We start from the raw sequence: 113,349 nt of genomic DNA, 5'->3' as shown, positions 1-113,349 counted from the left end.
CCGGCCGTGGCTCCTGAGCGCCCCGGCGCTCGTCCTCTTCCTCGTCATGCTGGTGACGCCGCTGGTGATGACGGCGGTCCTCTCCTTCAACAGCTTCGACTTCTACGGCGGCATCAAGCCGACCTTCGGACTGGAAAACTATGCCGACGTCCTCGGCGATTCGTATTTCTACGAGATCTTCGGCCGCACCTTCCTGATCGCGCTGGTGACGACGCTGATCTGCGCGCTCGTCGGGACGCCGCAGGCCTATTTCCTTCTGCGCATGCGTCCGCTCTGGCGCTCGGTGATGATCCTCGTCGTCCTCGGGCCGCTGCTGATCTCGGTCGTCGTCAGGACGCTCGGCTGGGCGATCCTTCTCGGCAACAACGGCGTCATCAACGACGCGCTGAAGAACCTCGCGCTGATCGATCGGCCGATCAAGATGATGTACACCTCCGGCGGCATCGTGCTGGCGCTCGTCCATGTCATGATCCCGTTCATGATCCTCGCCGTCTGGGCGGCGCTGCAGCGCCAGGACCCGGCGACGGAAAAGGCCGCCGAATCCCTCGGGGCGAGGCCCGCCACGGTGTTCCGCCGGATCGTCCTGCCGCAGGCGATGCCGGGCATCCTGTCAGGCTCGCTGATCGTCTTTTCGCTCTCGGCGAGCGCCTTCGCCACCCCCGCGATCCTCGGCGGCCGAAGGGTGAAGGTGGTCTCGACCACCGTCTACGACGAGTTCCTCAACACGCTGAACTGGCCGCTCGGCGCGGCCATCGCGATCATCCTCCTCGTCTCGGTCCTCGCCATCATGGTCGCCTGGAACCGTCTCGTGGAGAAGCGTTTCGCGGGGGTGTTCGAATGAGACGCAACGGGGTCTTCGCCAAGCTCTTCAGCCTCGTCTTCGCGCTGTTTATGCTGGCGCCGCTGGTCGTCGTGGTCGGCGTCTCCTTCACGCCGGAGGGCTTTCTCGAATTTCCGCCGAGCGGCATCTCGCTGCGCTGGTTCCGGGCGATCCTCGACAATCCGGACTTCATCGACGCCGCGATCGTCAGCCTCCAGCTCGGCGTCGCCTCGGCGACGATCGCCACGGCGATCTGCATTCCGGCGGCGCTCGCCATCGGCGGCGGCCGGTTTCCCGGCCGCGACGCCCTGCAGGCGCTGTTCCTCTCGCCGCTGACGGTGCCGACCGTCGTGCTCGGCATCGCCTTCCTGCGCTTCCTGTCGACGCTGGGGCTGAACGGCACCTTCTGGGGGCTGGTCTTCTGCCACGTCGTCATCATCGTGCCCTTCGTCCTGCGGCTGGTGCTCGCCTCGGTGGTGGGGCTCGACCCTTCCATCGCCAGGGCCGCGACCTCGCTCGGAGCACCGTCCTTGACCGTCTTCAGGCGGATCACCCTGCCGGCGATCATCCCGGGCGTCGTCGGCGGCTGGGTGCTCGCCTTCATCACCAGCTTCGACGAGCTGACGGTCACCGTGTTCATCGTCAATCCGGCGACGACGACGCTTCCCGTCAAGCTGTTCTCGCACATCACCCAGACCACCGACCCGCTGGTCGCGTCGGTCTCGACGGTCGCCATCCTGTTCACGGTCGCGCTGATGCTCGTCGTCGACCGGATCTACGGCCTCGACCGTCTGCTCATCGGAGAAGGATCCCACTGATGCAGAGCGACGCTCTGGTGCTCGGGGGCGGCCTCGTCGGCGCCGCCACCGCCTATGGTCTGGCGCGCGAAGGCCTTTCCGTCACCATGCTCGACGAGGGCGACGTCGCCTTCCGGGCCTCGCGGGGCAATTTCGGCCTGGTCTGGGTGCAGTCGAAGGGCGACGGGCGGCCGGAATACGCGATCTGGACCCGCAGGAGCGCCGATCTCTGGCCGTCGCTCGACGCGATGCTGAAGGAAGAGACCGGCGTCTCGACCTTCTACGAGAAGCCCGGCGGCCTGCATTTCTGCCTTTCGGAGGCGGAGATGGAAAGCCGCAAGGCGCTGATCGCGCGGCTCCACAACGTCCACGGCGCGGCGAATTACGGCGCCCGCATCCTCGACCGCGACGAGGTGCACCAGATGATGCCGGGCCTCGGGCCGGATGTCGTCGGCGGCACCTATTGCGAGCACGACGGCCACGCCAGCCCGCTCTATCTGCTGCGGGCGCTGCATGACGGGCTGAAGCGCCGCGGCGGCCGGATCGTCGCCGGCGCCGGCGCAAGGGACATCGCCCGCGACGGCGACGGCTATGCGGTGACGACGCCGGCCGGGACTTTCCGGGCCGGGCGCTTGGTGCTGGCCGCCGGCCTCGGCAACCGGGCGCTCGGCGAAAAGGTCGGGCTCGACCTCAAGATCGCGCCGCTGAAGGGCCAGATCCTCGTCACCGAACGCACCCGGCCGCGCCTCGACATGCCGACCCACGTCGTCCGCCAGACCGGCGAAGGCTCGATAATGATCGGCGACAGCCACGAGGACGTCGGCTTCGACGTCTCCTCCTCGAGCGACGTCATGGCGCAGCTCGCCGCCCGGGCGATCCGCATGTTCCCGTTTCTGAAGGATCTCCGGATCGTCCGCTCCTGGGCGGCGCTGCGGATCATGAGCCCGGACGGGTTTCCGATCTACCAGCAGTCGAAGACGCATCCCGGCGTCTTCTCGGTCAACTGCCATTCCGGCGTCACCCTCGCCGGTTCCCACGCACTGGCGCTCGCGCCGATGATCGCCAGGGGCGAACTCGGCGAGGAGCTGTCGGCATTTTCGGCAAGGAGGTTCGATGCCGCAGCGAATTGACGGGAGCGGCGAGACGCTCCGCTTCACCTTCGAGGGACGGGAGATCGCGGCGCGTGCCGGCGACACCATCGCCGCGGCGCTGATCGCCGCCGGCGAGACGACGACGCGCGCCTCGGTGGTATCCGGCGCACCGCGCGGGCCGTTCTGCATGATGGGCGTCTGCTTCGAATGCCTGGTCGAGGTCGACGGCGTGCCGAACCGGCAGGCCTGCATGATCGAGGCGGCGGCGGGCATGACGGTGAACCGCCAGAAGGCCGACGAGGTGGCGGCATGAAGAGCTACGACGTCGTCGTCATCGGTGCCGGCCCGGCCGGCATGGCCGCGGCGGTCGAGACCAGCCGCGCCGGACTCTCGACCCTCGTCCTCGACGAGCAGCAGCGCCCGGGCGGCCAGATCTACCGCGACATCGAGGCGAGCGACGCGACGCGCCGCGGCATCCTCGGACAGGACTACCAGTCGGGCGCCGATCTCGCCGCCGCGCTGCGCGGCTCGACGGCCGAATACCTGCCGGGTGCCGTCGTCTGGAACATCGACAGCGCCAAACAGATCGACTTTTCCGTGAGGGGCGGGTCGCAGAGCGTCAAGGCGGCGCACATCGTCGTCGCGACCGGGGCGATCGAGCGGCCGACGCCGATGCCCGGCTGGACGCTGCCCGGCGTCACCACCGTCGGCGCGGTGCAGATCCTCCTGAAGACTTCCGGCGTCGTCCTGGAAGACCTCGTCATGGTCGGCTCCGGCCCGCTGCTCTGGCTGGCCGCGACGCAGATGATCGCCGCGGGCACGCCGCCGAAGGCGATCGTCGAGACCGTGCCGAAGGCGCGCTACCGCGCGGCGGCGAAGCATCTGGCCAGGGCGATCCCCGGCTGGCGCTATCTCGCCAAGGGGTTTGCGATGATCCGGGCGGTGAAGCGCGCCGGCGTGCCGGTCCACCGCGACGCCGAGGAGATCGCCATCGACGGCGTCGTCGCCGCCGAGGCCGTCAGCTTCACCAGCGACGGCCGGCGGCATCGCATCGAGACGGCGCATGTCGCCCTCCATCAGGGTGTCGTGCCGAACCAGCAGATCACCCGGCTGATGAACTGCGAGCATCGCTTCGACGCCGGCCAGCGCGCCTTCCTGCCGGTGGTCGACGCGTCGTTCGAGACTTCGGTCGAAAACGTCTTCGTCGCCGGCGACGGCGCCGGCATCGGGGGCGCCAGGGCGGCGGCGATGCGCGGGCGCCTCGTCGCCATGCGGATCGCCGAGAAGGCCGGCAAGCCTGCCACCGACGGGCGCGAGAAGCTCGAAGCGGCTCTCCGAAGGGACGCTGCGGTGCGGCCGCTGCTGGAGGCGCTCTACGCACCGTCCGAGGACGTTCTCTCGCCGGCCGACGGCACGCTCGTCTGCCGCTGCGAGGAGATCACCGCCGGACAGATCCGCGAGGCGGTGGCGCTCGGCGCGCCCGGGCCGAACCAGGTGAAATCGTTCCTGCGCGCCGGCATGGGCCCCTGCCAGGGCCGCATGTGCGGCCTCGCGGTCAGCGAGATCATCGCCGCGGCGAAGGGGGAGGAACCGTCGAGCGTCGACTACTACCGCATCCGCCCGCCGCTGAAGCCGCTGCTTCTCTCCGAACTCGCGGCCTTCGAGCCCGGCGAAGCGCCGCGCGCGGCGGCCGAATAGCCGGTCTGAGGCAGCCGCAAGCAAGACGAAGCCAGAAAGGCCTCATCCCATGGCAAATCGCACGGTGGATCTCGTCGTCGTCGGCGGCGGCATACACGGCTGCTCGGCGGCGCTTCACGCCGCGATGCGGGGGCTCGAGGTGGTGGTCCTGGAAAAGGACACGGTCGCCCGCCATGCCTCCGGCGTCAACGCCGGCGGCGTGCGCCGGCTCGGCCGCGAGTTTCCGGAGGTGCCGATCTCGCAGCGTTCGATGGAGATCTGGCACCGGATCGGGGATCTCCTCGACGACGACTGCGGCTTCCAGCGGGCGCCGCAGATCAAGGTGGCCGAGACCGAGGCGGATCTCGACAGGCTGAAGGCCCGCGCGGCCCATCTCCGCGCCATGGGCTTCGACCACGAGGTGGTGCTCGACCGGGACGAGTTGCGGGGACACCTGCCGGCGGTCTCGGACCACTGCGTCGGCGGTCTCGCCAGCCTCGACGACGGGTTCGCACTGCCCTACCAGACGACCTTCGCCTTCCAGCGCAAGGCCCGCTCGCTCGGCGTCCGGTTCGAGGAGAACTGCCGGGCACGGACGGTCGAACGCGTCGGCGCGGACTTTCGGGTAACCACCGATCGCGGCGTCTTCACCTCCCGCAAGCTCCTGAACTGCGGCGGCGCCTGGGCCGGCGAGATCGCCCGGCAGCTCGGCGAGGCGGTGAGCGTCGAGCCGACCGCACCGATGATGCTGGTGACCTCCCGCATGCCGCGCTTCTGCAATGCGGTCGTCGGCAACCAGACCCGGCCGTTGTCGTTCAAGCAGATGCAGAACGGCACCGTCGTCATCGGCGGTGGCCGGCGCGGCCGGGCGCTGCCCGACACCAACGTCTCCGAGCTGATCTTTTCCGAGCTCCGCCAGACCGCCGAGACGGCGATGGCGATCTTCCCGATCATGCGCGGCGCGACGATCGTCCGCTCCTGGGCCGGTATCGAGGGTCGCATGCCGGACGGCATTCCGGTGATCTCGCCCTCCTCCACCGAAGAGGGCGCCTATCACGCCTTCGGCTTTTCCTCGCACGGCTTTCAGCTCGGGCCGGGCGTCGGCGAGATCATGGGCGAACTCGTCGCCACCGGCCGCACCAACGCGCCGATTGCGCCGTTCTCGATCACCCGTTTCACCCCGGAGGCGGGCGCCTCCGGATCATCTCCCACGCACAGCCAAGGAATTTCAGCGTGATCACCCGCCACATCCAGACCAAGATCAACCACCGCGTCGTCGAGCACAACGGCGTCCTCTATTTCGGCGGCCTCGTCGCCGACGACAAGTCGAAGGACATGAAGGGCCAGACCGCCGAGATCTGCGCCAAGCTCGACGATCTCCTCGCCAAGGTCGGCTCGTCGAAGGAGAAGCTTCTGACCGCGATGATCTACATCTCCGATTTCGCCCAGAAGGACGGGATGAACGAAGCCTGGCTCGAATGGATCCCGGCCGAGCAGCTGCCGACCCGCGCGACGATCGGCGTCGCCGAACTCGGCAAGGACGTCCTCATCGAGGTGGTGATTTCCGCCGCGAAGTGACCGGCCGCGCCTCCGCCGCTTCCGGCGGGGGCGCCTCCGGCGCGCCGCGAGGCAGACGCCGGACCCGGGTCCGGTCGCGATCCCGGGAGGCAGATGCTTCTCGCCCGTCGCGGCCGGTCATGCCTCTTCCGCCTGATCGCCCGCGCCCGCCCGCACCCCGGCCGGCAGCGGCTTGATCGGCGCCTGGGGGCGCAGCCGCCCCGCCCCGGCGACGGGTGTTTCGCCGGATGCGACGATCTCGGCGGCCGCCGCCCCGCAATAGCGGCCCTGGCACCGCCCCATCCCGACCCGCGACAGCGCCTTGGCCCGGTTGAGCTCGCTTGCTCCCGTCCGCTGCAGCGTCGCGCGATATTCGCCGACCGTGATCGCCTCGCAGCGGCAGAGCAGCGCATCGTCCGCGAGTGACCGACAGGCTTCGGCAGGAAAGGGGAAGGCGCGCGCGAGACCACGGGAAAAGCGCGCGAAACGCTTCTGCCGCCTCTCCAGGCGATCCGGCCGGGCGCCCTGCGGAAGGCGGCCGATATCCTCCAGAACCGCCGTCGCGGCGAGCCGGCCGGCAAGTTCCGCGCCGTCGGCGCCGAGGATCTTCATCCCGTCGCCGGCGAGATAGACGTCGCCGCGGCTGGAGCGGCCGAAGCGATCGGTCCGTGGCGTCCATTGCCGCCAGACCGGATCGAAGTCGAAGTCGCAGCCGGCGAGCTCTGCCAGCTGCGTCTCCGAGCGCAGATGCCAGCCGAGCGCCACCGCGTTTGCCGCGACGTCACGCAGGCTGCCGTCCGGGGCGCGCCAGGCGACCCCGCCGACGCCGCCTGCGTCGCCGGTGATCTCCAAGGGCGACACGCCCTGATGGACCGACACCTGCATGCGCTTGAGCGCCAGCCGCAGGCCGGCGCCGCGGGCGAGCATGCCGGGGCGCGCCGCAAGCAGCGGCAAGGCGGCGCACTGGTCTGCGAGGCGCGAGGTGTCGAGCACGGCCGCGACCTTCGCGCCGGCCTTGGCATATTGCCAGGCAACGAGGACGAGGAGGGGACCGGCGCCGATAAACACCACCGGCGATCCGATCGCCACGCCCTGCGCCTTGAGCGCGATCTGCGCGCCGCCGAGCGTGTAGACCCCGGGCCGCGTCCAGCCGCGCACCGGCATGACGCGGTCGGTGGCGCCCGTCGCGAGGATCAGCCGGTCGAAGCCGACGACCGCGGCCTCGCTGCCGCGCCGGACGAACAGCCGGTCGCCGTCGAGACCCCAGACGGTGGTCGCGGGGCGGTAGTCGACGCGCTTCGCCAAGGCGTCGAAGCTGCGGTGCAGGGCCTCGGCCTTCGCGGCGTCGGCGCCGTAGAGGCTGCGCGCCGGCCGGTCGAGGGCCGGCGGCGGCCGGCGGTAGATCTGCCCGCCCGAGGCCGGCGCCTCATCGAGCACGAGCGGGCGGATGCCGGCCGCGGCGAGGCATTCGGCGGCCCGGCAGCCGGCCGGCCCCGCGCCGACGATCACGATGCGCGGGTCGGCCATGTCTCGTCCCCGGGCGGCGTCGTGCGCAGCGCCATGCCTTCGCTGACCGGCGTGTCGCAGGCGCGCAGCCGGCCGCCGTCCTCGGTCCACATCCAGCAGTCCTGACAGGCGGCCATGAGGCAGAAGCCGGCGCGCGGCCCGTCGCCGAACTCCGACAGGCGGAGGCTTCCCACCTGCGTCAGCACTGCCGTCAGCACCGTGTCGCCCGCCCGCGCCTCGAGCGACCGGCCGTCGAGGCGAAAGCCGACGGCCGGCCGGTCCCCACCGGCAAGCCTGACCATGCGTCCCTTCATCCGCAAGCCTCCGCGGTTTCGATGCCCTGCGTGATCTGCGGAATCTGGGGAAAGCGGCGGCGCACCGCCGCGAAGGCCTCTTCGACGCTCTGCCGGCCGTCGGCGGCGCGGCGCGCCGCGAAGATCTCGGTCTTGACGAAGAACCGCCAGTGCACCGGCAGCGCCGCAAGGATCGCCGTCAGCGCGTCGTAGGCCTCCGTCGTCCAGCTTCGCTCGTAGGATTCGCGTTCCGGCCCGAAATGAAAATGCGGCAGGGCGCCGGCCGGCGCGCGGGCCGCCCGCAGCGCCGTCGTCGCCGCCTCGTCGAGAACGCCCTCACGGATCACGACACCATAGTCCTGAAGAGCCGATGCCTCGCCGACATAACCGCGCGCGACGTCGAGGGCGACGCGCCAGGCTTCACGCTCGAAGGGATCGCCGCGCCCGCCGCCGCCGGCCGAATGGATCGACAGGACGTCGCCGGGCTGGAGCACGGCGATGTCGGTGTTGCCGAGGCGGCGTTCTTCCGGCGTGCCGGGATTGACCACCATGTCTGACAGGCCGGCGGCCCGCCCGCCGAGGACCCCCCAGGGCCGGAAGAAGGAGCGGTCGCGGTTGCGGGCGGTGATCCGGCTGTCGGGGGCGAAGACCCTGAAGGCCATCTCCGTCGCCAGCCCGCCGCGCCAGCGCCCGGCCCCGCCGCTGTCCGGCCTCAGGCCGTAGCGCACGAACTGGATCGGCGTCTCGGCCTCGGTGATCTCGATCGGCGTGTTCTTCAGATAGGCCGCGTCGGCGCCCGAGCCGTTGGTGCCGTCGCGATGCGGCATCGCCCCGCCGCCGCCGACCACCGGATTGACCGCGGCGATGACCGTCCGCCGCCGCCGCTCGTCGGTGGTCATGACGTTGACGATGCAGTTGTTGCCGGCCGGCGCGGCGGGCAGACGCTGCGGGATCGCCTGCGAGAAGGCGCCGAAGATCACCGAGCGCAGCCTGGCGCAGGTGAGGCTGCGCATGCCGACGGCAGCCGGAAACTGCGGGTTGAGGACGGTGCCTTCCGGGGTGATGCAGGTGAAGGGCCGGGTCAGGCCCTGGTTGAGCAGGATGCCCGGCTTCAGGGTGTAGAGCACGTAGTAGATGCCGACGAGCAGCATGCTGTGGCGCGGATCGCCGCCGGAGGGGACGTTGAGGCTCGAGGCGAGCTGCGGGTCGGAGCCGGTGAAGTCGAGCACCGCGCTGTCGCCTTCGATCGTCAGCGTCAGGTTCAGGCGGCAGGGATTGCCCTCGACGCTGTCCTCGTCGGCATAGTCGGCGAAGCTGTAGCGGCCGTCGGGGATGTCGGCAAGGACGCCGCGCGCCTGCGCCTCGGCGTAGTCGAGCAGCTCGCCGAGCCCCTCGCGGAACGTTTCGATGCCGAACTTCTCGATCATCGAAAGGACCTTGCGCTCGCCGGTGTTGAGCGCGCCGACCAGCGCCTTGATGTCGCCGACGTTGAGGTCGGGCTTGCGCACGTTGGTCGCCATGATCTTCAGGATCTGCTCGTCGAAGACGCCCTCCCGCATCAGCTTCATCGGCGGGAAGCGCAGCCCCTCCTGATGGATCTCGGTCAGGGACCGCGACAGCGACGCCGGCACCGCCCCGCCCATGTCGGTGTTGTGGATGTGGCCGGCCGTCCAGGCGACGATCTCGCCGTCGTGAAACACCGGTTTCCACAGATGCGTGTCGGGGGCGTGGGTGGCGAGATAGCCGCTGTAGGGATCGTTGGTGAAGCCGACGTCGCCCGGGCGGTAGTCGTCGATCATGCCGATGGCCCGGCCGCAGGTGAGACCCGGATACCAGGTCGCGCCGAAGTCCATCGGCACGGCGACGGTGCGGCCCTGCGGGTCGAGGATCATCACCGTGAAGTCCTGGGTCTCCTTGACGAAGGCCGAATGCGCCGTGCGGAACAGCGTCCGCGCCATGTTCTCCGCCGCGGCGCGGCTGTGATTGGCGAGGATGCGAAGGGTGACCGTGTCGAACATCGCGCTTACTCCGCCGGCTCGAGATGGATGTTGAGGACCTCGTCGACATGGGCGGTCAGCCAGGCAGGCACGGCGAGGGTCGTATCCTCCTGGGCGACGACTGCCGGCCCGTCGAAATGCGACCCGGCGACCAGATCCTCGCGGCGATACAAAGGGACGGTGCGATGCGCCCCGTCGAGGAAGACCTCGATCATTTTCGCCGGCCTCGGCGTTTCCTTCCGGCTTGGCGAACTCGGAAAGACCACCGGCTCGCTCTCGCCGATCGCCACCAGCCGCAGGTTCACCACCTCGACGGCCGCGGCGGGATCGTTGAAGTCGTAGACGGCGAGATGCTGGTCGTGGAACGCCCGGCGCATCGCGGCGGTGTCGACCCGCTCGATCCACGCGCGTTCGAGCGGCACCTCGATCTCGAAGGACTGGCCGGCATAGCGCATGTCGGCCGAGACCACCGTGCGGATCGGCCCGGCAAAGCCCTGCCCTTTTCGCAGCCAGGTCTCGCCCTCCGCCGTCAGTTCCTCGAGGCAGCGTTCGAGCGCAGCCGCCGCATCGTCGTCGCAAAGCCTGAAGACGGTGCGGATGAAGTCGCCCTTGAGGTCGGCGACGAGCCCGCCGAGGGCACTGACCACGCCCGGCCGGCGCGGCGCCACGATGCGCCTGACGCCGATCTCGCGCGCCAGGAAGCAGCCGAGCATCGGCCCGCCGCCGCCGAACGGCATCAGCGTGAAATCGCGGATGTCGACGCCGTAGCGCGAGGCGAGCTTTTCGACCTCGACGAAAATTTCCGACACGCCGATCTGAAGAATGGCTTCCGCCGTCGCCTCGACGCCGCGGCCCAGCCGCTCGGCGAGGACGGCGACGGCCCGATGTGCGAGATCCCTGTCGATGGCGAGCTGGCCGTAGGCCATCGGCACCTGGCCGATATAGCCGAGGACGGCCATGGCGTCGGTGATGGTGGCCTCACGGCCGCCGCGTCCGTAGCATGCCGGACCGGGGAGAGACCCGGCGCTGTCCGGCCCGACCTTGAGCACGCCGAGCTCGTCCACCCGCGCGATCGAGCCGCCGCCGATGCCGATCGAACTGACGGAGACGGAGGGAATGTAGAGCGGGAACTCGCCGACCGCCTCGCCGGTGCCGAACTGCGGTTCGCCGTCGACGATCAGGGCGAGGTCGGCCGAGGTGCCGCCGATGTCGAGCGTCAGGACGTTGCGCAGACCGGCCTGGCCGGCGAGATGCGCCGCCCCGATAACCCCCGAGGCGGTGCCCGACAGAAGCATGTTGACGCAGGCCGACTTGCCCTCGGCGGCGTTCATCAGGCCGCCGTTCGACTTGGTGAGAAGCGGCCGCGCCGGCACGCCCCGCGACGCCAGCGCCGCTTCGAGCCCCGTCAGATACCCGGAGACGCGCGGATGCACGTAGCCGTTGAGGATGGTGGTGACCGAGCGCTCGTATTCGCGGATCACCGGCCAGACCTCGGAGGAGGTGAAGACGAAGAGATCGGGCGCCATGCGCTCCAGCGCGCGTTTCACCGCACGTTCGTGGGCGGGCGCGATGTAGGAATGCAGGAGAGAGACGACGAAGCCCTCGGCCCCCTTGGCGCGCGCGCTCTCGACGATCGCCTCCAGTTCGCCCGGATCGAGGGCCGCCGCCTCGCTGCCGTCCGACAGGACGCGGCCTGAGATGCCGAAGATCATGTCGCGCAGGACCAGAGGCTCGGGCTGGGCGCAGAACAGCGAATACATGTCCGGCAGCCGCAGCCGCGCGAGTTCCACCACGTCCTCGAAGCCGGCATTGGTGACCAAGGCAAGGCGCGCGCCCTTGCGCTGGATGACGGTGTTGATGCCGACGGTGGTGCCGTGCACGAAGACCTCGATTGCCTCGGGTACGACCCCCTCCGTCTCGGCCAGCCGCTCGATGCCGGTCAGAAGTTCCCGCCCCGGATCGTCCGGGGTGGTCAGCACCTTCAGCGTCACCAGCCGCCGGGTTTCCTGTTCGAGCGCGCAGAAGTCGATGAAGGTTCCCCCGATATCGACCCCGATTTTCCAAGCCATGGCATCACCTTCTCAAACGTTGCGGCGATGATGGCGGGCGGGGTGGCCGGTGTCCAAGTTGGATGCGCGGCGAACGGATAAGTTCGCCTTATGAGGTCGGCCCGAGAAGCGTCGCGCAGACGCCGCGCAGATGCTCGCGCAGGCGCTGCGTCGCCGGCGAGAGCAGCCGCTCCGCCCGGGTGAGGATCGCGACCGGCAGACGGAAGTCGGCGGCGAAGGGCCGGGCTTCCACGCCGTTGAACTGCTTCCAGGGCAGGAGACCGTCGACCAGTGCGACGCCGAGGCCCTGCTGGACGAAGGCCATGGCCGAAAGCGAGACGTCGATCTCGATGTCCGGCCGGTAGCCGAGGCCCGCCGCGGCGGCCATCCGCCCGAGTTCGCGCCCGGGCCGCGAATTCGGGCGATAGGAGATCAGCGGCACGCCGGCGAGCGCGGCGAGATCGACACGCTCCCGCTCCGCCAGCGCATGGCCCGCCGGCATGATGCACACGATCCCCGCATGACCGACGGTCTCGCAGTCGAGGCCCGGCCGCGGGGTGTCGTCCATGGCGACGGCGAGTTCCGCGTCGCCGTCGAGGACCATGGGGACGAGGGTCTCGACCGGACCGATCATCGAACGCACGGTCACCTCGGGCCGCTCGGCGCGAAACCGCTCGAGGGCGGCCGGGATGAGGCTCATCGACGGTGGCGGCGAGGAGGCGAGCCGGACGAGGCCGATGCGCCCCCTGCGCATGTCCTCGGTGCGGCGGCGCAGGGCGTCGAGCTCGGCGAAGACCCGCTCGGCCTCGGGATAGAGTTCCTCTGCCGCGAGCGTCGGCACGAGCCGGCCCTTGACCCGCTCGAACAGCTGGAAGCCGAGTTCGTCCTCCGCATGGAGGAGCACCTGGCTGAGGGCCGGCTGGGAGATGTTCAGCGCCTGTGCCGCGCCGGTGACGGTGCCGGCCCGCATGACCGCGCAGAAGACTTCAAGCTGACGAGCGCGCATTCCGGTTCTCCGAATTCAGCCCATAGGGCACTCTTATGGCCGACGCCGCAACGGCGATTGGACATCGGCGGCGGCGGCCGGCAAGCTCGACGGCGCAATCTGCAGCGAGGGGAAGGCGATGCGCGTCGTCATCGTGGGCGGTGGACTGATGGGCGCCGCCGCGGCGTTCTTCCTGGCGCGGCGCGGCATCCGCCCGACGCTTCTGGAACGTCACCGGATCGGCCAGGCCGCGACCAATGCGAGCTTCGGCAACATCCGCCGCCAGGGCCGGCACCTGGCGCAGATGCCGCTCGCCCACCGCTCGCGGGCGCTGTGGGGCGAAGTCGCAGACCTGCTCGGCGAGGACGTCGAGTTCCGGGCGACCGGTCACGTCCGCTTCGCCTTCGATGCCGACGCACTCGCCGACATGGAAGCCTTCGCCCGCGATGCCGAACCCCTCGGCCTGACGCTGGAAATCTGCGGCCGCAACGAGCTGCGCAGCCGCTTTCCCTGGGCGGGGCCGACGGCGATCGCCGCCTCCGTCTCGCCCGAGGACGGCTCGGCCAATCCGAGGCTCGTCGCGCCCGCCTTCGCCCGGGCCGCCGCGCGCCTCGGCGCCCAAATCGTCGAGGACATGCCGGTGGCGGCGATCGCCGCGCGGAGCGCGGGCGGGCTCTCGGTCGAAACGGCCGCCGGCCCGATCGAGGCCGACCTCGTGCTCAACGCCGCCGGCGCTTGGGGGGCACGGCTCGCCGAGGGCGTCGGCGAACCCGTCCCGCTCGAGGCCAACGGGCCGCAGATGGGGGTGACGGAGCCCCTGCCCCACCGCATCCTGCCGGTCGTCGGCCTATGGTCGCGCATCAAGGCGGAAGGCGTCTATTTCCGCCAGGTGGAACGCGGCAACATCGTCTTCGGCGGCGGCCACCGCGAGCCGGTGGCGCTCGACCCCGGCCATGCCAGGGTCGATCCCGCCAACACGCTGAACCAGCTGCCGCAACTGGAAAGGCTCTGCCCGGCGATCGCCCGGGTCGGCATCATCCGCACGTGGTCCGGCTGCGAGGGCTATCTGCGCGACATGCTGCCGGTGATGGGCGCCAGCCGGACGACGCCCGGGCTGTTCCACGCCTTCGGCTTCTGCGGCCACGGATTCCAGCTCGGCCCCGGCGTCGGCGACGTGATGGCGGAGCTGATCGCGACGGGCGACACCTCGACGCCGATCGCGCCCTTCGCCATCGACCGCTTCGCGGCATGACGGCCGTCCGCTCAAAATTCCGAGACCTTGCCCCAGACGCCGCGGGAAAAGCGCGACAGCGCGTATTGCCGGTGTTCGACGCCCGGTTCCTCGCCGGTCAGGAGATCGGCGACGAGTTGCCCCGCCCCGGGGCCGATCCCGAAGCCGTGACCGGAGAAGCCCGCCGCCAGGAGAAAGCCCTGCGGGCCGGCCGCCGGGTCGATGACCGGCACGCCGTCGGGCGTCGAGTCGATGTAGCCCGCCCAGGCCGCCTGGACCGGGACGCTCGTCAGTTCCGGCAGCAGCAGGCGGGCCCGGCGGAGGATCTCCGCAATGGCGCGGGGCGACGGCGCCGGATCGAGGATGCGCGTCTTCTCCATCGGGGTCGGCCGGTCGAGCGCCCAGCGGCGGCGCGTCTCGTGGCCTGCCGTCAGGCCGGAGAGATCGCCCGGCGCCAGCACCCGCCAGCGCTTGGCGAACATCGGCAGGAAATGTCCGGCGAAGCGGAGCTGCTGGAACGTCGGATCGACGCTCGCCATTCCGGAGACGGCGAGCGTATAGCCGCCGTCTCCGCGCCGCGTGACCGACACCTGTGCCGTATGCAGCGCGTCCGGAAGGCCCATCGCGCCCGGCATGACCGAGAGGATCGGCGAGCGGACCGAGGACTGCGGAAAGGCGATGCCGAGCTGGCGGCAGAAGGAGGAGGCCCAGGCACCGCCCGCGAGGACGACCCGCTTCGTGCGGATGGTGCCGCTTTCGGTGACGACGGCACTGACCGCGCCCGCCGAGGTCTCGAGGCCGCGCGCCGCGCAGAACTGGTGCACCGTGCTGCCGTGCCTGACGACGCCCCTGGCGATCAGCGGCGCGGCGCGGGCCGGATCGGCAACACCGTCGCTCGGCGAGAACACCCCGCCCTTCCACGGCTTGCCGGTGGCGGCGCCGCGTTCGCCGGCCTCGGCGGCGCTCAGCATCGACGTCGTCACGCCCTGCGTCGCGGCGAAATCGCGCCATTTCGCCCAGCCGGCGATCTCCGCCTCGTCGTCCGAAAGATACAGCAGGCCGCAGCGCCGGAAGCCGAGATCCTCGCCGAGATCGGCGGCGATCTCCTCCCACAGCGAAAGGCTCCGCGTCGCCATCGGCAGTTCCCGGGCGTCGCGATTCTGCTGCCGGCACCAGCCCCAGTTCCGGCTCGACTGTTCGGCGCCGATCCGCCCCTTCTCGACCAGCGCCACCTTCATTCCGCGCCGCGCCATGAAATAGGCCGAACAGACGCCGACGATGCCGCCACCGATGACGACGGCGTCGGCGGTTTCGGGCAGGCTTTCCGAGGACGGCACGACGACGAGGGGGGCGGGCATGGCGGGCTCCTGGCTTTCGCTGCAATCTACCGGGAGGGCAGCGAGCGGAGTCGGTCAATCGCCGGCCTCTCCGGCAGATTGTGCCGCAGTCCCGCCGGGGCTCGGCAGTTCATTTTCACCGGAAACGCCCGATGACGGCTTGCGAGTCGGATCGAACGGGCCCAAGCTGACGACATAATCTGCTGATGGAGACGACTGGGTGACGACGGGCGCTCGCATGAAGCTCGACATGATCGACGTGAAGATCCTCTGCGAGTTGCAGAAGAACGGACGCATCACCAACGTGGAACTGGCCGAGCTCGTCAATCTCTCGCCGAGTCCGTGCCTGACGCGGATGAAACGGCTGCAGGCGGCGGGCTACATCACCGGCTATTCCGCCCAGATCGACATCGCCAAGCTGGGCGAGATCCTCACCGTCTTCACCGAGGTCACGCTGAAGAACCACCGGCACGTCGACTTCGACCGGTTCCAGGCGGCGGTGCGCAAGATCGACGCCTGCGTCGAATGCCATCTGGTTTCCGGCGGCTACGACTATCTGCTGAAATTCATCACCGCCGGCATCGTCCACTACCAGACGATCATCGAGAACCTTCTCGACCAGGACGTCGGAATCGACAAGTATTTCAGCTTCGTGGTGATCAAGTCGCCCTTCATCAAGACGCACCTGCCCCTGACCAACCTGTTCGGAGACCGGATGCACGCCTAGCCCGCGCGCTTTCGTCTGCCGCCGTCCGTTCCCTCGTGCCCGGGCTTGCGCGACGGGAATCGCCGGCCCGGCGGCCTCAGCGGCCCTCCATCGCCGCGGCCATCAGCGGGTCGTCGCGCAGGCCGTCGAGCCAGCCGGTGTCGAGCTTCGGCACGGAGGCGATCAGAAGCTTGGAGTAGGGATGCTCCGGGCCCGACTTCATGCGGCTGGTCGGCATCTCCTCGACCTTCTCGCCCTGATACATCACCGCGACGCGGTCGCAGATCGCTTCGACCGTCGAGAGATCGTGGCTGATGAACATGTAGGTGAGGCCGAGCTCGCGCTGCAACTCGTCGAGGAGGTCGAGCACCGCCGCGGCGACCACCGTGTCGAGCGCCGAGGTGATCTCGTCGCACAGGATCAGCTCCGGCCGCGCGGCGAGCGCCCGCGCGAAGTTGACCCGCTGCTTCTGGCCGCCGGAAAGTTCCGACGGCAGCCGGTGCTTCAGCCCGCGGGGCAGCCGCACCATGTCGAGCAGGCGATCGACCTCGGCGTCGCGCTCGCGGCCGGCCATCGCGTGATAGAAGACCAGCGGCCGGGCGAGGATCGCCCCCACCGGCTTGTTCGGATTGAGCGCGGTGTCGGCGAGCTGGAAGACGATCTGCAGCTTGCGCAGATCTTCCTTCGAGCGATCCCGCGTCGCCTGGCCGAGCCGGACGCCGTCCATCTCGATGCTGCCCTTCGCCGCCGGCAGCAGGCCGGCGATCACCCGGGCGAGGGTCGATTTTCCGCTGCCCGATTCGCCGATCACACCGAGGCTGCGGCCGCGCTCCAGCGTCAGGTCGAGGTTCTTCAGGACGACGTATTTCGGCATTTTGTCCCGGCCGGTGCCGCCATAGCCCGCGGTGACCCCGGAAACCTTGAGGATCGGCTGCGGCCCGTCCGCCGCCGCCTCGGGGTCCGGGACCCTCGCCCGCGGGTGGAACGCACCGATCAGCGCCTTGGTGTAGCTGTGGGAGGGCCGATGGACGATCGCCTCGGTCGCCCCCACCTCCTGAACCTCGCCGCCCTTCAGGACGACGATGCGGTCGGCGATCTGGGCGACGACGGCGAGATCGTGGGAGACGTAGATGCCGGCCATGCCGCGCTCGCGCATCACCGCCTTGAACGCCCGCAGAACCTCGATCTGGGTGGTGACGTCGAGGGCCGTGGTCGGCTCGTCGAACACCATCACCTTCGGATCGCCGATCAGCGCCATCGCGGCCGACAGGCGCTGCAGCTGGCCGCCGGAAACCTGATGCGGATAGCGCGCGCCGATCGTCTCGGGCTCCGGCAGGGCCAGCGCCCGGAACAGCTCGACCGCCTTCTTCCGGGCGGCGTCCATCGGCATCAGGTCGTGGATCTGCGCCACCTCGACGACCTGGTCCATGATCGTCTTCGACGGGTTGAAGGCGGCCGCAGCGGACTGCGGGACATAGGCCACCCTGGTGCCGCGCAGGCTGCGCCGCTCGGCCTCGCTTATCGCCACGGTGTCTTCGCCGTCGACGGTGACGCTGCCGCCGACGATCGAACAGCCCGGACGGGCGTAGCCGAGGAGGGTCAGGGCGATCGTCGTCTTGCCGGAGCCGCTCTCGCCGATCAGCGCGACGATCTCGCCATCGGCGACGTCGAGGTCGACGCCCCGGATGATCTCCACCACCCTGCCGGAATCGGTCTTCGCCGTGACGTGGAGGTCGCGGATCTCGATGACGTTGCCCATCACTCGCTCCTGTCGCGGATCCGCCGGGGAAGATTGTCGATCAGCATGTTCACCGAAATCGTCAGGCTGGCGATGGCGATCGACGGAAACACCACGGCAGGGGCCCCGAAGGACAGGCCGCCGATGTTCTCGCGCACCAGCGCGCCCCAGTCGGCATCCGGCGGCTGGACGCCGAGGCCGAGGAAGGAAAGCCCCGACAGGAGGAGGACGATGAAGACGAAGCGCAGGCCGAAATCGGCGAGCACCGGACCGACGATGTTGGGAAGGATCTCCTCGCGGATGGTGTAGATGATCCCCTCTCCCCTCGCCCGGGCGACGGTGACGAAGTCCATGGCGTTGACGTTGACGGCAAGGGCCCGGGCGAAGCGGTAGCTGCCCGGCGCGTAGAGCGTCGCGATGGTCAGGATCAGAACGGTGAGCGAACTGCCGACCGCCGCGACGACGACCAGCCCGAACATCAGGGCGGGGATGGAGTTCAAGGCGTCGAGGAACCGCGACAGCACCGCGTCGAACCAGCCGCCGACGACGGCGGCGATCATCCCGAGGGTGACGCCGACGAAGCAGGCGATGGTCACGCTGGCGAGCGAGATGCCGACCGTGTAGCGCGCGCCCATCAGGATACGCGAGAACATGTCGCGGCCGAGATAGTCGGTGCCGAGCCAGAAGTCGGAGGAGATCGGCCCGTAATAGTCGAAGTCGACGATCTTGCCGACCGGATAGGGGCTGATCCACGGCGCGAAGACCGCGACGAGGATCCAGAACAGGATGATCGATGCGCCGATCACGCCGACGGCGTTGACGGCGAAGCCGAAGCGGGGGGAGCGGCGGGCTGTCGATGTCATTGGTTGCGCAGACGCGGGTTCGCCATGATCGCGACGACGTCGGCGATCAGGATCAACAGGAGGTAGCTGACGCAGAAGATCATCGCGCAGGACTGGATCAGCGGAAGATCGCGGGTCGACACCGCATCGACCATCAGCTTGGCGACCCCCGGATAGTTGAAGATCGTCTCGACGATGATGACGCCGCCGAGAAGGTAGGAGAGCGACAGCGCCATGGCGTTGACGATCGGGCCGAGCGCGTTCGGCAGCGCGTGCCGCAGGACGATGCGCCGGCGCGAGGCGCCCTTCAGGAGCGCCATCTCGACATAGGCGGTGTTCAGCGTGTCGATCACCGCCGCCCGCGTCATGCGGATCATCTGGGCCGAGACGACGAAGGCCAGGGTGATCACGGGCATCGCGTAGATGCGCAGGAGCTCGCCGATGCCGTGGACCTCGCTCGCCACCGACAAAGCGGGAAGCCAGCGCAGATAGACGGCGAAGATGATGACCGCCAGCGTCGCCACCATGAATTCCGGGATCGAGATGACGGTGACGGTGAAGACCGAGACCATGCGGTCGTAGAAGCTGCCGCGGAACATCGCCGAGGTGATGCCGAGCGTCAGAGCGATCGGCACCGAGAACAGCGTCGTGACGAAGGCGAGCTCGAGAGAATTCGCGAGCCTTCCGGAGATCAGATCCGCGACCTCGCGATCGTTGGCGTAGGAGCGCCCGAGATCGCCGCTCATCAGGCCGAAGAGCCAGTGCAGGAAGCGCAGGAACGCAGGCTCGTCGAGATGCATCGCCGTCCGCAGCCCCGCCACCGCCTCGGGGGTCGCCGCCTGGCCGAGCAGGATCTGGGCGACGTCGCCCGGCAGGAGTTCGGTCGCAAAGAACACCGCGAAGGCGACGATGAGCAGCGAGAGCAGCATGATCCCGAGGCGCTTCAGCACCAGCCGGGCGATGACGGCATTCATGACGGCGGGGCGCTCCTGACGGCTACTGCGATATGATCGGCCGGGCGGTTTGCCGCCCGGCCGGCGGCCGGTCGATCAGCTGGCCAGCCAGACGTGCTCGGCGAAGGCATAGCCCATCATGCCGCCGAGCGGGTTCGGCCGCAGGCCCTTCAGCTTGGACGAAAGCGCGTCGACATTCGAGATCCAGACCGGGATGATCGTCCCGGCTTCGTTGGCGATCATCACCTGCATCTCGTCGTAGATCGACTTGCGCTTCGCCTCGTCCAGCGAACCGCGCGCCTCGACGAGCATCTTGTCGAACTTCTCGGACTTGTAGTGGCTCTCGTTCCAGGGCGCGTCCGAAGCATAGAGCAGCGAGAACAGGATGTCCGGCGTCGGCCGCGGATTGATGTTGCCGAAGTGCACCGGCGCCTTCAGCCAGTAGTTCGACCAGTATCCGTCGGAGGGCACGCGCTGGACGTCGAAGGGCATGCCGATCTCCTGCCCCGCCTGCTGCACGACCGTCGCCATGTCGATCGACGAGCCGGCGGCCTCCGAGGCGACGATCGGGATCGACGTGCCGAACAGCCCGGCCTTCTGGAACAGGCTCTTGGCCTTTTCCGGATCGTATTCCCGGGCCTTCAGCTCCTTGTTGTGATAGCGGTCGTTGGGGGAGACCGGCTGGTCGTTGGCGATCACCGCCAGGTCGCGCATGACCGACCGCTGGATGACCTCGCGGTTGATCAGATACTTCATGCCCTCGACGAAACCGGCCTTGTCGCCCGGATCCATGTCGAGGCGGACGTTGAGGTCGGTGTAGTTGCCCGACGTGGTCTTGGAGAGTTGCACGCCGTCGATCGTTTCGAGACGCCGGATCGAGCGCGGATTGACCGTGGCCGCGAGGGCGATGTCACCCGACAGGAGGGCATTGACGCGGGCCGGCTCGTCCGAGATCGCGATGAACTCGAAGCTGTCGAGATAGGGAAGCTTATCCTTCCAGTAGTTCTCGTTCTTCACGCCGACGGACCGCACGCCCGGCTCGAACACGTCGCACTTGAAGGCGCCCGTGCCGTTCGCGGTGGTGAAGTCCTTGGTGCCGTCGGCGAGGATCATGAAGTGGTGCAGCGCCAGGATGATCGGCAGGTCGGCATTGGGCGCGGAGAGCTCGATCTCCATCACCCGGTCGTCGACCTTCTTGAACTCCGCCATCTGCTTGGCCATGGCGTTGACCTTGGAGCCGACGGACTCGTCCTTGTGGCGGGCGAGCGAAAAGATGACGTCGTCGGTGGTCAGCTTCTTGCCGTCGTGGAAGACCACGCCGGGGCGCAGCGTCACCTTCCAGGTCTTGGCGTCGGTGGTCTCGATGCTCTCCGCGAGTTCCATCTGCACGGTGCCGCCTTCGTCGAGGAAGGTCAGGCGGTTGTAGAAGGCGCAGCAGCGGACGTAGTCGGTCGACAGCGAAGCCTTGGCCGGATCGAGGGTGTCGGCCGTCGAGGACGACCAGCCGGCGGCGGTGATCGAGCCGCCGGACTTCGGCGTGTCGGCAAAGGCCCTGGTGGCCCTGCCGACGATCGTGCCGCCCGCCGCGATGCCGATGCCGCTCGCCATCAGGAGGCGCAGGAGATCGCGCCGCGTCGCGCCGCGGCGGATGGCGTCTTCGACCAGCGCATCGTCGCGGCGGGTCCAGTTCGTCACAGTCTCATGGCTCATGCGTCGACCCTTTCGTGTCAGGAAGTGGCATTGCGTTGGTTGCTGGAGAAACGGATCATCCGGCTTCGACGGCCGCCGCCAGCCCGGCGAGCGAGGTGAAGTGAAGGTCCGGCTCGGTGAATTGCGCCGGGGCGATCGTGCCGCCGTAGCCGGGCTGTGCGTGGCGGCGCTCGATCCAGCAATTGGCGATGCCGAGCTGCCGGGAGACGCCGATGTCGTGATACTGGCTCTGGGCGACGTGCAGGATCTCGTTTTTGCCGACGCCGTCATTCGAAAGCTCCGACAGGACGCGTTCGAAGTAGGCAGGGTCCGGCTTCTCGGTGCCGGTGTCGTCGGTGGTGAAGCTCTTGAAGAAGGGCTCCCCCAGAGCCTTGGAATAGCGCTCGAAGGCCCAGCGCCGGGCGTTGGTCATGGCGACGAGGCGGAAGTTCCCGGCGAGCGAGGCCAGCGCCGCGACGCTGTCGGGAAAGGCCGGCGCGTCGGCAACCGCCTCGACCAGCCGCGCGCCGTGCGCCTCGCCGAGCGGCAGGCCGAGCCGCGCCGCGATCGTCCGGTAGCAGCGCGCGACGTCGTCGGGAAACTTGCCGGCATCCGCATCCCGGCGGCATTCGCCGTAGATCGCCAGCGCCGTCTCGGCATCGAGCTCGACGCCGTGCTCCGCGGCGATGGCCCGAAGCCCCGAGGTCAGCCCGGCCTCGAAATCGATCAGCGTGCCGACCACGTCGAAGGTCAGGACCTTGAATGTCGCGGGTGTCACTCGCAAGGACGAAACTCCGATCTCACCGCTGCCGCTGCTGCCGTCCGGCAGAATATTCCGCCTTGTGGCGGTGTCGCCCGGCCGGCCACCCCGGTCCGCCGCGCGCCGCTGATCGCGGCGCCAAGGCCGCGAAACTGCCGGTTGCCGCAGCGCACACAAGCTGTGCAGCGATTTTTCTGCACAAGACTTTCGCAGGCCTGCGACCCATGAAAAATCAAAACTGTGGTTTGCAGCGGCATCTTGTTTCGAAAATCGGTCGCTGGCGGAACATTCCTCGGCGGCCTTTCAGTAGCCGCGGGAACGGTCGACGAGGCCGCGAATGGCACCGCCTTCGCGGTGCCCCCGCAGGGTTTCGACGGCCGACAGGGCGCCCTCCTCGAAATCCGTGACCGTGGCGACATGCGGCGTCAGGACGATCTTCGGATGGGTCCAGAACGGGTGTCCGGCAGGCAGCGGCTCGGGCTCGGTGACGTCGAGAAAGGCGCCGCCGAGCTGCCCTGTGTCCAGCGCCGCGAGCAGGGCCGCGTGGTCGAGCTGGCGGCCGCGACCGGCATGGACGAGGCAGGCGCCCTCGGGCAGCGCCGCGAACAGCCCGGCGTCGAGGATGCCAGAGGTCTCCTCGGTCAGCGGAAGCAGGCAGACGAGAATGTCGGTGCGCGCCAGGAAGGGCGCCAGCCCGTCCTTGCCGCTGAAGGTTTCGACGCCGGGGATCCGGCGGGCCGAGCGCGACCAGCCGGCCAGCGGAAAGCCGAAGCCGCGTAGCGCCTCGATGCACGCCCGCCCGAGCTCGCCGAGGCCCATCACGCCGACGCGCCGCCGCCCGGCGAGCACCACCGGCCGGCCTTTCCAGACCGCCTCGCGCTGGCGGGCGAGGTAATAGGGCAGCTCGCGATGCATCGCGAGGACGCCGAGAACCGTGTAGTCGCGCATCATCGCGCCGATGCTCGGCGTCACCGTCCGGGCGACGGCGACATGCGCGGGGATGGCGGGAAGGTCGAGCTGGTCGACTCCGGCCCCGACGGAGACCACCAGTTCGACGCCCGGATAGCGCAGGAAGACGTCCGGTGGCAGCGTCCAGGCCGCGAGATAGCGGATGGCGGCGGGATCTTCGACCGCCGCCTCGCCCGCGACGAAGGCCATCTCCGGCATCTCGCGCGCGAAGATCGGGCGCCAGACCGCCGCCCGCTCGGGGCTCGAAAGGTAGAGCAGCGCCATGCCGCTCAGCTCCGTGGCATCGCCGCCCGCACGTCGGGATCGTCGAGGGTCTCGTCGAGGACGCGGCGGGTCCGCCCGATCATCTCGTCGATCTCCTCGCCCGTGCAGCAGAGCGGCGGCGCGAAGCCGATCGCGCCGTTGCCGAAGGCGCGGACGATCAGCCCGGCGCGGTAGGCGCGGTCGAAGATGCGCTTCGACGGCTCGCAGGCTGCCGGAAGCGGCGTCTTTCGCGCCTTGTCGGTGACGAGTTCGATCGCCGCCAGCATGCCGCGGCCCCGCACGTCCCCGACCAGAGGATGCTCGGCGAGGCCCGTCAGACCGGCCATAAGCCGCTCCCCGGCGCGGCGGCCGTTATCCAGCAGCCCGTCCTCGTAGAGCTTGAGGACGGCGAGCCCGACGGCGGCGCTCACCGGATGGCCCGAATAGGTGTAGCCGTGTCCGATCAACGCCTCGCCGGCGCCGTCGGCGATCACCTGATAGACGTGGTCGGCCATTAGCACGGCGCCGAGCGGCGCATAGCCGGAGGTCAGCCCCTTCGCGATCGTGATGAAGTCCGGCACGATGCCCTCGTCCTCGCAGGCAAAGAGCGGCCCGGTGCGCCCGAAGGCGGTGATCACCTCGTCGGCGACGAACAGGATGCCGAGCTCGCGGCATGTCGCGGCCATCGCCTTCGTCCAGCCGGGCGGCGGCACGAGCACGCCGCCGGAGCCCTGGATCGGCTCGGCATAGAAGGCGGCCACCCGCTCCGGCCCGAGTTCCTCGACCTTGGCCCGCAGCTCGGCCACCGACGCGGCAATGATCGCCTCCGGATCCTGGCCGACGGGATTGCGGTAGACGTAGTGGGAGGAAATCTTGTGCTGCCAGTCGAACGGCACCCCGAAGCCGGCGTGGAAGCCCGGCAGAGCCGTCAGCCCGGCGCCGACCGTCGAGGAGCCGTGGAAGCCTTGCGCGAGCGAGATGAACTGGTCCTTCTCCGGTGTGCCGCGGGCGTGGTTGTAGTAGCGGATGAACCGCACCGTGCTGTCCACGGCGTCGGAGCCCCCGAGCGTGAAGTAGACGTGGTCGAGATCGCCGGGCGAACGCTCGGCGAGTTCGGCGGCGAGGCGGATCGCCGGCTCGGCGCCGAGGTCGAAATAGCCGGTGGCGTAAGGCAGGCGGCGCATCTGCTCGGCCGCCGCCTCGACGATGCTTTCATGGCCGTAGCCGGCATTGACGCACCACAGCCCGGCAAAGCCGTCCAGCAGGCGGTGGCCTTCGCTGTCGGTGAGGGTCGCGCCCTTCGCCGAACGCAGGACGCGCACGCCGCCGCGCTCGTGGCCGCGAAACGAGCTCAGCGGGTGGATGAGGTGCTGTCGGTCGAGCTCGACGAGAGAGTTGGCGAGCATGGCGTTTCCTTCCGAAATGTCAGCCGAGGGCCTGGGCGGCGAGAGCGAAGGTCCGGACGGCGCCGGACCGCGAAGCCTTGAGAGGAGCGCCGCGGCCCATCGCGACGCCGCCGCCGACATGGGCAAGCCCGCGCTCGCAAAGCCACGGCGCAAGGCCGCTCGCGAGGGGCGTGTCGACCCTGGCGAAGGCCCCGGCGCGGCCGGCAAGATGGGCGGCGATGAGACGCTTCGCCGCCGCCTCGTCGGGCGCCACGACGGGGCCGACGACGAAACCGCGGCCGAATGCGCGGCAGACGGCGAAGCCGGAAAGCGCGCCGCGATCGTCGCGGAGAGCCACCGCCTCTCCGACCGAAAGGAGCACGTGAAAAAGCGTCGAGCGGTCGGCGCCGAAGGCCTCGCGATCCAGCGCGGCGATGGCGGGAAGCTGATCGGTCCCGATCGCCTCGACCCCCTCCGGCGCGTCGACCGGCAGGGCCTCGCCCTGATGCTGCAGGATGCGGCCGGATTCGCGAAAGCCGAGCTTTTCGTAGAGAGGCAGCCCCGCATCAGTCGCGACGAGCCGCATCGCGCGCTCGCCGGCCGCCTCAATGATCGTCTCGACGAGGCGCCGGCCGAGGCCCCGCCCGCGCATCGCCGCGTCGACGACGATCATGTTCAGCATCGCGACGTCGTCGCCATAGGGGGTGGCGAAGGCGGTTCCGACGATCCTCTCGCCGTCGCGCGCGACGAAGCCCTGCGAGATCGACGCGATCAGCCCCCAGTCGCGTTCGGTATGCGGCCAGCCCTCGTTTTGCGACAGGCGGACCGCGCCGTGAACGTCGTCGGGCTGAAACGGGAGGATCGACGGAAGGGGCATGCGGCGACTGACCTGCTGCTTCGATACGAGAGTCGTAGCAGCGCGCCCGGGAAAGATGCTTTCGGGCGATCGCCCGGCGGCGGAATTTCCCGCCGTGACGCCCGGCCGCCGCCGCAGCTTATTGCGGTGGCCGGGCCGGCATTCACTGGGCCGCGGCGGAGCGGACGGCGGGAAGCCCCGCGCCGAGCCTCAGCCCCAGCCGCAGCACCATGTCCCGCGCCGCCATCAGTTCCGCAACGGTGATGTATTCCTCCGGCTTGTGGGCGCGGGCGATGTCGCCGGGTCCGCAGACGATCGACGGGATGCCGGCCGCCTGGAACAGGCCGGCCTCGGTTCCGAAACTAACGGCGGCAAGCGGCGCATGGCCGGAGAGCTCGCCCGCCAGCCGCGCCAGGGGATGGTCGCCGGCGAGGGAGAGGCCCGGATAGCGGGCGACGACCTCCGCCGACAGCGCCTCGTCGCCGGCGACGGCGGCGAGCGCCGGTTCGAGCAGCGCCAGCGGGTCGACGCCGGCGATCGCCCGCGCCTCGACCTCGGCGCTGGCGGCGTCGGGAATGATGTTCAGCGCCTCGCCGCCGGCGATCGTGCCGACCTGGATGGTCGAATAGGGCGGCAGGAAATGCGCGTCGGTCGGCCCGGCCTCGCGCTGGCGCTCCGCCTCGCGGGCGATCAGCCCGAGCACCGGCAGCAGCGCGTGGATGGCGTTCTCGCCGAGATCGGGCCGCGAGCTGTGTCCCGCGCGGCCCTTCGCGACGATCCTGAGCGACGCCTTGCCCTTGTGCCGCAGCACCGGCACCAGCCCCGTGGGCTCGCCGACGATACAGCCGAGCGGCGGGGCGCAGAGCGTCGGCAGCTTTTCGATGAGGTGGGGAACGCCCCGGCAGCCCGCCTCCTCGTCGTAGGAGAGCGCGATGTGGATCGGCCGCTCGAGCCGCATGGCGACGAGATCCGGCACCGCCGACAGGACGGCGGCGACGAAACCCTTCATGTCGACGGCGCCGCGCGCGACCAGCCGGTCGCCGACCGTCCGGAGCCGGAACGGATCGCCGCGCCACGCCGGCTCGTTGCCGGGGACGACGTCGACATGCCCGGAAAGGATGTAGCCCGGCACGGCGGCCGGGCCGATCGTCGCGAACAGGTTGAAGCGGTCGCCCTCCGGCCCGCCGATCACCACGGAGGCGACGTCGTGCATCGCCAGATAATCCCGCACGTAGTCGATCAGCGCACCGTTCGGCGTCCCGACCACCGACGGAAACGCGACGAGGCTCGACAGCATGGATTGCGGGTTCATCAGCGAATCTCGCTCAAAGCAGCGTGGACGGTCTCCCGGTCGCCTGCCGGTTGCGCAGAGAGTGCCGCGAAACGCCCGGCAGCCCTTGCCGTCGTTTCGGACACATTCGGAAGAATCTGCTCTCGCCGGCGCGATGAAGACTAGAAACCGCGCCGGGCCCCGGCGCTACGATCGAGGGCGCTCTGCCGACGACGCGGCAGACCCCGAATCTCCTGACGAAAGGCCCGACGCGCGTGTTTCGCCCCAAGTTCATTACATTCGACTGCTACGGGACCCTCACCCATTTCCAGATGGCCGAGAAGGCCCGCGAGATCTACGGTCCGCGGCTTGCGCCCGAGGTGCTCGAGCGCTTCATCAAGAACTTCGCGGCCTACCGGCTCGACGAGATCATGGGCGACTGGAAGCCCTACGACCAGGTTCTGGTCAACGCGGTCGAACGCAGCTGCAGGCGCAACGGCGTCGCCTTCGACGAGGCCGAGGCCCGCAGCTTCTACGAGGCGGTGCCGAGCTGGGGTCCGCATCCGGACGTTCCGGCAGGGCTCGCCAGGGTCGCCGAGAAGATCCCGCTGGTGATCCTCTCCAACGCGATGGACGAGCAGATCATGTCGAACGTCGAAAAGCTCGGCGCGCCCTTCGCCCACGTCTTCACGGCGCAGCAGGCGAATGCCTACAAGCCACGGTTCCGGGCCTTCGAATACATGCTGGACCAGCTCGGCTGCGGGCCGCAGGACATCCTCCACTGCTCGTCGTCCTTCCGCTACGACCTGATGTCGGCCCACGATCTCGGCATCGAGAACAAGGTCTGGGTCAACCGCCGCCACGAGCCCGCCAACCCCTATTACGGCTACACGGAGATCGCCGACATCTCGGGCCTGCCGGCCGTGGTGGGCCTCTGAGCCATGCAGCTCAAATCCTACTGGCACGACACCGCCCCGGCCTTCACCGGTGCGGCCGGCGGAGCGGTCGAGGGTGACTTCGACGTCGCGGTGATCGGCGGCGGCTTCACCGGCCTGTCGGCGGCACGCAGCCTCGCTCTCGCCGGCGCGAAGGTGGCGGTGGTCGAGGCGCGCCACGTCGGATATGGCGGCTCGGGACGCAATGGCGGCCATCTCAACAACGGGCTCGCCCACAGCTACGTCGCGGCGAAGCAGCATCTCGGCGAGTCGCGGGCGAAGGCGCTCTACCGGGCTCTCGACGATTCGGTCGACACCGTCGAGAAGATCGCCCGGGAGGAAGCCATCGACTGCAGCTTCCGCCGGGCGGGCAAGTTGAAGCTCGCCTCCAAGCCGCAGCATTTCGCGGCGATCGCCAGCAACTTCGAGGCCGTGCATCGCGAGGTCGATCCCGACACGGCGCTGCTGTCGGCCGCGGATCTGCGGGGCGAGATCGGCTCGAACGCCTTTCACGGCGCGATGCTCTCGAAGAAGAGCGCGATGATGCACATGGGCCGGTTCGTCACCGGACTTGCGGAGGCCGCGACCCGGCACGGCGCCGTCGTCTTCGAGAACGCGCCGGTGACCGACCGCGCCAAGGTGGCGGGCCGCTGGCAGCTGACGACGCCGCGCGGCCGGCTGTCGGCGACGAACCTCTTCCTCGCCACCAACGCCTATACCGAAGGACCGTTCGCGCATTTCAGGCGGCGGATCGTCCCGGTCGGCAGCTTCGTCGTGGCGACGCGGCCCCTGACCCGCGAGGAAGTCGCCGCGACGATGCCGGGAAACCGCACCTGCGTCACCTCGCTCAACATCGGCAACTACTTCCGGCTGTCGCCCGACGACCGCCTGATCTTCGGCGGCCGCGCCAGGTTTTCCGCGACCTCCGACGCCTCTTCCGACGAGACCTCCGGCCGCATCCTGCAGGAGCGCCTCGCCCAAATCTTCCCGCAGCTCGAAGGCATCGCGATCGACTATTGCTGGGGCGGTCTCGTCGGCATGACCAAGGACCGCTTTCCGCGCGCCGGCGAGGCGGACGGCCTGCATTACGCCATGGGCTATTCCGGGCACGGGGCGCAGCTTTCGACGCATCTCGGCGCGATCATGGGCGAGATCATCGCCGGCAAGCCGGCCAGCAATCCGCTCGGGGGCCTCGCCTGGGACGCCGTGCCGGGCTATTCCGGAAAGCCCTGGTTCCTGCCGATCGTCGGCCTCTACTACCGGATGCTCGACCGCATCCGGTAGGAAAGACGCCCCCTGACCTCTCGCCGCGATCCCGATGCGCCGGGCCTCCGTCATACCGGTCGCCCGGGCGGCCCTTGCCTCACGCGTCGGGCAGTTCGTCGCCGCGCAAGGGCGGCCCCATGAACTCGACGCCCCATCTGGCTCCGAACGCGTTGAGCGCCGTGCGGTCGGGGATGCCGTCACGCATCGTCGCCGCCAGTTCGGCGAAGAAGGCCGACGCATCGAGGGCGGGAGCGATCAGGATGTACTGGCGGGCGGGCGCGTCGGTGACGTTGACGAAGCCGTGGACGGCGCCGCCGGGGATGCTGATCACGTCGCCGGCTTCCGCATGGAACCGCCGGCCGTCCACCTCGTAGAGATAGCGCCCTTCGATGACGCGGAAGATCTCCGCCTCGCGGTGGCGATGGCGCGGTGGCCCCTTTCCGGGCGCGTTGACGGTCTCGATGAAGCAGAAGGCGCCGGCACTCGTCTCGGGCGGCACCCGCACGAAGAGGTCCAGCCCGATGGCCGGAACCCGTATCGGCGCCTGCCTGCCGGGCGAATGATGGAAGGTGATGGTCATTGCCTGCCACGTCTCCTGCGCATCGGCATCGTTCCGCCGCCTCGACCCACCGCTTCGCCTCAGCTGAGCCCGCCGATGTGGAAGGCCTTGGTCTCGAGATACTCCTCGATGCCGATCTCGGCGCCCTCGCGACCGATGCCCGACTGCTTGACCCCGCCGAAGGGTGCGACCTCGGTGGAGATCAGGCCGGTGTTGAGGCCGACCATGCCGAATTCCAGCGCCTCGCCGACCCGCCAGCTGCGGGCGAGATCGCGGGTGAAGAAGTAGGCGGCAAGGCCGAAGGGCGTGCCGTTGGCGGTCTCGATGGCCTCCTCCTCCCGCTCGAACCTGAAGATCGGTGCCACCGGCCCGAAGGTCTCTTCCGAGGCAAGCTGCATCGCCGTCGTCGCGCCGGTCAGCACCACCGGGGCGACGAATTGCGGCCCGTTTGGCAGCGAAGCCTTGGCGCTGGCGAGCCGCGCACCGCGCGAGAGCGCGTCGTCGACATGCCGCTCGATCTTCTCGATCGCCGCCCGGTTGATCATCGGCCCGATCGCCACCCCGGCCTCGGTGCCGGCACCGACGCGCATCGCCGAGACCTTCGCCGAGAGCTTTGCGACGAAGGCGTCGTGGATGCCCGCCTGGACGAGGATGCGGTTGGCGCAGACGCAGGTCTGGCCGCCATTGCGGAACTTCGAGATCAGTGCGCCGTCGATCGCGGCGTCGAGATCGGCGTCGTCGAAGACGATGAACGGCGCATTGCCACCGAGTTCGAGGCTGAGCCGCTTCACGGTCGGCGCCGACTGCGCCATCAGCATCGACCCGACCCGGGTGGAGCCGGTGAAGCTGATCTTGCGGACCGAAGGATTGCCGGTGAGCTCGGCGCCGATGCCGGTCGGCAGGCCGGTGACGACGTTGATCACTCCGGCCGGGATGCCGGCCTCCTGCGAAAGGGCGGCGATGGCGAGCGCCGAATAGGGCGTCAGCTCCGAGGGCTTGATGACGACAGTGCAGCCGGCGGCGAGCGCCGGCGCGACCTTGCGGGTGATCATCGCATTCGGGAAGTTCCAGGGCGTGACGATGCCGCAGACGCCGACCGGCTCCTTCAGGACGGCGATGCGGCGGTCGGGGGTCGGCGAGGGGATCAGCCCGCCGTTGATGCGGCGCGCCTCTTCGGCGAACCACTTCACGAAGGAGGCGCCGTAGCGGATCTCGCCCGTCGCCTCGGCAAGCGGCTTGCCCTGTTCGAGCGTCAGGATGAGGGCGAGTTCCTCCTCGTGGCGCAGCATCAGGTCGTGCCAGGCCATCAGCCGCGCGGCGCGCTCGCCGTGGGTGGTCTTCCGCCAGCCGGCAAAGGCCGCTTCGGCGGCCGCGACGGCGCGCCGCGTCTCCTCCGCCCCCATGGCCGGGACGGTGCCGAGCACGGCGCCCGTCGCCGGGTTCGTCACCTCCACCGTCTCGCCGGAGTCGGCGCCGATCCATTCCCCGCCGACGAGGCCCCGCTCGCGAAGCAGCGGCATCTTCCCGCTCGTGTCCATTGGCTATTCCCTTTCGATCGCCTCGATGACGGCTTCGGTGATGGCGCCGGTCGCATCCCGTCCGAAGCGCGTGCCGATCCCGCTCCTGGTCGTCGCCTCCATCGCCCGCATGATGCGGGCCGAGGCGGCGCCCTCGCCGAGATGCTCGAGCATCATCGCAGCCGACCATATGGTGGCAAGCGGATTCGCGATCCCCTTGCCCATGATGTCCGGCGCCGAGCCGTGGACGGGTTCGAACATCGACGGGGCGGTGCGGCCGGGATCGATGTTGGCCGAGGCGGCGAAGCCGAGGCCGCCCTGGATCGCCGCCCCGAGATCCGTCAGGATGTCGCCGAAGAGGTTGGACGCCACCACGACGTCGAGCGATTCCGGCGCCATGACCATGCGCGCCGCCATGGCGTCGATGTGATAGGACGTCACCTCGACGTCCGGATATTCCGCGGAAAGCTGCCGGGTGATCTCGTCCCAGAACACCATCGAATGTTTCTGGGCGTTCGACTTGGTCACCGAGGCGAGGCGCCCGGTTCGCTGGCGGGCCTGCTCGAAGCCGAAGCGCAGGATGCGCTCGACGCCGGCGCGGGTGAAGATCGCCGTCTCCACCGCCACCTCGTTCGCGCCGCCCTGGTGAACCCGCCCGCCGGCGCCGGAATATTCGCCCTCGGTGTTCTCGCGGATGCACAGGATGTCGAAGCGCTCGGCCTTGAGCGGCCCCTCGACCCCCGGCAGCAGCCGGTGCGGCCTGACATTGGCGTATTGGACGAAGGCCTTGCGGATCGGCAGCAGCAGGCCGTGCAACGACACCGAATCGGGCACCGTCGCCGGCCAGCCGACGGCGCCGAGGAGGATGGCGTCATGGCCGCGCAGCGTCTCGATCCCGTCCGGCGGCATCATCGCGCCGGTCTCGAGATAGTAATCGCAGGACCAGGGATAACGGATTGCTGCCAGGGCGACGTTCTCCTTCCCCGCCGCCGCCTCGGCGACCTGCCAGGCGGCCGCGACGACGTCCGGACCGATCCCGTCGCCGGGTATCAGCGCGATGCGATACGACTTCATGTCATTCTCCCCTTCCCTTTCGCCTTCACAGGTCGATCAGCACCGACTTCGTGCGCCGGTTCGCAAGGTAGGCCTCGCGGCCGAGATCCTTGCCGAGCCCCGATCCCTTGTAGCCGCCGGTCGGCAGGATGTGGTCGGTGGAACGGCCGTAGCGGTTGATCCACACGGTGCCCGCCTGGATCGACCGCATCACCCGGATCGCGCGGGAGATGTCCCGCGTATAGACGCCGGCACACAGGCCGTAGGTCGGATGATCGGCGAGCGCGATCGCCTCCGCCTCGTCGGAAAAGCTCTGCAGCGTCAGCACCGGCCCGAAGATCTCCTCGGTGATCGCCGGCGAATCCGGCCCGACGCCCGCAAGGATCGTCGGGGCGAAAAACGCGCCGGCCCGGTCGAGACGGCAGCCGCCGGTAACGGTCTCGGCGCCCTCTGCCGTCGCCGCCGCGACGATGCTTTCGATCCGCGCCAGCTGCCGCTGCGAAATGATCGGCGAATAGGAGGACGCCTCGTCCCACGTCGGGCCGGGCGCGACGGCCTCGAACCGTGCGCGCAGCCGCTCGGTCAGCGCGTCCACGACCGGGGCCTCGACGAGCAGCCGCGATCCCGCGACGCAGACCTGCCCGGCATTCGACAGGATGCCCCGCGCGATGCAGTCGGCGGCGAGGTCGAGGTCGGCATCGGCGAAGACGACCTGCGGGCTCTTGCCGCCGAGTTCGAGCGTCATCGGCTTGATGCCGGTCCGCGCGACGTTCGCCATGATGGCGGCGCCGGCTGCCGTCGAGCCGGTGAACGAGACCTTCGCGACGCCGGGATGGCCGGTGAGCGCGTTGCCGGTGGTCGCGCCGTCGCCGAGGACGACGTTGACGAGCCCCGCGGGCAGGCCGGCGCGCACCGAGAGCTCGGCGAGCGCCACCGCCGTGTAGGGGGTCATCTCCGAAGGCTTGAGCACCACGGCATTGCCGGCCGCCAGAGCCGGTCCGAACTTCCAGCCGGCCATCGAGATCGGGAAGTTCCACGGCGTGATCGCCCCGACGACGCCGTAAGGCTCGGTCTCGATCATGCCGAGCCTGTCGGCGGCGGTGGGAACGACGTCTCCGCCCTCCTTGTCGGCGAACTCGGCGAAAAACCGGATCTGTTCGGCGGCGATCGCCACGTCGCCCGGAATCGACTGGGCGATGGGGCGGGTCGAGACGACGCTTTCGAGGCGTCCCAGCCATTCCGCCTCGCTCTCGACGAGATCGGCCCAGCGATGCATCGCCTTCACCCGCTCGCGCGGGCGCTGCCGGGCCCAGCCGCTGCTTTCGAGCGCCGTCCTCGCCGCTTCGACCGCGCGGTCGACGACGTCGGCATCGGCGACGGGACAGCCGCCCTGCGAAACGCCGTCCGACGGGCGGAGGACGGGAAGCGCGGCGTCGCAGGGGACGAAACGGCCGGCGATGTGGTGGCCGACCGGCAGATCGATGGCCGACGGATCGAAGCTGAGGGACATGGGCGGACCTTTTCGCGAAGACTGCGTCCAGTCGCCTTCCTAGTCCCGGCACGACGACAAGAGAGCGCGAAGGCGGCCCTTGCCCGGCATAATCCTCCGCAGGATCCGCTGCGGGTGATCGATTGTGGCGCCTGCGACCGGCGACGCGGCCGGCAGGGTCGGCGGGCGCCGGACGGGACGGAGGCGTCGGCCGCCGCTCACCGCTCCGGCTGGCGCGTCCGCCCCTGGATCGAGGCCTGCCATTCGCGCAGGAACTTCTCCTTCTTCCTGCCGTCGAGCCAGGTGAGCAGGCTCGGCCGCAGGCGGATCGGCAGGAGCGAGGTCGTGCCTTCGAACCGCGTCTCGAGAAAGGACTGTCCCTCCTGAAGGTTCTCGACAAGCGGAAACAGCGAGGAGCGCTGGCCGATCAGCCTCTGGCCGGCCTCGGAGAGGAGGAAGCGCACGAAGGAGGAGGCGGCCGGCTTGGCGTCTGAGGCCTTCGTGACCAGCACCGAACGGGTGAACACCAGCGCATAGTCGCTGAGGAGGAGGATCCCGAGCCGCGGATCCCTCTGCACCTGTTCCAGGGCGTAGGAGCCGATGACGTTGTAGGCGAGGACCAGCGTTCCGTCCGCGACCTTCTCGACCATGTCGTTGGTGCAGCAGTAGGTCTTGGCCTTGGCGCGGCCCAGGGATTCCACCAGGCGGGAGGCCTGGAAGCCGCGCTGGGCGTCCTGGGTGGCGAACATGTAGCCGACCCCCGACAGCCCGACGTCGTAGGTGCCGACGCGGCCGTCGAAGAAGCGCGGGTCGTCGCGGATCATGCCGGCGAGTTCCGAGCGGGTGGCCGGGAGCGGCCGTTGCGAAAATGCCCGGCGGTTGTAGACGAGCGCCACCGGCTCCTCGGTGAAACCGAACAGCTCGTTGCGCCAGCGCGACCATTCCGGCGTCTCGGGCATGTCGGAAAGCGGGCTCGCCAGACCGCGGTTGACCAGCTCCACCTGCAGGTCCATCGCCGACGAAATGACGAGGTCGGGAACCTGCTTCGCGTCGAGCACGGCTTCCTGCAGCTCGGAGGTGTTGAATTCGGTGTAGCGGACCGCGATTTCGGGATGCGCCGCCTCGAAGCCGGCGACGATCGCCGACATCGCCGCCGTGTCCGTGGCGCTCCACACGTCGAGGGTGGTGCGCCCCGTGCCGCTCGGCCGCTGCAGCGAGACCACGGAGACGGCGAGCGCCGCGCCGGCGAGGACGAGGCCGGCGATCAGGACGAGCCGGGCGCGCGTCATCGCCCCGCCCCGGCGTCCGGCGGCGGCGTTTCCGGCAGCGTGATCGTCGCGCTGAGGCCGGCCGGGGCGCGGTCCCTGAGGTCGAAGCGGCCCTTGTGGCTCTCGGCGACGGCGACGACGATCGCAAGGCCGATCCCCGAACCGCCGCCGGGGCCGCGCGTGTAGAACCGCTCGACGACGCGCGGCTTGTCGGCGTCGGCAATGCCCGGCCCGGCGTCGTCGACGGCGATCTCGAAGGCCGGCCGCCCCGCGAGCCGCGTCGGCGAAACGCGCAGGGTGATCTGGTTGTCCACCGGGCCGTGGCGAAGCGCGTTGTCGACGAGATTGCGCAGCGCCTCGCGGATCGCGATGGCGTCGCCCTCGACCCGCGGCGCGAAGCCGTCCGGCGGCAGCTCCACCGCGAAGTCGACCGCCCCGGCCTTGTCGTCGCGCAGGATCTCCTCGAGCAGGCGGCGGACGAGCTCGGCGAGATCGACCGACTGGAACATCCCCTTGTCGGCGCGGTGGATCACCATGGCGTGGCTGAGGAGCTGGTTGGTCAGCCGCACCGTCCGGCGGGCCTGCTCACGCGCCCTGGCGACGGCCGCGGCACCCTGCTCGCCCCCCTCGCCGGCATATTCCAGATGGCCGTAGAGGGTCGCCAGCGAGCTGCGCATCTGGTGGGCGACGTCGGCGATGAAGGACTCCGCCTGGCCGCGCGACAGGTCGAGCCGCCGCATGAAGCCGTTGATCGCGGTGATCAGGCTCTCGACCTCGCGCGGCGGCGCCGCGCCGAGCGGCTGCAGGTCGTTGGACTGGCGCTCGCGGATGTCGCGCTCGATCCCGGCGAGCGGGCGCATCGCGAGGCCGATTCCCGCCCGCGCCATGGCGACCCCGGCGATCGACAGCGCGGCGAGCGGCACCAGCCCCTTGAGGATCAGGTCTTTGCGCATGGCATTGCGGGCGAGCCGCGTCTGGCCGACCTGCACGCCGATCCATTGCGGCTTTTCGGCGCTGAGCAGCGTGCGGCCGTAGACGACGAAGCGCACCGTCTCGCCGCTGTAGGGACTGTCGAAGAACACCGGCTCCTGCAGCGGCAGCGGCCGCTCGAACAGCCCCTCGGCGGGAAGGTCGGGGGTGCCGGTCAGCGTCGTGCCCTGCGCGTCGAGGACGCGGTAGAAGACGCGGTCGTCGTCGTCCAGCGTGAGGATTTCGAGCGCCGAGGGCGGCAGGTCGATGTCGATCCCCTCCGGCGTCACGGTGATGCGTTCGAGGATCGCGATCGCCGCGCCGCGGAGCAGGAGGTCGTAGGTCCGGTTCGCCGCGCTCGCCGCATAGGTCCACAGGCTGACCGACAGGACGGCGATCAGTAGCGCGAAGGCCGCCATCGAGGCGATCATCAGCCGCCGGCGCAGCGAATAGGGGCGCCCCTGATGCGGCGGTGCGGCGAGCATCCTAAGCCTCGACGATGCTGGCGATGTAGCCGAGACCGCGGATGGTGCGGATCTGCAGCGGCGAGCCTTCGAGCTTCTTGCGCAGCCGCGTGATCGTCTGCTCGACGGCGTTGAGGCTCGGCGCCTCGTCGAAGGTGTAGATGCGATCGGCCACTTCGTCCTTGGTCAGGACGCGGCCGAGATGCCCGAGGAACAGCTCCAGCACCTGCACCTCGCGCTGGCGCAGTTCGAGGTCGACGCCGCCGAGAAGCGCCCGCCGCGCACCGCGGTCGAACTCGAAGTCGCCCTGGGTGAAGACGTTGCTGGCCTCGCCGGTGCGCCGCCTGACCAGTGCCCGGCAGCGGGCGGAGAGCTCCCGGAAGTCGAAGGGCTTGACCATGTAGTCGTCGGCCCCGACGTCGAGGCCGACGATGCGGTCGTCGATCTCGGAGCGGGCGGTCAGCACCAGCACCGGCGTCCGGTCGCCGCGCGCCCGCATCGCCCGCAGCACCTCGTAGCCGTTCATCGTCGGCAGGTTGATGTCGAGGATGACGAGGTCGAAGCCGGCGTGCCGCAGCAGCGCCTCCGCCTCGGCCCCGTCGTTTTCGAGGTCGATCGCGTGGCCTTCGGCGCGAAACCGTTCGAGGATGGCCTCGGACAGCTCGCTCATGTCTTCGACGAGCAAAATGCGCATGGTTCTTGAGGCTTAGCCGTCCGTCGCGGCTTTGAGAAGCGACAGGCTGTGCGGCGTCGCAGCATCGCAATGCGGCAAGCCCGTGTCAGCGTCGTGTCAGCTTGGCGTCAAGCCACGGTCAGCCAGGCCGACTAGGTGCCGGATGGGAGAGAGGAAACGGCGCCGCCCGGAAGGAGGGCGGCCAGCCGCGAGGCCGGCCCGACACGGGCATCGGCGGCCGGTGGCGGACCCTCGTCGGGCTTCTCTTTCCGCACAAGCACCGCTGGGAGGACCCAATCATGAGACTGCTCAACATCGCATCCGCTCTGCTGCTGGCCGGCGTCGTCAGCGCACCGGCGCTTGCGCAGGAAATCGACCGGCCGGAATGCGTCGCGCCGGCCAAGCCCGGCGGCGGCTTCGACCTTACCTGCCGCATCGCGCAGCAGGGCCTCGAAAAGCAGCTGAACGGCCCGATGGAAGTGACCTTCATGCCCGGCGGCATCGGCGCCGTCGCCATCAACCTGTTCAACACCACCCGCACCGACGATCCGAACGCCATCGTCGCCTTCTCCTCCGGCTCGCTCTTGAACATGGCGACCGGCAAATACGGCCAGTGGGGCGCCAACGACGTGCGCTTCCTGGCGACGGCCGGCACGGACTACGGCGCCGTCATCGTGCGCGACGACAGCCCCTACAAGACCCTCGACGACCTGATGAAGGTGGTCGAGAAGGATCCGGGCTCGGTGGTCATGGGCGCCGGCGGCTCGGTCGGTTCGCAGGACTGGATGAAGGCGGCGATCCTCCTGAAGTCGAAGGAACTCGACCCGCGCAAGATGCGCTACGTCGCCTTCGACGGCGGCGGCGAGGCGATCGCCGGCCTGCTCGGCGGCTCGATCCAGGTCTATCTCGGCGACGTCGGCGAGATGGTCTCGCATCTCGGCACCGGCGAGATGCGCATCCTCGCGACGCTGAGCGGCGAGCGCCTGCCGGAGCCCTTCGCCGACATCCCGACCGCCAAGGAACTCGGCTACGACGCCGAATGGCCGATCGTGCGCGGCTACTACATGGGCAAGGACGTCCCCGACGAGGCCTACAACAAGTGGGTCGACGTCTTCAAAGCCGCCTACGGCACCGACGAATGGGCCAAGCTCGTCAAGGACAAGGGCCTTCTGCCCATGGACCTGTCGGGCAAGGAGATGGACGCCGACATGAAGAAGCGCGTCGAGCGCATGACCGGCATCGCCAAGGACGCCGGCCTGATCCAATAGTCCTCCCGGACTGACCCGCGGGCCGCGGCGCGTCCTTTGTAAGAGGGCTGCCGCGGCCCATGGGCATGGGCCCTGCCGGGCCGTCCGCCGCCGCCACGACGCGCGCGGCCGCCCGGCACGGATTTTCTTCCAACTCGGAGTCGTCCATGGCGGACCGGATTTTTGCCGGCGTGCTGCTCCTGGTGGCGATCGGCTACACGATCATCGCCTTCACGCTGATCCACGCACCGTTCCAATACGATCCGCTCGGCCCGGAGAGCTGGCCGCGCATCCTCGGCCTGGTGGCGATCCCCTGCATCCTCTACGTCCTGGTGCGGCCCGACGTCGAATCGCTCGGGCTGCCGGCCCGCAGCCTCGGCCGGCTCGCCGCGCTCGTCGCGATGCTTCTCGTCTACGCTTTTCTGTTCCAACCGCTCGGCTTCGTCATCGCCACCTTCGCCTTCTGCATGGCGCTGTCGATGATGCTCGGCTCGCGGCTCGTCCCGGCGCTCGCCTTCAGCCTCGGCATCGGGCTCTTCGGCTATCTCCTCTGCACCCGCCTGCTCGATCTGAACCTGCCGGCAGGCATCCTGACGTTCCTGAGGTGAGTTGACCATGGACGCCGTCTTCTCCGGCCTCGCTTCGGGCTTTGCCGTCGCGCTCGACCCCTTCAACCTTTTTCTCGTCCTCGCCGGCTGCTTCGCCGGGACCCTGATCGGCGCCCTGCCCGGCATCGGCCCGATCAACGGCGTCGCGATCCTCCTGCCGATCGCCTACGGCCTCGGCTTCAAGCCGGAATCGGCGATCATCCTGCTCGCCGGCATCTATTACGGCGCCGAATATGGCGGCCGCATCTCGTCGATCCTGCTCAACGTTCCCGGCGACGCCGGCGCGGTGATGACGACGCTCGACGGCAACCCGATGGCGAGGAACGGCGAGGCCGGCAAGGCGCTGTCGCTCTCGGCCGTCGCCTCCTTCATCGGCGGCACCTTCTCCGTCATCCTGATGAGCTTCTTCGGCCCGGCGCTCGCCTCCTACGCGATCACCTTCTCGCCGTCGGACTACGTGGCGCTGATGGTCTTCGCCTTCGCCTCGCTCGCCTCGCTGGTCGGTTCCAACCCGGTGAAGACGCTGCTCGCCGCCGTCATCGGCCTGATGCTCGCCTCGATCGGCATCGACGCCAACACCGGCGTCGCCCGCTTCACCTTCGGCATTCCCGACATCCTCGCCGGCATCGACTTCCTCGTCGTCGTCATCGGCCTGTTCGGCATGGCCGAGCTCATCCACCTCGTCGAGCAGCAGGCCGCCGGCACGCTGAAGACGCTGAAGATCGACAAGAGCTTCGTGACGATGAAGGACCTCGCCTTCGTCAAGTGGACGATCCTGCGCGGCTCGATCATCGGCTTCTTCATCGGCATCCTGCCGGGCACCGGCGCCTCCGTCGCCTCGGCCGTCGCCTACGGCACCGAAAAGCGCGCCGCGCGCGACGCCTCGAGGTTCGGCGAGGGCGACATGCGCGGCCTCGCGGCGCCGGAAGCGGCCAACAACGCCTCGGCCGGCGGCGCCATGGTGCCGATGCTGACCCTCGGCATTCCGGGCTCTGGCACCACCGCCATCCTGCTCGGCGCGCTGCTTCTGTTCAACGTCACGCCCGGCCCGCTGATGTTCTCGCAGCGGCCGGAGATCGCCTGGGGCCTGATCGCCTCGATGTATATCGGAAACATCGCGCTCTTGATCATCAACCTGCCGCTGGTCGGGCTGTTCGCCCGCATGCTGACCATCCCGCAGCAGTTCCTCACCCCACTGATCGCGGTGCTCGCTTTCGTCGGCGTCTATTCGGTGGTCTCGAACCCGCACGATCTCTACATGATCACCGCGCTCGGCGTGTTCGGCTGGTTCCTGCGCAAGCTGCAGTTCAGCCTCGCGCCGGTGATCCTCGGCTTCGTGCTCGGCGGCCTCTTCGAGGACAATCTGCGCCGTGCCTTGTCGATCTCCGCCGGCGACTGGACGATCCTCGTCTCGTCCTTCAACAGCATCGCCCTCTACCTCATGGCATTCCTCGTCGTCGTCGTGCCGATCGCGCTGTCGCGCCGGCGCCGGCGGCTGGACGAGGCGGAGTCGCCGAAGGCCCCTGCATGATCCGAAGCCTCCGGCCGGTCGTCCTGGCCCTCGGCGCGGCGCTCATCGGCGCGGCGCTGTTCCAGGCGGCCGGCGTTCCGGCGGGTCCGCTCGTCGGCTCCACCATCGCCGTGACGCTGCTCGCGGCCTGCGGCCTGTCGCCGAAAGTCCCGAAGGCACTGCGCAATCTCGGCTTCACGACGATCGGCGTGACGCTCGGGGCCGGCGTCACCACGCATTTTCTGTCCGACGTCCTGCGCTTTCCGGCAAGCCTCCTCGCACTGACGGTCACGATGATCGCCGTGCTCTTTCTCTCCTCCTCGCTGCTCTGCCGCGTCTTCGGTACCGGCCGGGCCACGGCGGTCCTCGCGACGTCGCCGGGGGCGCTCTCCTACAGCCTGTCGCTGGCGGCCGACCGGCCGCAGGGGGAGATCGACACGTCCTTCGTCATGGTGCTGCAGAGCCTGAGGCTCCTGATCATCACCGTCGCGCTGCCGCCGCTCGTCGCGCTCGTCGAGGGCGAGGCCGGCGGCGGCCTCGCCACCCTCGCGCGTCCGACGCTGGCACTGCCGGCGAGCGTCGCGCTGATCGCCCTCGCGGCAGCGGGCGGGCTGCTCCTCGACCGCCTGCGCCTGCCCGCCGCCTTCCTGCTCTCGGGCGTGATCATCAGCGGCCTCGGCCACGGGATCGGCTGGATCGAGGGGCGGCCGTCGACCTTCCTCACCTTCGTCGGCTTCGCCCTTGCAGGCGCGGTGATCGGGGCGCGTTTTGCCGCGGTGACCCGGGCACAGATGCGCGACCTCTTCGCCGCCGGCCTCCTCGTCACGGCCCTCGCGGTGGCCCTATCCGGCCTCGTCAGCCTCGCCGTCGCCTCCTGGCTCGGCCTGCCCTTCGGCCAGGTCTGGGTGTCCTTCGCGCCGGGCGGCGTCGAGGGCATGAGCGCCATGGCGCTGTCGCTCGGCTACGACCCGGCCTATGTCGCGACCCACCACATCTTCCGGCTGGTGCTGCTTCTATCGATCCTGCCGATGGTGATCCGCCGCGGCCCCGCCGCCCCGAAGGCCGGGCCTCCCCCGGATTGACGCCACGCCGTGCCGCGCCTTCCCGCGCGGCGGGCCGGAGGGCTGGCGCCGCCATTCCCGCGCCGGGCGACCGCCCGCTCTTCCCGGCGGCCGTCGCTTCCTATTCGAAGCGCTCGGGCAGATAGGCCTCTTCGGCGAGGTCGGTGAAGCGGGTGTATTCGGCCTGGAAGGCGAGCGGCACCGTGGCCGTCGGGCCGTGGCGCTGCTTGGCGATGATCACCTCGGCCTTGCCCCGCGCCTCGTTCAGCGCCTGCTCCCACTTCAGATGCTCGTCGGTGCCGGGCTTCGGCTCGCGATTGGCGAGATAGTATTCGTCGCGATACACGAACATGACGACGTCGGCGTCCTGCTCGATCGAACCGGATTCGCGAAGGTCGGCGAGTTGCGGCCGCTTGTCGTCTCTCGCCTCGACCTGGCGCGAGAGCTGCGACAGGGCGATGATCGGCACCTGCAGTTCCTTCGCCAGAGCCTTCAGGCCGGTGGTGATCTCGGTGATCTCCTGCACCCGGTTCTGGGCCGAGGCCTTGGTCGAGCCCTGCATCAGCTGGACGTAGTCGATCACCATGACGTCGAGGCCGCGCTGGCGCTTCAGGCGCCGCGCCCGCGCCGCGAGCTGGGCGATCGAGATGCCGCCGGTCTGGTCGATGTAGAGCGGCAGGCGCTGCATCATCTCCGAACAGGCGATCAGCTTGGTCAGCTCCTGGTCGTTGATCTGGCCGCGGCGGATCTTCGAGGAGGAGATCTCGGTCTGCTCGGAGATGATGCGGGTGGCGAGCTGCTCGGCCGACATTTCCAGCGAGAAGAAGCCGACGACGCCGCCGTTCTTGGCCTTGAACGAGCCGTCGGCCTGTTCGGCCGGCTCGTAGGCGGCGGCGATGTTGAAGGCGATGTTGGTGGCGAGCGAGGTCTTGCCCATCGCCGGGCGGCCGGCGAGGATGATGAGGTCGGAGGGCTGCAGGCCGCCCATGCGGCGGTCCATCGCCATGATGCCGGTGGAAACGCCCGACAGGCCGCCGTCGCGGTCCTTCGCCGCCGTCGCCATCTGCACCGCGAGGGTGACAGCGTCGGTGAAGGACTGGAAGCCGCCGTCGTAGCGGCCGGTTTCGGCGAGCGAGAACAGGCGTCGCTCGGCCTCCTCGATCTGGTCCTTCGGCTCCATGTCCAGCGGCGCGTCGTAGGCGAGGTTCACCATCTCCTCGCCGATGCCGATCAGCGAGCGGCGCAGCGCCAGGTCGTAGACCGCGCGGCCGTAGTCGAGCGTGTTGATGATCGTCGTCGCTTCCGCCGCGAGCCGCGCCAGATACTGGGCGACGGTCATCTCGCCGATCTTGTCGTTGACCGGCAGGAAGGTCTTGATCGTCACCGGATTGGCGATCTTGCCCATCCGGATCATCTCGGAGGTCTTCGAGAAGATCTCCTTGTGGATCGGCTCGAAGAAGTGCTCCGGCTTCAAAAAGTCGTGGACGACGTAATAGGCGTCGTTGTTGACGAGGATCGCGCCGATGAGCGCCTGCTCGGCCTCGATGTTGGCCGGCGCCTCGCGATATAGCGTCGCCTCTTCCTCGTATTTGCGCGCAGGCTCCGCCATCGCCGTCGCATCCTCTTCAGTGTCATGCCCGGAAACGGATCACCTACACCACCGGGCGATTCGCGACAAAGCAAAGAAGCCGCCCGGTCGGGGCGGCTTCGCATTGGGTCGGAAAAGTCCGAAAGCTCTGGATAACAGCGGGGAAAACCGCGCCGGCCTATTGCCCGGTGCCGGCTTCGGCCTCGGCGCCCTTGGCCTCGGCGGCCGCCGCCTTCGGCCCGCCCTTCGAGACGCCGACCATCGCCGGCCGCAGCACCCGGTCGCCGATCGCATAGCCCGCCTGCACGACCTGCAGCACCGTGCCGTTCGGCACCTCGGTGTTGGGGATCTCGAACATCGCCTGATGGAAGTTCGGGTCGAAGCGCTGGCCCTCCGGCTCGAGCCTGCGCACGCCGTGTTTTTCCAGCGTCGAGGCTAGGCCCTTCTCGGTCATCTCGACGCCCTCGATCAGCGCCTTCAGGCCGGAGCTCTCGTCCGAGCGGTGTTCCTCGGGCACCGCGTCGAGCGCCCGCTGGAGATTGTCGGCGACCGACAGCATCTCCCGGGCGAAGCTCGTCACCGCATAGGTGCGGGCATCCTTGATCTCGCGCTCGGTGCGCCGGCGGAGATTCTCCATGTCCGCGGCGAGACGCAGCAGCCGGTCCTTGACGTCGGCGTTCTCGGCCTCGAGCGCCGCGATGCGGGCGGCGTCCTCCTTCGACGGACCGGCCTTGTCGGCATCGTCCGCGTTTTCCTCGTAGGCCGCGTTCCAGTTCGAGGACTGCGGCCGTGCGGCCGCCTCGGCCCTCTCGCCGGACACGCCTTCGGCGGCCTCGGTGTCGCGGCTCGTACCCTCTGATTTGCCGGTCTCGCTCATCATCCCTCTTTCATCCCGTTCGGATCGTTCCGGCCGCCCGGCGGAGAACCCGCATGCGGCGCCGTCGTCAGCCTTCCCGAGCACACGCCTCAAGGTCCGCCGTCCGCATGGACGGCGGCCCCGGCCGGTGCACGAATGCGTTATCGCAGCGGCATATCGATTTGAAGGCCGCGGAAATCAACCCTCGGCGTCGCCGGACTTGTTCTGCAGCAGCCGCGAGACGATGCGCGCCGTGTAGTCGACCATCGGCACCACCCGCCGGTAGTTGAGCCGTGTCGGCCCGATGACGCCGACCGCGCCGACGACGCTCTCCGTGCCGCCCTTGTAGGGCGCGACGATCAGCGAGGAGCCGGAGAGCGAGAACAGCTTGTTCTCCGACCCGATGAAGATCCTGACGCCGTTGCCGCCCTCGGCGAGGCCGAGAAGCTCGATCATGCCGTTCTTGGTCTCGAGGTCGTCGAAGAGCAGGCGCAGCCGCTCGATGTCCTCGCTCGCCGAGATGTTTTCCAGAAGATTGGCGCGGCCGCGCACGATCAGCTGCGCCGGCTGGCCGGCCGAGGCGCCCGACCAGATGGCGAGGCCCTGGTCGACCAGCGCCTGGGACAGCCGGTCGAGCGCCGTCGCCGTCTCGTCCTTCAGGCTGGCGATGCGGGCGCGGGCCTCCCCGAGGGTGCGGCCGACGACGTGGGCATTGAGGAAGTTCGCCGCCTCGACGAGCTGCGAGGCGGTGACGCCGGCCGGCAGGTCGAAGATGCGGTTCTCCACCTCGCCGCTCTCCCCGACGAGGACGGCGAGCCCCTTGGTCGGTTCGAGGCGGATGAACTCGATGTGCTTCAGCCTGAGGTCGGACTTCGTCGTGACCACGATCCCGGCGCCGCGCGACAGGCCCGACAGCAGGTTGCTCGCCTCGGTGAGGAGATTCTCCGTGCCCCGGCCGTCGCCGACGCGTCGCACCTTCTCCTCGATCTCCTCGCGCTCCGAGGCAGCGAGATCGCCGACCTCGAGAAAGGCGTCGACGAAGAAGCGCAGGCCGATCTCGGTCGGCAGACGGCCGGCCGAGACGTGCGGCGCGTAGATCAGGCCGAGCGACTCGAGATCGCTCATCACGTTGCGGACGGAGGCCGGCGACAGCGAACTCGTCAGGAGCTTCGACAGCATGCGCGAGCCGACCGGTTCGCCCTGATCGAGATAGCTTTCGACGATCAGCCGGAAGATCTCGCGGGCGCGATCATCGAGCGGCGGCATGCGGATGCGGGCCAAGTCACTGACGGACATCATCAAACGCGATCGTCGGCGGGGTTGCGGAACATCGCCTTACTATAGGGATTGTCCGCGCCCGATGAAAGCGACGCGACGTCTCGTCCGGCGCCCGCCCGCTCAACCGAGCCGCGCTGGCGACAGCGCGGTGAGAACCGGATCGGCGCGGCCTTCCATCAGCCCGGCGAGGAGGACGCCGGTCGTCGGGCCGAGGGTGAAGCCCTGGTGGCCGTGGCCGAAATCGAACCAGAGCCCGTCGTGTTTCGGCGCCTTGCCGACGACGGGAAGCATGTCGGGCATGCAGGGTCGCGTGCCGTGCCAGGGGCGGTTTTCGACCGGGCCGCCGAAATCCAGCACCTCCCGGGCGCCCTCCTCCGCTTTCCTGAGCTGCCGGAGGTTCTGAGTCGCGGTCATGGCGGTCAGTTCGGCGCCCGTGGTGATGCGCATGCCGAGATCCATCGGCACGAACACCGCCCCGACCGAGGCGTCCATCAGCGGCTTGTCGAGGGGGTTGTTGCGGAAATGCTGGTGATAGCCGCGCTTTTCGACCATCGGGATCCTGTAGCCGAAGCGGTTCAAGAGCTTCGGCGACCAGGCGCCGAGGCAGACGACAACGTCCTTTGCGGAGACACTCCCCTCGGCCGTCTCGACCCGCCAGCCTGCGCCGTCGGCGGCGAGCGATTCGGCGTCGCCGTCGAGGAGCCTGCCGCCGCGCTTGATGAACAGCTCGCCATAGGCCCTGGTCAGGTCGCCGGGGCTCGAACAGCACCAAGGATCGGTCCAGTGGACTGCGCCGGCAAATCCCGGCTTCAGCGCCGGTTCGGCCGCCATCAGGCCGTTGGCGTCGAGGATCGTGTAGCCGACGCCGTATTCCCGGCCGATCCGCTCGGCCTTCGCCGCTGCGGCGGCGAACTTCTGCTCGTCGCGCCAGGCCTGGTGGAAGCCGTCCTTGCGGATCAGGCCCTGCGCACCGGCATCGGCGATGTAGCGGTCGTGATCCTCGCGCGAGCGGCGGATCAGCACGCTGTAGGTCGCGGCGATGCGGCGGAGGGCGCCGGGCTGGGAATGACGGAAATAGCCGAACAGCGCCCGCAACTCCGCCGTGACCGCCTCGAAGCTCCATTCGACGTCGTTGGTGCGCTTCAGCGCGATGGCGATCAGCGACGGGACGTCCGTCGGCATGGCGTATGGCTCGACCGCTTCCGCCTGGATGATGCCGGCATTGCCGTAGCTCGCCTCGCCGGCGAATTTCGGCTGCCTGTCGAGGATGACGACGCTCCTGCCCGCCTCCTGCAGCGCCAGCGCCGCGCCCACTCCCGCCATGCCGGCGCCGAGCACGATCACGTCGGTCATGGGCAGCTGGTCCTTCTCTACGCCGAACTGGTGGGGAGGGTAGTCGGCTCGTCGCGGAGAGCAAGCGGATTTTTGCGCTGCGGGATGAGCGGTGACGGGGTTTCGACCCACTCTTCACCTGCCGTAGCGGCATGACGCCGGCTCGCACCGCCATTGCGGAGCGCTGCCCATGGCAGGTCGCGCGCCCGAAAGCGCGTCACCGGAAATTCGGCTCTTTCAGCAGCCGCAGCCGCGGTCGGGGCGATGGATCCAGCGCTGCATAGATGTCACCGAGCGCGAGTGGCCCGCCAATCTCGGGAAGCTCGACGACCATGTCGAGATCAGCGTACCTCTCGACGTCCCATCCACCGTCCGGGCCGCGTCGGTAGAGCTTGACGGAAATCACGTCGGGATCGACGAACAGGATGAGCCGAATGTCGCCGTGCGCCCGGTATTCGTCGAGCTTGTCGGTCGCATCGATGGCCGAGGTCCCGGGGGACGCCACTTCCACGACCAGCGTCGGACGCGACGCTTCGAGCGCATCGGGATCGCGCGGCCCGCAATCGACAACGACGTCGGGATAGCGAACGGTACCTGGTCCGGTTCTGACGGCGGTGTCGCTCGAAGTGGTTCGGCAACCGCCGGCTCTGGCCTGCGGCAGCAGCGTCGCCACGATGTTCGCCGTGACGACGTTGCGGCTCTGCTTGGCACCCGTCATCATCCGGAAGATCCGGCCATCGACGAGTTCGAACCGCTCCTGCTGGGTGGACATCCACTGCAGGAACTCGCCCGCCGACAAAAAATCATGCTCGGGAACGGCCACGTGAAACCCATCTGACGGCCTTCGGATCTCCAGCATACGCGCGGGGAAAGGGGCCATCAACCGGACCGCACCCCGGCGACGAAAGCCCCACCATCCACGACGGCGCGTTGCCAAATGCCCGAAAGACGAGTCACGGCGACCGCAACCCGTCATCCCGCCCGGCAAGATCGCCTCCCGAAACCTTTGCGCGATTCAGCCTTTCCCGATACAAGCCCGGCGCAATAACGCCCCGTTAACCATGAAAATTCGAAGCAAAAGCGAGAGATCCGCCATGCGCCCATCGAAACGCCCGAACGACGCCATGCGCGACGTCACCATGGACACCGGCGTCTCGCGCCATGCCGAGGGCTCCTGCCTCGTGCGCTTCGGCAACACCGAGGTGCTGTGCATGGCGAGCCTCGAGGAGCGCGTGCCGCCCTTCCTCAAGAACACCGGCAAGGGCTGGGTGACGGCCGAATACGGCATGCTGCCGCGGGCGACGGGCGATCGCATGCGCCGCGAGGCGGCCCAGGGCAAGCAGTCCGGCCGCACCCAGGAGATCCAGCGGCTGATCGGCCGTTCCCTGCGCTCGATCGTCGACCTGCAGGCGCTCGGCGAGCGGCAGATCACCGTCGACTGCGACGTGCTGCAGGCCGACGGCGGGACGCGCACCGCGGCGATCACCGGCGGCTACGTCGCCCTGTCGGAATGCCTGAAATGGATGGAGGAGCGCTCGATGGTCAAGCGCCACGACGTGCTCCTCGGCCACGTCGCCGCAGTCTCCTGCGGCATCTACAAGAACGAGCCGGTGCTCGACCTCGACTATGCCGAGGATTCCACCGCCGAGACCGACGCCAACTTCGTGATGACCGGCGCCGGCGGCATCGTCGAGATCCAGGGCACCGCCGAGGGCGCGCCATTCTCGGAGGACGAGTTCCTGACGCTCCTGAAGCTCGCGAGAAAGGGCATCGGCGAACTCGTCGAGACCCAGCGCCAGGTTCTCGGAGACCACTGATGGCGCTGCTTTCGCCGGGCGACGGGCCGCTTCTCGTCGCCAGCCACAACCGCGGCAAGATCTGGGAGATCCGCGAGCTGATGGAGCCCTTCGGCTTCGAGGTCACTTCGGCTGCGGAAAAGGGCCTCGACGAGCCGGACGAGACCGGCACGACCTTCGAGGAAAATGCCGAGATCAAGGCGCTGGCGGCGATGAGGGCGACGGGTCTTGCGTCGCTCTCCGACGATTCCGGCATCGCGATCGAAGCCCTCAACGGCGATCCGGGCGTCTATTCGGCCGACTGGGCCGGCGAGCCGCGCGACTTCGCCATGGCGATGCGCAACGTCGAGGAGAAGCTGCAGGCCGCCGGCGCCACGACGCCCGAGACGCGCCGCGCGACCTTCGTCGCGGTGCTCTGCCTCGCACGGCCCGGCCAAGAGCCGATCTTCTTCCGCGGCGAGGTCGACGGGACGGTGGTCTGGCCGCCCCGCGGCGACAAGGGCTTCGGCTACGATCCGATCTTCCTGCCGGAAGGCGAAAGCCGCACCTTCGGCGAGATGATGTCGGCGGAAAAGCACGCCTGGGTGCCCGGCCAGAAGACGGCGCTGTCGCACCGCGCCCGGGCCTTCAAGAAATTCGCCAAGCTCGCCCTCGGGGTGGAATGAAGGGACGGGCATGAACCTGATCGCGCCGCACACGACCCCGGACGTCCTGCCCTTCGCCAAGGCGCCGGCGGCGCCCGGCTTCGGCGTCTACGTCCACTGGCCGTTCTGCGCGGCCAAGTGCCCCTATTGCGACTTCAACAGCCACGTGCGGCGCTCACCCGTCGACCAGCCGCGCTTCGTCGCCGCCTTCCGGCGCGAGCTGAAGGAGGCGGCGCGCCGCTCCGCGGGCGAACGCGTCACCTCGATCTTCTTCGGCGGCGGCACGCCCTCGCTGATGGACCCGGCGACCGTCGGCGCGATCCTCGACGCGGTGGCCGAGAACTGGACGATCGCCCCCGACGCCGAGGTGACGCTGGAGGCCAACCCCTCGAGCGTCGAGGCGTCGCGCTTCAGGGGCTATCGCGCCGCCGGGGTCAACCGCGTCTCGCTCGGCGTCCAGGCGCTGAACGACCCGGATCTCAGGCGTCTCGGCCGGCTGCACGACGTCGCGGCGGCGCTGGAGGCGATCCGGCTCGCCCGCGAGATCTTCCCGCGGCTTTCCTTCGACCTCATCTATGCCCGGCCGAACCAGACGGTCGAGGCCTGGCAGGCGGAACTCGCCCGGGCGATCGATCTCGCCGCCGACCACCTGTCGCTCTACCAGCTGACCATCGAGATGGGGACGCCGTTCTTCGAGCTCCACAAGGCCGGCAAGCTGAAGGTGCCGGACGGCGAACTCTCGGCCGAGCTCTACGAGGCGACGCAGGCGCTGACCGCGGCGCGCGGCCTTCCCGCCTACGAGATCTCCAACCATGCCGTGCCGGGCGCGGAATCGCGCCACAACCTGACCTACTGGCGCTACGGCTATTATGCCGGCGTCGGCCCTGGCGCCCACGGCCGGCTCAAGGGCGAGAACGGCCAGCGCCATGCGATCGCCAACGAGCCGCTGCCGGAGACCTGGCTGAAGATGGTGGAAAGCTGGGACTCGGGGGCCGTCAGCGACGAGGAGCTGAGCCTGGAGGAACAGGCCGACGAGCTGCTTCTGATGGGGCTGCGGCTCACCGAGGGCATCGACCTGGCGCGCTGGCGCAGGCTTTCCGGCCGCGACATCGACCGGGCGAGCGAGATCGACCTCGCCCATCACGGCATGATCGAGCGCCTGGGGCCGGACCGCATCCGCGCGACGCCGGCCGGCATGCTGGTGCTCGACGCGGTGGTGGCGGATCTGGCGTGAGGCGGCGCGGTCCGGGCAGGAAATGGACGCGCGAAGGCCCCCGGCGCGGGACGCCGGGGGCCTTCGCTTCTGCCATGGGCCTGCGGCGTCCGGCTCAGTGGCAGACCTTGAAGCGCCTCCACTTGTAGATCGGCTCGCCGTAGTAGTCGTAGCCGACGAGGATCTTCTTCTTCATCCAGCGGCAGTGACGCTTGTAGCCGTCATAGTCGTCGTAGCCGTAGGACTTGTAGCCGTGGCCGTGGCCATAGGAGCCGGCCGAGGCGGCGGTGGCGGAGCCGGTGGCGAGGACGGCGAGCGTGGCGAGGCTGATCAGGGTCTTCTTCAGCATGGGGGCTTCTCCTTGCGGGTTCCGGGCGGGGCACCATTGCCCTGCCCGATGAGAAGACCCTAGCGAACCGCCGCTGCCGGCTCTGTGTCGCGCATCACAGGGAAAACCGGGTCGGGCGGCGCCCGCCCTCCGCCGCCTTCGGCCGATTGTCAAACGCCGCCCCGAGCCGTTACAGCGAAGCCATGAGCGATCCCGCCGACAATCCGCGCGACTTCACCGTCCTTGGCCAGAGCCGCGCCGCGCCGCGCCCGGAGCCGGCGCTCTATCTCGTCGCGACGCCGATCGGCAATCTCGGCGACATCACCCTCCGGGCGCTCGAGATCATCGCCGGCGCCGACCGCCTCGCCTGCGAGGACACGCGGGTGACCGGCAAGCTGCTGCAGCGCTTTTCGATCGAGCGGCGGATGACGGCCTATCACGAGCACAATGCCGAGGAGGCCGGTCCGGCGCTGATCGAGGCGGTCGCGGCCGGGCAGTCCGTCGCCCTCGTCTCTGACGCCGGCACGCCGCTCGTCTCCGATCCCGGCTACCGGCTGGTGCAGCAGGCGCATGAGGCGGGGGTGAGGGTCGTGCCGATCCCCGGCGCCTCGGCGCCGGTCGCGGCGCTGGCCGCCTCCGGCCTGCCGTCCGACGCCTTCTTCTTCGCCGGCTTCCTGCCGCAGAAGGAAAAGGCGCGGGCCGAGCGGCTGGAGGAACTCGCGCGGGTTCCCGGCACGCTGGTCCTCTTTGAGGCACCGCACCGGATTGCCGCGAGCCTCGCGGCCATGGCGGCGGTCTTTCCCGAACGGCGCGCCGCCGTCTGCCGCGAACTCACCAAGATGCACGAGACGGTCTATCGCGGGCTCCTGCCCGAGCTTGCCGCAGGCTTCGCGGCGATGGCGGAGGTGCGCGGCGAGATCGTCGTCTGCATCGCCCCGCCGGCGGCGGAGGCGGTCGCCGAGGTCGGCGAGGCGGACAGGATCCTCGCCGGGCTGCTCGCCGAGATGAAGCCCGCCAAGGCGGCGCAGGAGGCGGCGCGGCTCACCGGCCTCGCCCGCCGCGACCTCTATCGGCGTGCCCTCGACATGAAGGGCCGATGAAGACGAAGCCCTCAGCCGGCAGCGAGAAGCGGCGCCGGCACCTCTGGCGCGGCGAGCGCGGCGAGTGGCTCGCCGCCTGGGCGCTCAGGCTGAAGGGCTACCGCATCCTCGCGCGGCAGTACCGCACCCGCCTCGGCGAGATCGACATCATCGCGAGGCGCGGCGACCTCGTCGCCATCGTCGAGGTGAAGGCGCGGCCGAACCTCGTCATGGCGATGGATGCCGTCGGCCGGAACGCCCAGCGGCGGATCGAGGCCGCCGCCGACCTCTGGCTGGCGAAGCAGCCCGACTTTTCCAGGCTCTCGCTGCGCTTCGACATCGTCGCGGTGCTGCCGCGCCGCTGGCCGGTGCATGTCCCGGACGCCTGGCGCGCGCGGCGGTAGGCGGGCAGGATCGCGCAAGCGACGGGCCTTCACCAACGTCCAGACCCTTCGGCGCAACGCCTCGGCCCTCAGTACAGCCACCTGACCAGAAACAGCGTGATCGCCGGGAACACCGTGAGGATCGTCGTGCGGACGATGTCCGAGGCGACGAAGGGCGCGGCCCCCTTGAAGGTGCGGATCATCGGCGTGTCCTTCGCCATCGAGTTGATGACGAAGAGATTGAGCCCCACCGGCGGAGTGATCAGCCCGACCTCGACGACGATGAGGATGAGGATCCCGAACCAGATCGCGAACTCGTCCGGCGTCAAGCCGAAGTCGAGCCCCGAGACGATCGGAAAGAAGATCGGCACGGTGAGCAGGATCATCGACAGGGAATCCATCACGCAGCCGAAGGCGAGATAGGTGAGGAGGATCACCGTCAGCACCGTCCACGGCGAAAAGCCCTGCCCGACCACCCACGCGGCCGCCTCCTGCGGCAGCTGGCTGAGCGCCAGGAAGGCGTTGTAGACGCCGGCGCCGAGGATGATCAGGAAGATCATGCCGGTCGAGACCGCCGTCTCGCGGATCGCCTCGCCAAGCGCGCCGTCCTTCAGGCCGCCGTTGAGAAGCGCGATGAGGCCGGTGCCGGCGGCGCCGATCGCCGCGCCCTCGGTGGGGGTGAACCAGCCGAAATAGATGCCGAAGACGACGAGAAAGAAAACGAGGAGCACCGGCCAGACGTCGAGGGTCAGCTGCAGCCGCTCGGCCATCGGCGCCTTGTCGCGCAGGCCGCTCGCCTCCGGCTTCAGCCGCACGTAGATCGCGATGGTCAGCATGTAGCCGAGCATCGCGAGGACGCCGGGCACCACGGCGGCGAGGAACAGCTTGGCGATGTTCTGCTCGGTCAGGATGGCATAGATGACGAGGATCACCGAGGGCGGGATCAGGATGCCGAGCGTGCCGCCGGCTGCGAGCGCGCCGGTGGCGAGGCCGCCGTCGTAGCCGAAGCGCTTGAGTTCGGGCAGCGCCACCTTGCCCATGGTCGCCGCCGTCGCGATCGACGAGCCGCAGATCGCGCCGAAACCGGCGCAGGCCCCGATCGCCGCCATGGCGACGCCGCCCTTGCGGTGGCCGAGCCAGCCGTTCGCGGCGCGAAACAGCGCCTGGCTCATCCCGCCTTTCGCCGCGAACTGCCCCATCAGCAGGAACAGCGGGATGATCGACAGCGAGTAGCTCGAGAAGGTGGTGAAGGTCAGCGTCTTCATCTGGGCGAGGATCGGCGTGAAGCGGCCGAGCACCAGCCAGTTGCCGAAGAAACCGCAGACGAGCATCGCGAGCCCGATCGGCATGCGCCCGAAGATGAGGACGAGCAGGACCGGAAAGGACAGGAGGGCGATTGTGAGATTGGACATGGATGCGTGTCAGCCGGTCAGCCGAGATGGTGGGCGGGCGGCAGCCTGCCGGCGCGAAGCTCGCCGAGCGAGCGCAGCACCGTATAGGCGCTGACGAGGGCGAAGGCGGCGGCGCCGACGAGCGACAGCGCATAGCCCCACCACAGCGGCAGGCCGAGGATGAAGGTCGTCTCGCCGCTCCTCAGCTTGTCCTGAAAGCCGAGTTCGAGGCGCCACAGGATGACGACGGCCGCGGCGGCCATCAGAAGGTTGCCGAGAAGATCGGTGAAGGCGACGCCGCGCGCACCCATCGGGCCGGAGAAGATGTCGACCGTCACGTGGCCGCGCTTCAACTGGCAGAAGGGCAGGAACAGGAACACCGCGACGCCGGAGGCGATCTCGATCATCTCGACGTCGCCGGGCACCGGGCCGCAGCACAGATCGACGGTCAGAAGGGCGCGCCCGGCGATCGAGACGCAGGTCAGGACGACGATGAAGAGGAGGAACAGGCCGCCGACGAAGGCGAGCGCCGAGGCACCCGCATCGACGAGGCGTCCGAGCCGGCCCTCCTCCCTGGCGATCTCGCCGGTCTCGCTCATCTGATGGCTCTCCCCTCAGGATCTTGCCGGACCGCACACGCTCGCCGACGGGCCGCCCGCCTTGCCCGGCATCAGGCGACCGGCCGCGGCCGGCCGGCCGGCCGGCCGGGACTGGCGACGCAGCTTCCGTCGCCCGCACGTCCGTCCTCTGGACGTCTCGCCGAACGAAAGGTCGGCCGAGGCGGAAGGCCGGCCCCGTCCGACCCGACCTCCGCCGTTTCCCGCCGTCTGCGCCCGGCTGCGGCGGCGTTCACTGGCTCTTGGCGGACCCCGCCGGCGCCGCCTCGGCGCCCCCGTCCTTCGCCGTGCCTCCGTCCTTCGCCATACCGCCGGCGCCCGCCCCGGCGTTTTCCGCGGTGTATTTCGCAATCAGCGCCTTGGCGTCGTCGAGCAGCGCCTGGCGCCCGTCGCCCTGTGCCACCCAGTCGTCGATGACGCCCTGGCTGACGTCCTTGAAGCGCTGGGTCTGCGCCTCGTCGAGGGTGATGATGTTGTTGCCGGCGTCCTTCGCCTTCTTCAGACCGACGGCGTCCTGCTTCGCCATCGCCTCGCCGGCCATCTTCGCGAGCTTCATGCCGGAATTGTCGTCGATGACCTTCTTCAGGTCGTCCGGCAGCCCGTCATAGACGTCCTTGTTCATGGCGATCGCGAAGGTCTGGGTGTAGAGCCCGTTGTCGCCGGAAAAGCCGGTGTGGTTGTGCACGAGCTCGGCGACGCGCAGCGGCAGGGTCACCTCCCAGGGAATGGTCGTGCCGTCGATGACGCCCTTCGAGAGCGCCTCCGCCACCGCCGGAACCGGCAGGCCGACGGGCGTCGCGCCGAGCTTCGTCAAAAGGTCGTTGATCACCCGCGAGCCGCCGCGGATCTTCATCCCCTTGAGGTCTTCGAGCTTCTGCACCGGCTCCTTGGTGTGGAAGAGGCCCGGCCCGTGGGTGTGGACGGCGAGGAGATGGACCTCGGAAAACTCGTCCATGTCGTTCTTCTCGACGAAGGCCTGGAACGCCTGCGAGGTCGAGACCGCGTCGGTCATGATGAAGGGCAGTTCGAAGGCCTCGGCCTTGGGGAAACGGCCCGGCGTATAACCGAGAACCGTCCAGATCACGTCGACGACGCCGTCGCGCGCCTGATCGAAGAGTTCCGGCGGCGTGCCGCCGAGCTGCATCGAGGGGTAGTGCTCGACCTTGATGCGGCCGCCGGACTGCTCCTCCACCGCCTTGCCCCACGGCTCGAGCACGTCGTGCGGGATCGTCGACTGCGGCGGCAGCATCTGATGGACACGCAGCGTCACGTCCTGAGCCGCCGCATACCCCGTCGCCGCGAGGACGAGGACGCCTGCGGCCACCATTCCGGCTATCGTCTTCAGCATGAAACCTCCCATTGAAACTACCTCGGGCGCCGCCCTCCTCAAGCACACGCCCCGCACGATCACCCGCAAAGAGCCTGCGCGAAAGCGCAGCCGAGCGCAACGTCTTCGGCCTGCAACCTCACCCCTATACGGCCGTGACACATCAATGATATGAACAAAGCGGTCGGTAAAATGACATTGCCGGCTTTTAACATAACCTCCAGGTCATCATTCTGGAGGACAATGGGGCGGAAGCAGGGCATGGGAGCCGACGGGTGGAGCCTTGCGCTTCCCGTCGCGGCGCCTCTATCCGCGGCCATCGCTCAACCGAACGTCAGGCAGGAGACGACGATGACGACACCCCCCTTCAAGGCCGATCACGTCGGCAGCTTTCTGCGTCCGGAACGGCTGCAGAAGGCGCGCGCCGCCTTCGCCGACGGCAAGCTGTCGGCCGAGGAACTGCGCGCCGTCGAGGACGAATGCATCCGCGCGGTCGTCAGGCGCCAGGAGGACGTCGGCCTCAAGGGCATCACCGACGGCGAGTTCCGCCGCACCTACTTCCACGTCGATTTCCTCGAGAAGCTCGACGGCGTCGAGGTCACCTATGGCGAGTTCAAGACGCATTTCAGGAAGGACAGCGGCGAGGAGGTGGGCTTCGCGCCGCCGACCATGCACGTCAACGAGAAGATCGCCCATGCCCGGCCGATCCAGGGCGCCGACTTCGATTTCCTGAAGTCCGTCGTGACCGAGACGCCGAAGGTCTCGATCCCGGCGCCCTCGATGCTGCATTTCCGCGGCGGCCGCGAGGCGATCTCGGCCAGCGCCTATCCCGATCTCGACGCCTTCTACGACGATCTGACGGCCGCCTACCGCGACGAGATCAAGGATCTCGCCGACCGCGGCTGCCGCTATCTCCAGATGGACGACACCAACCTCGCCTATCTCTGCGACCCGGAAATCCGCGAGCGCACCGCCAAGCGCGGCGACGACCCGGACGACCTGACGCGCCTCTACTGCCGGCTGGTCAACGATTCGATCAGGGACCGCCCGTCGGACATGGTCATCTCGGTGCATCTGTGCCGCGGCAACTTCAAGAGCGCCTGGGTCGCCAAGGGCGGCTACGAGCCGGTGGCCGAAATCCTCTTCAACGAGATGGCGATCGACGGCTTCTTCCTCGAATATGACGACGAGCGCTCCGGCGACTTCGCGCCGCTCCGCCACATGCCGAAGGGCAAGACGGTGGTGCTCGGGCTGATGTCGTCGAAATCCGGCAAGGTCGAACCGGCCGATCTCGTGAAGAAGCGGATCGACGAGGCCTCGCAGTTCGTCGATCTCGACCAGTGCGCCCTGTCGCACCAGTGCGGCTTCTCCTCGACCGCCCATGGCAACGACCTCACGGAAGACGACCAGTGGCGCAAGCTGGAGCGCTGCGTCGAGGTCGCGAACGACGTCTGGGGGAAGGTCTGAGCGATCGGCCGCGGCGGCCATGCGCCCCGCGGCCGGCAAGATTCGCAACGAATAAAGACGGCGCCGGGCGTTATCGCTCGGCGTCCCGGGTGGCTGGCGGCCCGAACTGCCCGGCCTCACGCCGAGCGCGCTTGGCGAAAGCACGCCAGGAAAACGGGATCGAGACGTAATAGGCAAGGATCGTCAGCGTCAGCGTCTCCCAGAAGAAGCTGACAAGCATCGCGACATAGAGGACGAGCAGCATGATGATCGGGATGGCGTAGCTGCGCGGCACCCTGATGCCGGCGCCCTTGCCGGACCAGGTCGGGATGCGGCTCGCCATCAGGAGGCCGACGAAGACGAGGTAGACCGCCGCGAAGCCCGCCGTCACCTGCGGCAGGTTGAGGTTCACCCCGACGAAGCTAACATACATCGGCAGCATCGCCAGCGCCGCGCCGGCCGGCGCCGGCACCCCGACGAAGAAGGCGGAATGCCATTTCGGCCGGTGCGGATCGTCGAGCATGGTGTTGAAGCGGGCAAGCCTCAGAGCGCAGCCGGTGGTGTAGAGCAGCGCCGCCGTCCAGCCGAAGGCACCCGCCTCGTCGAGCAGGAAGGCATAGAGCAGCAGCGCCGGCGCGAGGCCGAAATTGACGATGTCGGCGAGCGAATCCATCTCCGCGCCGAACCGGCTCTGGCCCTTGAGGAGCCGCGCGACCCGGCCGTCGATGCCGTCGAGCACGGCCGCGCCGAGCACCATCGCGGCGGCCAGCTCGAACCGCCCCTCGAAGGCGAGCCGCACCCCGGTCATTCCGGCGCAGATGGCGAGGATGGTGATGAGGTTCGGCACGATGCGGCGAAACGGAATGCGCCGGCGCGGCGTGCCGTCGGTCTCGTCGGGGTGGCCGGGATCGAAGGGCGGAAACAGCTTTTCGAGCGGCATCAGTCGCGCCTCACCGGCCATGTCTTCAGGAGTTCGCCATATTCCGCGATGACGGTCTCGCCGGCGATCGCCGTCTGCCCCTCGGCGACGCGCGGCTTGACGCTGCCGGGCAGATAGACGTCGAGGCGTGAGCCGAAGCGGATGAGGCCGATGCGCTCGCCGGCTTCGACGCGATCCTCCGCCTGGCTCCAGCCGACGATGCGCCGCGCGACGAGGCCGGCGATCTGCACCACGCCGATCTCCCCCTGCGCGGTCTCGATGACGAGGCAGTTGCGCTCGTTCACCTCGCTCGCCTTGTCGAGCTCGGCATTCCTGAACTCGCCCTCGCGATAGAGGATTCTCGCGATGCGGCCACGCATCGGCGCCCGGTTCACGTGGCAGTCGAAGACGTTCATGAAGATCGAGACCCGCAGCATCGGCTCGGAACCGAGCCCGAGTTCGACGGGGGCCGTCACCTGGCCGACCAGCGAGACGCGCCCGTCCGCGGGGCTGACGACGAGATGGTCGGCGACCGGCGTGATGCGCTCGGGATCGCGGAAGAAATAGGCGCACCAGGCCGTCAGGATCAGCCCGAGCCAGAACAGCGGCTGCCAGAAGAGGCCGAGGACGACCGAAGCCCCGAAGAAGGCGGCGATGAACGGATAGCCGGCGCGATGGACGGGAACGAGCGCGTTACGGATCGACGTGATGATGTGCACGTTGGAGATCTTCTTCTTTCTTCTCGACTTCGACTGCCACGCGGGCGCGAAGGTGTAACCCATCGGGACCGCCTGCGATACCGGCGCGGCCACGAACCCGTCCCGGCGACGGCGGCCGCTGCGCGACCGGCCCTTCGAACGGGCGGGGCAGACGGAGGCTCGGCCGGGCCATATCCGGGCCAGGCGCGGATCCGGGCCGGGCAGGTCTAGGCCGGCTCCGTCCGCCGCCGCTCGATGACGCCGAATTCGTCGCTCTCGCGGGCGCGGCGTAGCGCCTCCTCCGCTTCCGTCGCCTCGCGCTGCATCGCCCACATTTCGGCATAGAGGCCGGCATTCGCAAGGAGCTCGCGATGGCTGCCGCGCTCGACGATCTCGCCGGCCTTCAGGACGAGGATCTCGTCGGCATTGACGATGGTCGACAGGCGGTGCGCGATGGTCAGCGTCGTGCGGTTCTTCGAGACGAGGTCGAGCGCCGACTGGATCTCCTGCTCGGTGTGGGTGTCGAGCGCCGACGTCGCCTCGTCGAGGACGAGGATCGGCGGCGCCTTCAAAATGGTGCGGGCGATCGCCACGCGCTGTTTCTCGCCGCCGGAGAGCTTCAGCCCCCGCTCGCCGACCATCGCCTCGAACCCTTCCGGGAGCTGCCGGATGAAGCCGGCGATCTGGGCGAGTTCGGCGGCGCGCTGGACGTCGGCATCGCCGGCGTCGGTGCGGCCGTAGCGGATGTTGTAGGCGATCGTGTCGTTGAAGAGCACGGTGTCCTGCGGGACGATGCCGATCGCCGCGCGCACGCTTTCCTGCGTCACCGCGGCGATGTCCTGGCCGTCGATGGTGATGCGCCCGCCCTTGACGTCGTAGAAGCGGAAGAGCAGCCGCGAGATCGTCGACTTGCCGGCGCCGGACGGACCGACGATGGCGACCGACCGGCCGGGCGGCACCTCGAAGGAGACGCCCTTCAGGATCTCGCGGGCCGGATCGTAGCCGAAGCGGACGTTCTCGAAGCGGATCGCTCCCTCGCGGACGACCAGCGGCTCCGCATCCGGCCGGTCGACCACCTCCGCCTCGATGTCGAGAAGCCGGAACATCTCCTCGATGTCGGTCAGGCCCTGGCGGATTTCGCGATAGACGAAGCCGATGAAGTTCAGCGGGATCGACAGCTGCATCAGCATGGCGTTGACGAAGACGAAGTCGCCGAGGGTCTGCTCGCCGCTCCTGACGGCGAGCGCCGACATCACCATGACGATCGCCATGCCGGCGCCGAAGATCACCCCCTGCCCGAAGTTCAGCCAGCCGAGCGAGGTCCAGATCCGCGTCGCGGCCACCTCGTAGCGCGCCATCGACCGGTCGAAGCGCTCGGCCTCCATCGCCTCGTTGCCGAAATACTTGACCGTCTCGAAGTTCAGGAGCGAGTCGATCGCCTTGGTGTTGGCGTCGGTGTCGGAATCGTTCATGTCGCGGCGGATGCCGATCCGCCAGTCGCTCGCCTTGATGGTGAACCAGCCGTAGAGCCAGATCGTCACGGCGATCACCGCGACATAGGCGAGGCCGTAGGCGAAGGCGAAGATGATCGCGACGAGGGCGAATTCGAGGATCGTCGGAATGGTGTTGAGGATCGTGAAGCGGACGATCGCCTCGATGCCCTTGGTGCCGCGCTCGATGATCCGCGACAGGCCGCCGGTGCGCCGCTCGAGATGGAAGCGCAGCGACAGGCGGTGCATGTGGACGAAGGTGCGGAAGGCGAGACGGCGCACCGCATATTGCCCGACCCGGGCGAACAGGGCGTCGCGCAGCTGGTTGAGCCCGACCGAGATGACGCGGGCGACGTTGTAGGCGACGACGAGGGTGACGGCGCCGGCGAGGACGATCGGCAGCCAGCCGCTCGGCGTGGCGTTGCCGTCGAGCGCGTCGGTCGCCCATTTGTAGAAGTACGGGACGCCGACGGTGAGAAGCTTGGCGAGGACCAGGAAGACCGAGGCGTAGATCACCCGCATCTTCAGGTCCGGCCGGTCGCTCGGCCACATGTAGGGCCAGAGGTTCGCGAGCGTCGAAAAGGTCTTGCCGCGGTCGCCGGACACGCGGTTGCGGGAGGTCTCGGCCAAGGTCGTCCTTCACGCGGCACGAGGCGCCGCGTTCTCGTTCGGAAAATCAGATTGGAACCGATCTAAGCCTTCGCGGCCGAAAGATCGACCGCGCAATTCCGATTTGTGGCGAGGCGCGCGGGCCCGGACGCGGCGAATCGGACCCGCGCCGGGATCGAGGACGCGGTCGGCGACGCCTCCGGAAGGGTCGCCGAGGCCGGCTGGCAGGCCGCAGCTCCGCCGCAGGCTCAGTCGGTCGCGGTCGGCGCGTTCCCCTCACCCGGCGGGTGCTCGCCCGGCATGCGGAAGACCTGGCCCGGATAGATCAGGTTCGGGTCGCGGATCTGGTCGCCATTGGCGAGATAGATCACCGTGTAGCGGCTGCCGACACCATAGGTGTCGCGGGAGATCCGCCACAGCGTGTCGCCCTTGCGGATGATCACGCGGCTCGACTTCGTGGCCGAGAGCGCCGGCTGGCGGCGGACCGGGATGCGCCCCGACTTGTCGGCGGCAGCGACCTCGCCCGCCGCGGCGCCGGCAGGCTCCGGCTCGCCGCCCGCTCCGTTCGGGGACGGGCTGTCGCCCGTTTCGGAAGTCGCCGCCGGCCGGCCGGACGCTCGTCCGGTCGCCGCCGCGGTGTCCTCCGGCGGGGTCGCCGTCGTCTGGTTCACGCTCGTGTCGCGGGTCGGTTCGGCGACCGGCGCGGAGGACTGCGCCGACGTACCGCCGGAGGCCGGGCCGGACGAGGCGTCGTTCTCCGGCAGGGCCGCGACGACGCGCCCGCCGCGGGTCCCGTCGCCGCCGGTGTTGGCGCCACTCGCCCGATCGCCGCCGGTTTCGTCGTCGCGTTCGGCACCGGCGACGGGAGCACCGCCCGAAGCGTCATCCGAGCCGAGCGTGTCGAGGGGATCGAGCGGCGGCGCACCGCGGACGATCGCGCGGCGGTCCGGCTGGCCGGCCGCGTTCGACGCGACCTCGGAGGGCTGCGACGACGGAGCCGTTTCGGCACTCGCCTGCGGCTCCCGCGAGCGGCCGGTCTCGGCGACGCTGCGGTCTTCGTTACCTTCACCGGCACCGGCACCGGCACCCGCACCGGCATCGCTGCCCGTCGCCGGCGCGGCCGTCTTCTTTCCGGTGACGAGGCTGTCGGGCACTCCCGAAATCCGCGCCGCGAGATCCGCCTCCCGGTCGGCCGTGGGAGCTTCTCCCGAAGCCTTCTTGTCCGTCCCGGCAGTCTCCGTCGGCGCCGCCGCAAGGCGCTGTGGCTGGTCGTCGGCGGGCTTTGTCGCGCCCGGCGCGGTGGCGGAGGCGATCGTGCCCGCTGCGGCGGAGGATTCGGCGCCGGTCGTCGGTCCGCCCTCCGGCGTGGCCGCAGCCGGTGACGACGCGGCAGCGGTCGACGCCCCGGCATCGGAACCGCCGGCGGGCGTCCCGGATGGTCCGGCGTTCCCGGCGCCTGCCCCGGCCTCGGTCTTCGAAGCCTGCTGTTCGGCCTCGCCGGTCTCGGCGGCGACGGGGCCGGGCCCGTCAGGCCCGGCATCGCCGGATGCCGGCTTCGGCGCAGCCTTTCCGGCGTCGTTCTCGGCGACGGCCGCCAGCGCCTCGCCCTGCGGCCGGAAGAACGGCACCTCGACGCGCGCGGCGACGGCATCGCCGCCCGACAACTGGTCGACGCGGATCAGATGATCGCCGACCGCGAGCTGCTGATCCGTCGAGACGACGAAGCGGCCGTTGGCATCCGCGACGCCGACGGCGAAGGGCCGGTTGTCGACATAGACGCGGAAACGCGTGCCCGGCTCGGCGGCGCCCGCAATGAAGATCCTGCCACCGTCGATCTCGACGGCCTCGACGCGCAGCGGCGCCGGCTCGGCGCCCCCCGTCCGAGGCTCTGCGGATGGCGTCTCGGCGGCAGGCCGCTCGGCCTCCCCGCCGCGGCTCGCGACCTTCTCCCCATCCGGGTTTTCCGCGCCGGCGGGGGCCGCGGTTTCGGTCTCCGGCGTCGTCCCGGCGACTTCAGCGCGATCATCAGGGGTCGGCCCAGCCTGCGGAGCCGGCTGCTCGTCGGTGTCCGCCGCGTCCTCGGAGGCGACCGTCCGGTCCGTCTCCGTGAGCGGCGCTGCGGAGGGCTCCGGCGTCGCCACCTGGTTCCCGGAGGCCGGCGACTGCTCTGCCGCCGGCGCGCCGCCGGCGTCAGGCTTCGCCTGGTCGGTGCGGGACGGTTCCGCCTCGGACGGCCCTTTCGGCGCGGAGCCGGTCGTGGGGGTTTCGATCAGCCGCGAGGCTTCGCCCGGCTTCTCGATCATCGCGAGGAGTTCGTCGGACTTGCCGTCATGCGGCACGGAGACGACCGCGGTCTCGCTCGAAACCTTGGCGTCGCCGGTGCCGTCGTCGGCGTGGATCTGGATCGAGTGATCGCCGGCATCGAGCGGCTTGTCGAGGACGATGACGAAATCGCCGTCGCGATTCGCCTTGTCGCTCCCGAGCTCACGCTCGCCGTCGACGAGCGAGACCTTGCTGCCCGGCGCCGAGTGGCCGGCGACGAGCGTCGATCCGTCCGGCTCGACGCGAAGCACGTCGAAGCGGGGCTGCGTGCCGTCGTCTTCCGGGGCAGCGGCCTTTCCGGCCCCGACCGCGGATGCGCCCGAGGCGATTTCGGCGCTCCCGTCGGGCTGCGCGTCCGCCGCGGGCGGTTCCCCTGCCGCCGGAGTCGCACTGGCCTCCTTCGTCGCCGCACCGCCATCGTCGGCAGTCGCTGCCTCCGCAGCGGGCCCGGCACCGGCGGCGGCATCGGCGGTCGCGGACGTCTCGGCCTCAGAGCCAGCCGTCGTGCCGCCCGAAGCCGGCGGCGTTTCCGCGACCCTCGAACCGGTGGCCGCCGGGGCTGCGCCGGTGCCCTCGGAAGTCGCCGCGGTGCCTGCGCCGGTGGAAGACGGCGCCTGATCGGTCTGCCCCGGCGCACCCGACTGCGCGGATTGCGCGGACTGCGTGGATTCGGCCGGCGCAGCGGTGGCGGTGGCAGCCTCGCCGTCCTGCGACGCCGACGCGGTTTCGTCGCCGCCGGCAGGCGCCGTGCCGGCCATGTCGGCCGTGCCGGGGCTCTGCGGCGTGGGCGTCACATCCGCCACAGTCGCGGGGGCACCGGCCTGCGTCGGCTCTGCCGACGTTCCGCCTGCGCCACGCTGCTTCTCATTGCTCTCGGCATCGCCCGCAGCGACCGCAGAGGCGGAGCCGGCATCCGTCTTCGGAGCGGACGGCGTCTCCTCGGTGCCGGCAGTCTGCGGCCTCTCCTCGGCGCCGGCAGTCTGCGGCGCGGACGTTGCCGAGCCGGCAGCGGCGGGTGTCGCGTCGCGCTGCGCCTTCGCCGTCTCGACGGGCCGGGCGTCCGTCGCGTCGCCGCCGCCGCCGGGGCGGACCGCATCATCTTGCGCGGTCTCTTGTGCAGTTTGCGCGGTGGTTCCCGCTTCCTGCGACGGGGTCGAAGTAGCGGTATCGGCGGACGGGCCCTGCGGCGCCTCGGAGCCGGCAGGTTCCGCCTGCTTGGAGGCAGGCGCTTTCACACCCGTCGATTCGGCGCCGGTCGCAGCCGCCAGCTCGGCGCTCTCGTCTTTCTTCTTGGCGGGGTCTTTCGTCGCGGCGGCGTCCCCGGAAGCAGAGCCGGGCGCCTGCGCCGTTCCGCCGGCGGCGGCCCTGGACACCCGGCTCGCGGTTTCACTCCCGCCCGCTCCGTCCGGGCGAATCGCCTTGCGGTCCGGCTCGGCAAATCCGGTGGTCTCGACCGTCGCGTCGCCGCCTGCCGTCCGCTGCTCGTCGCGCCCGGCGATCCGAAGCTTTTCGGAATCCAGCATGTCCCAGTAGCCGGCGACGATCGCCACCAGAAGAACCAGACAGAAGAGGACGATGCCGAGGGCTCTGCGCTGCATGTGATGGCTCGATCGGGCGGCAGGTCGATGCCGCGAAATTTATTTCCGCACTGTGCTTGACGTGTATCGAACCGGCGGCAGCCCCACAAGCATTAGCATTCGCACCGCCATCTCCGTGAGGCGCGGCCGGCGGCGCTCGTTTCTCCGCTCTCTGCTTGCCGATCCCGGGGAGTCGGGGTCCGCAACGCCGGCAGAGACTTGCGCTTCGCCGTGGTCCGCGGGCGAAGTCGGGAATTGACTTTTCCGCCCGCCCCTTCCTATAAGCGCCCAGCGAGCGGGCGGCGCTCCGCGCGACGATAGTCTGCGCTCGGATGGCCGCACCGGTTTTCCGGATCATACACGATTGAAGGGCCCGCGTCCTCGACCCGCGCGGGATTTGACCATGAAGCGTACCTACCAGCCCTCGCGGCTCGTCCGCAAACGCCGCCACGGTTTTCGCGCCCGCATGGCGACCAAGGGCGGCCGCAAGGTGATCGCCGCCCGCCGGGCGCGCGGCCGCAAGCGGCTGTCGGCCTGACCCCCGATGCCCCGGCGGGCGTGAGACCGGCCGCCACGGCTCCGGGCAGACTGACGAAACGCGCGGAATTCCTCGCCGCGCGCAAGGGCCGTCGGCTGAACGGCCCGTTTTTCTTCGTCGAGGCGCTTCGGCGAGACGACGGCGGTCGTCCGCGCTTCGGCCTGACGGTGACCCGCAAGGTCGGCAATGCCGTCGAGCGCAACCGGATCCGCCGGCGCCTGCGCGAAGCGATCCGCCTGTCCGCCGAGGCTGACATGGTGCCCGGCATCGATTATGTGATCGTCGCGCGCCGCGACGTCCTCACGGCGCCGTTCGACACCCTGTCGCAGGAACTGCGGCGACGCTTTGCCCGAATGGCCGGGCCGAACGAGAAGACGGCGCCAGGCGGCGAAGGCCGGGCCGAGCGCCGATCGAGGTCTGATTGATGGAAAACAACCGCAACTTCCTGATCGCCATGGCGCTTTCCATCGCGGTCCTGGTCGGCTGGCAATATTTCGTCGTCAGTCCGCGCATGGACGCCCAGCGCCAGCAGGCCGAGACGACCGACGCCCAGCCGAAAGGATCGCTGCAGACCCCGCAGACGCCCGCCGGCACCCAGCAGGCCGAGACCGCGGCGCCCTCGGGGCGCGAGAGCGTCATCTCCAGCCCGCAGCTGCCGATGTCGGAAGACCGGCAGGCGGTGCTCGCCAGCGGCCAGCGGGTGCCGATCGACACGCCCCAGCTGACCGGCTCGATCAACCTTGCCGGCGCCCGCATCGACGACCTCAGGCTGAAGAACTACCACGAGACCGTCGACGACTCCTCGCCGACCATCGTTCTGCTCTCGCCCGAACAGCTGCCCAACGCCTATTTCGTCGAGACCGGGCTGATCGTCCCCGGCAAGGGGCCGGTCGTCGGCGCCTCTACCCAGTGGCAGGCGCCGGAAGGCGCCAAGCTGACGCCCGGAACGCCCGTCACCCTGACCGCGACCGTCGACGGCATGACCGTCGACCGGACGATCGCCGTCGACGACAACTTCATGTTCACGGTCAAGGACACGATCGAGAACACCGGTTCCTCGCCGGTCACGGTGAAGCCCTACGGCCGCGTCACCCGCTATTCCAAGCCCGAGGTCGCCTCGACCTACGTGCTCTTCGAGGGCCTGCTCGGCGTCTTCGGCGACGAAGGCCTCAAGGAGGTCAAGTATTCGGCGATCGAGGAGGACAAGAAGGACGCCGAACCGAAGGCCAACGGCGGCTGGCTCGGCATCACCGACAAATACTGGGCGACGACGCTGATTCCGGAGGGTTCGCGGCCCTTCGACAGCCAGTTCCTCTACATGACCGGCCAGCGGCCGCACTACCAGACGGAATTCGTCTCCGATCCGATCGACATCGCGCCGGGAAGCAGTGCGACGACCACCACCCGCAGCTTCGCGGGCGCCAAGGTGGTCGACATCATCGACGGCTACGAAGAGTCCCTCGGCATTAAGCAGTTCGGCCAGCTGATCGACTGGGGCTGGTTCTATTTCATCACCCGGCCGATGTTCCACGCCCTCGACTTCTTCTACACGCTCGTCGGCAACTTCGGCGTGGCGATCATGATCGTCACCGTCATCCTCAAGCTGTTCTTCTTCCCGCTCGCCAACAAGTCCTACAAGTCGATGGCGCGGATGAAGACCATGCAGCCGAAGATCACGGAGCTGCGCGAACGCTTCAAGGACGACAAACAGAAGCAGCAGCAGGAGATGATGCGCATCTACAAGGAGGAGAAGATCAATCCGGCGGCCGGCTGCTGGCCGATGCTGATCCAGATTCCGGTGTTCTTCGCCCTCTACAAGGTGCTCTACGTCACGATCGAGATGCGCCATGCGCCGTTCTTCGGCTGGATCCAGGATCTCGCGGCGCCGGACCCGACCTCGGTGTTCAACCTGTTCGGCCTGATCCCGATCACCCTGCCGCACATGCTGATGATCGGCGTCTGGCCGATCGTCATGGGCATCACGATGTTCATCCAGATGCGGCTCAACCCGACGCCGCCGGACCCGACGCAGCAGATGATCTTCACCTGGATGCCGGTGATCTTCACCTTCATGCTCGCCGCCTTCCCGGCCGGGCTGGTGATCTACTGGAGCTGGAACAACACCCTGTCGATCATCCAGCAGTCGGTGATCATGAAGCGCAACGGCGCCAAGATCGAGCTGTGGGACAACCTCAGGAACACGTTCCGACGACGGGAAAAACCGTCGGAAGGCTGATCGCGGCTCCAGCCCGCCGCATCGCCCCGTCGCGGGCCGGCAGACTGCCGGCCCTTTTTCGCAGGAAAGGAGCCGCATGATGCATGGCCCCTCGCCGGAAACGCTCTATCCCCTGCCCGGCCATCCCCGCGCCGTCTTCCTGAAGAACGTCGTCACCCGGCCGAACATTCTCGTCGGCGACTACAGCTATTACGACGATCCGGACGGCGCCGAGCGCTTCGAGGAGCGCAACGTCCTGCATCATTTCGACTTTTACGGCGACAGGCTGATCATCGGCCGCTTCGTCGCCATCGCCGCCGGCACGCGCTTCGTCATGAACGGCGCGAACCACGCCATGGGCGGCTTTTCGACCTATCCCTTCAACATCTTCGCAAACGGCTGGGAGAAGGGCTTCGACATCTCGAGCTGGACCGGCCAGAGCCGCGGCGACACGGTGGTCGGCAACGACGTCTGGCTCGGCATGGAAAGCCTCGTCATGCCGGGTGTGACCATCGGCGACGGGGCGATCGTCGCGGCACGCTCGACCCTTGTTTCGGACGTTCCGCCCTATGCGATCGTCGGCGGCAATCCGGCGAGGGTGATCCGCATGCGCTTCGACGAGGCGACGGTCGCCCGGCTCCTCGCCCTCGCATGGTGGAATTGGCCGGCCGACAAGATCACCCGCCATCTCGATCTGATCCGCGGTGCCGACATCGCCACACTGGAAGCTGCGTCATGAGCGACGGACATTCTCCCGGCACACCCGCAAGCGAGGCCGACCGGCGCTTCTTCGCCAAGCCGTGGGTGTTCGTGCGCGGCGTTCCGGCGCTGAAGTTCCTGCCGCCGGAGGGGCCGCCCGAGATCGCCTTCGCCGGGCGCTCCAACGTCGGCAAATCGTCGCTGATCAACGCCCTGCTCGGCCAGAAGGGCCTCGCCCGCACCTCCAACACGCCGGGCCGGACGCAGGAGCTGAACTTCTTCGTTCCCGACGGCTACGGCGATCCGGCGGCCGGCCTGCCGCCGATCGCCCTCGTCGACATGCCGGGCTACGGCTACGCCAAGGCCCCGAAGGCGCAGGTCGACGCCTGGACGGCCCTCGTCTTCGACTATCTGCGCGGCAGGGCCAGCCTGAAGCGGGTGTTCCTGCTGATCGACGCCCGCCACGGCATCAAGGCGAATGACGAGGAGGTGATGGCGCTGCTCGACAAGGCGGCGGTCTCCTACCAGATCGTCCTGACCAAGACCGACAAGATCAAGCCGCCGGCGGTTGAGGCGCTCGTCGCCGCGACGCTGGAGCGCATCCGCAGGCGCCCCGCAGCCTTTCCGGAGCTCGTCGCGACGTCGTCGGAAAAAGGCGGCGGCATCGACGAGCTGCGTGTCGCGGTCCTCCGCCTTGCCGAATAGAGCATGATCCCGAAAAGCCGGAAGCGGCTTTCCGAGAAAGATCATGCGGAAACAGGAGGATGGAGCGGGAGGATGAGCGAAGCTCATTTCATCCCGCAAAAAGACGTCAGCGCCCGAAGCGCCGCTCGATCCGCTGCTCGATCCGCTTCAAGACGTCGCGATAGGCCTCGAGGATCTGCTCGCGGGAGCCGGTGACGACGGAAGGGTCCGGCATCGGCCAGAACTCCACCTCCACCGACGCGGTGCCGGTGGCGTCGAGGGCGGCGTGATGGGCCTCCGGCGCCATGGTGACGATCAGGTCGAAATAGCCGTCCTCGAGATCCTCGAAGCGCTGCGGCTGGCGGTCGCCGAGGGAAAGCCCGCGTTCGGCAAGCACGGCGTCGACGAAGGGGTCGCGCCGTCCCTGGCGCACGCCGGCCGAGGCAATATAGACCGTCTGCGGCAGGACGGATCGCGCCAGCGCTTCGGCGATCGGAGAGCGGATGGCGTTCATGCCGCAGAGGAACAGGACGGACGACACCTTCGCCGGCGGGCCGCCAGAGGCGTCGCCGCCCTTTCCGGCGCCGTCGGCCATGCCGGCGCTCACGCGGCGACCCCCAGGGACGGACCGGCGACGCCGCCGAAAGCGGCCCCTCCTCGCGGGGCGGAAAGAACGCGCGCCATCCGCCGCCGGACCGGCTCCAGACAGACGGGGCGCGCGAGGGCCGCCACGACCGTCAGCTCCGCCAGTTGAGGACGCAGATCAGCGTGAACAGCCGGCGCGCCGTGTCGAGATCGACGTCGATCTTGCCCTTCAGCCGCTCCATCAGCGTCTGCGAGCCGTCGTTGTGGATGCCGCGCCGGCCCATGTCGATCGCCTCGATCTGCTGCGGCGTCGCCGAACGGATCGCCTCGTAATAGCTGTCGCAGATCATGAAGTAGTCGCGGATCACCTTGCGAAACGGCGTCAGCGACAGGATGTGGGTGACCAACGTCTGGCCAGTCTCGTCACGAATGTCGAAGACGAGGCGCTTGTCGAGCAGCGAGAGCTTCAGCTTGAACTTCGCCCCCTCCGGCGCGCCGACCGGGTTGAAGACGTTCTCCTCCACCAGATCGAAGATCGCGACGTTGCGCTCGTGCTCGACGTCGGGCGTCGCACGGCCGATCGTCTCGTCGAGTTCGACGTCGATCAGCCGGCCGCTCGTCGTCGCGTTTTCCTCCCCCATCGCGCCGTCCCTCACAGATTGAGCCGGATGGCGACGGACCGGCCATGGGCGTCCAGCCCCTCGACCCGCGCGAGCTCGATCGCCGCGGGCCCCAGCTCGCGCAGCTGCCCGGCGGAAAGCTTCAGCACCGAGGTGCGCTTGACGAAGTCGAGCACCGACAACCCGGAGGAGAACCGCGCCGAGCGGGCGGTGGGAAGCACGTGGTTGGAGCCCCCGACATAGTCGCCGATCACCTCCGGCGTATGGCGGCCGAGGAAGACGGCGCCTGCGTTGCGGAGCGTCGCGAACAGCGCCTCGGGGTCGGCCACCGCGAGTTCGAGATGTTCCGGCGCGATCCGATCGGAGAGCGGCGCGGCGTCGGAGAGCGCCTCGACGACGATGATCGCACCGTGATCGCGCCAGCTGGCTGCCGCCGTCTCGGCGCGCGAGAGGGTGGAAAGCTGGCGCTCCACCGCCGTCTCGACGCGGTCGGCGAAGGCCAAGTCGTCGGTGATCAGGATCGACTGGGCCGCCGTGTCGTGCTCGGCCTGGGCGAGGAGGTCGGCGGCGATCCAGTCCGGATCGTTGTCGCCGTCGGCGATCACCAGCACCTCCGACGGCCCGGCGATCATGTCGATGCCGACATGGCCGAAGACCTGGCGCTTGGCGGCGGCGACGAAGGCGTTGCCCGGCCCGACGATCTTGGCGACGGGGGCGATGGTCTGCGTGCCGTAGGCGAGCGCGGCGACGGCCTGGGCGCCGCCGATGCGGTAGATCTCGGAGACCCCGGCGATCTTCGCGGCGGCAAGCACCAGCGGATTGAGAGCGCCGCGCATCGCCGGCACCACCATGGCGATGCGTTCGACCCCTGCGACCTTCGCCGGCACGGCGTTCATCAGCACCGAGGAGGGATAGCTCGCCGAGCCGCCCGGAACGTAGAGCCCGACGGATTCGACGGCGGTCCAGCGGCTGCCGAGTTCGACCCCGATCGCGTCGGTATAGCGGTCGTCGGCGGGGAGCTGGCGGCGATGATGGGCGGCGATCCGCCGGTGGGCGAGGTTCAGGGCCTCGAGCGTATCCGGCGAGGTCGCCTCGTAGGCCGCCTCGATCTCGGCCTCGGTCACCCGCATCGTCGCCGGCGTCAGTTCAAGCTGGTCGAACCTGCGGGTCAGAGCGAGGAGCGCCGCGTCGCCCTCGGCGCGGACGCTGTCGATGATCGCGCGCACCGCCGCGTCGACGTCGGCCGCCTGCTCGCGCTTGGCGCCGAGCAGCGTCGCAAAGCGGTCTTCAAAGTCTTCGTCCGTCGAAGCAAGGCGCCAGGGCACTCTCGACCATTCCTTCTCGTTCTGTCGCCGCCGCGCGGCCCGGTCGGCGCGCGAGGCATTGCCGCCGCATCCCGGCGCGCCCGGTGCCTCAGGCGCGATGGTTCGGCCGCGCCATCGTCGCCCAGGCGCCGCCGACGTCGGCGAGCTGGGCTTCCACCACTTCGACCTCCAGCCTTATCGCGGAGCCGCCTGCGAAAACAAGTTCGACGGTCCCCGAGGGCGCGTCGGCCTCGGCGAAGCGGACCGCCAGAAGCACCAGCACGTCGTCCGGGGCGAGACGGTCGAAGCCGAAGCGCGAGGCGGCCGTCACCCGGTCGAAATGCAGCACCGCGCGCCGGCGCTCGTAATTCGGGCGGCTGAACAGCGAGAAGCGCTTCGGCGGAACCAGTTTCTCCCAGACGAAGCGGTTCATCTCGACGACGAACCGTCTCTCCCCCGGCCGGTAGATCAGCTCCTCAACGCGCACGACGGCGTCCTGGCAATGCGCCGAGACGATCGCGAGATCCTCGGCATCGACGGCGAGCAGGCGCAATTGGTCCATGCTGACGGGGAACCTCGCTTCGGGGGGTGGGTGTCGCACCACGTGTCACTCTGGTGCCTCGCACCGGGCGGGACACTTAGGCTGCGGCGGGCGGCCTGCAAGGAAGCCGCGCCGGGAGCCGATGCGGCGCGCGAGGCGATGCCGGCCGCGAGTCACACCGGCGTTAGCGTTTCCTTACCGTCCGCCGGGTTAAGACAGCTTCTGCGGGCAGGCGTCGCCCGCTGTCGCAGGTGCCAGGGAACCGAGCTTTGATGATCGAAGGCCGCGCCGCAGTCCCCGCCGAGGGCACGCGCTTTGGGGCGCTCGACGGCTGGCGGGGGATCTGTGCCCTCCTCGTCGTGTGCTTTCATGCGCCGGTCACCGGCTTTGCCGAGCACAGCCCGTTCGTCCGCAACGCCTTCCTCTTCGTCGACTTCTTCTTCGTCCTGTCCGGCTTCGTGATCGCCCACGCCTTCTTCGACCGGCTCAAGGAGACGAAGGCCGCCGGCCGGTTTCTCCTCTCCCGGCTGTTCCGGGTCTACCCGCTGCATCTCTTCATGCTGGCGCTCTACGTCGCGGTCGAATGCGCGATCTTCGTCGCCAAGGGGCCGGGCGAGGCCTTCCATGGCGGCACGTCGATCGAGGCGCTCGTCGTCAACCTCCTGATGCTGCAGTCGCTCGGCCTTCTCGACACGCTGACCTGGAACTATCCGAGCTGGTCGATCTCCGCCGAACTCGTCGCCTATGCCTGCTTCGCCCTCGTGGTGGTGACGGTGCCGCGGCTGATGCTGCCGCTCTGCGGCCTCGTCGTCCTTCTCGCCCTGCCGGTCATTGCCGCGGTCAAAGGCCACATGGACGTCTCGTCGGATCTCGGATGGCTGCGGTGTTTGGTGGGCTTCGCCATCGGCGTCTTGCTGCGGCGGGCGGTCTGGCACGAGCCGGAGAGGGCGAAGGCGAAGCGCTATCCGGCGAGTTGGACGCTGACCGAGATCGCCGCCGTCCTGCTCGTCTTCGTCTTCGTCTCGGAACTCGGCGGAACCGTGCTCACCGTGGCGGCGCCCCTGGTCTTCGGCCTCGCCCTCTACGTCTTCGCCCATGAGGGCGGCGCGATCAGCCGCGCCCTCACCTCGCGCCCGATCGCCTTCCTCGGCACGATCTCCTATTCGATCTACATGACCCATGCCTTCGTGATCGACCGCTTCCACAACGCCGCCTCGGTGGCGGGCAGGCTCGTCGGGCGGAACATGTTCGTCGAAGCCGCCTTCGACCGCGAACTGATCGCAACGCCCGGATGGATGGGCTCGCTGCTGCTCGTCGCCATGATCGCCGCGACGATCTTCTTCAGCGCCGTCACCTATCGCTTCGTCGAGACCCCCGGCATGGCGCTCGGCCGGCGCTTCATGGCAAAGCGCCAATCCGCCGCGGCGGCCGACCGGACGGTGGCCGCGGCCTGAGACCGACACGCCCGCCAGAGAATATGGGCGGTCGAAAGTTCCTGCCCGCGGCGTTCCCGATCGTGGCTTCTCCTGCCGCCGGGGCGCGCTGCCTTCCAGAACCCTTGGCCGGAATTCGGTGTCGCTGTCGATTGTCGGTGGTCGGGGTCGGTAGTCGGGGTCGGTGTCAGGGCCCGGGGGGCCGGCCGTCAGCCGCCGAGCGGTTCGACGCGGTGCCGGGCGAGCAGCCGCAGCCCCACCACGGCGAACCAGACCATCATCCAGATCGGATTGGCGCGCTCGAACAGGAAGCTTTCGAGGAACGAGTTCAGCAGGAGGTAGAACAGGATCATCAGCAGGCTGTCGCCGAGCCGGGTGCTCTCCGGGTCACGGCCGATCCGCACGTAGTCGACGAGCGGCAGCACGACGAGCATGACGACCGCGATGAAGAGGCCGGGAAGCCCCATCGAGATCGCGATGTCGAGATAGCCGTTGTGGGCGTTCGGGCTGCCGCGCGGATCCCAGGACAGTTCGAAGTTCTTCTCGGTGCCGGCGACGACGTTGGACTGCCAGAAACCGTTGAGGCCGAAGCCGGTCCATTCGTGGCCGTGCCAGACCTCGACGGCGAAGCGCCACAGGTCCATGCGGCCGGTATAGGTGGTGCCCGGCGCCGCCCACTGCACGACGGCGTCGAGCGCCGGCGAGAAGATCGTGCCGAGGGTCAGGAGCGCCATGACGAGAACGGCGAGGAAGACGCCGATCGCCAGGAGCGTCCGCCCGCCGACGAGCCGCCCGAAGATGACGATGAAGGTGACGAGCGGCAGCAGCCCCGTCGCGGTCTTCGAGCCGGTGTGGAGCACGAAGTTGAGGGCGAGGCCGGCAATCAGAAGGCCGACCCACACCATCTTCATGCGGATCAGATAGACCCCGAAGAAGAACAGCGAGCCGATCACCGCGCCGGCAACGTTCTTGTGCGAATAGATGCCGCGCCACAGGCCCGCATGTTCGGGCTCGGAGCCCGAGGCGTCGTGGATCGCCAGATGCGGCAGCGCCACGATGCCGAAATAGGACAGGCCCAGAACGGCGAGCGCGGCGACGGCGAGCACCCGGCGGAACGACGCCCCGTCCTTCGGAAAGGCATAGACGCCGGTCACCGACGCCATGGCGAGCAGCGTGAACAGCGCCGAGCGCACGGCATTGTCGGGGCTCGCCGCCCAGAGCGCGCTGGCGAAGAGCCAGGCCGCCATCAACAGCCATGTCGGGCGCAGCAGCGAGAGGAGGACACGCCGGTCCGACAAAACGAGGTGGCCGGCGAAGACGACGGCGGCGAGGCCGGAATAGCCGAGCTGGTTGGCGAGGTCGCCGGCGTTCTGGTTGCCGTCGAAGGTGACGGCGAAGGGCGTGAAGGTGACGAGGACGGCCGTCAGCACCGCGGCGGCGAGGAGGAAGCCGGCGATCGCGACGACGTCGAGGGCCGGAAACTCCGGCGCGGCGTCAGTTTCGTTCAGCCTGGCGGTATTGCTCATTGACCCGTCCGAATTCGGCGAGGAGCCGCCCGACGGCGACCTGGCAGTGATAGAGACCGATCGTCGCCGAGCCGGTGCCGAGGGCGAGGCGCAGCGAGCGCCAGGGCGAGGCGGCGAGAAGGCCGAGGCTCTTGGCGAGGCGGCGCGGCGTGCCCTGCCGGCCGCCGCGACGCCGCTCGATGATCGCCGAGATGGCGCCGTTGCGAAGCCCGCGGGCGTTCAGCCAGGAAAATTCGGTGCGGCGTGCTGGCACCGTCTCGAAGACCGGCGCCTCGGCGCACCAGCCGAAGGTGAAGCCGCGCTCGCGGCAGCGGGAATAGAAGTCGGCGTCGCCGCCGCCGATGAAATTGAAGGCGGTGTCGAGGAAGGGCGCGCCCATCGCCTCGAGCACGCGCCGGCGGATCAGCACGTTGCCCGACGAATAGAGGATCGGCACCCGCCCCGTCGCGGCGTAGTGGGGCACGAAGACCGGATGCCTCTCGTAGCGGCTGCGGGCCCCCGGCTCGAAGCGCGGCACCTGCGGCGCACCGACGACGTCGACCCCGAGCGTCTCCGCCGTCGCGAGCATGCGCGCCACCCAGTCGGGTGCGGCGATCTCGTCGTCGTCGATGACGAGGAGGTCGCGCATCGCCGGAAAGTGCTCGAGCGCCGTCGTCCAGCCGGCATTGTAGGCAGAGCAGTTGCCGCGCTCGTGCGCGACGATGACGAGGCCGGCGATGCCTCCCTTCTCAAACATCGATCGCGCGGCTTCGAGGCCGGCCCGGCCCTCGGCGTCGTTCTCCATCACCACGACGGCGAAAGGCGGCGCGCCTTCCTGTGCGGCGAGGCTGTAGAGCGTCGACAGGAGGTGCTCCGGCCGCCGGAAGGTCGGCAGGGTCACGACCGTGCCGATCGCCTCGGCCGAAAGTCCCGGCGAAACGCACTCAACGGTGATCGTCTGCGACATCCTCGAAACTTCCGGCCGTTCGTCTCGCGCCGATCCTAGGCCGATCCTGGTGAAGAAAGTCTCGCCCGATCGTGCAAAAATCGCTTGAGGGGTGAAAGCGGCGCGCAACGACGCCTTCCGCCGGCCGTCAGCATGTGCGGATGCCGCAAATTCCGCGACGGAAGTTAGGCGGATCGAAACCTGCGCGGATTATGCATCGTCCATCCAGCGGCAATCGGGCCGAGGCGTATGCACCTCCTGTTCCTATCCTCGCTCCTTCCGGGGGGCCGCGCGACGACCGGCTTCGAGATCGCCAATGCGGCGATCGTCGAGGCCTATCGGCGCCAAGGCGTGAGCCTGACGCTGGCCGGATTCCGCCGAAAGGACGCGCCGCCGCCGGGTGACGGCGAGATCGACCTCGGCAGCATCGTCCTCGAAAACGCCGGCGCGACGCGGCGCCAGAAGGCCGCCTGGCTCCTCGGCGCCCTCGCCTCCGGCCGGACCGTCTCGGCCGAGAAGATCGCCCGCCATTCCCGCAAGGGGCTCCTCGAGCGCCTCGACGCAGCAGGTCCGGTCGACGGCTTCGTCGTCAATTCCGTGCAGATGCCGATCGCCTATCCGTTTCTCCTCGACCAACGCCCGTCGATCTTCGTCGCCCACAATGTCGAACATCGCTCGGCGCTCGAAAACGCCGCGAATGCCGGCGATCCAGTGAACCGCCTGCTCTATTCTCGCGAGGCGCGGATCCTGAAGCGACGGGAAGCGGAGATCTGCAGCAAGGCTGCCGTCGTCCATACGCTCAGCGACGACGACCGCGCCGGCCTCGGGCTTTCCCGCGATCCGCGCTGCGTGACGCTGGCGCTGTCGATCGGACGCGGCGCGCGGCCGGACGATCGGGGCACCCGCACCCATGACGTCGGGCTCATCGGCACCTGGAGCTGGGCACCCAACCGCGTCGGCCTCGACTGGTTTCTCGAGCACGTCGTGCCCCGCCTCGCGCCGGACCTCTCCGTCGCGATCGCCGGGCGCATCGACAAGGCCCCGGCAGGGCTTCCCGCCAATGTCCGCTTCCTCGGCCGCGTCGACGACGCCCAGGCCTTCGTCCGGTCGTCGCGGGTCATGGCGCTCGCGACTCGCGGCGGGACGGGCGTGCAGCTGAAGACGATCGAGACCTTCGAGGAAGGCATGCCCGCGGTCGCGACGCCCGCGGCGCTGCGCGGCATCGGCGTCCTGCCGGCGAACGTGCGGGTCGCCGACGATCCGGCGGCCTTCGCCGCGGCGATCGGCGACCTCGTCGCCGCCGAACGCGCCGGCACCGGCCTTCGCCTCGACGGTACGCGCTTTGCCGCCGACCAGCGGGCGGCGCTCGACGCCGGCATCGCCCGCGGGCTCGGCCTGCTCGAAGCCGCCTGCCGAAAGCCCGCCTTAACCAGTTTCCGCGGTTTCCCGCGTCCCGGGAGAACGGCCGCCGAGCCGGAGCGTATCTGATGCTGATGGAAACCGCTTCGCTCGATCTTCCGACCGCGGCAGCCGGCGCCCCCCAGGCGATCCGCCGCATGCCGATCGCCGGCCTCGCCCTCGCGGACATCGCGGGCTGCGACGCCATCGCGCGGGTCGAGGCGGCCCTCGATCGCCGCCAGGTGCTCAGGCTCGGCTTCGTCAACGCCCACTGCGTCAACGTCGCCCGCCGCGACCGCGACTATCGGGCTGCACTGTCGACCTTCCTGCTGCTGCCGGACGGCATCGGCGTCGACATCGCCGCGCAGATCCTCCACGGCGCCCCCTTCACGGAAAACCTCAACGGCACCGACTTCGTGCCGCGCCTCGCCGCCGCCCTCGCCGCGCCGCGGCGGATCGCGCTGGTCGGGGCTGCGCCCGGCGTCGCGCGGCGCGCGGCGGACAATCTCCGGCAGGTGGTGCCGCAGCACGAGGTGATCGTCGTCGCCGACGGCTATTTCGGCACGACGGGCCTCGCCGGCGTCCTTTCCCGGCTGCAGGCGCTGAAGCCCGACATCGTCCTCGTCGGGATGGGCGTCCCTGCCCAGGAGCTCTTCATCGCCCGCCATCTCGACGCACGGCACGGCACGGTCTTCGTCGCCGTCGGCGCGCTGTTCGACTTTCTCGCCGGCAATGTCGCGCGGGCGCCGAAGACGGTGCGCAGGCTGCGGCTCGAATGGGCCTGGCGGCTCGCCCTCGAGCCGAAGCGGCTGTTCCGGCGCTACGTCTTCGGCAACCCGGTCTTCCTGCGGGACGTCCTGCTCGACCGGCTGCGCCACGCCGGCGGCCGTGGCCGGCCGTGATGCTGCGACATTTCGATACACTCAGCGACGCGTCGAGCGGATATGGTGCCGGGCATGAAAACCGGAGAGACGACGACGTGCCGACGGCCATCGCCACCGCAAGCTATCGCGGCGACTTCGAACGCTGCCGCCTGTTGTGCGAAAGCATGGACGCGCGGGTCACCGGCCACACCCGCCACCTGATCCTCGTCGAAGCCGCCGACATCCCGCTGTTCCGCCGGCTTGCCGGCCCGAAGCGCGAGATCGTCGACGAACGGGAAATCCTGCCCGGCTGGCTGCGACCCTTCCCCGACCCGACGACGCTCGGCCGCCGCCGCATCTGGCTGTCGCCCTTCGGCCTGCCGCTGCGCGGCTGGCACGTGCAGCAGCTGCGCCGGATCGCGCTCGCCGACCGCCTGTCCGAAAGGGTGATGGTGTCGGTCGATTCCGACGTCGTCTTCCTCCGGGAGTTCGACGTCTCGGCGCTCTCGCCGCAAGGCCGCACGCTGTTCTTCCGCCAGGAAGACGCCATCGCCGGCGTCTCGCCCGAGCATCGCGACGAACACCGCGCCTGGTCGAAGAAGGCCGGCGAGTTCCTCGGCATCGAGGCGCCGGCGACGACCGACACCGGCTATGTCGCGACCCTCATTCCGTGGCGCACGGCCGCGGTGAAGGCGATGGTGAGACGCATCGCCGCGGTTTCCGGCCGCAGCTGGCTCGCCACCCTCGCCGGCACCCGCCTCCTGTCGGAATGCACGATCTACGGCCGCTTCGTCGACGAGGTCGAGGGCCTGCCGGACGAATACATGCCGATGCACGAATCGCTCTGCCGCATGTACTGGTCCGGCGCGCCGATGGACCACGACACGCTGACGCGGTTCGTCGACAGCCTCGAGGACGGCCACGTCGCCGCCGGCATCCAGTCCTTCACCGCGACGGACCCCGGCCTCATTCGCCGGGTTGCGGGACTTCGCTGAACCCTCCCCGCACCGGCCGCCGCCGCGCCGCGCCCCGGTCGAGCGCGGTGTAGCATGCCGCCGCCGAGAGCAGCCACAGCACCAGGAAGATCCCGTTCAACCCGGCGATCCAGGCGCTTTCGTCCTCGAAGCGGCGGAGCAGCACGATCAGAAGGCCCGCCTTGACGAGGCCGACCGTCGCCATGATCGCCGCGCGCGTCGCGGTCTTGCCGCGGCCGTAGAGCAGTTCGCCCTCGTACTCCACGAGATTGCGGAAGGCCGGAACGAGAAGCGGGATCAGGACGAGCGGCGCTGCATCGGCGACGTTGCCGCCGAGCGCCCGCGGGAAGAAGTGCAGCACGCCGCCGAGGAAGGCGAGGCCGGCGACCGAGACCAGGGCGACGCCCGCCTCGATGCCCCAGCGGATGCGCCAGGTGGCGAGAAGCCCCGGCGCCTTCATCAGCTTCTGCACGATCATCGTGTTGAACGAGCGCACCGGCAGGGCAGTCAGGTCGATGAGCCGCATCAGGATGGCGTAGATGCCGGCGGTGTGCGGGCCGCCGAAGGACAGGACCAGAAGCTTGTCGAGTTCCGACTGCAGGTAGAAGACGATTTCCGCGCCGGCGACCGCGAGACTGTCGCGCATGCGGCCGAGATAGAGATCCGGCCGCCAGCGCAGGCGCTGGCGCGGATAGCAGAAGGCGAGGCAGCCGAGCATCGCCGCGGCATTGGCGCCGAGATAGAACAGCGCCCAGGAAACCAGGCTGCCGTCGCCGAAGGAGACGAAGGCGAGCGCCGCGAGCGCCCGCACCCCCGAGCCGGCGACGACGATGACGGCTCCGGTGAAGAATCGTCCCATGCCGTTGTTGACGATGACGACGACTTCCAGCGAGCGCCAGCACAGCACCTCGGCGACGATGACCGCGGCAAACGCCGCAGGCGCCATCTCGCCCTCGAAGAAGAACAGGAAGAAGCCGACGGCCGCGACCGCCACCACCGGCAGGGAGACGATCAGCGCGGCGAGAAAGCCCGCCGTATAGGTGCCGATGAGCCGCGGGCGGCGCGTCGCCGTGCGGTAGAGCGGCGAGACAAAGCCGAATCCGGCGATGCGCGACAGCACGATGCCGGTCGCCGAGGCCGTCGCAAAGAGGCCGAAGTCGCCGACCGACAGGCCGTTGGCGACTGAGACGAAATAGGCGAGCGACAGGACCAGCCGCCCCGCCGAACCGGCGAGCAGCGAGGCGTAGTCGCGCAGGAGATCTAAATTCTCCTTAAGTCTTTCCGTCCAGTATGAGCGCGGCAGCATGTCGATTTCCCGAAAGAAAAGGCCTCGCGCGATGAGAAGACCCGGCGAAATCTCCGCTCGCCCGAAGCTGTCGGGCATGCATCGAGATCGGGCGGTCCCGCCCGTTGCGGCGACTGTCCCCCACCCGGATAGCATGGCGGGCTTAACGCGCCGTTCATTCCTCGCGGCAGCGGGCGCCGGCCTCGCCGTCGCGGCCGCGCCGATCCGCCCGGCCCTGGCGGCGGCAACGCGGGTGCCCTTCGGCGCGGCGATCCAGAACGAGCTGATGAACGGCCAGACCGCCTACCGCCAGCTCTTCGTCGATCACTGCGACCTCGTCATGCCGATGAACGCGCTGAAGTTCAATCTGCTGAGGCCGACCGAGGCGACGTGGAACTTCGCTCCGGCCGACCGGGTCGTCGACTTCGCCATGGCCAACGGCAAGACCAGCCGGGGCACCTGCCACGTCTGGTGGGGGGCGACGCCGGACTGGGTGAAGGCGATCGAGAGCCCATCCGAGGCGGAACGCGTCCTTATCGAGCACATCGAGCGGGTCGGCGACCGCTACAAGGGCAAGCTGATCGGCTGGGACGTCGTCAACGAGGTCGTCGCCAACGATCCGCTCTACGAGAACCGCTCGCTGCGCGACACCTACTGGCTGCGCACCCTCGGCCCGCGCCACATCGCCATCGCCTTCAAGGCGGCGGCGAACGCCGATCCCGAGGCGCAGCTGGCGCTGAACGACTACGACCTCGAATTCAAGGGCCCGCATTACGACGAGCGCCGGACCATCGTGCTGTCGATCGTCCGTCAGCTGCAGGACGCCAACATCAGGATCGACGCCGTCGGCATGCAGGGGCATCTCTACGCCGACAAGGTGATCGACGTCGAAGCGATCGACCGCTTCCACCGCGACCTCGACGCCCTCGGCGTCAAGCTGCTGGTGACGGAACTCGACGTCATCGACTGCAAGTCGCCGCCGGACGCACAGTCGCAGGACAAGACGGCGGCCGCCCTCGTGTCGCGCTTCCTCGACGCGCTGTTCGCTTTCAAGCGTCCCGAACTCCTGGTGTGCTGGGGACTGACAGACCGCTACAGCTGGATCAACGAGGTCATGCCGCGCCCCGACGGCATGGCCAGCCGCCCCCTGCCCTTCGACCGCGACCTGTCGCCGAAACCCTGGTTCGAGATGCTGCAGAAGCGGCTGCTCGTCAGTTGAGACGCCCGCTTGCGCGCCGCCGGCCGCAAGCGTTTGCCGCGACCCGAGAAATTGCCGCTCCGCGCCGCGAAATTAAGGATTTGTTCAGCATAACATCGGATTTTGCGAGCGATGATGTCGCTTCTTCCATCCCGGGATCCCGCCGATGTTCGCTAGAGCTGGCTCGCAGTCGTCGCCGAGACGGCCTTTCGCGCCCGACGCTCCGGTTCGCGTCGCCCCCGCCCCCGCCCGCGCCCCCGCCTCGGGCCCGCTGTTCGATCCGCTGCAGGTCGTCGCCGAGATCTGGTCGCTGAAGTGGCTGGTGATCCTCCTGACGCTGCTCGGCATCGCCGCCGGCGTCCTGCTCGCCCTGTCGACGCCGCACAAATACACCGCGGTGACCGAGGTCCTGATCGATCCGCGGGACATCAAGGTCGTCCAGAACGAGGTGACGCCCAACGGCCTGCCGAGCGACGCGACGCTTGCCCTGATCGAGAGCCAGATCTCCGTCATCTATTCCAACGAGGTCCTCAACCGCGTCATCGACAAGGGCGATCTCGCCGACGATCCGGAATTCAACGGCAAGGCCAAGGGCCTGTTCGCGCCGCTGCTGGCGCTGTTCGAGGGCAAGGAGGACGCCGAGGCGGCGCGCCGGCGCCACCTCATGACCCTCAACGCGCTGCGCGAGGCGATGAGCGTCACCCGGGATCCGAAGAGCTTCGTGCTCAACGTCTCGATCACCAGCCGCAGCCCCGACAAATCCGCCAAGCTCGCCAACCTGGTGACCGATTCCTTCATCGAACAGCTCGCGCAGGTGCAGTCGGATACCGCGCGGCGGGCGAGCGACGCGCTGTCGTCGCGGCTCGCCGAACTGCGCGAACGCGTCGTCGACGCCGAGCGTGCCGTCGAGAGCTACAAGAGCGAACATCGGCTGGTGGGGGTCGGCGGCCGGCTGGTCGACGACGACTATCTGGTGCGCATCAACGACCAGCTCGCCAAGGCGCGCGGCGAGATGACCGGACTGCGCGTGCGCGCCGAGCAGATGAAGAAGGCCAGCGTCGACGACGTGGTCAAGGGCACGCTTCCCGAGGAACTGACGTCCGAGACCCTCGCCCGGCTGCGCAACACCTACACCGACCTCGCCCAGCAGAACGCCACCCTCGCCGCCACCCTCGGGCCGCGGCATCCGCGGCGCATCGCCGCCGAGGACGCGCTGAAGTCGGTGCGCGACGCCATCCGCCAGGAGCTCGAGCGCATCGTCGCCGCGGCGCAGACCGATCTTGCCCGCGCCGAACGGACCGACAAGGACCTCACCGCGCAGGTCAGCGACCTGAAGGACAAGCAGCTCGAGACCAGCGCCTCCTTCGTGCGGCTGCGCGAACTGGAGCGCGAGGTCGACGCGTCGCGCGCCGTCTACGAAGCCTTTCTGCTGCGCGCCCGCGAAACCGGCGAACAGGAGCGGCTGAACACCGCCAACGTCCGCGTCATTTCTTCGGCCAATCCGCCGCTGAACCCGTCGAGCACCAGCCGCAAGGTCATCGTGCTCGCCGCGACCATCGCCGGCTTCGTCCTCGGCTTCGCGCTCGCCGCCGCGATCGCCGGAATCAAGCTGCTGCGCCGGTCGCTGCGCAGCGCCCGCCCTACCGTCGCATGGGCGAGCGACGCCGGCGCGCTGGTGCCTGCCGCGACCACCTATCCCGAGGAGACGACTGCCGCCGTTCCCACCGTCGCTGCAGCTGCGGCGCAGGCGACGGCGAAGGCCACCGACGATCTCTCCGACGCGGTTCGCCCGACGGTGCACGTCGCCCCGGAACGGCTGCGCCGGCGCGCGCCGGAAGGCGCCTTCCGCCAGCGCGACCCCATGGCCGACCGCGTCGTCCTCGCAGAGGCCGTACTCGACGCAGCGCTGCCGAAACCGGTCGTCGCGGCGAGCCGCGACGCCGACGCGCCGCCGGCACAGCCAGAAGGCGAAGTGCTCACCCGCGTCCGCCCCGCCGAGCCGGCGCCGCGGGCCCTGCCGGCGCGCTCGCGCCCGGAGCGCGAGGAGTTGCGCGAGCGCCTGCGGGCGATCGCCGAGGCGGCGCATTTCGACGAGGCGATCGACCCGAACTCGCGCTACACGGTCTACAACGAGGACATCGCCCGGCTGCAGGACGACATCCTCGCCGTCAAGCGGAACCTTGCGGCAGCAAGAAGCCGGCGGGCTCCGCAAGGGACCCCGCCGGCCGGCTGAAGGCTTCTCGATCGAGATGTGGCGTCAGGCGACCTTGCGGTCCTCGTGACGGCCTTCCTCGACCTCTTCGACGATCTTGGCGATGAAGGCCGGCAGATCGCCCGGGTTGCGCGAGGTGATCAGCGCCTCGTGGCAGACGACCTCCCGGTCCTGCCAGTTGCCGCCGGCATTGACGACGTCGGTCCGGATCGACTTGTAGGAGGTGAGATCGCGGCCGCGCACGACGTCGGCTTCGATCAGCAGCCAAGGCGCATGACAGATCGCCGCCAGCGGCTTCTTGGAATTGAAGAACTCGCGCACGAAGCTGACCACCTTCGGGTCGGCACGCAGCTTGTCCGGATTGATCTGGCCGCCCGGCAGCACCAGCGCGTCGTAGTCGCTGGTGCGGATCTGCGACAACTCCTTGTCGACCGGGATTTTCCTATCCCAGTGATCCTGGTCCCAGCCGGTGATTTCGCCGCCCTTCGGCGAGACGACGTGGACGGTCGCGCCCGCCTCGCGCAGCTTCTGAAGCGGCTCGGTCAGTTCGGCCTGTTCGAACCCGTCTGTGGCGAGGATGGCGATCCTGGCTTCGTTGATCTTCGGCATTTGCAAATGTCCCTGTTTCACGGACGCGGTCACCCATCGGGCGGATCGATCGATGCCGCCCGGCTCTGCCGGTCCTTGTTGCGTTGTGGCAGGGATAACGAGCCCGCCCGGGCGAAGTTCCGCAGCGCACACCGGGCCGGTGGCGCTAACTATCTGGCAGATTGAGCGGATTAGGATTCGCCTGCCGGCTCGTCCGGATCGTCGCCGTCGCCGCCGGCATCGATGGCGGTGATCGCCAGCGCCATCGGAAAGCCGGCACGGACCATTGCGGCGATCTCGCGCCGACGCCGGTCGTCGTCGGGCCGGCCGCCGCGACCGGGTGTGCGGAACCGCCCGAAGCGGCGGCGGCGCACATAGGCGGCGGCCGCCGCCGTCTCTGCGGTCTCGTCGCCCGCAAGCGCTGTTTCGACCACTTCGCGCGGCACCCCCTTGCCGCTCAGCCGGGCGGCCGCGGCCATGCGCGACGCCCCCTTGCGCCTGAGGCTCGAAAGCTGCGCCTCGGCATAACGCCGGTCGTCGAGAAGGCCGAGTTCGGAAAACCGTGCCACCACCGCCTCGACCAGCGGCTCGTGCCCGTCGGTAGCCTCGCCCGACGCCAGCGCCCGTCGCCGCAGCTTGCGCCGGAGCACCCGCCGCAGATTGTCGGTCGAGGTCGCATAGCGCTCGAGATAGTGGGCGGCGGCCCGCATCAGCCATTCCTGGCTGATCGGCCGCGGCGTTCGCGGGTCAGTTGCCATGCCGGGGTCATAGGCGGCGCCGTCCACCGCGACAATGCCGGGCCCCGGTGCCGGGAGCCGGCGCCGCCCCGCGCCGCGGCCGCCGTCCTGCGCTGCTCCCCGCGGCTCACGCCGCTCACGCCGCGTCGACGAAATTGGCGATGCTGTCGCACTTGCCCCGGATGAGCTGGCGAAGCTGGGCGTGGGCGAAATCGACGAAGACGCGCACGGCCGGCAGCATCGCCCGGCGCGAGGTGAAGGCGACGTGGAGGATCGACTCCTCCCCGGCCCAGTCGGGCAGCACGCGCAGCAGTTCCCCGGAACGGATCATGTTGGCGGTGAAGGGCTCCGGCAGGAGCGCGATGCCGCCGCCGCTCCGCACCGCCTGGGCGTGCACGGCGAGCGAGGGGGAGATGATCCGGGGCTCGATCCGCACCGAGCGCACCTCGCCGTCGCCGCGGATCAGCCGCCACGTCTCGCTCTCGCCCGGCTCGCGGGCGATCGTCGCATAGGCCGCGAGATCCTCCGGCCTTTGCGGCCGTCCGGCACGGGCGAGATAGTCCGGGCTCGCGACGAGGCCCGAGGCGATGTCGGCGATCCGCTTGACCACGAGGTCGCCGTCGCCCGGCTGGTCGAGGCGCCCCGAACGGATCGCGACGTCGACATGTTCCTCGACGAGGTCGAAGCGGCGCATGCCGACGAGCAGGCGCACTCGGACCTTCGGATAGCGGTCGAGGAACGCCGGCAAGGACGCGCCGATCGTCGCGGCGCAGGCACCCGGCATCGTCGCCACCGTCACCAGCCCGCGCGGCTCCGCGCTCATCGCCGTCGCCAGAAGTTCGGCGGATTGAAGTTCGGCGACCGCCGCCCGGCACTTCTCGTAGAACTCGTGGCCGATCGGCGTGACGGCGAAGCTGTGGGTCGAGCGCTCGATCAGCCGGACGCCGAGATCCTGTTCGAGCGCCAGCATGCGCCGCGACAGGGTCGACTTGGCGACGCCGATGTCCTTGGCGGCGGCGTTGAAGCCACCGTTGCGAACTACCGCCTCGAAATAACGGAAATCGTTGAAGTCGTGCATTGGTGTTCCACTCACGGGACGCGATGTCCCGATGAGTGGTCTACAGCATTCGGTGTTCCGCGGATAGATCACCAGCGACGGCCGTCGGCGGGATCGAGATCCCCGGCGGCCTGTCCTGATCGAGTATGAGGGTAACGAAGATGAAGAACCTGATGTTCGCGGTCGCGGTCTGCGGCCTAGTGGCCGCTCCGGCAGCCTCCTTCGCCGGCGGTCTGGTGCCGGGATCGGGTGCCGACTTCACGCCGGCGCCGAAATCCGAGGTCGTCACCACCCGCGACGACAACGTCACGACCAACTCGGTGCGGACCTATTCCGCCCCGAACAGCTCCGCCCTTCGCGGACGCACCGCCCAGCAGTCGAAGGCGGAGCAGGATTCCGGCGTCACCCAGCGCCGTTCGATCCTGGTCCCCGGTTCGGGCGCCGATTTCACCAAGTAAGCGGATCGGGCGACCCGCCGCCTGCAAGTCCAGGCGCGGGCACTGCGATCACAGGCGGCGGGTCGAACGCTCGAGCGTCGATCCGCAATGGGTCCATTACGGCGACCGGGATTGCGCGAGACGGATTCCGGTCGCCACGACATTCCGGCTCCCTTCGTCCGGACCACGGCGGCTCAGCGCCGCTCCTTCGCGGAGGCCGAGGGTGAAGCCGGCAGGTAACGCGCATTCGGGCGCGGCGGCGTCTCGGCGATCCCCGCGATCCAGTCGAAAAAGCGCGCCACCGCGACGCTGTCGGTCTTGCCGGCCAGGACGTCCTTCTGCGGAAAATCCTTCAGTTCGCGATAGCGCTTCAGCGCCCGCTCGGAGAGGCCGAGCCAGGCCCTGAGTTCGCGGTCGGTCATGAAACGCGGCCAGTGCTGGGGTGATTCGTCTGCCATGGCCCGCAAGCTTGCCCGCCCGGGGTTTCCCGGCGCTTGCGTGCCGCTTCGCAGCGCCGGGCGAGGCTCTACCGACCCACCGACGCGTGGCCGCCTGCCCGTCCATGCCGCCATCGATCACACCGTGAGGGTGTCGCCGCCAGCCGTCGGACAAGTTGCCCCGGCCGATTCGGTCACCTTGGCTTATCTTGCAGGCGATGGCGGCACCCTTGCACAACGTCGTGAATTTGCTTACGCAACCGGACGCTCGAGGCGCGGCGGCCGACAATGCCGCATGCGCCCTTCCTGACCGCCAGCCTTCCAGGCCGGTTCGACAACGATGAATCGGTGGACGGCGAGCCGGCTGGCCCGGAGGTTGAGCGTCGATCCCCGACGATAGGGGGATGACGCCGCATGTCGGCTCTCTTGGCTTTTGCCCACGGCATCGACAGGGTCACCACCCTCGTCGGCCGCGGCGTCTCCTGGCTGGTACTCGTCGTGGTGCTCGTCAGCGCCGGCAATGCGGTGATCCGCAAGGTATTCGACATCTCGTCCAACGCCTGGCTGGAACTCCAGTGGTATCTGTTCGGCGCGATCTTCATGCTCGCCGCCGCCTGGACACTGCAGCGCAACGAGCACATCCGCGTCGACATCGTCTCCGGCATGCTGTCGAAGCGCACGCGCGACTGGATCGACCTCGTCGGCCACCTCGTCATCCTGCTGCCGTTCACCATCATCATGGTCTGGCTGCTCGGCCCCTACGTTCTCCATTCCTTCGAGATCAACGAATATTCGCCGAACGCCGGCGGGCTGATCATCTGGCCGGCCAAGGCGCTGCTCCTCGCCGGCTTCGTGCTGCTGCTGTTCCAGGGCGTCTCGGAGCTGATCAAGCGGGCCGCGGTGCTGTTCGCCGGCTATCCGGACGAGACGCCGGCCGGATCGAGCCATGGCGAGGCCGCGGAACTCTCGACCCTCGCACCCGAAGAGCCGCAGGGCGGGACGCCCGAGCCCACGGGCCGCGCCGTCGCCCGCGAAGCCGGGGAGCCGCGCCGGTGATCCAGTTCATCGCCCACAACCTTGCGCCGATCATGTTCGCGACGCTGGTGATCGTACTGCTGCTCGGCTATCCGGTGGCGTTCTCGCTCGCCGCGATCGGCCTCTTCTATTTCGTCGTCGGCGTCGAACTCGCGCCGCTCTCCTCCGACATCAACCTCTTCTGGCCGCTGCTGAAAGCCCTGCCGGACCGGTTCTTCGGCGGGGTGATGTCGAACGACACGCTGCTCGCCATCCCGTTCTTCACATTCATGGGGCTGATCCTCGAACGCTCCGGCATGGCCGAGGACCTGCTCGAGACGGTCGGCCAGCTCTTCGGGCCGCTGCGCGGCGGCCTCGCCTATGCGGTGATCTTCGTCGGCGCGCTGCTCGCCGCGACCACCGGCGTCGTCGCCGCCTCGGTCATCGCCATGGGCCTGATCTCGCTGCCGATCATGCTGCGCTACGGCTACGACCGGCGGCTCGCCTCGGGCGTCATCGTCGCGTCGGGAACCCTCGCCCAGATCGTCCCGCCGTCGCTGGTCCTCATCGTCCTCGCCGACCAGCTCGGCCGCTCGGTGGGCGACATGTATTCCGGCGCGCTGGTGCCGGCGCTCATCCTCACCGGCCTCTATGTCCTCTACATCCTCGGCATGACGCTGGTGCGCGCGCATGCGGCGCCGGCGCTGCCGCCGGAAGCCCGCACGCTCGGCGGCGGGGTGATGTCGCTGCTCCTCAGCATCGTCGCGGCGGTCGCCATCTCCTATGCCGCGACGGTCTATTTCGAGGGCAAGGTCCAGCAGGGCGCGGCGATCTGGGGCGCGGTCGTCGGCGTCGCGGCGATCTACACGGTGGCGGTGCTCAACAAGTCGCTGAAGCTGCCCCTCCTCTCCTATCTGACCCAGCAGGTGATCATCGTCATGATCCCGCCGCTGGCGCTCATCTTCCTCGTCCTCGGCACGATCTTCCTCGGCGTCGCGACGCCGACGGAAGGCGGCGCGATGGGCGCCGTCGGCGCCCTGATCCTCGCCTTCTCCAAGCGGCGGCTGAACGTCGGCCTGATGGTCCAGGCGATGGAGGCGACGACCAAGCTGTCCGCCTTCGTCCTGTTCATCCTGATCGGCGCGCGGGTCTTCTCGCTGACTTTCTACGGCGTCAACGGCCACATCTGGGTCGAGGAACTCCTCACCGCCGTGCCCGGCGGCGAGACCGGCTTCCTGATCGTCGTCAACTTCCTGGTCTTCTTCCTCGCCTTTTTCCTCGACTTCTTCGAGCTCGCCTTCATCATCGTGCCGCTGCTCGCGCCGGTCGCCGACAAGCTCGGCATCGACCTGATCTGGTTCGGCGTGCTGCTCGGCATCAACATGCAGACGAGCTTCATGCATCCGCCCTTCGGCTTCGCGCTGTTCTACCTGCGCTCGGTGGCAGCGAAGGTGCCCTATCTCGACCGCGTCACCGGCAAGCGGATGGAGCCGGTGACGACGGCGCAGATCTACTGGGGCGCCGTTCCCTTCGTCTGCATCCAGGTCGTCATGGTCGGCCTCACCATCGCCTTCCCCGGCATGGTCATGCGCTACAAGGCCGAGGCTCCGAAGCCCGCGGCGACCGACTTCAAGGTCCCGGGCTTCGGCGGCGGCAACGGCGGTTCCGGCAGCGGCGGCAGCGCGCCCTTCGGCCTGCCGCCGCTCGGCGGCAACCCCTTCGGCCAGCCCGGCGGCGGCGCCGCGGGGACGGACGGCACGAGCGGCGCGCCGGGCGCAAATGGCGGCACGAGCCCGTCGCAGGGTTCCGGCAACAACGGCTTCGGCCTGCCGCCGCTCAGCTTCCCGGGCAGCAAGCCGGCGCCGCAGAGCGGCAACGGCGCGGCCCCCGGCGTCGCTCCGACCGCGCCGGGTGCGGGGAGCCAGCAACAGGCTCCGGCCTTCGGCCTGCCGCCGCTACAGTTCGGCAACAAGCCCGCCGGCCAGCCGGCCTCCGGCGGCGGAGCGCCGGCTTCCGGCCCGGGCGTCGCTGCGCCGGCAACGGGGCAGCCCGCCGAGACGACGCCGCAGGCGGAACGGCCACGCAGCGATCAGGCCCCGGACACCGCCGCCCCGGGCGCCGTCGACCTGTCGAAGCCGCCGTCCTTCAACTGAGCCGACGACGCGTCGGCGGACACTGCAGGTGCCGGCCGCCCGGGCTGCGACCTGCCGCCTGCCGCCGCGCGTTTCGAGCCTTCGCGTCCGCCCGCTCCGGGCGGCCATGAAATGCCGCGCCGGCCCTTGCGGACGAAGCCGTGCGAAGGCAATCTCCGGCCGTTCCGGAGCGGCGCCCCGCCCGCCGCGACGGCATCGTGATCGTTGAGGATTCGACGTTGCTTTCTCGCAGCCATTTCCGGGCAGTGCCGTGCGGAACCGTGTTCGCGTTTTTCGCCCTGGCCGGGCCGGCATGCGCCAACGATTCGACGGCGAATTTCGCGGTCGGCGGCCTCACCCTGACCAAGACCGACGCGATCGAGATGCGCCGGGAGGATCTCGCGGTCTCCCTCGACCGGATCAGCGTCGACTACGAATTCGTCAACGTCACCGACCAGCCGGTGACGACGACGGTCGCCTTTCCGCTGCCGGAAATCGCGATCGATCTCTTCGGCGGCGACGTCGACCTTCCCTCGGACGAGCCGGACGATCCGTTCCTCTTCCGAACCACGGTCGACGGCAAGCCGGTGAAGATGACCATCGACCGCGCGGCGTACCACGAGGGGGAGAACGTCACGGCCCGGCTCGAAAAGCTCGGCGTGCCGCTGGCGCCCTATGCGAAAGACCTCGTCGCCAGCCTCGACCGGCTGCCCGCGGCCGACCAGCAGGCGCTGGTCGACGACGAGATCGCGCTCGTCGACGAATACGACGCCGGCAAGGGCTGGGAGCACCATCTCGCGCCGAACTGGTCGCTGCGGCTCGCCTATCACTGGGAGCAGACCTTCCCGCCGCAGACGGTGGTGAAGGTCAGCCACAGCTACAAGCCGTCCGTCGGCAGCTACATCTCGACGGATGTCGGCGCCGACTATCTGACGCCGGAGGAGGCGGAGGAGTTTCGCGCCCGCTACTGCATCGAGGACGACATCGTCGCGCGGGTGAAGAAGGCCGTCGCGGCGCTCGGCCCGGACGGCGGCATCGCCTATCAGGATTACAAGATCGACTATGTCCTGACCACCGGGGCGAACTGGGCGAAGCCGATCGGCACCTTCCGCCTCGTCGTCGACAAGGGTGCGCCGGACAACCTCGTCAGCTTCTGCGCCACGGGCGTGAAGAAGATCGCGGCGACGAAATTCGAGGTCGTCTACCGCGACTTCACCCCGAAGGACGATCTGCACGTCCTCGTGCTCAAGCCGGTCCCGCCGCAATAGGCCGTCGGCTTTGATTCAGCGGTCGCGCACGTCCCGTCGATTGCCACCCACAGGTCGGCGCAGAGCGCATCTCCGCCGATGGGCGGGCCGTGGGCATCGAACGTCGTCGTTCTCGGGACGATGGCCGGGAAGGACGAAGCTTCCAGATTTCGCCGCCATGCAGGCCGCGGCGCGATCGTGGGACGCGCCGTCAGGCCGCGACGATCGACCATTCGAGTGGCCGGTCCGGCCGGAAGACCACGACCCGGCCGTCCTCGCCGGCATCGACGGGGCAAAAGATCGCCTCGTCCGGCGCCACCTTGCGCAGGGTGATGGTCTCCTCGTTGACCGGCAGCCGGTAGAAGCCCGGGCCGTTCGTCGAGGTGAAGGCTTCGAGCTTGTCGAGCGCGCCCTCCTCGTCGAAGACCTGCGCCACGCAAGGGATCGCAACCGGCGCGTTGAAGATCCCGGCACAGCCGCAGGCGCATTCCTTCAGCGCGGAAAGATGCGGCGCCGAATCCGTGCCGAGGAAGAATTTCGCGCTCCCCGAGGTCGCGGCCTTGCGCAGCGCCTGGCGGTGGTCCTCCCGCTTGGCGATCGGCAGGCAGTAGAAATGCGGCCGGATCCCGCCCTTGAAGATGTCGGTGCGGTTGATGATCAGGTGCTGGGGCGTGATCGTCGCGGCGAGGTTGCCGTCAGCCTCGCCGACATAGGCAGCGCCCTCCTTCGTCGTGATGTGCTCCATCACGACGCGAAGGCCGGGAAAGTCGCGCCTCAGCGGTTCGAGTACCCGGTCGATGAACACCGCCTCGCGGTCGAAGATGTCGACCTCCGGATCGGTCACCTCGCCATGGACGAGAAGCGGCACGCCCGCTTCCTGCATCTTTTCGAGAACCGCGTGGACCCTGGAGAAATCCTTCACCCCGGCGTCGGAATTGGTGGTGGCGCCGGCCGGATAGAGCTTCACCGCCGTCAGGTCGCCGCTCGCCGCGCCCCTGGCGATCTCCGCCGGGTCGGTGGTCTCGGTCAGATAGAGCGTCATCAGCGGCCGGAAGCGGCTGGCCTTCGGAAGCGCCGCCGCGATGCGGCCGCGATAGGCGCGAAGGTCCTCCAGCGTCCTGACCGGCGGCACGAGGTTCGGCATGACGATGGCGCGGGAAAACAGCGCCGCGCTGACCGGGGCGACTGCGGCGAGCATGGCGCCGTCGCGCAGATGCAGGTGCCAGTCGTCCGGGCGGATGATTTCGATCTCGGCGGTGATGGCCCCGTCCTTCCGTGACGCTCGATACGGCCCGCCGATGCGGGCCGGGCAGCGGCGCGACGCCGACGGCGCGCGGCGCGAGACGGCCGCAGCGCTTGCCGCCCCGCCGGTTTGAGCAGACGGCTCCGGCCCTGTCCAGAGGCGGACCGGCCGGATTCAATCCTCTGGAGAATTCCCGGCAAAGCAAGACGCCGCTTCGCTCACAGGGCGACCCAGGCCCCGCCCTCCTTCGCCGATTTCACGCAGGCCTCGACGAAGGCGAGACCCGCGACGCCGTCCTCGATCGTGGGCAGCGCGATGCCCTCGGGCGGCGCACGGCCCGCCGCCGCGGCGCGGATCAGCTCCGCCGCTTCCGAATAGATCGTCGCGAAGCCCTCCAGATAGCCTTCCGGATGGCCGGCCGGGATGCGGCTGGCGGCGGCGGCCGCCGCCGTCGCGCCGGCCCCGCCGCGGGTGAGCAGCCGCTTCGGCTCCCCGAGCGGGGTGTACCAGAGCCGGTTCGGCTCCTCCTGAGCCCATTCGAGCCCGCCCGTCTCGCCATAGACGCGCAAGGTCAGGCGGTTTTCGTTGCCGACCGCGACCTGGCTCGCCCAGAGCATGCCCTTGGCTGCGGTTCCATCCCTGGCGGCAAAGCGCAGGAGCATCGAGGCGTCGTCGTCGAGCCTGCGGCCGGAGACGAAGCTCGACAGGTCGGCGGCGAGCTTTTCCACCTTCAGGCCGGTGACGTAGCAGGCGAGATTGTGGGCGTGGGTGCCGATGTCGCCGATCGCGCCGCCCGCGCCGGCCTTTTGCGGATCGACGCGCCAGCCGGCCTGCTTCGAGCCGCCGTCCTCGGCCCGCGTCGCCAGCCAGTCCTGGGCGTATTCGGCGACGACGACGCGGATCCTGCCGAGATCGCCGTTCGCCACCATCGCGCGCGCCTGCCGGATCATCGGATAGCCGGTATAGTTGTGTGTGAGGACGAAGACCTTGCCGGAGCGCGCGGCGATTTCGGCGAGTTGCCTCGCCTCGGAAAGCGTCGTCGTCATCGGCTTGTCGCAGATGACGTGGAAGCCGGCGTCGAGGAAGGTCTTCGCCACCGGGAAATGCATGTGGTTGGGGGTGACGATCGCCACCGCCTCGATGCCGTCGTCCCGCGCCTTCTCGCTTTCGGCCATCTCCTCGTAGGAGCCGTAGCTGCGCGCCGGGTCGAGGCCGAGGGCGGCGGCCGAGCGCCTTGCCTTCTCCGCCGTCGCGGAAAGTGCCCCGGCGACGAAAGTGAACTTGTCGTCGATGCGGCTGGCGATCCGGTGCACGGCGCCGATGAAGGCGCCCTCGCCGCCGCCGACCATGCCGAAGCGGATGCGGCGGGCGCCGCTGTCCTGACGTTCCTCGATGGTCACGGTCGGCCCTCCCCGGCCTCTTCGGCGTGCGCAGGCGAAGTCTTCGGGCGGAAACCTTTTCCGTCCGGCGCCGTCCGCTTTGCCGGCCGCAGGCCCCGCACTCGCCCGGATGCTCTTGCCGGCAGGGTCGCACAGGGCGCGGAGGAATTGAAGCCGGCGCCGCGAGGCTTGCGGCAAAGAGCGAGAGGCGATCATGGCCCTCACGATCGGGCGCGAGGGGCACGCGGAGCGCCCCTTTTTTGCCGACTGGCACCCTTGCCCCACCCCTTGCGGCCGTTCGGCGAGCGGCTTTTGACGGCACTTTTTCGCCGCGTTTGGAACACCGGCCCGCCGCTGCCGTTTTTCGACCAGTCGACCGGCCATGGCCGGTCTCTTCGAAAGGAAGTTCTCGATGCTCTGGACGATTGCCGTCATTCTCGTCGTTCTCTGGCTTCTCGGCGCGTTCGCGTTCCACGTCGCCGGCGGACTGATCCACCTCCTCTTGGTGATCGCCGTGATCGTCGTGATCTATCAGCTGGTTACCGGCCGCCGCAGGATCTGATCGGCAGAGCGTCCGACATTCGTCCGCGAGGACGATCGACCGCCGGCGGCCCGAAGGCCGTCGGCTTTCTCAAGCGAGGCACCGAGGCAGCTCGGCCGGTTTCCGGCCAGGTTCTCCACCTTTCGCCGCCGGCCGCCCGCTTCGCTTGCCCATAAAGAAATTCGCACCCCGCAACAGAAATTGTCATGGCCGCCCCGAACTTGCCCGTGTCTAGTTCGTCGGGCGATGCGGCGGCGTCGCTGCGGTCGCTCTTCGGCGCATGTCGGCCGGGCTGGCGAGCCGATGCGCGTCTCGGCGGCACTCCCACCCGCTGCGCGCGCGAGAGAGAGACCGGCCGCAAGCGGCCCGTCGCACGGCGCAGCGCGCTGCCGGCGCCGGACGAATTTCCTGCCTGGGGGCTCCATCATGATCATCGACTGCCACGGCCACTATACGACGGCGCCCGCCGCCCACGAGGCATGGCGCAAGGCACAGCTCGACGCCGGGGGCGACCGCACGAAGATGGCGGATCCGGACGGGCCTTCGATCAGCGACGACGAATTGCGCGAGAGCGTCGAGAACACCCAGCTTCGGCTGCAGCGCGAACGCGGCACCGACCTGACGCTGTTCTCCCCGCGCGCCGGCGGCATGGGGCACCATCTCGGCAACGAGACGACGAGCCGGCAGTGGTCGCGCATCTGCAACGACCAGATCCGCCGCATCTGCGATCTCTTCCCGCAGAACTTCGCCCCCGTCTGCCAGCTACCCCAGTCGCCGGGCTGTCCGCCGGAAAACGTCGTCGAAGAGCTGGTGCGCTGCGTCGAGGAGCTCGGCTTCGTCGGCTGCAACCTCAATCCCGATCCGAGCGGCGGCTACTGGACCGACCCGCCGCTCACCGATCCCTGGTGGTATCCGCTCTACGAAAAGCTCGAGGAGCTGGACGTGCCGGCGATGATCCATGTCAGCCAGTCCTGCAATCCGAACTTCCATTTCACCGGCGCCCACTACCTCAACGCCGACACCACCGCCTTCATGCAGCTCCTGCAGTCGGATCTCTTCCGGCACTTTCCGGGGCTGAAATTCATCATTCCCCATGGCGGGGGCGCGGTGCCTTATCACTGGGGCCGCTATCGCGGCATGGCGATCGACAAGAACTGGCCCGAGCCGGCGGCTCTGATGGGCGAAAATCTCTATTTCGACACCTGCGTCTATCACCAGCCGGGGATCGACGTGCTGGCGACCGTGGTTCCGGTCGACAACATCCTCTTCGCCTCCGAGATGCACGGCGCCGTGCGCTGCGTCGATCCGGACACCGGCCACTTCTTCGACGACACGCGGCGCTATATCGACGGCGCGACGAATCTGAGCGCGTCCGACCGGGACAAGATCTTTTCCGGCAACGCGCTGAAACTGTTCAAGCGGCTGGGGCTCCCCTGACGGTGCAATATCGCCGGCGGTAGGCTCGTCCCCGATCCGTCCCGGCCTCTCGAGCGCCGTGCGCCGCTGGGGCGCGCAATCGCCTAACGCCTTGATTTCACGCATCGTGCCCGTCGAAAATCGATTCCGAATTTCGGGCCGATGCCGTAAGGTGCAGGCTCGGTCAGGACAGGCGATCGCGTGCCGCACCCACGAGACAAGAACTTCTCTCTCAGACATCTCAGCGTCTTTTCCACGGTCGCAGCCCTGGGGCGCATCTCCGGCGCCAGCGAAACGCTGAGCCGCAGCCCGTCGGCGGTCTCGCGATCGGTGGCGATCGTCGAGGAGAGATTCGGCCGGACGCTGCTGACGCGCTCCCTGGAAGGCGTCGCGCCGACGCCCGAGGGCGAACTGGTGGCGGCGCGCTGCGACATCATCAAGCGCGAACTCGCGACGCTGCGCGACGCGCTTTTTGCCGAAAACAGCGGCGATCTGAGGCCGAATGCCTCGGTCTTCGACATGCATGTCGACGTCTCGCGGCTGCGCGCGCTGATCGCCGTCCACGACTTCGGATCGGTGCAGCGGGCCTGCCAGTTGCTCGGCATCTCCCAGCCGGCGGTTTCCGTCTCGATCAACCATCTCGAATCAGATCTCGGTTTGCGGCTGTTCTCGCGCACCCCGAGCGGCATGATTGCGACGCCGGCGGGCATCGCCGCGACCCTCTGCTTCAAGCGGGTGCTCTCCGAGCTGCGCAAGATCACCGACGACGTGGAGTCCTACAACAGCCCGTCCTCGGGCCTCGTCTGCGTCGGGGGTCTCGCCTATTCGCGCACCGCGCTGCTGCCCGAAGCGCTCAAGCGGGCGCTCCGGGCCTTGCCGCGCACGGTGGTCCGCACCGTCGAAGGCCCGATCCAGGTTCTGCTCGGTGCGATGCATGCCGGCGACGTCGACTTCCTGATCTGCGCCCATCCCAATCCCGAGCTTCTCGAAGGCGTCGCGGTCGAGCCGATCAAGCCCGATCCGATGCGGCTCTTCGTGTCCGCCGACCATCCGCTCGCCGACCGCGCGGCGCTCTCGGCCGAGGAGGTGGCGCAATTCCCCTTCGTCCTGCCACCGTTCGGCAGCGTGACCCGCGGCCTGCTCGATCGCGTGTTCATGGACGAGGTGGGCCGTCCGCCCACGGGATCGGTTGAGACGAGTTCGAGTGCGATCATCCGCTATCTGCTTCTTCATTCGCGCCAGATCTCGTTCCGCTCGACCAGGGAGTTCGAGGCCGAATGCGACACCGGCCGGATCAGGGCGCTCGATCTCGCCTTCGACCTGCCCGACCGCTCGATCTGCGTTCTGCAGCGCTGCGGCGTGCGGCACACGGCGGCGGTCACGGAATTTCTGGATCTCGTCCGGGACGTCGCGGGCGAAGCCTGAGACCCGAGACGGCGAGGCGAGACCCGGCCGGAACGACGAAATCGCCCGTCGATCCGCCGATCGCTTCCGGACGCCTCACGTCGCCCGCCCGGCATAGGCAGATTGGGACGCTCCATAGCAAGATTGTCATGGAGGTTTCCCGGCCGCCGTGGTGGTCTTGCCGCAGAGGTTGCACGGTGGCGCCGGACGGCCCTGTTCCTGCAGTCGGCGGCGGCGCAGCGGCCATCGGCGAACGCGGGATCGGCGGCGCGACCGGGAGGGGTCGCACGGGACGTTTCGTACCTGCCGCCATCCGCCCGGTGTCGCCCGGGCGGCGGCGGGCCTGCAATCGGGCACCGCGCTCGAGCGCCCTCAGAGCATGATTTCGGAAAGGGAAACTGGTTTCCGGAAGCGATCATGCGCAGACAGGAAGAGCGAGCGGGGCGATGGGCGAAGCTCGTCGCATCGCTCTTCGAAACAATGAAGCGTCGCGGCCGGGGCGGCCGGGGCGCTCGCGATCATGGGAGGAATGACATGAAGAAGATTAGAGCCCTGCTGGCCCTCGCGCCCCTGGCTTTCGGACTGATGGCGCCAAGCGCCCGGGCGGAGGACGCGGCGAAGCCGGACAACTTTCCGACGCGGCCGATCAGCCTCGTCGTCTCCTACCCTGCCGGCGGCGGCATGGACATCACCGCCCGCACGCTCGCCAAGGAGATGGAGCGCGTCACCGACAACCAGTTCCGGGTGGAAAACCACGGCGGCGGCGGCGGCATCGTCGGCAACACCTATGTTGCCAAGCAGGCGAGGCCCGACGGCTATACCGTCGGCGTGCTCGCCAATCCGACGATGTTCATGAACATCCTGAAGCAGGGCGCCGAGTTCACCGCAAAGGACGTCGAGCCGATCGCAGGCATCAATTTCGAGCCGGTGATCTGGGTGGTGCGCGCCGACAGCGAATTCGGCAAGATGGATTTCAAGGGCATCCTGGACTACGCCAAGGAGAACCCCGGCAAGCTCAAGGTCGGGGTCATTCCCAACGCCTCCTTCGACATGGCGACCCGCATCGTCGCCAAGCAGAGCGGTGCGGATTTCAACATCGTGCCGTTCCCAGGCGGCAAGCCGGCGCTCGTCGCGCTTCTCGGCGGCAACATCGACATGTCGGCGATCTATTACAGCGAGGTCGCGCAATATATCGAAGCCGGCCAGATGAAGGTGCTGGCGGTGGCCGACAACGAGCCGCTGGCGGTCGCACCCGATGCGCCGACGATGAAGGATCTCGGCATCGAGATGGCGTCGGGCACCTGGGGCGCCGACCGCTTCGCCGCCGTTCCCAAGGGCACCGACCCGGCGGTGAAGGCCTATCTCGCCTCGCTGATCGCCAAGACGCTCGCGGACGAGGAGACCAAGAAGGCCTTCGAGGCGGTCGGGGTCGAACTCGCGCCGAAGTCGATGGACGAGCAGCAGACGCGCTACGACGAATCCCAGGCAGCGGTGCACGACTATCTGGAACAGAACGGCGAGCTCGCCGCCGGTCAGTGACGACGACGTCGGGCGCGACCATCTGCGGTCGCGCTCCGTCGCCGCGCGGGCGGCGGCTCCAATGCGGCAGGTCGGCCGCAAGGCTCGCGCGCCGGATTTACGCGTCGGGTCGCGGAAGGCGAAAGCGCCTTTCGCGACCCGGCGTGCAGCATCCTCGATCCCCGTCCCCGGGGCTCCACCAGGGCCGATAATCTCACGGACCTGAAGATCGTCGCCGCCGGCTGCGAACCCCGTGATGCCCGGCGGGCCCGGTCGCGGTGCGGACGGTCTAAAGGCGCCCGGCTCTTTTCCCCTTCACCACCCGCCGTTCAGGTCTTGCGATGTTGGAAGGACTGCTCGCCGCGATTTCGCCGACGGCTCTCTTCATGGAGATCGTCGGCGTCGTCATCGGCATCATCTTCGGGGCCATTCCCGGCCTGACGGCGACCCTGGCGATCGCCCTGTTCGTGCCGGTGACCTTTCTGATGAGCGCCGAGAACGGCATGATCATGCTGGGCGGGATCTATGCCGGGGCGATCTTCGGCGGCTCCATCTCGGCGATCCTGGTCGACGTTCCGGGCACGCCCGCATCGATCGTCACGGGCTGGGAGGGACATGCCATGGCCCGCGAGGGCCGCGCGCCCTGGGCGCTCGGCACGGCGGCGCTCGCCTCCGGCACGGGCGGCGTCATCTCGGCGCTGGCGCTGATGTTCCTGACGCCGCCGCTCGCCTCCTTCGCGCTCACCTTCGGGCCGCCGGAATACTGCGCCCTCCTTTTGTTCAGCTTCGCCGTGGTCGTGGTGATGATGGAGACGCCGCTCCTCCGCAGCCTGCTGAGCGCGGCGCTGGGGCTGCTGATCGCGACCATCGGGCTCGATCCGGTGATGGGGGCGGCGCGCTTCACCTTCGGCGAGGTGCATCTTTATTCCGGCTTCAACATGGTGGCGGTGCTGATCGGCTTCTTCTGCATGAACCAGGCGGTGTATCTCGCCTTCGAGAGTCTGGGCGAGACCGAGGGACCGGCGATCGACTTCGGCGGGGAGAATTCCTCCCTCGCCCTCCTCAAGACGCTCGTCGTCCAGCCCTTCACCTATCTCCGTTCCTCGGTGATCGGCATCTTCCTCGGCATCCTGCCGGCTGTCGGGCCGGTGACGACGCCCTTCGTCGCCCATGCGCTGGAACGGCGGTTCAACGCCAAGGACGAGAAATACGGCAAGGGCTCGACGGCGGGGCTGATCGCGGCCGAGGCGTCGAACAGCGCCAATGTCGGCGGCTCGCTGGTGCCGCTGATCTCGCTCGGCATCCCCGGCAGCGGCGCGGCGGCGGTGTTCATCGGAGCGCTGACCCTGCACGGCCTGCAGCCGGGGCCGCTGCTCTTCGTCAACCAGCCGGTGCTGATTTACACCTTCTTCTGGGGCTTCGTGGCAATCAACCTCTTCATGATGGTCTTCGGCCTCTACGGTGCGCGCTATTTCGCCGTCGTCCTGAAGCTGCCGCAGAGCATGCTGGCGACCTTCATCGCGGTGTTCTCGATCCTCGGCGCCTTCGCGATCGACAACAGCCTGTTCGACGTCGGCGTGATGCTCGGCGCGACCGCCGTCGCGATCTGGTTCCGGGCGCTGAAGATCCCCATCCTGCCGATCGTCATGGCGATGATCCTCGGGCCGCTGTTCGAGCAGCAGGCGGTGGTCCTCGCAACGACGTCGGAAAGCCTCGGCAACGTGCTCGCCCGCCCCATCGCCGACGTCTTCCTCGCCATCACCGTCGCAATGGTGGTCTACGCGGTGTTCAAGCGGCGCACGGGCGGCAGCGCCGTTCCCATGGGCTGAAAGGCGGAAAGCCATGCGGATCTTCAACGTCGCCTCCTTCGCGATCATCACCGGTTTCGGGCTCCTGCTCGCCCTGCAGCTTCCGGGGATCAGCCCGGCCGCGCGGACCTATCCGCTGGTGATGATCGTGCTGGTCGTCGTCAGCAGCGCCGTTGTCGCCGTCCGGGAGGTCGCGGGATGGGCCGGCAAGGCGCCGCTGGACGGCAAGCTCAACGCGATCCTGACGGCGCCTTCGGCCCGCCAGCTGCGCCTTGCCGCCTTCGTCGCGGTGTGGCTCGCCTATTGGTGGGTGCTGCCGGTCATCGGCTTCATGATCGCGACGGCGCTGGCGATCTTTGCCTCGCTCTACGTCCTGAAGACGCGCAGTCTCTTGTTGGCGGCGCTGGTCGCGGCGGTGTTCGCGATCCTGTTCTCCGTCCTCTTCACGACGGTGCTCTACGTCCCGGTGCCGCTGGGCGCGCTCGACGAGGCGCTGATCGAGTGGATCTACGCCCTGCAGCACTGACGGATAGGGACCTGAACAGCGAGGCTCCGGCCCCTCGGGCGCCCGGGGGAGCACGCCAACCGGCCCGGCGGCCGCGCGACGGGCGATTTCGGCCGTCAGTCCGCGATGCGGCCCTACGGGCGACATCCGCCCGATCCGCGACACCGCATCAGATATTCGAACGAGAGGAAAATGGTGCCCAGGGGCGGAATCGAGAAATCCCCTAAGCACATGATTTTCCTTCATTTTAGAAGTCACACCAAAAATAATACGTAAAAAATACGTAACATTGCGAACTGTGCAACCCGTTGCACCCCGTCTCAACCTGCGTCAGAGCGCGGATTTGACGTGCTTGATCTCGGGGCAATCAACGTCCCTGACGGCCACAGATGTGCCGATCGAGCCGGCCATTTCGATGAAGCCGCCCCTCTTGTGACCGTATTTCGAGATCGCCGAGGGCAGGACATGGAAGAGCCGGAAAGCCATCTCGCTCTCTGTCGGCACGACCAGAACCACGTTCACATGCTCGAACTCGATGGGGGCATAGAAGCGGACCGTTTCGCCCTTCACCGTTCCGAAGGTGGCATAGATGCGCAGGTTCCGCCCGCCGATCACAGCGTAGAGGTTGACGGCGTTCCCCATCGGATCATTGTCGTCAGGAATCGCGACGGGAACGCCCTGCGCAAGCATGATGCCCGAAACTAAGTTGACGGCGGCATTTTGGGTTGCCCCGACGCGCTTCATATCGTCGTCGGGAGTCGTGCCGAAATTGAGCCAGGACGGATCGACTTTCAGAAGTTCCGCAAGCTTCTCCACCTTGTCGTGGCGCGGCCGGCCGAGACCCGAGAGCCACTTGCGAACGGACTCCGTCGAGACGGTTTCGCCATAGCGCTTATCGAGTTGGGTCTGAATCCACGACAGGCGCCCCAGGTTCAGCGGCGGGCACATTTCATGATTGTCGCACGCCTGGGTCAGGCGTCGCCCGAAATCCTCTGCGAGCCTTGGGCCTTTTGAGATATCCGAGCTTCGTTTGTGCCGCTTGGCACCAGATAATCTCTCGCCTTCGCTTTCGGGATTATCCACAGCAGAAATCACCTTTCAGTTGACGATTTCACTTTAAACGTGACACGTTTCTCATATCACTTGAGCCGATTCATGGGAAGCGGAACATGCATAAGTCAGCGCAAGCCCTTGCTGGGCGGCAATCGTCTCTGAGGGCGACCTTGATGCAAGGTCTGCCCCACTATCGCTCGTCACGATTGATCGGCCAGTTGGATATCGCTCGTCTCGCTGCCGACCTGCAGGTCAGCGACAAGGCCATCTACAAGTGGCTTTCGGACGGAGCCGTGCCCGGGCGCCGCGTGCATCAGCTGCTCGCGCTTGAAGGCGCATCACTGTCCGCGACAACTCTCCTCCAGTTTGTCACGCGTTGAACCATATCATGCTGGAGGAGAACAGGCGGCTCATCATCGCCGGAGCGGCATTGCACCCCCTTCGGTCGCGCTCGAAGGCGCCGATCGACGACGATTGGTCGAATCTGCCCCGCACGCCTTATGCGCAATTGCAGAAGCGTTTCAAACGCTCGGCCTGCAACATCGGACTGCGGCTCGGCGAGCCGTCAGTGATCGACGGACATTACCTTCATGCCGCCGACGTGGACATCCACGACAAGGCCGGCGTCGCCGAAGTCGAGGCACTTCTGACGACGATGTTCGGCACGCGCTGGCGCATGTTCCCCCGCCAGAAGTCGGGATCGGCGGGCGCATCCTTCCACATCTTTTTTCTCTGCCCCGTCGCCTTCCGGTCGGTGAAGCTCGCCAGGTCCGACCGGATGACTCGACGCGCAAGCGGCAAACGTGGCCGCGCATGGGAGATCGAGCTTTTCGGGACTGGCAAGCAGGTGGCAATGGCCCCCTCGATCCACCCGGATACCGGCAAGCCCTATCGATGGGAAATCCCCTTCGATCTCTTCGACGGCATTCCGGTCGTCGAGGCCGACGTGCTGGCGCCGTATGTCTACGTCGAGGATTCCGACCATCTTTCCGACGAGCGACTCGAGCTATCGGAAGACGAGGTCGCCGATTGGGTGGCGCGCCTCGAAGATTGGGACGCCGACGATCGCGAGACGTGGATCGAAACCGCCATGGCGATCAAGCATGAGCTTGGCGACGCCGGCCTTCCGATCTTCCTTGAGTTCTCGCGCCGCTGCCCCGACAAGTTCGATCTGCGCGTCGCCAGGCAGCAATACCGCTCGATCCGCAACAATGAATCGCGGGGCAAGCTCATCACCATGCGGACGGTGATCCAGCGTGTCCACGATACCGAGCACAACGAGTCGATGGCGGAGAACCGGGAATTCTTCGAGGAGATCGAGGACGACGGCCCGCCGCCAATGTCGCGCCGCGAGATCACGCGACTCTTCGACGACGATGATGCTGAGATTGAGATCGACCGCGACGGGCTGTCCAAGAGCAAACCCGAGAAGCGGAGCGACGACCCGGACATGTCGATCCTCGCACACACGTCCACGCCGGCCCCCGTCCCCGATCTCGACTACATCTTCACGGCCGGCGTCGCCGACTTCCTGCGCGACATGTCCGTGAACTCGAAAGGCGCGGTGGATTTCTCGATGTGCTCGGCGATGTATTCGGTCGCCGTCGCGATCGGAAACGCGATTCAAGTCCAACTGAAGCCGGGCTTCATGCAACCCTCGACGTTTTGGGGAATGATCATCGGCGCCCCATCCGTGAAGAAGACACCCTCGATCTCACCCTTTGCTCGCGCCCTGACCGGCATCGAGAGCGATCATATGAGCGTGTGGCATATTCGCCACGAGCAATGGGACGAAGACAAAGCCATCGCCGAGGCGGTTTATAAACGCTGGAAGGCGGCTTGCGTCGCTGCGCGCGAGAAAGGCGAGGACGCACCCGCCCGCTTCGCCGGTTCCGAGATACCGCCCGAGCCGCCACAGCCGCGCTTGATCACGACAAACGCGACGATCGAGGCCATGGCACTGATGCAGTTCCGCCAGCCGCGAGGCGTCGGCGTCGTCAGCCAGGAACTCGGCCAGTGGATCGGCGACCATGAACGCTACTCGGCTTCCTCCGATCGCGGCGAGCATCTGAAGTCCTACGACGCCGATGAGACGACGATCGACCGGGTGAAGTATGACGGCAAGCCCGTCCATATCCCACGCTTCAACCAGTCGATCATCGGCGGCATCCAGCCTGACAAGCTCCTCCAACTGACGAGCCTACAGAACGCCGACGACGGCCTTGTCTCGCGCTTCATGCCCTTCTGGCCGGAGTGGTTCCACATCGACGCTCACAAGAGCGCCCCTGACCGCTCTGTGCGGCTTGAGAAGATGCTTCGGAAGCTCAACGAGGACATCCCCATGGCGGACGGCGCTCACGGCCCCGTGCCGCACGTCATTCCGTTCTCTCGAAAGGCGAGCCATCTCTTCAACGAGTGGATCAACGAGCGGGTTCGGACGGAGGCGCGGGGAGCAATCCGCCTCCAATCCGTCTACGCCAAGTCCGAAGGTCTCATCGGCCGCATCGCCCTTTGGCTGTGGGCGCTTGAGCACGGCTTCGACTTCGGCGTTGGCCATCTCCCCGAGCAGTTCGATGTGTCGCTCGTCGAGCGCGCGATCTTCTTCCGCGAAACCTACCTCAAGCCCATGCAGAGGCGCGTGTGGCAGCACGCCACAGAGACGCAAGAGCGCAAGAACGCGCGGCATGTGGCGGAATGGATCGTCGAGAACAAGCCCGAGCGTGTGAACCTGTCTCAGCTTCGCCGCGAGGCGGGCATCCCCGGCATGACCTCGCGCAGCCGCGCTGAGGAGATGGAGGAGGCAGCGAACATGCTGATCACGCTCAACTGGCTCTATCCGATCACGCAAGACAGGCGTGGGACGAAGGGCGGCCGGCCGTCCAAGGACTACGGCATCAACCCCCGGCTATGGGAATTGCTGGGAAAATAGACAACCTCGGAATTTCCGATGTAGAGCCCCGCTGAGAAATCGGCGGGGTTTTTCATTTCTTCTCCGCCTTGGCCGTCTTGATCGTCGCTGCCAATTCCTCAGCGAGACGTAGGTTCTCTTTTGCGCTATCGGCGACTTCGGACTGCGCCTTTGCCAGTCGGCCACGCGCCGCTTCCAGTTCGGCAACGTGCTCCTCATGCCGCTTTGCCCATCGCCGACCGTCCAACATCCTCGCCGCCTGAGCGTAGCCAATGATGCCACCGGCTAAGGCTAGGATCACCCCCGCGAAGCGAAGCGCAAACGGTGAGGGTTGTGCGTTCGCCAAAGCAACGATACCGAAAACCTCCGCCCAATCGCTGAGATTCCGAAGGGCGACATCCGGCGATACCGCTGACAAGGCGACAAGGATCGCGATGAGTGGAATGCCGATCTGAATTAAGAAGCGCATTGAAACCGTCCCTTGCATCCGCTCTTAAACGGATAGGTCAATTTCTCACATGCTGCGATGCTCGCGACTATGCTTCCCACCATTTCCGATTTACGGCGCGAACGGTTTGGCTTGAAGTCCGATGCCTCGAATGCGAGCACGTCACGCTTATTCCGTGGCGATTATTGCCACCGCGCTTGAGCGACGATTTGCCGATACGTCTGGCCGCCGCTCATTTTCGATGCAAATGCGGAAGCAAGCAGATAACGACGGCGATGGTCGATCCGCAGAAAAACGTCCCGACACATCCCGGTTCTTGATTTTCTGCTATTTCTGCTACGGCCGATTCACTAATTCGACGACCCTCAAACCCCTGCTACATAGGGCTTTCGAGTTTTCTGCATTTTCTGCTACGATTCCGACGCCCCTATATATAAAGAGAGAGAGATATATATATATGTCTAGGGAAGTGTAGCAGATAACGCAGAAAATCGTAAGATACTGAAATCGCTAGAATTATTCCGTTCGCATCGCTGCGCAGAAATGATTTATTGCTACATTTAACCTCTATCCGGTTAATCGAAGGCAATATTCCGGGCATCCCCTGAAAAAATCTCGAAATTAATTGAAAAACTCCCACAGACCGCGCTCGGCGCTTCCCCCGGTAGCAGCACCGTAAAAGGGAGGACCCGGAGCGAGAGAGGAATCGGGTTGCAAGGCCCTTGGCGTATCACTGTAGCCCGCCCTGGTTCACCGCATCTCATACCATCTCACCCGGATGAATCGCGTGCCTACGGGTAGGTGATGAGGTCGTACCAGCCGAGGCCGAGAGCGGCGTGAGATCCGGCTTTGCAGCTTTCCCCCGTCCGCAGGGATGCCAGAGCGCCTATTGCTCTCCGAGGCTCGCTGGGCCGCGAACTCCGCCCGACATAAGACATATGCGATCAGCAATTGCCGTCGTTGCGCGGGGCGGCAAGAGAGGAAGGTCCAGAGGCAATCCCGTGGTGATCCCGGTCACAGCGGACAAAGCCCCCTCGTCGCTAGGTTCCTGATGCCGGCGAAATGGTTCGCCCGCCTCCCCAAGCTTCAGGAACACTCCCATGCGCAGCCTTCGCAAGATCCTCCTCTCCGCCCTGCTGCCGCTGGTCGGAACGCTCGCTCCGGCCGTCGCCTTCGCCGACACCTACGCCGTCGTCATCAACGCCACCAAGGAGCCGATCCTTCTCAACGGCGCCAACGTCCCCGCTGTCGACAGCGCCTGGACTCCGCTCAATGCGAACATCACCTTCGCCGACGGGACGTCCGGCAACATCATGGACATGCATGCCAAGTGCAGCGGGAACAGCGGCTGGCTGCTGATGAGCAACGCCCAGCTCCCCACGGCCTACTGCATTCCGCTCAGCTTCGCCGAGATCGGCTGCATCTTCGCCACCGTGCGCCGCGATCCGGCAACCGGCCTGCGCAAGATCGACATGCAGAAGACCCGCGGAACCGCCTGCTCCGACAACTGGTACCAGAAGGGCGGCAGCAAGATCCTCGGCGACACCGCCGACAAGCTGCTGACCTATCAGGGCAATGTCGGACAGGTTCTCGGCGCGATCGTTCCGTGAGCTGAGACTGCCATCCTGGAGCCAGTGAGGAGACGGGGGCAGGTGCTTGCGGCACCGGCCCCTGCCGGCCCGTTACCGGGCGGCATCCTTGGCGATCGCCTCGACCAGCCGGATGACGTTGCGGCGGACGTGACGGTCAGCGATCGCCGCAAAGGCGCGATTGAGGTCAAAGCCCTCGACCGTCGTGGCAAAGACGATCAGGTCATCATCTGCGGTTCCGGGAGCGGCAGGCTCGTAAAGGAACGCGCTGATCGGCAGGTCCAGCACCTCGGCCGCCCGCTGCAGCCGGCTGGCGCTGAGGCGGATGTGGCCCTGTTCGTACTTCTGGATCTGTTGATCGGACACACCCAGCGCCCGGGCGAGCTCCATCTGGATCATACCGCGCGCGAGGCGATGCATCCGCAGGCGACGGCCGATCGCTGCATCCAGCTCCCTGTCCTGTCGTTGGCGCCGTGCCATCGCACCTCTATGCCAAGCTTTTCCCCGCAAATGCTATCGCGCCGGCAGAATCGGTTGCAACCGTTGCCGGGTCTTTCGTGGTGTGGTGACGGCCTGGAGGGGGCCCCGTTGCTCGCCGCCCTTCGGCAGGGTCGTGTCTGCCCGCCGGCATCCGTCCATCCATGCCCGGCCCGCACCAGACCGTGTTGGGCAGGACTGCCGGATTGAAGCCGGCGTGCGCCTTCTCCCGTGCCCGTCAGGGCAAAGAGCAATCAACGGGAGAACCCCACATGACCCTCATCACCAACGCCCAACGCGCGACCATGCTCGAGAACGGCAGCCGCTCCGCCGCCGGCGAGGATATCGACCCTTTGCCGGTGTTGAAGCTGTTCACGCCGGATGCCAATGCAACTGGCTCCTGACCGAACTGTCAACGCCGCGTGAATTTTGGTTCTCCCGCACTTTGTGTGGTCATGTCGGTGCCAGGACACGCTGACGAAGGAGGTCGAAGCCTGCTCGGCCGTACATCGTTCGCTTGACCATTTTCAGCCGGCTGATCTGCCCTTCGACCGGGCTGGTGGTCCAAGGCAATTCGATCGCCGCGGCGACCGCGTCGGCGTCGCGGGAGAGCGTGGCGGCAAAACGCGCCAGCGGCGTGCCCGCGGCATCCTTGAACCAGTCGAGCAGGCTTTCGTCCGATTGGCAACGCAGCAGCCTGGTGAGACGCCCGATTAGCTCTACGACGGCGGACAGTTCGGGGATCTCCTGCCTGATGTCGTCAACAAAGCGACGGTCCTCGCCGGCAAGCTTGCCGGGATCGCACTGGAGCAGCCGCGTCGTGCGGTTCGTCGAAGGCGGTCGCCATCGACGTCCATTCGGACCTTGTTCCGCATCGAGCCGATCAGCACCTTCGCGCCGTCGGCAAGTCGCCCAGTCTCGAACGATGCGTGGACGGATGTCGGCGCCCTGACGCGCCAGTTCCCGGCCGAGCTCGGCGCCATTTCGACACCCCTCTTGCCAGCGCTGCTCGAGATAGGCGCGGTAAGGATCGATTGCCTTCGCCCGCTTCGGCTTCCGCCATCGCGGCGGACCGCTCTGCCGGATCCACCGCCGCACTGTCTTGCGATCCAGCCCCAGGGTCCTCGAAACGGCCGCCTGACTGGTGCCGGCTGCCAGGAGCAGCATCATCTCGGCGTACTTCTCAGCCCGCGGTGCATGGCGCGCCTGACTCTCGCGTTCGGCCGCCGTCGGCATCCGTCTGGTGACGCTGTCCCGATGCGCGGCCTGTCGTTCGGCCGTACGAACCGCGTCGGCGATTTCCTTGATCTGCCGATGGTGGGCGGAGACCGCTACCTGAAAGACGGCGCTGACATTGCACAAAAGGTGCCACCGATCGACGACCTGCCGCGCTCCTGGAGCTCCGCCGCGAATGCCTTCGGCGAAGACCTCCGCGCGATCACGCGCGATAACCTCGATTGTGGGGCGCTCCTTCAACCAGGCCGCCAGCGTCTTCGCATCCCGGTCCGGAAGCAGGTCGATGATCTCATTCCGCTCCAGATCGACGATCATCGTTCCGTATCGCCGTCCGCGGCGCCATGCCCATTCATCGATGCCGACGACCCGCGGAGCTGCGGTCGCGGCCGCGGGGACCCCGGCACGAACGAGACGCAGGAGGGTGTCGGCGCTCGTGCGCATGCCGAGACGATGCGACAGTCGTTCGGCGGCTTCGCCGCCAAGAGCAAGCCCCAGATGACGTTGGACTTCCCGCAACCGCTCGGAGCGACGCGCGAAGGGTCGGGCCAGAGCCTGCACGGGTTCGGAGAATGTCCGTCGTCCGCAGGAAAGGTTCTGGCAGGCAAATCGGCGCAGCCGAATCCGCAGGCAGACCGGCTTCCCCTGCCAGGGAGGATCGGCGACGACGCGATCGTAGTGCCCATGATACGCCCGCGATGGCATTCCGCAGCCCGGACACGACACCGGGATGGTCTTCAGGCGGCTGCAAATGACGATCCGATCCGGATCACTAACGATCTCCACCACGTGGATTATTTCGGGGACAAGAGGAAGAAGGCGCCGGCCCATCGGTGGATCCTGGATTCATTGCGAATCCAGCGATGTGTCTCTCGCGACCAAAAAGACTCCTCCCGATCCACACAAAGTGCGGGAGAACCAGTTTTGCTTCGGCAGCTACAATGCCGAAGTGGCGTGCCGGGCCGGGGCCATCCAGAAGAGCGGGAGGCCGCGCATGTGGTTTCGCCTAAGGGCGAACAGCCACACGGATGAAGGCCGAAATGATCCGCACGGCAAACACCTTGCACGCACAAGATTTCTACTTCTGATTTAACAAAAATTTCTTGTTGCCCCTGGATGAAAAACATCTGCGCCCCCGTTGGGGAAAAAGCGTGTGAAATGCAAACTTAATGATTTTCCGATTATCTCTGCGTAAGGGGAACACTAATCACTTCCGTAAAAAATGCCTATGAGGGAGCACATGACGAGGGTCCATTTTTCTCTTAGCGTACTCTCAGGCATTGTGGGTTGTGTTATCTCCTTCGGAGCGGTTGCCGCAGAACTGGCAGATTACAAGCGCCCGCTTACTATTCCGTTTGAAGGAGCGGCTCGGTATTCACCGCAGTTGGCGACGCTCGGCAAGATGCTGTTCTTTGATCCGCGTCTCTCCGGCGCCAAGAACATGAACTGCGCCAGCTGCCACAATCCCTCCTTCGGATATGAGGCGCCAGTCGCGGGCTCAGTCGGCGCCGCAAACACACCGCTCGCCAGGAACTCCCCCACCGTGCTGAACATGGCCTGGGTCAGCCCCCATTTTTGGGACGGTCGTGCGCCGACGCTCGAGGCGCAGGCCGAAGGCCCGATCACTGCCGCGGCCGAAATGAACGGCGACTTCCACACCATCGTCGGCGATCTCGGCGATGTGGCGGACTATGTCCGCTGGTTCGAGCAAGTGTTCCCCGGTGAAGGCATTACGAAAGCCAACGTCTTGACGGCCATCGCCACCTATGAACGCACAATTGTGACAGGTTGGTCTCCCTTCGACCGATGGGTCGACGGCGACGCTACTGCTGTCTCGGATAGCGCCAAACGCGGCTTCGGTCTCTTCACCGGAAAGGCCGGGTGCTCTGGCTGTCACACCGGCTGGAACTTCACCGACAACAAGTTCCACGACATCGGTCTGGCGACTGAAGATATCGGCCGCGCCAAGCTCGAGCCCGACAATCCGCTCGCCCTGCATGCGTTCAAGACCCCTGGCTTGCGCAACACCGCCTATCGCGCGCCGTTCATGCACAACGGCTCCCTGCAGACGCTGGAGGAGGTGGTCATACACTACGAGAGCGGTGGCTTGGATCGACCGTCACGCTCGCCGCTGATGCGGCCCTTCAGTCTGACCGACGCGGAGCGCGCCGATCTCGTCGCCTTCATGCACTCGATGACCGCCGATCAGCAAGAAGCCTCTCTCCCCACTCTGCCAAACTGAGAGTAGTTCCATGCCGCTTCGTTTGCAGATCATCCTGCCGCTTGTTCTCGCCATCCTGGCCGGCGTCGGCGTTTCCTTTCTCATCGGCCGTCAGGCGGAAGAGGGGCAGCGCGCCGTGCAGACGGTGGTCGACCGAGCACTCGATGCTCGCGCCAAGTCGACCGAGGTGGCCATCGAGGTTAACGCCATGCGTGAGGATCTCAGCCGTATCCTGACCATGACCACTTTTGTACCGGAGGCAGAGGTCGAGACGCTGTTTAGGAAGCATGACGATGCGATCGACAGGCTTCTCGGCGAATTTTCCGAAAATGATCTATCGCCCAGGATCAAACAGCAGGTTTCTGCGCTTGCTGCGTCCTATGAGATCTGGCGCGATGACCTGAAGATCTCGCTTGGCCTGACGCCGGCGACCGCTATACCAACCGCGGAAAAACTGAAGCGTGAGCAGCAGGTAGTGCTCGATGGGACTGCAGCTGTCGACACTTTGGTCGGCAAGACCGCGCAGGAGATGAGTGCCGAAGCCAATTCCGCCTTAGTCGCCGATATCCGTGGGGAACTCATCATGCTGGCCGGGGGCGGTGCGATCGCCCTCGTCCTGTGCCTGTTGATCGCGGGTGGCATCACCCGGCCGCTTCTGCAGGTCACCGCCGCAATGAAGGCTCTCGCCGACGGACGAACGGATATCGATCTTCCGCGCAAGAGTATCACCGCTGAGATCAATCGGATGGTCGCGGCACTCGAAGTCTTCCGCGACAATGCTGAGGCGAGGACTCGGCTGGAACAAGAAAGCGGCGCTACGCAGCGGGAACGCCGGCGTTATTCCGACGAAATGGCGCAGCTGATCGCCGAGATGTCGGCAATGATGGATAGGGCGGTCCAGGGCGATTTCTCAGGCCGGGTCGAGACACGGTTTACCATGTCCGACCTCAATGTTCTTGCTCAAAATGCCAATGAGCTGGTCGACACTGTCGACACCAATGTCACGTCAATCTCGAAGGTGATGCGCGGTCTGGCCGAGGGCGACCTCAACCAGCGCATGGAGGGCGAGGCTGCCGGCGCCTTCGCTGATCTGCAGGAATCAGTCAATACGACCTTCGGTAAGCTCGTACCGCTTATCCGTTCGATCCGGGCTGCCGCCGAAACCGTTAGTCGGGTCTCCTCAACGCTTGAAGGCAGCGCGCAGGACCTGTCGCGCCGTACCGAGTTCCAAGCATCCTCGCTCGTGGACACGAGGCGAACGCTGGCCGAGATCACCCAGACGGTCAAGCAGTCCGAGCAGCGGGCAAAGGACGCCATGGCGCGTGTCACCGAGGCGCGGGCGAATTCGGACAAGTCCAGCACAATTGTCCGCGACGCTGTTGTTGCCATGGGCCGGATTGAACAGGCATCTGGTGAGATCGGTGCCATCACGGACATGATCGATGAGATCGCTTTCCAGACAAACCTTCTCGCCCTCAATGCCGGAGTCGAAGCGGCGCGGGCGGGTCCGGCAGGATCTGGCTTTGCCGTCGTCGCCCAAGAAGTCCGTGCCTTGGCACAACGCGCCGCGGAGGCTGCCAGAGGCATCAAGGCATTGATCGGCAAGACGCGGAACGAGGTTCAATCCGGCGTGAATCTCGTTAATGTCGCCGGCACGTCTATCGACACGATCCAGGCCCAGATTGCGGAAATCGACGAGCATATCCGTTCGATCTCGGCAGGCGCACGCGAGCAATCCGAAGGCGTCCTCGGCATCAACGTAGCGGTCGGCAAAATAGACACGCTGACCCAGGAGAACGCCAGCATGGTCGAGGACACTGTCCGGTCCGTCGCGGACATGACATGTCAGGCGAGCGATCTCATCGCCATGATCGCGCAGTTTCGAGCCGACAAGCCAGTGGACTCAGCCGTCCACGGACGGCTTCGGCGGGTAGCCTAAAGATATCCAATATCATATATTGAATATCATATGCTCTTGTTGTCGGAGGGGGCGCTGAAGCAATTTGCAGCGTTTCAAACAAATGCCGAGGCAGGTCGGTCCGTGCTAGGCTGTTTAACTTAAACACAGGATCCGCAAACCGCCTGTGCCGAACTGGCGCCCCATTTTTCACAGGATGTCGCGGCGCATTCTTTCCTTGCTGAGAAACGTCACGTTGCTGGCCTTGGCCGTCGCCAGCGACGCGGCGATCGCCTCCGCGAGCTGGCGTTCGGAGAACGGCTTCGACAGCCGCTGGACGTCCCGCTCGGCGCTCGCCGGAAGGTCGGCATAGCCGCTGGCCAGGATGACCGGCATCGCGGGATGCCGCTCGTGGATCCGGGCGATCAGCTGAAGCCCGGTCATGTGGGGCATCGCCTGATCGGTGACGACCACATCCACCCGCTCGTCCTCCAGTATCTCGAGGGCCTTCGTCCCGGACGAGGCTTCCAGAACCCGATGGCCGAGGTCTTCGAGGATCGCCGTCGTGCCCATCAGCACCAGGGCGTCGTCGTCGACCGCGAGGATCGTCAGGGCCGGGCTCGAGACCGGCTGTCGCGGCGCCGGCATCTGCGGCGCCCTCAGCTCGCGCACAGCGGCGGCGACCGGCAGCCAGATCTCGGCCGTGGTGCCGGCGCCGGGCTGGCTCTCGAGCGCGAAGCGCCCGCCCGACTGCGCCGCGAAGCCGTGGACCATCGACAGGCCGAGCCCGGTTCCCTT

At 68.2% G+C, this 113,349-nt stretch carries 101 protein-coding genes (1 of these 101 only partly in view); 48 read left to right on the top strand and 53 right to left on the bottom strand.

Annotation, left to right across the window (positions count from 1 at the left end):
* The 7 genes in view from J1C47_RS10845 to J1C47_RS10815 are tightly spaced (at most 49 nt apart) and all read left to right on the top strand, a layout consistent with a single transcriptional unit that may run on beyond the window.
* Positions 1–841, top strand: partial view of an ABC transporter permease gene (locus J1C47_RS10845; protein ID WP_207350781.1) — the 3' portion only. Its footprint begins 17 nt before the window's first position; 841 of the gene's 858 nt are visible here — the last part of the coding sequence; its start codon lies off the left edge, out of view; it ends in the stop codon at positions 839–841.
* Entirely contained in the window at positions 838–1,638 is an 801-nt protein-coding gene (locus tag J1C47_RS10840) for an ABC transporter permease (RefSeq protein ID WP_207350780.1), read from the top strand. Before J1C47_RS10845 ends, J1C47_RS10840 begins: the two co-directional genes overlap by 4 nt.
* Positions 1,638–2,747 carry an NAD(P)/FAD-dependent oxidoreductase gene (locus tag J1C47_RS10835; protein ID WP_207350779.1) on the top strand — a complete coding sequence of 370 codons (1,110 nt, stop codon included), beginning with the start codon at positions 1,638–1,640 and terminating at the stop codon, positions 2,745–2,747. The genes J1C47_RS10840 and J1C47_RS10835 overlap by 1 nt, the downstream gene beginning before the upstream one ends.
* Positions 2,731–3,021 (top strand): (2Fe-2S)-binding protein, encoded by a 291-nt coding sequence (locus J1C47_RS10830; RefSeq protein ID WP_207350778.1) that lies wholly within the window; start codon positions 2,731–2,733, stop codon positions 3,019–3,021. Before J1C47_RS10835 ends, J1C47_RS10830 begins: the two co-directional genes overlap by 17 nt.
* Complete coding sequence (locus J1C47_RS10825) at positions 3,018–4,406, top strand: FAD/NAD(P)-dependent oxidoreductase (protein ID WP_207350777.1); 1,389 nt, start codon at positions 3,018–3,020, stop codon at positions 4,404–4,406. The genes J1C47_RS10830 and J1C47_RS10825 overlap by 4 nt, the downstream gene beginning before the upstream one ends.
* Positions 4,407–4,455: 49 nt before the next feature.
* The gene (locus J1C47_RS10820; RefSeq protein ID WP_207350776.1) at positions 4,456–5,622 is read left to right on the top strand and encodes an NAD(P)/FAD-dependent oxidoreductase; all 1,167 of its coding nucleotides are present in this window, start codon (positions 4,456–4,458) and stop codon (positions 5,620–5,622) included.
* A complete protein-coding gene (locus J1C47_RS10815) occupies positions 5,619–5,963 on the top strand; it encodes a Rid family hydrolase (protein ID WP_207350775.1) in 345 nt (114 codons plus the stop codon). Before J1C47_RS10820 ends, J1C47_RS10815 begins: the two co-directional genes overlap by 4 nt.
* 117 nt (positions 5,964–6,080) lie before the next feature.
* Here the strand turns inward: J1C47_RS10815 and J1C47_RS10810 are convergent, their stop codons facing one another.
* The 5 genes from J1C47_RS10810 to J1C47_RS10790 form a co-directional block, all read right to left on the bottom strand.
* Positions 6,081–7,469 carry an FAD/NAD(P)-dependent oxidoreductase gene (locus J1C47_RS10810; protein WP_207350774.1) on the bottom strand — a complete coding sequence of 463 codons (1,389 nt, stop codon included), beginning with the start codon at positions 7,467–7,469 and terminating at the stop codon, positions 6,081–6,083.
* Positions 7,448–7,762: a (2Fe-2S)-binding protein gene (locus J1C47_RS10805; protein WP_207350773.1), complete on the bottom strand. Its 315-nt coding sequence runs from the start codon at positions 7,760–7,762 to the stop codon at positions 7,448–7,450. Before J1C47_RS10805 ends, J1C47_RS10810 begins: the two co-directional genes overlap by 22 nt.
* Positions 7,759–9,759: a hydantoinase B/oxoprolinase family protein gene (locus tag J1C47_RS10800; RefSeq protein ID WP_207350772.1), complete on the bottom strand. Its 2,001-nt coding sequence runs from the start codon at positions 9,757–9,759 to the stop codon at positions 7,759–7,761. The genes J1C47_RS10805 and J1C47_RS10800 overlap by 4 nt, the downstream gene beginning before the upstream one ends.
* Positions 9,760–9,764: 5 nt before the next feature.
* The gene (locus tag J1C47_RS10795; RefSeq protein ID WP_207350771.1) at positions 9,765–11,807 is read right to left on the bottom strand and encodes a hydantoinase/oxoprolinase family protein; all 2,043 of its coding nucleotides are present in this window, start codon (positions 11,805–11,807) and stop codon (positions 9,765–9,767) included.
* Positions 11,808–11,895: 88 nt separating this feature from the next.
* Positions 11,896–12,792, bottom strand: coding sequence for a LysR family transcriptional regulator (locus J1C47_RS10790; protein WP_207350770.1), 897 nt, complete (start codon positions 12,790–12,792; stop codon positions 11,896–11,898).
* A 118-nt stretch (positions 12,793–12,910) separates the two neighbouring features.
* On the opposite strand from J1C47_RS10790, the gene J1C47_RS10785 reads away from it, so the two are divergent.
* The gene (locus J1C47_RS10785) at positions 12,911–14,023 is read left to right on the top strand and encodes an NAD(P)/FAD-dependent oxidoreductase (protein ID WP_207350769.1); all 1,113 of its coding nucleotides are present in this window, start codon (positions 12,911–12,913) and stop codon (positions 14,021–14,023) included.
* 11 nt (positions 14,024–14,034) lie between these two features.
* On the opposite strand, the gene J1C47_RS10780 is transcribed toward J1C47_RS10785, so the two are convergent.
* A complete protein-coding gene (locus J1C47_RS10780; RefSeq protein ID WP_207350768.1) occupies positions 14,035–15,360 on the bottom strand; it encodes an NAD(P)/FAD-dependent oxidoreductase in 1,326 nt (441 codons plus the stop codon).
* A gap of 217 nt (positions 15,361–15,577) precedes the next feature.
* Between J1C47_RS10780 and J1C47_RS10775 the strand changes: the two genes are divergently transcribed.
* The gene (locus tag J1C47_RS10775) at positions 15,578–16,066 is read left to right on the top strand and encodes an Lrp/AsnC family transcriptional regulator (protein ID WP_207350866.1); all 489 of its coding nucleotides are present in this window, start codon (positions 15,578–15,580) and stop codon (positions 16,064–16,066) included.
* Between the two features lie 76 nt (positions 16,067–16,142).
* On the opposite strand, the gene J1C47_RS10770 is transcribed toward J1C47_RS10775, so the two are convergent.
* The 9 genes from J1C47_RS10770 to argE all read right to left on the bottom strand — a co-directional run bounded on the left by J1C47_RS10770 (position 16,143) and on the right by argE (position 26,792).
* Positions 16,143–17,804 (bottom strand): ABC transporter ATP-binding protein, encoded by a 1,662-nt coding sequence (locus tag J1C47_RS10770; protein WP_207350767.1) that lies wholly within the window; start codon positions 17,802–17,804, stop codon positions 16,143–16,145.
* Entirely contained in the window at positions 17,804–18,646 is an 843-nt protein-coding gene (locus tag J1C47_RS10765) for an ABC transporter permease (protein WP_207350766.1), read from the bottom strand. Before J1C47_RS10765 ends, J1C47_RS10770 begins: the two co-directional genes overlap by 1 nt.
* On the bottom strand, positions 18,643–19,599 hold the full coding sequence (locus tag J1C47_RS10760; protein ID WP_207350765.1) for an ABC transporter permease: 957 nt from the start codon (positions 19,597–19,599) through the stop codon (positions 18,643–18,645). The genes J1C47_RS10765 and J1C47_RS10760 overlap by 4 nt, the downstream gene beginning before the upstream one ends.
* Before the next feature lie 75 nt (positions 19,600–19,674).
* A complete protein-coding gene (locus tag J1C47_RS10755; RefSeq protein WP_207350764.1) occupies positions 19,675–21,288 on the bottom strand; it encodes an ABC transporter substrate-binding protein in 1,614 nt (537 codons plus the stop codon).
* A gap of 55 nt (positions 21,289–21,343) precedes the next feature.
* Positions 21,344–22,045, bottom strand: coding sequence for an HAD-IA family hydrolase (locus J1C47_RS10750; RefSeq protein WP_342591964.1), 702 nt, complete (start codon positions 22,043–22,045; stop codon positions 21,344–21,346).
* 285 nt (positions 22,046–22,330) lie between these two features.
* Entirely contained in the window at positions 22,331–23,260 is a 930-nt protein-coding gene (locus J1C47_RS10745; RefSeq protein WP_207350763.1) for a 2-hydroxyacid dehydrogenase, read from the bottom strand.
* A gap of 5 nt (positions 23,261–23,265) precedes the next feature.
* Complete coding sequence (locus J1C47_RS10740; RefSeq protein WP_207350762.1) at positions 23,266–24,645, bottom strand: aspartate aminotransferase family protein; 1,380 nt, start codon at positions 24,643–24,645, stop codon at positions 23,266–23,268.
* Positions 24,646–24,664: 19 nt separating this feature from the next.
* Positions 24,665–25,501, bottom strand: coding sequence for a GNAT family N-acetyltransferase (locus J1C47_RS10735; protein ID WP_207350761.1), 837 nt, complete (start codon positions 25,499–25,501; stop codon positions 24,665–24,667).
* A 142-nt stretch (positions 25,502–25,643) separates the two neighbouring features.
* Positions 25,644–26,792, bottom strand: coding sequence for an acetylornithine deacetylase (argE, locus tag J1C47_RS10730; protein ID WP_207350760.1), 1,149 nt, complete (start codon positions 26,790–26,792; stop codon positions 25,644–25,646).
* Between the two features lie 233 nt (positions 26,793–27,025).
* Between argE and J1C47_RS10725 the strand changes: the two genes are divergently transcribed.
* Entirely contained in the window at positions 27,026–27,688 is a 663-nt protein-coding gene (locus J1C47_RS10725) for a haloacid dehalogenase type II (RefSeq protein WP_342591963.1), read from the top strand.
* 3 nt (positions 27,689–27,691) lie between these two features.
* Complete coding sequence (locus J1C47_RS10720; protein WP_207350759.1) at positions 27,692–28,969, top strand: NAD(P)/FAD-dependent oxidoreductase; 1,278 nt, start codon at positions 27,692–27,694, stop codon at positions 28,967–28,969.
* Between the two features lie 79 nt (positions 28,970–29,048).
* Here J1C47_RS10720 and J1C47_RS10715 read toward each other — a convergent pair whose 3' ends face one another.
* The 7 genes from J1C47_RS10715 to J1C47_RS10685 all read right to left on the bottom strand — a co-directional run bounded on the left by J1C47_RS10715 (position 29,049) and on the right by J1C47_RS10685 (position 36,964).
* Positions 29,049–29,531 (bottom strand): cupin domain-containing protein, encoded by a 483-nt coding sequence (locus J1C47_RS10715; RefSeq protein WP_207350758.1) that lies wholly within the window; start codon positions 29,529–29,531, stop codon positions 29,049–29,051.
* Positions 29,532–29,590: 59 nt separating this feature from the next.
* Positions 29,591–31,048, bottom strand: coding sequence for an NAD-dependent succinate-semialdehyde dehydrogenase (locus tag J1C47_RS10710; protein ID WP_207350757.1), 1,458 nt, complete (start codon positions 31,046–31,048; stop codon positions 29,591–29,593).
* A gap of 3 nt (positions 31,049–31,051) precedes the next feature.
* Positions 31,052–32,101, bottom strand: coding sequence for a tartrate dehydrogenase (locus tag J1C47_RS10705; RefSeq protein WP_207350756.1), 1,050 nt, complete (start codon positions 32,099–32,101; stop codon positions 31,052–31,054).
* A 25-nt stretch (positions 32,102–32,126) separates the two neighbouring features.
* The gene (locus J1C47_RS10700) at positions 32,127–33,590 is read right to left on the bottom strand and encodes an aldehyde dehydrogenase family protein (protein ID WP_207350755.1); all 1,464 of its coding nucleotides are present in this window, start codon (positions 33,588–33,590) and stop codon (positions 32,127–32,129) included.
* 197 nt (positions 33,591–33,787) lie between these two features.
* Positions 33,788–34,858 (bottom strand): ABC transporter substrate-binding protein, encoded by a 1,071-nt coding sequence (locus tag J1C47_RS10695; protein ID WP_207350754.1) that lies wholly within the window; start codon positions 34,856–34,858, stop codon positions 33,788–33,790.
* Positions 34,855–36,291, bottom strand: a complete 1,437-nt coding sequence (locus tag J1C47_RS10690; protein WP_207350753.1) for a sensor histidine kinase — start codon at positions 36,289–36,291, stop codon at positions 34,855–34,857. Before J1C47_RS10690 ends, J1C47_RS10695 begins: the two co-directional genes overlap by 4 nt.
* 1 nt (position 36,292) lies before the next feature.
* Positions 36,293–36,964, bottom strand: a complete 672-nt coding sequence (locus J1C47_RS10685; RefSeq protein ID WP_207350752.1) for a response regulator transcription factor — start codon at positions 36,962–36,964, stop codon at positions 36,293–36,295.
* Positions 36,965–37,242: 278 nt separating this feature from the next.
* On the opposite strand from J1C47_RS10685, the gene J1C47_RS10680 reads away from it, so the two are divergent.
* The 4 genes from J1C47_RS10680 (at position 37,243) to J1C47_RS10665 (ending at position 41,390) form a co-directional block, all read left to right on the top strand.
* Positions 37,243–38,211 carry a Bug family tripartite tricarboxylate transporter substrate binding protein gene (locus tag J1C47_RS10680; RefSeq protein ID WP_207350751.1) on the top strand — a complete coding sequence of 323 codons (969 nt, stop codon included), beginning with the start codon at positions 37,243–37,245 and terminating at the stop codon, positions 38,209–38,211.
* 146 nt (positions 38,212–38,357) lie between these two features.
* Positions 38,358–38,798 carry a tripartite tricarboxylate transporter TctB family protein gene (locus J1C47_RS10675; RefSeq protein WP_207350750.1) on the top strand — a complete coding sequence of 147 codons (441 nt, stop codon included), beginning with the start codon at positions 38,358–38,360 and terminating at the stop codon, positions 38,796–38,798.
* A gap of 7 nt (positions 38,799–38,805) precedes the next feature.
* Positions 38,806–40,329 (top strand): tripartite tricarboxylate transporter permease, encoded by a 1,524-nt coding sequence (locus J1C47_RS10670; RefSeq protein ID WP_207350749.1) that lies wholly within the window; start codon positions 38,806–38,808, stop codon positions 40,327–40,329.
* Positions 40,326–41,390 carry an AbrB family transcriptional regulator gene (locus tag J1C47_RS10665; RefSeq protein WP_207350748.1) on the top strand — a complete coding sequence of 355 codons (1,065 nt, stop codon included), beginning with the start codon at positions 40,326–40,328 and terminating at the stop codon, positions 41,388–41,390. Before J1C47_RS10670 ends, J1C47_RS10665 begins: the two co-directional genes overlap by 4 nt.
* Before the next feature lie 100 nt (positions 41,391–41,490).
* Here J1C47_RS10665 and J1C47_RS10660 read toward each other — a convergent pair whose 3' ends face one another.
* The 5 genes from J1C47_RS10660 to J1C47_RS10640 all read right to left on the bottom strand — a co-directional run bounded on the left by J1C47_RS10660 (position 41,491) and on the right by J1C47_RS10640 (position 47,246).
* Positions 41,491–42,978, bottom strand: coding sequence for a replicative DNA helicase (locus tag J1C47_RS10660; protein WP_207350747.1), 1,488 nt, complete (start codon positions 42,976–42,978; stop codon positions 41,491–41,493).
* A gap of 157 nt (positions 42,979–43,135) precedes the next feature.
* Positions 43,136–43,834: a nucleotide exchange factor GrpE gene (grpE, locus tag J1C47_RS10655; RefSeq protein ID WP_425354556.1), complete on the bottom strand. Its 699-nt coding sequence runs from the start codon at positions 43,832–43,834 to the stop codon at positions 43,136–43,138.
* A 177-nt stretch (positions 43,835–44,011) separates the two neighbouring features.
* Positions 44,012–45,112, bottom strand: a complete 1,101-nt coding sequence (gene hrcA, locus J1C47_RS10650) for a heat-inducible transcriptional repressor HrcA (protein ID WP_207350745.1) — start codon at positions 45,110–45,112, stop codon at positions 44,012–44,014.
* A gap of 99 nt (positions 45,113–45,211) precedes the next feature.
* Positions 45,212–46,444: an NAD(P)/FAD-dependent oxidoreductase gene (locus J1C47_RS10645; protein WP_207350744.1), complete on the bottom strand. Its 1,233-nt coding sequence runs from the start codon at positions 46,442–46,444 to the stop codon at positions 45,212–45,214.
* A gap of 196 nt (positions 46,445–46,640) precedes the next feature.
* Positions 46,641–47,246, bottom strand: a complete 606-nt coding sequence (locus J1C47_RS10640; protein ID WP_207350743.1) for a Uma2 family endonuclease — start codon at positions 47,244–47,246, stop codon at positions 46,641–46,643.
* Positions 47,247–47,517: 271 nt separating this feature from the next.
* Between J1C47_RS10640 and rph the strand changes: the two genes are divergently transcribed.
* From rph to hemW, 3 genes are read left to right on the top strand one after another with little or no spacing between them, the layout of a single operon-like run.
* Positions 47,518–48,240 (top strand): ribonuclease PH, encoded by a 723-nt coding sequence (gene rph / locus J1C47_RS10635; RefSeq protein WP_207350742.1) that lies wholly within the window; start codon positions 47,518–47,520, stop codon positions 48,238–48,240.
* Positions 48,240–48,884, top strand: a complete 645-nt coding sequence (gene rdgB / locus J1C47_RS10630) for an RdgB/HAM1 family non-canonical purine NTP pyrophosphatase (RefSeq protein WP_207350741.1) — start codon at positions 48,240–48,242, stop codon at positions 48,882–48,884. Before rph ends, rdgB begins: the two co-directional genes overlap by 1 nt.
* Before the next feature lie 10 nt (positions 48,885–48,894).
* Complete coding sequence (gene hemW / locus J1C47_RS10625; RefSeq protein ID WP_207350740.1) at positions 48,895–50,097, top strand: radical SAM family heme chaperone HemW; 1,203 nt, start codon at positions 48,895–48,897, stop codon at positions 50,095–50,097.
* 94 nt (positions 50,098–50,191) lie between these two features.
* Here hemW and J1C47_RS10620 read toward each other — a convergent pair whose 3' ends face one another.
* Complete coding sequence (locus J1C47_RS10620; RefSeq protein ID WP_207350739.1) at positions 50,192–50,425, bottom strand: hypothetical protein; 234 nt, start codon at positions 50,423–50,425, stop codon at positions 50,192–50,194.
* A 182-nt stretch (positions 50,426–50,607) separates the two neighbouring features.
* Between J1C47_RS10620 and rsmI the strand changes: the two genes are divergently transcribed.
* Both rsmI and J1C47_RS10610 read left to right on the top strand, forming a co-directional pair.
* Positions 50,608–51,504: a 16S rRNA (cytidine(1402)-2'-O)-methyltransferase gene (gene rsmI / locus J1C47_RS10615; RefSeq protein WP_207350738.1), complete on the top strand. Its 897-nt coding sequence runs from the start codon at positions 50,608–50,610 to the stop codon at positions 51,502–51,504.
* A complete protein-coding gene (locus J1C47_RS10610) occupies positions 51,501–51,887 on the top strand; it encodes a YraN family protein (RefSeq protein ID WP_207350737.1) in 387 nt (128 codons plus the stop codon). Before rsmI ends, J1C47_RS10610 begins: the two co-directional genes overlap by 4 nt.
* Before the next feature lie 68 nt (positions 51,888–51,955).
* Here the strand turns inward: J1C47_RS10610 and J1C47_RS10605 are convergent, their stop codons facing one another.
* From J1C47_RS10605 to J1C47_RS10595, 3 genes are all read right to left on the bottom strand, one after another.
* Positions 51,956–53,278: a TRAP transporter large permease gene (locus tag J1C47_RS10605; protein ID WP_207350736.1), complete on the bottom strand. Its 1,323-nt coding sequence runs from the start codon at positions 53,276–53,278 to the stop codon at positions 51,956–51,958.
* A gap of 17 nt (positions 53,279–53,295) precedes the next feature.
* The gene (locus J1C47_RS10600; protein ID WP_207350735.1) at positions 53,296–53,856 is read right to left on the bottom strand and encodes a TRAP transporter small permease; all 561 of its coding nucleotides are present in this window, start codon (positions 53,854–53,856) and stop codon (positions 53,296–53,298) included.
* A gap of 250 nt (positions 53,857–54,106) precedes the next feature.
* Positions 54,107–55,222, bottom strand: coding sequence for a TRAP transporter substrate-binding protein (locus J1C47_RS10595; RefSeq protein ID WP_207350734.1), 1,116 nt, complete (start codon positions 55,220–55,222; stop codon positions 54,107–54,109).
* Between the two features lie 330 nt (positions 55,223–55,552).
* On the opposite strand from J1C47_RS10595, the gene J1C47_RS10590 reads away from it, so the two are divergent.
* Complete coding sequence (locus tag J1C47_RS10590) at positions 55,553–56,668, top strand: 5-methyltetrahydropteroyltriglutamate--homocysteine S-methyltransferase (RefSeq protein WP_207350733.1); 1,116 nt, start codon at positions 55,553–55,555, stop codon at positions 56,666–56,668.
* Positions 56,669–56,738: 70 nt separating this feature from the next.
* Here J1C47_RS10590 and J1C47_RS10585 read toward each other — a convergent pair whose 3' ends face one another.
* From J1C47_RS10585 to J1C47_RS10570, 4 genes are all read right to left on the bottom strand, one after another.
* Positions 56,739–57,587, bottom strand: a complete 849-nt coding sequence (locus J1C47_RS10585) for a CDP-alcohol phosphatidyltransferase family protein (RefSeq protein ID WP_207350732.1) — start codon at positions 57,585–57,587, stop codon at positions 56,739–56,741.
* Complete coding sequence (locus J1C47_RS10580) at positions 57,587–58,348, bottom strand: phosphatidylserine decarboxylase (protein ID WP_207350731.1); 762 nt, start codon at positions 58,346–58,348, stop codon at positions 57,587–57,589. The genes J1C47_RS10585 and J1C47_RS10580 overlap by 1 nt, the downstream gene beginning before the upstream one ends.
* Positions 58,349–58,491: 143 nt before the next feature.
* Positions 58,492–60,306, bottom strand: a complete 1,815-nt coding sequence (locus J1C47_RS10575) for an ABCB family ABC transporter ATP-binding protein/permease (protein WP_207350863.1) — start codon at positions 60,304–60,306, stop codon at positions 58,492–58,494.
* A gap of 305 nt (positions 60,307–60,611) precedes the next feature.
* Positions 60,612–64,283 (bottom strand): LysM peptidoglycan-binding domain-containing protein, encoded by a 3,672-nt coding sequence (locus J1C47_RS10570; protein WP_207350730.1) that lies wholly within the window; start codon positions 64,281–64,283, stop codon positions 60,612–60,614.
* Between the two features lie 382 nt (positions 64,284–64,665).
* Here J1C47_RS10570 and rpmH point away from each other — a divergent pair, with 382 nt between their 5' ends.
* The 5 genes from rpmH to yihA all read left to right on the top strand — a co-directional run bounded on the left by rpmH (position 64,666) and on the right by yihA (position 68,419).
* Entirely contained in the window at positions 64,666–64,800 is a 135-nt protein-coding gene (gene rpmH / locus J1C47_RS10565) for a 50S ribosomal protein L34 (RefSeq protein ID WP_207350729.1), read from the top strand.
* A 20-nt stretch (positions 64,801–64,820) separates the two neighbouring features.
* The gene (gene rnpA, locus J1C47_RS10560; RefSeq protein ID WP_342591962.1) at positions 64,821–65,225 is read left to right on the top strand and encodes a ribonuclease P protein component; all 405 of its coding nucleotides are present in this window, start codon (positions 64,821–64,823) and stop codon (positions 65,223–65,225) included.
* Positions 65,225–67,036, top strand: a complete 1,812-nt coding sequence (yidC, locus tag J1C47_RS10555) for a membrane protein insertase YidC (RefSeq protein ID WP_207350728.1) — start codon at positions 65,225–65,227, stop codon at positions 67,034–67,036. The genes rnpA and yidC overlap by 1 nt, the downstream gene beginning before the upstream one ends.
* 76 nt (positions 67,037–67,112) lie before the next feature.
* Positions 67,113–67,754, top strand: coding sequence for a CatB-related O-acetyltransferase (locus J1C47_RS10550; RefSeq protein WP_425354555.1), 642 nt, complete (start codon positions 67,113–67,115; stop codon positions 67,752–67,754).
* The gene (yihA, locus tag J1C47_RS10545) at positions 67,751–68,419 is read left to right on the top strand and encodes a ribosome biogenesis GTP-binding protein YihA/YsxC (protein WP_207350727.1); all 669 of its coding nucleotides are present in this window, start codon (positions 67,751–67,753) and stop codon (positions 68,417–68,419) included. Before J1C47_RS10550 ends, yihA begins: the two co-directional genes overlap by 4 nt.
* Before the next feature lie 106 nt (positions 68,420–68,525).
* Here the strand turns inward: yihA and J1C47_RS10540 are convergent, their stop codons facing one another.
* The 4 genes from J1C47_RS10540 to J1C47_RS10525 form a co-directional block, all read right to left on the bottom strand.
* Positions 68,526–68,993, bottom strand: a complete 468-nt coding sequence (locus tag J1C47_RS10540) for an arsenate-mycothiol transferase ArsC (RefSeq protein WP_207350726.1) — start codon at positions 68,991–68,993, stop codon at positions 68,526–68,528.
* Positions 68,994–69,135: 142 nt separating this feature from the next.
* Positions 69,136–69,624 carry a UPF0262 family protein gene (locus J1C47_RS10535; protein WP_207350725.1) on the bottom strand — a complete coding sequence of 163 codons (489 nt, stop codon included), beginning with the start codon at positions 69,622–69,624 and terminating at the stop codon, positions 69,136–69,138.
* A gap of 11 nt (positions 69,625–69,635) precedes the next feature.
* Complete coding sequence (gene hisD / locus J1C47_RS10530) at positions 69,636–70,928, bottom strand: histidinol dehydrogenase (protein ID WP_207350724.1); 1,293 nt, start codon at positions 70,926–70,928, stop codon at positions 69,636–69,638.
* A gap of 88 nt (positions 70,929–71,016) precedes the next feature.
* A complete protein-coding gene (locus tag J1C47_RS10525; protein WP_207350723.1) occupies positions 71,017–71,469 on the bottom strand; it encodes a DUF2948 family protein in 453 nt (150 codons plus the stop codon).
* Positions 71,470–71,720: 251 nt separating this feature from the next.
* Here J1C47_RS10525 and J1C47_RS10520 point away from each other — a divergent pair, with 251 nt between their 5' ends.
* Entirely contained in the window at positions 71,721–72,902 is a 1,182-nt protein-coding gene (locus tag J1C47_RS10520) for an acyltransferase family protein (RefSeq protein ID WP_207350722.1), read from the top strand.
* Between the two features lie 188 nt (positions 72,903–73,090).
* Here J1C47_RS10520 and J1C47_RS10515 read toward each other — a convergent pair whose 3' ends face one another.
* Together J1C47_RS10515 and J1C47_RS10510 are read right to left on the bottom strand one after the other, a co-directional pair.
* The gene (locus J1C47_RS10515) at positions 73,091–74,407 is read right to left on the bottom strand and encodes an O-antigen ligase family protein (protein WP_207350721.1); all 1,317 of its coding nucleotides are present in this window, start codon (positions 74,405–74,407) and stop codon (positions 73,091–73,093) included.
* On the bottom strand, positions 74,376–75,353 hold the full coding sequence (locus J1C47_RS10510) for a glycosyltransferase family 2 protein (protein WP_207350720.1): 978 nt from the start codon (positions 75,351–75,353) through the stop codon (positions 74,376–74,378). Before J1C47_RS10510 ends, J1C47_RS10515 begins: the two co-directional genes overlap by 32 nt.
* A 228-nt stretch (positions 75,354–75,581) precedes the next feature.
* Here J1C47_RS10510 and J1C47_RS10505 point away from each other — a divergent pair, with 228 nt between their 5' ends.
* The 3 genes from J1C47_RS10505 to J1C47_RS10495 all read left to right on the top strand — a co-directional run bounded on the left by J1C47_RS10505 (position 75,582) and on the right by J1C47_RS10495 (position 78,588).
* Positions 75,582–76,820, top strand: a complete 1,239-nt coding sequence (locus J1C47_RS10505) for a glycosyltransferase family 4 protein (RefSeq protein ID WP_207350719.1) — start codon at positions 75,582–75,584, stop codon at positions 76,818–76,820.
* Positions 76,820–77,632 carry a WecB/TagA/CpsF family glycosyltransferase gene (locus tag J1C47_RS10500; protein WP_245396488.1) on the top strand — a complete coding sequence of 271 codons (813 nt, stop codon included), beginning with the start codon at positions 76,820–76,822 and terminating at the stop codon, positions 77,630–77,632. The genes J1C47_RS10505 and J1C47_RS10500 overlap by 1 nt, the downstream gene beginning before the upstream one ends.
* 77 nt (positions 77,633–77,709) lie before the next feature.
* Positions 77,710–78,588 carry a DUF6492 family protein gene (locus tag J1C47_RS10495; RefSeq protein ID WP_207350718.1) on the top strand — a complete coding sequence of 293 codons (879 nt, stop codon included), beginning with the start codon at positions 77,710–77,712 and terminating at the stop codon, positions 78,586–78,588.
* Here the strand turns inward: J1C47_RS10495 and J1C47_RS10490 are convergent.
* Positions 78,560–79,873: a lipopolysaccharide biosynthesis protein gene (locus tag J1C47_RS10490; protein WP_245396487.1), complete on the bottom strand. Its 1,314-nt coding sequence runs from the start codon at positions 79,871–79,873 to the stop codon at positions 78,560–78,562. The genes J1C47_RS10495 and J1C47_RS10490 overlap by 29 nt on opposite strands.
* 133 nt (positions 79,874–80,006) lie before the next feature.
* Between J1C47_RS10490 and J1C47_RS10485 the strand changes: the two genes are divergently transcribed.
* Both J1C47_RS10485 and J1C47_RS10480 read left to right on the top strand, forming a co-directional pair.
* Entirely contained in the window at positions 80,007–81,071 is a 1,065-nt protein-coding gene (locus tag J1C47_RS10485; RefSeq protein WP_207350717.1) for an endo-1,4-beta-xylanase, read from the top strand.
* Positions 81,072–81,216: 145 nt separating this feature from the next.
* Positions 81,217–83,283 carry a GumC family protein gene (locus J1C47_RS10480; RefSeq protein ID WP_207350716.1) on the top strand — a complete coding sequence of 689 codons (2,067 nt, stop codon included), beginning with the start codon at positions 81,217–81,219 and terminating at the stop codon, positions 83,281–83,283.
* Positions 83,284–83,307: 24 nt separating this feature from the next.
* Here the strand turns inward: J1C47_RS10480 and J1C47_RS10475 are convergent, their stop codons facing one another.
* The 3 genes from J1C47_RS10475 to J1C47_RS10465 all read right to left on the bottom strand — a co-directional run bounded on the left by J1C47_RS10475 (position 83,308) and on the right by J1C47_RS10465 (position 85,680).
* Entirely contained in the window at positions 83,308–83,871 is a 564-nt protein-coding gene (locus tag J1C47_RS10475; RefSeq protein ID WP_207350715.1) for a type 1 glutamine amidotransferase domain-containing protein, read from the bottom strand.
* 170 nt (positions 83,872–84,041) lie between these two features.
* On the bottom strand, positions 84,042–84,608 hold the full coding sequence (locus tag J1C47_RS10470; RefSeq protein WP_207350714.1) for a RecX family transcriptional regulator: 567 nt from the start codon (positions 84,606–84,608) through the stop codon (positions 84,042–84,044).
* Positions 84,609–84,723: 115 nt separating this feature from the next.
* Positions 84,724–85,680, bottom strand: a complete 957-nt coding sequence (locus J1C47_RS10465) for a LysR substrate-binding domain-containing protein (protein ID WP_207350713.1) — start codon at positions 85,678–85,680, stop codon at positions 84,724–84,726.
* A gap of 125 nt (positions 85,681–85,805) precedes the next feature.
* On the opposite strand from J1C47_RS10465, the gene J1C47_RS10460 reads away from it, so the two are divergent.
* Entirely contained in the window at positions 85,806–86,102 is a 297-nt protein-coding gene (locus J1C47_RS10460; protein ID WP_207350712.1) for a hypothetical protein, read from the top strand.
* Positions 86,103–86,275: 173 nt separating this feature from the next.
* Here the strand turns inward: J1C47_RS10460 and J1C47_RS10455 are convergent, their stop codons facing one another.
* The gene (locus J1C47_RS10455) at positions 86,276–86,539 is read right to left on the bottom strand and encodes a hypothetical protein (RefSeq protein WP_207350711.1); all 264 of its coding nucleotides are present in this window, start codon (positions 86,537–86,539) and stop codon (positions 86,276–86,278) included.
* A gap of 393 nt (positions 86,540–86,932) precedes the next feature.
* Between J1C47_RS10455 and J1C47_RS10450 the strand changes: the two genes are divergently transcribed.
* The 3 genes from J1C47_RS10450 (at position 86,933) to J1C47_RS10440 (ending at position 90,932) form a co-directional block, all read left to right on the top strand.
* Positions 86,933–87,574, top strand: coding sequence for a TRAP transporter small permease subunit (locus J1C47_RS10450; protein ID WP_207350710.1), 642 nt, complete (start codon positions 86,933–86,935; stop codon positions 87,572–87,574).
* Positions 87,571–89,685, top strand: a complete 2,115-nt coding sequence (locus tag J1C47_RS10445) for a TRAP transporter large permease (RefSeq protein WP_342591961.1) — start codon at positions 87,571–87,573, stop codon at positions 89,683–89,685. The genes J1C47_RS10450 and J1C47_RS10445 overlap by 4 nt, the downstream gene beginning before the upstream one ends.
* Positions 89,686–89,945: 260 nt before the next feature.
* Positions 89,946–90,932: a DUF4424 family protein gene (locus J1C47_RS10440; RefSeq protein WP_207350709.1), complete on the top strand. Its 987-nt coding sequence runs from the start codon at positions 89,946–89,948 to the stop codon at positions 90,930–90,932.
* Positions 90,933–91,122: 190 nt separating this feature from the next.
* Here J1C47_RS10440 and pyrC read toward each other — a convergent pair whose 3' ends face one another.
* Together pyrC and J1C47_RS10430 are read right to left on the bottom strand one after the other, a co-directional pair.
* Entirely contained in the window at positions 91,123–92,172 is a 1,050-nt protein-coding gene (gene pyrC, locus J1C47_RS10435; protein ID WP_207350859.1) for a dihydroorotase, read from the bottom strand.
* A gap of 200 nt (positions 92,173–92,372) precedes the next feature.
* On the bottom strand, positions 92,373–93,503 hold the full coding sequence (locus tag J1C47_RS10430) for a Gfo/Idh/MocA family protein (protein ID WP_207350858.1): 1,131 nt from the start codon (positions 93,501–93,503) through the stop codon (positions 92,373–92,375).
* Positions 93,504–93,945: 442 nt separating this feature from the next.
* Between J1C47_RS10430 and J1C47_RS10425 the strand changes: the two genes are divergently transcribed.
* The 6 genes from J1C47_RS10425 to J1C47_RS10400 all read left to right on the top strand — a co-directional run bounded on the left by J1C47_RS10425 (position 93,946) and on the right by J1C47_RS10400 (position 100,746).
* Complete coding sequence (locus tag J1C47_RS10425; RefSeq protein ID WP_207350708.1) at positions 93,946–94,095, top strand: lmo0937 family membrane protein; 150 nt, start codon at positions 93,946–93,948, stop codon at positions 94,093–94,095.
* 405 nt (positions 94,096–94,500) lie between these two features.
* Positions 94,501–95,511 (top strand): amidohydrolase family protein, encoded by a 1,011-nt coding sequence (locus J1C47_RS10420; RefSeq protein WP_207350707.1) that lies wholly within the window; start codon positions 94,501–94,503, stop codon positions 95,509–95,511.
* Between the two features lie 180 nt (positions 95,512–95,691).
* Positions 95,692–96,915 (top strand): LysR family transcriptional regulator, encoded by a 1,224-nt coding sequence (locus tag J1C47_RS10415; RefSeq protein ID WP_207350706.1) that lies wholly within the window; start codon positions 95,692–95,694, stop codon positions 96,913–96,915.
* A gap of 513 nt (positions 96,916–97,428) precedes the next feature.
* Positions 97,429–98,433, top strand: a complete 1,005-nt coding sequence (locus J1C47_RS10410) for a tripartite tricarboxylate transporter substrate binding protein (protein ID WP_207350705.1) — start codon at positions 97,429–97,431, stop codon at positions 98,431–98,433.
* Positions 98,434–98,753: 320 nt separating this feature from the next.
* Positions 98,754–100,241 carry a tripartite tricarboxylate transporter permease gene (locus J1C47_RS10405; RefSeq protein ID WP_207350704.1) on the top strand — a complete coding sequence of 496 codons (1,488 nt, stop codon included), beginning with the start codon at positions 98,754–98,756 and terminating at the stop codon, positions 100,239–100,241.
* Positions 100,242–100,254: 13 nt separating this feature from the next.
* Entirely contained in the window at positions 100,255–100,746 is a 492-nt protein-coding gene (locus tag J1C47_RS10400) for a tripartite tricarboxylate transporter TctB family protein (protein WP_207350703.1), read from the top strand.
* Between the two features lie 309 nt (positions 100,747–101,055).
* On the opposite strand, the gene J1C47_RS10395 is transcribed toward J1C47_RS10400, so the two are convergent.
* A complete protein-coding gene (locus J1C47_RS10395; protein ID WP_207350702.1) occupies positions 101,056–101,808 on the bottom strand; it encodes a helix-turn-helix domain-containing protein in 753 nt (250 codons plus the stop codon).
* Positions 101,809–101,948: 140 nt separating this feature from the next.
* Here J1C47_RS10395 and J1C47_RS10390 point away from each other — a divergent pair, with 140 nt between their 5' ends.
* A complete protein-coding gene (locus tag J1C47_RS10390; RefSeq protein WP_207350701.1) occupies positions 101,949–102,158 on the top strand; it encodes a hypothetical protein in 210 nt (69 codons plus the stop codon).
* Positions 102,159–102,166: 8 nt separating this feature from the next.
* The gene (locus tag J1C47_RS10385; protein WP_207350700.1) at positions 102,167–104,707 is read left to right on the top strand and encodes a DUF3987 domain-containing protein; all 2,541 of its coding nucleotides are present in this window, start codon (positions 102,167–102,169) and stop codon (positions 104,705–104,707) included.
* Between the two features lie 52 nt (positions 104,708–104,759).
* Here the strand turns inward: J1C47_RS10385 and J1C47_RS10380 are convergent, their stop codons facing one another.
* Positions 104,760–105,155, bottom strand: a complete 396-nt coding sequence (locus J1C47_RS10380; protein ID WP_207350699.1) for a hypothetical protein — start codon at positions 105,153–105,155, stop codon at positions 104,760–104,762.
* Between the two features lie 1,079 nt (positions 105,156–106,234).
* Here J1C47_RS10380 and J1C47_RS10375 point away from each other — a divergent pair.
* Complete coding sequence (locus J1C47_RS10375; protein WP_207350698.1) at positions 106,235–106,744, top strand: hypothetical protein; 510 nt, start codon at positions 106,235–106,237, stop codon at positions 106,742–106,744.
* A 72-nt stretch (positions 106,745–106,816) separates the two neighbouring features.
* Here J1C47_RS10375 and J1C47_RS10370 read toward each other — a convergent pair whose 3' ends face one another.
* Positions 106,817–107,203 carry a helix-turn-helix domain-containing protein gene (locus tag J1C47_RS10370; protein ID WP_207350697.1) on the bottom strand — a complete coding sequence of 129 codons (387 nt, stop codon included), beginning with the start codon at positions 107,201–107,203 and terminating at the stop codon, positions 106,817–106,819.
* 269 nt (positions 107,204–107,472) lie between these two features.
* Between J1C47_RS10370 and J1C47_RS10365 the strand changes: the two genes are divergently transcribed.
* Positions 107,473–107,604, top strand: coding sequence for a DUF2958 domain-containing protein (locus J1C47_RS10365; protein ID WP_207350696.1), 132 nt, complete (start codon positions 107,473–107,475; stop codon positions 107,602–107,604).
* A gap of 49 nt (positions 107,605–107,653) precedes the next feature.
* Here the strand turns inward: J1C47_RS10365 and J1C47_RS10360 are convergent, their stop codons facing one another.
* Complete coding sequence (locus J1C47_RS10360) at positions 107,654–109,222, bottom strand: ISL3 family transposase (RefSeq protein WP_207350695.1); 1,569 nt, start codon at positions 109,220–109,222, stop codon at positions 107,654–107,656.
* Between the two features lie 451 nt (positions 109,223–109,673).
* Between J1C47_RS10360 and J1C47_RS10355 the strand changes: the two genes are divergently transcribed.
* Both J1C47_RS10355 and J1C47_RS10350 read left to right on the top strand, forming a co-directional pair.
* Complete coding sequence (locus tag J1C47_RS10355) at positions 109,674–110,675, top strand: cytochrome-c peroxidase (protein WP_207350694.1); 1,002 nt, start codon at positions 109,674–109,676, stop codon at positions 110,673–110,675.
* Positions 110,676–110,685: 10 nt separating this feature from the next.
* Positions 110,686–112,593 (top strand): methyl-accepting chemotaxis protein, encoded by a 1,908-nt coding sequence (locus J1C47_RS10350; protein WP_207350693.1) that lies wholly within the window; start codon positions 110,686–110,688, stop codon positions 112,591–112,593.
* Between the two features lie 168 nt (positions 112,594–112,761).
* On the opposite strand, the gene J1C47_RS10345 is transcribed toward J1C47_RS10350, so the two are convergent.
* Positions 112,762–113,349 (bottom strand): response regulator (locus J1C47_RS10345; RefSeq protein WP_207350692.1); only part of this gene is annotated, 588 nt, incomplete at its 5' end.

This window comes from Jiella sonneratiae, assembly GCF_017353515.1.
Taxonomy (GTDB): Bacteria; Pseudomonadota; Alphaproteobacteria; order Rhizobiales; family Rhizobiaceae; genus Jiella; species Jiella sonneratiae.
The sequence above is the reverse complement of the archived record's forward strand: the minus strand, read 5'-3'. Positions and strand labels throughout refer to the sequence as shown.

Excerpts from the sequence above, each read along its gene's own strand:
- J1C47_RS10840 (WP_207350780.1), top strand. The coding sequence starts at position 838 with ATGAGACGCAACGGGGTCTTCGCCAAGCTCTTCAGCCTCGTCTTCGCG.
- J1C47_RS10835 (WP_207350779.1), top strand. The coding sequence starts at position 1,638 with ATGCAGAGCGACGCTCTGGTGCTCGGGGGCGGCCTCGTCGGCGCCGCC.
- J1C47_RS10830 (WP_207350778.1), top strand. The coding sequence starts at position 2,731 with ATGCCGCAGCGAATTGACGGGAGCGGCGAGACGCTCCGCTTCACCTTC.
- J1C47_RS10825 (WP_207350777.1), top strand. The coding sequence starts at position 3,018 with ATGAAGAGCTACGACGTCGTCGTCATCGGTGCCGGCCCGGCCGGCATG.
- J1C47_RS10820 (WP_207350776.1), top strand. The coding sequence starts at position 4,456 with ATGGCAAATCGCACGGTGGATCTCGTCGTCGTCGGCGGCGGCATACAC.
- J1C47_RS10810 (WP_207350774.1), bottom strand. The coding sequence starts at position 7,469 with ATGGCCGACCCGCGCATCGTGATCGTCGGCGCGGGGCCGGCCGGCTGC.
- J1C47_RS10805 (WP_207350773.1), bottom strand. The coding sequence starts at position 7,762 with ATGAAGGGACGCATGGTCAGGCTTGCCGGTGGGGACCGGCCGGCCGTC.
- J1C47_RS10800 (WP_207350772.1), bottom strand. The coding sequence starts at position 9,759 with ATGTTCGACACGGTCACCCTTCGCATCCTCGCCAATCACAGCCGCGCC.
- J1C47_RS10795 (WP_207350771.1), bottom strand. The coding sequence starts at position 11,807 with ATGGCTTGGAAAATCGGGGTCGATATCGGGGGAACCTTCATCGACTTC.
- J1C47_RS10790 (WP_207350770.1), bottom strand. The coding sequence starts at position 12,792 with ATGCGCGCTCGTCAGCTTGAAGTCTTCTGCGCGGTCATGCGGGCCGGC.
- J1C47_RS10785 (WP_207350769.1), top strand. The coding sequence starts at position 12,911 with ATGCGCGTCGTCATCGTGGGCGGTGGACTGATGGGCGCCGCCGCGGCG.
- J1C47_RS10780 (WP_207350768.1), bottom strand. The coding sequence starts at position 15,360 with ATGCCCGCCCCCCTCGTCGTCGTGCCGTCCTCGGAAAGCCTGCCCGAA.
- J1C47_RS10775 (WP_207350866.1), top strand. The coding sequence starts at position 15,578 with ATGAAGCTCGACATGATCGACGTGAAGATCCTCTGCGAGTTGCAGAAG.
- J1C47_RS10770 (WP_207350767.1), bottom strand. The coding sequence starts at position 17,804 with ATGGGCAACGTCATCGAGATCCGCGACCTCCACGTCACGGCGAAGACC.
- J1C47_RS10765 (WP_207350766.1), bottom strand. The coding sequence starts at position 18,646 with ATGACATCGACAGCCCGCCGCTCCCCCCGCTTCGGCTTCGCCGTCAAC.
- J1C47_RS10760 (WP_207350765.1), bottom strand. The coding sequence starts at position 19,599 with ATGAATGCCGTCATCGCCCGGCTGGTGCTGAAGCGCCTCGGGATCATG.
- J1C47_RS10755 (WP_207350764.1), bottom strand. The coding sequence starts at position 21,288 with ATGAGCCATGAGACTGTGACGAACTGGACCCGCCGCGACGATGCGCTG.
- J1C47_RS10745 (WP_207350763.1), bottom strand. The coding sequence starts at position 23,260 with ATGGCGCTGCTCTACCTTTCGAGCCCCGAGCGGGCGGCGGTCTGGCGC.
- J1C47_RS10740 (WP_207350762.1), bottom strand. The coding sequence starts at position 24,645 with ATGCTCGCCAACTCTCTCGTCGAGCTCGACCGACAGCACCTCATCCAC.
- J1C47_RS10735 (WP_207350761.1), bottom strand. The coding sequence starts at position 25,501 with ATGCCCCTTCCGTCGATCCTCCCGTTTCAGCCCGACGACGTTCACGGC.
- argE (WP_207350760.1), bottom strand. The coding sequence starts at position 26,792 with ATGAACCCGCAATCCATGCTGTCGAGCCTCGTCGCGTTTCCGTCGGTG.
- J1C47_RS10720 (WP_207350759.1), top strand. The coding sequence starts at position 27,692 with ATGCAGCTCAAATCCTACTGGCACGACACCGCCCCGGCCTTCACCGGT.
- J1C47_RS10715 (WP_207350758.1), bottom strand. The coding sequence starts at position 29,531 with ATGACCATCACCTTCCATCATTCGCCCGGCAGGCAGGCGCCGATACGG.
- J1C47_RS10710 (WP_207350757.1), bottom strand. The coding sequence starts at position 31,048 with ATGGACACGAGCGGGAAGATGCCGCTGCTTCGCGAGCGGGGCCTCGTC.
- J1C47_RS10705 (WP_207350756.1), bottom strand. The coding sequence starts at position 32,101 with ATGAAGTCGTATCGCATCGCGCTGATACCCGGCGACGGGATCGGTCCG.
- J1C47_RS10700 (WP_207350755.1), bottom strand. The coding sequence starts at position 33,590 with ATGTCCCTCAGCTTCGATCCGTCGGCCATCGATCTGCCGGTCGGCCAC.
- J1C47_RS10695 (WP_207350754.1), bottom strand. The coding sequence starts at position 34,858 with ATGACGCGCGCCCGGCTCGTCCTGATCGCCGGCCTCGTCCTCGCCGGC.
- J1C47_RS10690 (WP_207350753.1), bottom strand. The coding sequence starts at position 36,291 with ATGCTCGCCGCACCGCCGCATCAGGGGCGCCCCTATTCGCTGCGCCGG.
- J1C47_RS10685 (WP_207350752.1), bottom strand. The coding sequence starts at position 36,964 with ATGCGCATTTTGCTCGTCGAAGACATGAGCGAGCTGTCCGAGGCCATC.
- J1C47_RS10680 (WP_207350751.1), top strand. The coding sequence starts at position 37,243 with ATGAGACTGCTCAACATCGCATCCGCTCTGCTGCTGGCCGGCGTCGTC.
- J1C47_RS10675 (WP_207350750.1), top strand. The coding sequence starts at position 38,358 with ATGGCGGACCGGATTTTTGCCGGCGTGCTGCTCCTGGTGGCGATCGGC.
- J1C47_RS10670 (WP_207350749.1), top strand. The coding sequence starts at position 38,806 with ATGGACGCCGTCTTCTCCGGCCTCGCTTCGGGCTTTGCCGTCGCGCTC.
- J1C47_RS10665 (WP_207350748.1), top strand. The coding sequence starts at position 40,326 with ATGATCCGAAGCCTCCGGCCGGTCGTCCTGGCCCTCGGCGCGGCGCTC.
- J1C47_RS10660 (WP_207350747.1), bottom strand. The coding sequence starts at position 42,978 with ATGGCGGAGCCTGCGCGCAAATACGAGGAAGAGGCGACGCTATATCGC.
- grpE (WP_425354556.1), bottom strand. The coding sequence starts at position 43,834 with ATGAGCGAGACCGGCAAATCAGAGGGTACGAGCCGCGACACCGAGGCC.
- hrcA (WP_207350745.1), bottom strand. The coding sequence starts at position 45,112 with ATGATGTCCGTCAGTGACTTGGCCCGCATCCGCATGCCGCCGCTCGAT.
- J1C47_RS10645 (WP_207350744.1), bottom strand. The coding sequence starts at position 46,444 with ATGACCGACGTGATCGTGCTCGGCGCCGGCATGGCGGGAGTGGGCGCG.
- rph (WP_207350742.1), top strand. The coding sequence starts at position 47,518 with ATGCGCCCATCGAAACGCCCGAACGACGCCATGCGCGACGTCACCATG.
- rdgB (WP_207350741.1), top strand. The coding sequence starts at position 48,240 with ATGGCGCTGCTTTCGCCGGGCGACGGGCCGCTTCTCGTCGCCAGCCAC.
- hemW (WP_207350740.1), top strand. The coding sequence starts at position 48,895 with ATGAACCTGATCGCGCCGCACACGACCCCGGACGTCCTGCCCTTCGCC.
- J1C47_RS10620 (WP_207350739.1), bottom strand. The coding sequence starts at position 50,425 with ATGCTGAAGAAGACCCTGATCAGCCTCGCCACGCTCGCCGTCCTCGCC.
- rsmI (WP_207350738.1), top strand. The coding sequence starts at position 50,608 with ATGAGCGATCCCGCCGACAATCCGCGCGACTTCACCGTCCTTGGCCAG.
- J1C47_RS10610 (WP_207350737.1), top strand. The coding sequence starts at position 51,501 with ATGAAGACGAAGCCCTCAGCCGGCAGCGAGAAGCGGCGCCGGCACCTC.
- J1C47_RS10605 (WP_207350736.1), bottom strand. The coding sequence starts at position 53,278 with ATGTCCAATCTCACAATCGCCCTCCTGTCCTTTCCGGTCCTGCTCGTC.
- J1C47_RS10600 (WP_207350735.1), bottom strand. The coding sequence starts at position 53,856 with ATGAGCGAGACCGGCGAGATCGCCAGGGAGGAGGGCCGGCTCGGACGC.
- J1C47_RS10595 (WP_207350734.1), bottom strand. The coding sequence starts at position 55,222 with ATGCTGAAGACGATAGCCGGAATGGTGGCCGCAGGCGTCCTCGTCCTC.
- J1C47_RS10590 (WP_207350733.1), top strand. The coding sequence starts at position 55,553 with ATGACGACACCCCCCTTCAAGGCCGATCACGTCGGCAGCTTTCTGCGT.
- J1C47_RS10585 (WP_207350732.1), bottom strand. The coding sequence starts at position 57,587 with ATGCCGCTCGAAAAGCTGTTTCCGCCCTTCGATCCCGGCCACCCCGAC.
- J1C47_RS10580 (WP_207350731.1), bottom strand. The coding sequence starts at position 58,348 with ATGGGTTACACCTTCGCGCCCGCGTGGCAGTCGAAGTCGAGAAGAAAG.
- J1C47_RS10575 (WP_207350863.1), bottom strand. The coding sequence starts at position 60,306 with ATGTGGCCGAGCGACCGGCCGGACCTGAAGATGCGGGTGATCTACGCC.
- J1C47_RS10570 (WP_207350730.1), bottom strand. The coding sequence starts at position 64,283 with ATGCAGCGCAGAGCCCTCGGCATCGTCCTCTTCTGTCTGGTTCTTCTG.
- rpmH (WP_207350729.1), top strand. The coding sequence starts at position 64,666 with ATGAAGCGTACCTACCAGCCCTCGCGGCTCGTCCGCAAACGCCGCCAC.
- yidC (WP_207350728.1), top strand. The coding sequence starts at position 65,225 with ATGGAAAACAACCGCAACTTCCTGATCGCCATGGCGCTTTCCATCGCG.
- J1C47_RS10550 (WP_425354555.1), top strand. The coding sequence starts at position 67,113 with ATGATGCATGGCCCCTCGCCGGAAACGCTCTATCCCCTGCCCGGCCAT.
- yihA (WP_207350727.1), top strand. The coding sequence starts at position 67,751 with ATGAGCGACGGACATTCTCCCGGCACACCCGCAAGCGAGGCCGACCGG.
- J1C47_RS10540 (WP_207350726.1), bottom strand. The coding sequence starts at position 68,993 with ATGGCCGACGGCGCCGGAAAGGGCGGCGACGCCTCTGGCGGCCCGCCG.
- J1C47_RS10535 (WP_207350725.1), bottom strand. The coding sequence starts at position 69,624 with ATGGGGGAGGAAAACGCGACGACGAGCGGCCGGCTGATCGACGTCGAA.
- J1C47_RS10525 (WP_207350723.1), bottom strand. The coding sequence starts at position 71,469 with ATGGACCAATTGCGCCTGCTCGCCGTCGATGCCGAGGATCTCGCGATC.
- J1C47_RS10520 (WP_207350722.1), top strand. The coding sequence starts at position 71,721 with ATGATCGAAGGCCGCGCCGCAGTCCCCGCCGAGGGCACGCGCTTTGGG.
- J1C47_RS10515 (WP_207350721.1), bottom strand. The coding sequence starts at position 74,407 with ATGAGCAATACCGCCAGGCTGAACGAAACTGACGCCGCGCCGGAGTTT.
- J1C47_RS10510 (WP_207350720.1), bottom strand. The coding sequence starts at position 75,353 with ATGTCGCAGACGATCACCGTTGAGTGCGTTTCGCCGGGACTTTCGGCC.
- J1C47_RS10505 (WP_207350719.1), top strand. The coding sequence starts at position 75,582 with ATGCACCTCCTGTTCCTATCCTCGCTCCTTCCGGGGGGCCGCGCGACG.
- J1C47_RS10500 (WP_245396488.1), top strand. The coding sequence starts at position 76,820 with ATGCTGATGGAAACCGCTTCGCTCGATCTTCCGACCGCGGCAGCCGGC.
- J1C47_RS10490 (WP_245396487.1), bottom strand. The coding sequence starts at position 79,873 with ATGCTGCCGCGCTCATACTGGACGGAAAGACTTAAGGAGAATTTAGAT.
- J1C47_RS10485 (WP_207350717.1), top strand. The coding sequence starts at position 80,007 with ATGGCGGGCTTAACGCGCCGTTCATTCCTCGCGGCAGCGGGCGCCGGC.
- J1C47_RS10480 (WP_207350716.1), top strand. The coding sequence starts at position 81,217 with ATGTTCGCTAGAGCTGGCTCGCAGTCGTCGCCGAGACGGCCTTTCGCG.
- J1C47_RS10475 (WP_207350715.1), bottom strand. The coding sequence starts at position 83,871 with ATGCCGAAGATCAACGAAGCCAGGATCGCCATCCTCGCCACAGACGGG.
- J1C47_RS10470 (WP_207350714.1), bottom strand. The coding sequence starts at position 84,608 with ATGGCAACTGACCCGCGAACGCCGCGGCCGATCAGCCAGGAATGGCTG.
- J1C47_RS10460 (WP_207350712.1), top strand. The coding sequence starts at position 85,806 with ATGAAGAACCTGATGTTCGCGGTCGCGGTCTGCGGCCTAGTGGCCGCT.
- J1C47_RS10455 (WP_207350711.1), bottom strand. The coding sequence starts at position 86,539 with ATGGCAGACGAATCACCCCAGCACTGGCCGCGTTTCATGACCGACCGC.
- J1C47_RS10450 (WP_207350710.1), top strand. The coding sequence starts at position 86,933 with ATGTCGGCTCTCTTGGCTTTTGCCCACGGCATCGACAGGGTCACCACC.
- J1C47_RS10430 (WP_207350858.1), bottom strand. The coding sequence starts at position 93,503 with ATGGTCGGCGGCGGCGAGGGCGCCTTCATCGGCGCCGTGCACCGGATC.
- J1C47_RS10425 (WP_207350708.1), top strand. The coding sequence starts at position 93,946 with ATGCTCTGGACGATTGCCGTCATTCTCGTCGTTCTCTGGCTTCTCGGC.
- J1C47_RS10420 (WP_207350707.1), top strand. The coding sequence starts at position 94,501 with ATGATCATCGACTGCCACGGCCACTATACGACGGCGCCCGCCGCCCAC.
- J1C47_RS10410 (WP_207350705.1), top strand. The coding sequence starts at position 97,429 with ATGAAGAAGATTAGAGCCCTGCTGGCCCTCGCGCCCCTGGCTTTCGGA.
- J1C47_RS10405 (WP_207350704.1), top strand. The coding sequence starts at position 98,754 with ATGTTGGAAGGACTGCTCGCCGCGATTTCGCCGACGGCTCTCTTCATG.
- J1C47_RS10400 (WP_207350703.1), top strand. The coding sequence starts at position 100,255 with ATGCGGATCTTCAACGTCGCCTCCTTCGCGATCATCACCGGTTTCGGG.
- J1C47_RS10385 (WP_207350700.1), top strand. The coding sequence starts at position 102,167 with ATGCTGGAGGAGAACAGGCGGCTCATCATCGCCGGAGCGGCATTGCAC.
- J1C47_RS10380 (WP_207350699.1), bottom strand. The coding sequence starts at position 105,155 with ATGCGCTTCTTAATTCAGATCGGCATTCCACTCATCGCGATCCTTGTC.
- J1C47_RS10375 (WP_207350698.1), top strand. The coding sequence starts at position 106,235 with ATGCGCAGCCTTCGCAAGATCCTCCTCTCCGCCCTGCTGCCGCTGGTC.
- J1C47_RS10370 (WP_207350697.1), bottom strand. The coding sequence starts at position 107,203 with ATGGCACGGCGCCAACGACAGGACAGGGAGCTGGATGCAGCGATCGGC.
- J1C47_RS10365 (WP_207350696.1), top strand. The coding sequence starts at position 107,473 with ATGACCCTCATCACCAACGCCCAACGCGCGACCATGCTCGAGAACGGC.
- J1C47_RS10355 (WP_207350694.1), top strand. The coding sequence starts at position 109,674 with ATGACGAGGGTCCATTTTTCTCTTAGCGTACTCTCAGGCATTGTGGGT.
- J1C47_RS10350 (WP_207350693.1), top strand. The coding sequence starts at position 110,686 with ATGCCGCTTCGTTTGCAGATCATCCTGCCGCTTGTTCTCGCCATCCTG.